The 87403-nt window shown below is 53.8% G+C and carries 72 protein-coding genes (1 of these 72 cut by a window edge); 11 read left to right on the top strand and 61 right to left on the bottom strand.

What is annotated here, in order from left to right:
- Positions 1–734 precede the first annotated feature (734 nt).
- The 18 genes from ACE6ED_RS03690 to ACE6ED_RS03605 form a co-directional block, all read right to left on the bottom strand.
- Positions 735–2405 carry an MGH1-like glycoside hydrolase domain-containing protein gene (locus tag ACE6ED_RS03690; RefSeq protein WP_410825607.1) on the bottom strand — a complete coding sequence of 557 codons (1671 nt, stop codon included), beginning with the start codon at positions 2403–2405 and terminating at the stop codon, positions 735–737.
- Between the two features lie 21 nt (positions 2406–2426).
- Positions 2427–3773, bottom strand: a complete 1347-nt coding sequence (locus ACE6ED_RS03685) for an extracellular solute-binding protein (RefSeq protein WP_410825606.1) — start codon at positions 3771–3773, stop codon at positions 2427–2429.
- Between the two features lie 52 nt (positions 3774–3825).
- On the bottom strand, positions 3826–4677 hold the full coding sequence (locus ACE6ED_RS03680) for a carbohydrate ABC transporter permease (protein ID WP_410825605.1): 852 nt from the start codon (positions 4675–4677) through the stop codon (positions 3826–3828).
- The gene (locus ACE6ED_RS03675; RefSeq protein ID WP_410825604.1) at positions 4674–5594 is read right to left on the bottom strand and encodes a carbohydrate ABC transporter permease; all 921 of its coding nucleotides are present in this window, start codon (positions 5592–5594) and stop codon (positions 4674–4676) included. The genes ACE6ED_RS03680 and ACE6ED_RS03675 overlap by 4 nt, the downstream gene beginning before the upstream one ends.
- Before the next feature lie 89 nt (positions 5595–5683).
- Positions 5684–7309 (bottom strand): response regulator, encoded by a 1626-nt coding sequence (locus ACE6ED_RS03670; RefSeq protein WP_410825603.1) that lies wholly within the window; start codon positions 7307–7309, stop codon positions 5684–5686.
- The gene (locus ACE6ED_RS03665) at positions 7281–9104 is read right to left on the bottom strand and encodes a cache domain-containing sensor histidine kinase (protein ID WP_410825602.1); all 1824 of its coding nucleotides are present in this window, start codon (positions 9102–9104) and stop codon (positions 7281–7283) included. Before ACE6ED_RS03665 ends, ACE6ED_RS03670 begins: the two co-directional genes overlap by 29 nt.
- 304 nt (positions 9105–9408) lie before the next feature.
- Entirely contained in the window at positions 9409–10227 is an 819-nt protein-coding gene (locus ACE6ED_RS03660) for a hypothetical protein (RefSeq protein ID WP_410825601.1), read from the bottom strand.
- A complete protein-coding gene (locus ACE6ED_RS03655; RefSeq protein WP_410825600.1) occupies positions 10227–11093 on the bottom strand; it encodes an ABC transporter ATP-binding protein in 867 nt (288 codons plus the stop codon). Before ACE6ED_RS03655 ends, ACE6ED_RS03660 begins: the two co-directional genes overlap by 1 nt.
- 15 nt (positions 11094–11108) lie before the next feature.
- Positions 11109–12167, bottom strand: a complete 1059-nt coding sequence (locus ACE6ED_RS03650; protein ID WP_410825599.1) for a FecCD family ABC transporter permease — start codon at positions 12165–12167, stop codon at positions 11109–11111.
- On the bottom strand, positions 12164–13159 hold the full coding sequence (locus tag ACE6ED_RS03645) for a FecCD family ABC transporter permease (RefSeq protein WP_410825598.1): 996 nt from the start codon (positions 13157–13159) through the stop codon (positions 12164–12166). Before ACE6ED_RS03645 ends, ACE6ED_RS03650 begins: the two co-directional genes overlap by 4 nt.
- The gene (locus ACE6ED_RS03640) at positions 13156–14193 is read right to left on the bottom strand and encodes an ABC transporter substrate-binding protein (protein WP_410825597.1); all 1038 of its coding nucleotides are present in this window, start codon (positions 14191–14193) and stop codon (positions 13156–13158) included. Before ACE6ED_RS03640 ends, ACE6ED_RS03645 begins: the two co-directional genes overlap by 4 nt.
- 117 nt (positions 14194–14310) lie before the next feature.
- Positions 14311–15933 (bottom strand): helix-turn-helix domain-containing protein, encoded by a 1623-nt coding sequence (locus ACE6ED_RS03635; protein WP_410825596.1) that lies wholly within the window; start codon positions 15931–15933, stop codon positions 14311–14313.
- A 246-nt stretch (positions 15934–16179) separates the two neighbouring features.
- Entirely contained in the window at positions 16180–17091 is a 912-nt protein-coding gene (locus tag ACE6ED_RS03630) for a LysR family transcriptional regulator (RefSeq protein WP_410825595.1), read from the bottom strand.
- A gap of 267 nt (positions 17092–17358) precedes the next feature.
- Positions 17359–18207 (bottom strand): KPN_02809 family neutral zinc metallopeptidase, encoded by an 849-nt coding sequence (ypfJ, locus tag ACE6ED_RS03625; RefSeq protein ID WP_410825594.1) that lies wholly within the window; start codon positions 18205–18207, stop codon positions 17359–17361.
- Between the two features lie 337 nt (positions 18208–18544).
- On the bottom strand, positions 18545–19843 hold the full coding sequence (locus ACE6ED_RS03620; RefSeq protein WP_410825593.1) for an amino acid permease: 1299 nt from the start codon (positions 19841–19843) through the stop codon (positions 18545–18547).
- 553 nt (positions 19844–20396) lie between these two features.
- Positions 20397–20837 carry a VOC family protein gene (locus ACE6ED_RS03615; RefSeq protein WP_410825592.1) on the bottom strand — a complete coding sequence of 147 codons (441 nt, stop codon included), beginning with the start codon at positions 20835–20837 and terminating at the stop codon, positions 20397–20399.
- Between the two features lie 183 nt (positions 20838–21020).
- Positions 21021–22091 (bottom strand): copper amine oxidase N-terminal domain-containing protein, encoded by a 1071-nt coding sequence (locus tag ACE6ED_RS03610; protein WP_410825591.1) that lies wholly within the window; start codon positions 22089–22091, stop codon positions 21021–21023.
- A 1220-nt stretch (positions 22092–23311) separates the two neighbouring features.
- Positions 23312–23488 carry a hypothetical protein gene (locus ACE6ED_RS03605; RefSeq protein ID WP_410825590.1) on the bottom strand — a complete coding sequence of 59 codons (177 nt, stop codon included), beginning with the start codon at positions 23486–23488 and terminating at the stop codon, positions 23312–23314.
- A gap of 477 nt (positions 23489–23965) precedes the next feature.
- Between ACE6ED_RS03605 and ACE6ED_RS03600 the strand changes: the two genes are divergently transcribed.
- Positions 23966–24427, top strand: a complete 462-nt coding sequence (locus tag ACE6ED_RS03600) for a hypothetical protein (protein ID WP_410825589.1) — start codon at positions 23966–23968, stop codon at positions 24425–24427.
- Positions 24428–24616: 189 nt separating this feature from the next.
- On the opposite strand, the gene ACE6ED_RS03595 is transcribed toward ACE6ED_RS03600, so the two are convergent.
- The 6 genes from ACE6ED_RS03595 to ACE6ED_RS03570 form a co-directional block, all read right to left on the bottom strand.
- Positions 24617–25339, bottom strand: a complete 723-nt coding sequence (locus tag ACE6ED_RS03595) for a class I SAM-dependent methyltransferase (RefSeq protein ID WP_410825588.1) — start codon at positions 25337–25339, stop codon at positions 24617–24619.
- Between the two features lie 322 nt (positions 25340–25661).
- A complete protein-coding gene (locus ACE6ED_RS03590; protein WP_410825587.1) occupies positions 25662–26087 on the bottom strand; it encodes a VOC family protein in 426 nt (141 codons plus the stop codon).
- 318 nt (positions 26088–26405) lie between these two features.
- On the bottom strand, positions 26406–27308 hold the full coding sequence (locus tag ACE6ED_RS03585) for a manganese catalase family protein (protein ID WP_410825586.1): 903 nt from the start codon (positions 27306–27308) through the stop codon (positions 26406–26408).
- A 350-nt stretch (positions 27309–27658) separates the two neighbouring features.
- Entirely contained in the window at positions 27659–29125 is a 1467-nt protein-coding gene (locus ACE6ED_RS03580; protein ID WP_410825585.1) for an ABC transporter substrate-binding protein, read from the bottom strand.
- 139 nt (positions 29126–29264) lie between these two features.
- On the bottom strand, positions 29265–30116 hold the full coding sequence (locus tag ACE6ED_RS03575) for a carbohydrate ABC transporter permease (RefSeq protein WP_410825584.1): 852 nt from the start codon (positions 30114–30116) through the stop codon (positions 29265–29267).
- Positions 30086–31045: a carbohydrate ABC transporter permease gene (locus ACE6ED_RS03570; protein ID WP_410825583.1), complete on the bottom strand. Its 960-nt coding sequence runs from the start codon at positions 31043–31045 to the stop codon at positions 30086–30088. Before ACE6ED_RS03570 ends, ACE6ED_RS03575 begins: the two co-directional genes overlap by 31 nt.
- Before the next feature lie 333 nt (positions 31046–31378).
- Between ACE6ED_RS03570 and ACE6ED_RS03565 the strand changes: the two genes are divergently transcribed.
- Positions 31379–31975, top strand: coding sequence for a class I SAM-dependent methyltransferase (locus tag ACE6ED_RS03565; RefSeq protein WP_410825582.1), 597 nt, complete (start codon positions 31379–31381; stop codon positions 31973–31975).
- Between the two features lie 134 nt (positions 31976–32109).
- Here the strand turns inward: ACE6ED_RS03565 and ACE6ED_RS03560 are convergent, their stop codons facing one another.
- Positions 32110–32775: a serine/threonine-protein kinase gene (locus ACE6ED_RS03560; RefSeq protein WP_410825581.1), complete on the bottom strand. Its 666-nt coding sequence runs from the start codon at positions 32773–32775 to the stop codon at positions 32110–32112.
- Between the two features lie 171 nt (positions 32776–32946).
- Between ACE6ED_RS03560 and ACE6ED_RS03555 the strand changes: the two genes are divergently transcribed.
- Positions 32947–34128 (top strand): copper amine oxidase N-terminal domain-containing protein, encoded by a 1182-nt coding sequence (locus ACE6ED_RS03555; RefSeq protein ID WP_410825580.1) that lies wholly within the window; start codon positions 32947–32949, stop codon positions 34126–34128.
- Positions 34129–34148: 20 nt separating this feature from the next.
- Entirely contained in the window at positions 34149–35108 is a 960-nt protein-coding gene (locus ACE6ED_RS03550) for a GNAT family N-acetyltransferase (protein WP_410825579.1), read from the top strand.
- 107 nt (positions 35109–35215) lie between these two features.
- Here ACE6ED_RS03550 and glpX read toward each other — a convergent pair whose 3' ends face one another.
- The 7 genes from glpX to ACE6ED_RS03515 all read right to left on the bottom strand — a co-directional run bounded on the left by glpX (position 35216) and on the right by ACE6ED_RS03515 (position 42935).
- Positions 35216–36211 (bottom strand): class II fructose-bisphosphatase, encoded by a 996-nt coding sequence (glpX, locus tag ACE6ED_RS03545; RefSeq protein WP_410825578.1) that lies wholly within the window; start codon positions 36209–36211, stop codon positions 35216–35218.
- 82 nt (positions 36212–36293) lie between these two features.
- A complete protein-coding gene (locus ACE6ED_RS03540; protein WP_410825577.1) occupies positions 36294–37094 on the bottom strand; it encodes a pyruvate, water dikinase regulatory protein in 801 nt (266 codons plus the stop codon).
- An 18-nt stretch (positions 37095–37112) separates the two neighbouring features.
- Positions 37113–37733, bottom strand: coding sequence for a helix-turn-helix transcriptional regulator (locus ACE6ED_RS03535; protein ID WP_410825620.1), 621 nt, complete (start codon positions 37731–37733; stop codon positions 37113–37115).
- A 567-nt stretch (positions 37734–38300) separates the two neighbouring features.
- Positions 38301–39323 (bottom strand): SGNH/GDSL hydrolase family protein, encoded by a 1023-nt coding sequence (locus tag ACE6ED_RS03530; protein ID WP_410825576.1) that lies wholly within the window; start codon positions 39321–39323, stop codon positions 38301–38303.
- Between the two features lie 97 nt (positions 39324–39420).
- On the bottom strand, positions 39421–40959 hold the full coding sequence (locus tag ACE6ED_RS03525; protein WP_410825575.1) for an extracellular solute-binding protein: 1539 nt from the start codon (positions 40957–40959) through the stop codon (positions 39421–39423).
- Positions 40960–41079: 120 nt separating this feature from the next.
- Complete coding sequence (locus ACE6ED_RS03520) at positions 41080–41991, bottom strand: carbohydrate ABC transporter permease (protein ID WP_410825574.1); 912 nt, start codon at positions 41989–41991, stop codon at positions 41080–41082.
- Between the two features lie 32 nt (positions 41992–42023).
- Complete coding sequence (locus ACE6ED_RS03515; protein WP_410825573.1) at positions 42024–42935, bottom strand: ABC transporter permease; 912 nt, start codon at positions 42933–42935, stop codon at positions 42024–42026.
- A gap of 251 nt (positions 42936–43186) precedes the next feature.
- On the opposite strand from ACE6ED_RS03515, the gene ACE6ED_RS03510 reads away from it, so the two are divergent.
- The gene (locus ACE6ED_RS03510; RefSeq protein WP_410825572.1) at positions 43187–45436 is read left to right on the top strand and encodes an AraC family transcriptional regulator; all 2250 of its coding nucleotides are present in this window, start codon (positions 43187–43189) and stop codon (positions 45434–45436) included.
- Here the strand turns inward: ACE6ED_RS03510 and ACE6ED_RS03505 are convergent.
- From ACE6ED_RS03505 to ACE6ED_RS03480, 6 genes are all read right to left on the bottom strand, one after another.
- Positions 45414–47054: a hypothetical protein gene (locus tag ACE6ED_RS03505; protein ID WP_410825571.1), complete on the bottom strand. Its 1641-nt coding sequence runs from the start codon at positions 47052–47054 to the stop codon at positions 45414–45416. The two genes, ACE6ED_RS03510 and ACE6ED_RS03505, sit on opposite strands and share 23 nt — an antisense overlap.
- A 147-nt stretch (positions 47055–47201) precedes the next feature.
- Positions 47202–50270, bottom strand: a complete 3069-nt coding sequence (locus ACE6ED_RS03500; protein WP_410825570.1) for an alpha-mannosidase — start codon at positions 50268–50270, stop codon at positions 47202–47204.
- A 24-nt stretch (positions 50271–50294) separates the two neighbouring features.
- Entirely contained in the window at positions 50295–51917 is a 1623-nt protein-coding gene (locus ACE6ED_RS03495) for an extracellular solute-binding protein (protein ID WP_410825569.1), read from the bottom strand.
- 33 nt (positions 51918–51950) lie between these two features.
- On the bottom strand, positions 51951–52847 hold the full coding sequence (locus tag ACE6ED_RS03490) for a carbohydrate ABC transporter permease (protein WP_410825568.1): 897 nt from the start codon (positions 52845–52847) through the stop codon (positions 51951–51953).
- 11 nt (positions 52848–52858) lie between these two features.
- Positions 52859–53773, bottom strand: coding sequence for an ABC transporter permease (locus ACE6ED_RS03485; protein ID WP_410825567.1), 915 nt, complete (start codon positions 53771–53773; stop codon positions 52859–52861).
- Between the two features lie 279 nt (positions 53774–54052).
- Positions 54053–54901, bottom strand: coding sequence for an AraC family transcriptional regulator (locus ACE6ED_RS03480; RefSeq protein WP_410825566.1), 849 nt, complete (start codon positions 54899–54901; stop codon positions 54053–54055).
- 156 nt (positions 54902–55057) lie between these two features.
- On the opposite strand from ACE6ED_RS03480, the gene ACE6ED_RS03475 reads away from it, so the two are divergent.
- A complete protein-coding gene (locus tag ACE6ED_RS03475; protein ID WP_410825565.1) occupies positions 55058–55999 on the top strand; it encodes an MTP-1 family protein in 942 nt (313 codons plus the stop codon).
- Between the two features lie 343 nt (positions 56000–56342).
- Entirely contained in the window at positions 56343–57422 is a 1080-nt protein-coding gene (locus ACE6ED_RS03470; protein ID WP_410825564.1) for a substrate-binding domain-containing protein, read from the top strand.
- 284 nt (positions 57423–57706) lie between these two features.
- Here the strand turns inward: ACE6ED_RS03470 and ACE6ED_RS03465 are convergent, their stop codons facing one another.
- The 4 genes from ACE6ED_RS03465 to ACE6ED_RS03450 all read right to left on the bottom strand — a co-directional run bounded on the left by ACE6ED_RS03465 (position 57707) and on the right by ACE6ED_RS03450 (position 61994).
- On the bottom strand, positions 57707–58897 hold the full coding sequence (locus tag ACE6ED_RS03465; RefSeq protein WP_410825563.1) for an alanyl-tRNA editing protein: 1191 nt from the start codon (positions 58895–58897) through the stop codon (positions 57707–57709).
- A gap of 161 nt (positions 58898–59058) precedes the next feature.
- Complete coding sequence (locus ACE6ED_RS03460; protein ID WP_410825562.1) at positions 59059–59514, bottom strand: GNAT family N-acetyltransferase; 456 nt, start codon at positions 59512–59514, stop codon at positions 59059–59061.
- Complete coding sequence (locus ACE6ED_RS03455; RefSeq protein WP_410825561.1) at positions 59511–61367, bottom strand: UbiD family decarboxylase; 1857 nt, start codon at positions 61365–61367, stop codon at positions 59511–59513. The genes ACE6ED_RS03460 and ACE6ED_RS03455 overlap by 4 nt, the downstream gene beginning before the upstream one ends.
- A 165-nt stretch (positions 61368–61532) precedes the next feature.
- Positions 61533–61994 carry a hypothetical protein gene (locus ACE6ED_RS03450; RefSeq protein WP_410825560.1) on the bottom strand — a complete coding sequence of 154 codons (462 nt, stop codon included), beginning with the start codon at positions 61992–61994 and terminating at the stop codon, positions 61533–61535.
- A gap of 166 nt (positions 61995–62160) precedes the next feature.
- Here ACE6ED_RS03450 and ACE6ED_RS03445 point away from each other — a divergent pair, with 166 nt between their 5' ends.
- Complete coding sequence (locus ACE6ED_RS03445) at positions 62161–63567, top strand: S8 family peptidase (RefSeq protein ID WP_410825559.1); 1407 nt, start codon at positions 62161–62163, stop codon at positions 63565–63567.
- A gap of 194 nt (positions 63568–63761) precedes the next feature.
- On the opposite strand, the gene ACE6ED_RS03440 is transcribed toward ACE6ED_RS03445, so the two are convergent.
- The 5 genes from ACE6ED_RS03440 to ACE6ED_RS03420 form a co-directional block, all read right to left on the bottom strand.
- Positions 63762–64505: an SDR family oxidoreductase gene (locus tag ACE6ED_RS03440; RefSeq protein WP_410825558.1), complete on the bottom strand. Its 744-nt coding sequence runs from the start codon at positions 64503–64505 to the stop codon at positions 63762–63764.
- 291 nt (positions 64506–64796) lie between these two features.
- Positions 64797–65387, bottom strand: coding sequence for a TetR family transcriptional regulator (locus tag ACE6ED_RS03435; RefSeq protein WP_410825557.1), 591 nt, complete (start codon positions 65385–65387; stop codon positions 64797–64799).
- A gap of 272 nt (positions 65388–65659) precedes the next feature.
- Complete coding sequence (locus tag ACE6ED_RS03430; protein WP_410825556.1) at positions 65660–66472, bottom strand: copper amine oxidase N-terminal domain-containing protein; 813 nt, start codon at positions 66470–66472, stop codon at positions 65660–65662.
- 212 nt (positions 66473–66684) lie between these two features.
- Positions 66685–67764, bottom strand: coding sequence for a Gfo/Idh/MocA family protein (locus ACE6ED_RS03425; RefSeq protein WP_410825555.1), 1080 nt, complete (start codon positions 67762–67764; stop codon positions 66685–66687).
- 145 nt (positions 67765–67909) lie between these two features.
- The gene (locus tag ACE6ED_RS03420; RefSeq protein ID WP_410825554.1) at positions 67910–68704 is read right to left on the bottom strand and encodes a helix-turn-helix domain-containing protein; all 795 of its coding nucleotides are present in this window, start codon (positions 68702–68704) and stop codon (positions 67910–67912) included.
- 306 nt (positions 68705–69010) lie between these two features.
- Here ACE6ED_RS03420 and ACE6ED_RS03415 point away from each other — a divergent pair, with 306 nt between their 5' ends.
- Positions 69011–69646, top strand: coding sequence for an FMN-dependent NADH-azoreductase (locus tag ACE6ED_RS03415; protein ID WP_410825553.1), 636 nt, complete (start codon positions 69011–69013; stop codon positions 69644–69646).
- A gap of 100 nt (positions 69647–69746) precedes the next feature.
- Here the strand turns inward: ACE6ED_RS03415 and rarD are convergent, their stop codons facing one another.
- The gene (rarD, locus tag ACE6ED_RS03410) at positions 69747–70625 is read right to left on the bottom strand and encodes an EamA family transporter RarD (RefSeq protein WP_410825552.1); all 879 of its coding nucleotides are present in this window, start codon (positions 70623–70625) and stop codon (positions 69747–69749) included.
- Between the two features lie 871 nt (positions 70626–71496).
- Entirely contained in the window at positions 71497–72327 is an 831-nt protein-coding gene (locus tag ACE6ED_RS03405; RefSeq protein ID WP_410825551.1) for a hypothetical protein, read from the bottom strand.
- A 199-nt stretch (positions 72328–72526) separates the two neighbouring features.
- Between ACE6ED_RS03405 and ACE6ED_RS03400 the strand changes: the two genes are divergently transcribed.
- On the top strand, positions 72527–73570 hold the full coding sequence (locus tag ACE6ED_RS03400; protein ID WP_410825550.1) for a CdaR family transcriptional regulator: 1044 nt from the start codon (positions 72527–72529) through the stop codon (positions 73568–73570).
- Positions 73571–73687: 117 nt separating this feature from the next.
- Here ACE6ED_RS03400 and ACE6ED_RS03395 read toward each other — a convergent pair whose 3' ends face one another.
- The 6 genes from ACE6ED_RS03395 to lipA form a co-directional block, all read right to left on the bottom strand.
- Positions 73688–74830, bottom strand: coding sequence for a glycerate kinase family protein (locus tag ACE6ED_RS03395; protein ID WP_410825619.1), 1143 nt, complete (start codon positions 74828–74830; stop codon positions 73688–73690).
- A 27-nt stretch (positions 74831–74857) separates the two neighbouring features.
- Positions 74858–76153: a GntP family permease gene (locus ACE6ED_RS03390; protein ID WP_410825549.1), complete on the bottom strand. Its 1296-nt coding sequence runs from the start codon at positions 76151–76153 to the stop codon at positions 74858–74860.
- Between the two features lie 200 nt (positions 76154–76353).
- Entirely contained in the window at positions 76354–78312 is a 1959-nt protein-coding gene (locus ACE6ED_RS03385) for a carbohydrate-binding protein (RefSeq protein ID WP_410825548.1), read from the bottom strand.
- Between the two features lie 1324 nt (positions 78313–79636).
- Entirely contained in the window at positions 79637–79900 is a 264-nt protein-coding gene (locus ACE6ED_RS03380) for a hypothetical protein (protein ID WP_410825547.1), read from the bottom strand.
- Positions 79901–80030: 130 nt separating this feature from the next.
- Positions 80031–80837: a lipoate--protein ligase family protein gene (locus tag ACE6ED_RS03375; RefSeq protein WP_410825618.1), complete on the bottom strand. Its 807-nt coding sequence runs from the start codon at positions 80835–80837 to the stop codon at positions 80031–80033.
- A 106-nt stretch (positions 80838–80943) separates the two neighbouring features.
- Positions 80944–81843 carry a lipoyl synthase gene (gene lipA, locus ACE6ED_RS03370; protein WP_410825546.1) on the bottom strand — a complete coding sequence of 300 codons (900 nt, stop codon included), beginning with the start codon at positions 81841–81843 and terminating at the stop codon, positions 80944–80946.
- Between the two features lie 282 nt (positions 81844–82125).
- Between lipA and ACE6ED_RS03365 the strand changes: the two genes are divergently transcribed.
- Positions 82126–83313 carry a serine hydrolase domain-containing protein gene (locus tag ACE6ED_RS03365; protein ID WP_410825545.1) on the top strand — a complete coding sequence of 396 codons (1188 nt, stop codon included), beginning with the start codon at positions 82126–82128 and terminating at the stop codon, positions 83311–83313.
- Positions 83314–83442: 129 nt separating this feature from the next.
- Here ACE6ED_RS03365 and ACE6ED_RS03360 read toward each other — a convergent pair whose 3' ends face one another.
- The 6 genes from ACE6ED_RS03360 to ACE6ED_RS03335 form a co-directional block, all read right to left on the bottom strand.
- The gene (locus ACE6ED_RS03360) at positions 83443–84246 is read right to left on the bottom strand and encodes an ABC transporter permease (protein WP_410825617.1); all 804 of its coding nucleotides are present in this window, start codon (positions 84244–84246) and stop codon (positions 83443–83445) included.
- A gap of 8 nt (positions 84247–84254) precedes the next feature.
- A complete protein-coding gene (locus tag ACE6ED_RS03355) occupies positions 84255–85280 on the bottom strand; it encodes an ATP-binding cassette domain-containing protein (RefSeq protein WP_410825544.1) in 1026 nt (341 codons plus the stop codon).
- Between the two features lie 255 nt (positions 85281–85535).
- Positions 85536–85943: a hypothetical protein gene (locus tag ACE6ED_RS03350; RefSeq protein ID WP_410825543.1), complete on the bottom strand. Its 408-nt coding sequence runs from the start codon at positions 85941–85943 to the stop codon at positions 85536–85538.
- Between the two features lie 136 nt (positions 85944–86079).
- Positions 86080–86763, bottom strand: a complete 684-nt coding sequence (locus ACE6ED_RS03345) for a formylglycine-generating enzyme family protein (RefSeq protein ID WP_410825542.1) — start codon at positions 86761–86763, stop codon at positions 86080–86082.
- A gap of 55 nt (positions 86764–86818) precedes the next feature.
- Complete coding sequence (locus ACE6ED_RS03340) at positions 86819–87193, bottom strand: DUF4180 domain-containing protein (protein ID WP_410825541.1); 375 nt, start codon at positions 87191–87193, stop codon at positions 86819–86821.
- Positions 87190–87403 carry the final stretch of a TetR/AcrR family transcriptional regulator gene (locus ACE6ED_RS03335; protein WP_410825540.1) on the bottom strand. Its footprint extends 479 nt past the window's final position, so the window shows 214 of its 693 coding nt (coding positions 480–693); its start codon lies off the right edge, out of view — the gene reads right to left on this strand; it ends in the stop codon at positions 87190–87192. The genes ACE6ED_RS03340 and ACE6ED_RS03335 overlap by 4 nt, the downstream gene beginning before the upstream one ends.

Below are 87403 nucleotides of genomic sequence, written 5' to 3'. Positions count from 1 at the left end.
GATAAACTTGACCGTTTGCTTTTTAAATTCTTCATTGTAGCGTTGCCGTTGTTCCCCCATGTGGACACACCTCCGTTAGTCTTATTATCCTTCTGTCCGTTAACGGGTGTCCACTTTTTATTCTAGCTGCATGGAGTCCGCCAAGGCATACCAAAGCCCCAGAATTTCAGGAATAACGTCCTCTGGGTCCGGAAAGACCTCCGTATCGCGGTTCTGTGATAATCCGCTGCGGGTGCCGGTAAGGGTGGGCTGCTTCGACGAGCACCCGCCGCAACTGTGCATTGCTAGCCTTACGGGAGAGGATTCGCAGATCGATCTGAAAATAAACAGGTGTAGATCCAGGGTGGATAGCATTTCGTAACCCATCACGGAATTTTACTGACCCTTATTTCCTTAACTTACAGTTTGCGTACACACCCTAGACTGAACTCACAAATGACAGGTAGATCGGAGCTGTCACTGCGGTCAATTTGGGACTTCCAGCCCGATGTTTTCGGAGTTCTTGAATGGAAGTCCGTATAGACCGAACCTTAAGAAGGACAGGTAGATCGGAGCTGTAACTGCGGCCAATTTGAGACTTTCGGTTGCTGTCATTTTCGGAGTTCTTGAATGAATGTCCCAGATAGCGGTAGAACTCCAAAAATAAGGCTGCTCTTCGCTCCTACAGCTTCAAAAGCCTCCGTGACATCTCCTCTCCCCTGTCCGAAAATGGTTCAGTCTAGACCCCTTCCGCTTTAAGCATACGACGGAAACACCAGCCCGATCGCGGAGTCCCTGATCATCCGTCCATCCTCCAGCCGCAGCCGTTCGTTCCCCTCGGCATGAACCGGCAGAACGCTTCCCTGGTAATGGATGTCGCCCGCCACCGGCCGGACCGACATGCCTACGGCGCCCGTGATCCTCCCCTGTCTGTCCGTCACCACCCGCAGGCCGGCCGGAAACGTAACATGCAGCTCCCCGTCCCGGAACACCCGGCATTTTTCCCGTCCGGTAATCAACTCATAGCGCACCCCGTCCACCGTACGTGCATAGCCCGTGTCCCCGCCGATTTCCCTACCGCCTTCCATGGCGGACAGCGTAAGTCCGGTGAACCAGACTTCATCTGCGGGAGCCGGCAGGATACCGCACATCCGTTCCACAAAATCCAGCAGACAAAGGATGGCCGGCGAATAATCTTCCGTAAATCCCGCTTCCCCAGTCCACGGGCTGATCACCTGCGGGAACCGGGTCATTGCTGCTAACGCCGACAGGATCGGCCGCATAACCCAGGTGAACTCCACAACTCTTCCATGATGCTCAAAAGCATGGGCAGCGCGGATGAGACTAAGAAAATTGGTTGGACCGCCCCACGTGTTGTATGCCGAAAACGGATCGAATCTCGGGTCGTCCATCGCCAGCGACGTAAACGGGTATTTTGCAAAAAACTTACGCGTATTCAGCAGATACAGCCGCAGCATGTCATCAAAAAGACGCCGGTCTCCCACTTCACAGGCCAGCACACGCAGCAGAACGTCCGACTGCACGCGGACAAAAGCTCCGCTGCGGTCCCGGTCATAAAAAAAACGGTCCGCTTCGTCGTAACACCAGCGGAACAGGCTATCCAGGCTGTCGTCCGCTTTGCTCGCCCACTCCCCTTCCTCCTCCCGCCGTCCAAGCAACCCGGCAATCCGGGACAAGTAGACTCGCTGGCAGTAGACATTCGCCGTCAGATCAGGCGCCAAATAAGGAAGCACCGGCGAATCCGGGTCAACGTGGGCCGCGTCCTCCCGGTACGGCGTATCAGGCGCATGCCAGAACCGGGGCGACAAATCATGCCCGGTATCGTAGGCGCCAAAAGCCTCTACGCAGCCTGTGCCCCTTGTGTTCCGGTATTTGGCCAGCCAGCTGTCATAGGCGGCCATGGCCCGGTACATCTCCTCCAGGAAGTCCGTGTCCGCGTGGCCCAGCCGGTAATGGTTCCAGACACACCGGGACAGCGGCGTCACCAGCTGAATCTGCCGGAAGGCCGGTCCGGCCGCCGTAATTTTGTAGGGCAGCAGACCGTCTTCCCGCTGCAGTAAAGCAAATGCGCGGTAGGTCTGTCCCGAGACTTCCGGCAGGAACCGGGACAGCAGCTCGGCGCTGATCGTTCCGGTGCTCTCCAGCCAGCATCCCGCGTATACCCCGCCCTCCTGTAGAATCCCTCCGCCGCCGCTCTCCATGTCCGGCTTACCTGCAGGCGGGGGCGCAATGCATTCAAATAATTTGTCTACGGCCAGACGATACGCCGTTTCCAGCGGCCCGTCCGCTGCGAACCGGACATCCGCCCGGCTCCATTCCGCTTTCGCTCCCACCGTCCGGATTTTCCCGGACGGCGGCGGAGCGGAAGCGGGCTGCCGCAGCTTGGCAAGCAGTTTGTCGTTCACCCTGGCACCCGCTTCCTTTGGTTATTTGTTGCTTTCAAAGATTTTGAGCGTGCCGCTATAAAAATCCTTTACCGCTTCTTCCACACTCTTTCGGCCGAAGCCGATTTCCTGCACCGTGGTTTCCGCCAATTTGGAGTATTCAGCGAATCCCGGCGGATTGTAGCTTACGGCAAACGGCTCCGCCGCAGCCGCTTCGGACACCCGGTTTGTGTAATCATAAACGATCTCGTCGACGTCGCTCGCATTTTGGCGCAGCTGCTCGCGGTTAGCCGCCATTACCGGCACGCCCCGGTCATTTCCGAGAATCTCGGCCGCCTCCGGATTGTTGACAAAAAAGCTGATAAACGTGGCAACCTCCTCCGGATGTTTCGTTTCGGCGTAGCCGGACAATCCCTGACTGGACTCAAACACGACGCCAGTACCCTTGGGCCCGCGCGGGAGTTGAACCATCGTCAGCGGATCTTCCGTCAGCGCCTGATGGGCAACCAGCTGATTGGAGGCGGTCAGACTCATTCCGACTTTTCCGGTGATAATCAGGGATTTGCTCGGGTCGCTCAAGGGGTTGGAAACGGCCAATTGAGGCGGCACCACTCCTCCGTTTTTGGTCGTCTCTTCCCAGTATTTGAACCAGGGCAGCGCATCGGTTTCCCCAAAGCCCAGCTTGCCGTTTTCCATGTCATACAGCTGCTTTCCGTTCTGTTTCAGCGCGATATCCATACCGTCGACGGTAAAATTATACGTGCCGTATACGCCTTCGCCGCCCAATTTGTCATGAATCTGCTTGCTGATTTCGGCATACCGCTTCCAGTCCCAGCCATCCTCCGGAACCGGCAGTCCCGCCCGCTCGAACACAGCTTTGTTGATGATGATGCCTCTTGCATTGGCCCCAGCCGAAACATGCACCAGTTTGCCGTTCAGCGTGCCGTATTCAATCATGGATTGGTCCATGTCCGTTAGATCCAGCTGCTTATCCACATAAGGACCAAGGTCGAGCAGAACGCCTTTATTGGCGTAATCGACGACATTTCCCCCTAGAAAAAATACATCCGCAGCCGACCCCGAAGCGAGCTGGGTATTCAGTTTGTCAAAATAGCCGGTTGATGGAGCAAATTCGCCCATCACATCGATGTCAGGGTGTCTTTTCTCGAACAGCTCAATGACTTTGTTGGTCAAATCCGCGCGTTTCTGGTCCCCCCACCACATGACGCGCAACTCAACCTTGGCATCTCCGGTGCCAGTTCCGCTGCCGCTGCTGCCCGCTGAACCGCTGCTTGTCTCCGCCGGACCCGACGCTCCGGTTCCTCCTCCGCATCCGCTCATGGTTACCGTTAGCAGAAGCAGGACTCCTGCTAATACACGCTTCTTCATCCCTATCTCTCCTCTTCTTGTCGTCGTCCGCCTTGGCGGCTGTTCTCGGGCGTTATTTCAGGCCCGTTGTAGCGATTCCTTCCAGAAAATAACGCTGAAACGTCATGAAAACGGCGGTAATCGGAAGCAGCGACAATGCCGACATAGCCAGCAGGGCGCCCCAGTCCGACGAACCCGTCGGATCGAACAAGGAGCGGATGCCAAGCTGCACGGTGAACAGCCGGATTTGGCTGAGGTAAATCATCTGGCTGAAGAAGTCGTCCCAGGTCCAGATAAATGTGAAGATCGAGGTTGTGATTAATGCCGGCACAAGGAGCGGCACGATGATGCGCAGGAAGATTTGTTTTTGGCCGCAGCCGTCAATCGTTGCGCTTTCGTCCAGCTCCCGCGGCAGCCCGCGGATAAACTGCACCATCAGCAGAATAAAAAAGGAATCGGTGGCCAGCCACTTGGGCAATATCAGCGGAAAATACGTATTGATCCAGTGCAGCTGATCAAAAATGATGTACTGCGGAATTAGCGTCACATGATGGGGCAGCATGATCGTGACCAGCATCAGGGAGAACCACAGCTTGCTGAACCGGAACGTCAGTCTGGCAAAAGCAAACGCCGCCAGCGAACAGGTAACAACATTGCCAAGTACGGAAGACAGCGAAATAAACGCCGAGTTGGCGAAAAACCGGCCAAACCCGATGCCCTGCAGCCCTTTCCAGCCGTTGGCGTAATGCTCCAGCGTAAACCGTTTCGGCCAAAGCCCGGTGTCCGTGAAGATGAGCGAATTGGGCTTAAACGAACTGCTGACAAGCCAAGCCACCGGATAAATCATCAGCAGGCCAAATGCGATAATCAGCAGATGTTTGCCGGTGCGCGACAACAGAGTGGAGAACTTGCTTGTGTCCGTCATGCCTTGCCGCCCCCTTTTTCATCGCCGTAAAACACCCAGAATTTCGAGGTGGCGAACACGATTGCCGTAAAAAAAGCGATGATCAGCAGCATAATCCAGGCCAGCGCCGAGGCATAACCCATATCGAAAAACGAAAATCCTTTCAGATACAGATACAAGGTGTAGAACATGGTGGAGTTCAGCGGCCCCCCGCGCCCGTCGCCGATCACAAACGCTGGTGTAAACGCCTGGAACGAATTGATGATGCTCATCAGCAAATTGAAAAAAATCACGGGGGACAGCATCGGCAGCGTAATGCGGAAAAACTGCCTGAGCTTACCCGCACCATCCACCTGCGCGGCTTCGTACAGATCGGCGGGCACCTGCTTCAGTCCGGCCAAAAATATGACCATCGCCGACCCGAACTGCCACACCGACAGCGAAACGATGGTGTACACAATATAGTCGGGATGCGAAATCCATGAGGGCCCCTCAATTCCGAAGACGCCCAGAAACTGGTTCACCACCCCTGTGCCGTCAAAAATCTGTCTCCAGACAATGGCGATAGCTACGCTTCCCCCAAGCAGGGAAGGCAGATAATACACGGTCCGGTAAATGCCGAGGCCCCGGATGCCCTTGTTCAGCAGAAGCGCAATAAGCAGCGCAAAAATCAGCCGGACAGGCACGGAGAGAAACACGTACTTGAAGGTCAGCCAAAGCGAGCTGCGAAAGGTATCGTCGTCTGTGAACAGGCCTGCATAATTGTCTAATCCGATCCACTCAGGTGACGTTAGCAGGTTGTAGCGGGTCAAAGACAGATACAGCGAGCCCAGCATCGGTCCTAATGTCAGGCAAAAAAATCCGAGCAGCCAGGGAAGCAAAAATAAATAAGCGGTCGCATTTTGTTCCCGGGCCAGCGTTCCCTTTGCGGTTTTCATGCAGCCCTCCTCCTTTCCATCACAATTGCTTGCTTCTTCATGATAAAAGGGATTGCCAGGCGGGTGAATCCGCTTTCTTCGGGTACTGATTATTGATTTTTTCGGGTATACCGCTGCCGGTATTCCGAAGGGCTTACTCCATAAATCCGTTTGAACCGTGAGCTGAAATAGCTCGGATTGGAGAACCCCGACAGCTCCGCGATATCCCACAGCCCTAGCCCGGTTGTCTTCAGCATCCGCACAGCCTGCTCCATCCGGACGCTCGTGACGTATTGGTTAAACGGGGTGCCGATTTTGTCTTTAAACAGTTCCGAAAAATACGACGGGTTGTAATTAAAGCGCTCGGCGACGGACGGCAGCGGCAGATCGTACATGTAATTCTCCCTGATGTACGCTGTGGCCTGCTCCATTGCCGACTGCTCCCGCGGTTTCACATCCAGAGAGCCCCGGACGGCTTCCTCCGCGATTTCCATCAGAAACGCCAGCGCCTTCGGCACCGTGTCCATACCCAGCACCCGCTCCGGACGGAGCCAAAGCCTTTCCCGCGTGCCGCCCGCCGGCTCCGCCTCGTGGACAGCCGCATCCAGGAGGAGGTACAGGCGGAAGATCACTTTGACCAGTCTGGCGGGCGAAACCGCGCTGGCCGCCTTGAGCACACGTTCCATTTCCCCGCGCAGCCGTCCGGTCTCACCGCGCCGAAGGAGCAGGCGGAAGCGTTTGGCCGTTTCCTCCAGCCGTTCGGCGTTGCCGTCCATGTCAGTGTGCACGTCCGTGTCCGAATCTGCTTCCCCCGCCGCACCGCCCGCCTGCAAATTCCAGGCCAGCAGCGAGGAGGAATACCCTTCCTCCCAGCGGGCGAAGCCGCGGACCGGTCTGCCGATTCCGGCGCACAGCTCGAACCCGGTATATGAGCGCATTGTATCGGCCAGCTGCCCGGTAAAAACCTGCGACTCCCGCTCGTCCGCAGGCAAGATAAAATGCAGCAGCCCGGGGTAAAGCCCGCTGCGGAACACCTCTGCCGGCTGTGTCCAGCCGGCGGCAAATTCGCGGGCGATCATGTCAAAGGGCAGCCGGAAATCGTCGGGCTGACGCTCCTCCCCGGGCATTCCGCCAGTTCCAGCAGACGAAGCCGCAGACTGCTCTTTCATCCCTGCCGTCAGGATGCGGATCTCCCGCTCCTCCCAGCCGGCGAGCTCGAACCGTGCGGCCCGCTCCCGGACCGGCAGGCCCGCATGCGCTTCACCTTTGACGAGCTGCAGCAGGAACTGCTCCTTCAGCTCGCGGTAATCCTGCGTAAGCCGCCAGCCGGTCAAAGCGTCCGCCTCCGCGCGTCTGCGTTCCGCATCCAGCTCCTGCCTGATCCGCTCAAGCGCCGCGGTCAGCTCGTCCCGGCTAACCGGCTTCAGCAGGTAATCCCTCGCCTGGCTGCGGACGGCCGAACGCGCATACTGGAAGTCCTCATAACCGGTGATAACGATCAGCCGGGTCGCCGGATGCTCCTTGCGGCATACTTCTAGAAACGAGCGCCCGTCCATGACCGGCATGTTCATATCGGCAAGCACGAGGTCAAACGGCGTACGCGCCAGTTGCTCCAGCGCTTCTCTGCCATTGGAGGCCTCCGCCTCCACCCTCATTTTCAAGCTGCTCCAGTCGGCCTTCAACCGCAGCCCTTGGCGGATTTCCGGTTCATCGTCCACAATCATCACTCGGTACATGGGTTTTCTCCTCCTGTTCTGGCAGGGACAACACAATTCGTGTTCCGCCCCCGATGCCCGGCTCAACCGCAACCTGAAACAGCTCCCCGTAATACAGCCGGCAGCGGGCGAGCACATTGCCAAGCCCGATATGGCCGTTCCGGCCGGCCAGCACGTCGTCCGGATTTGGCGAATGGAGGCGCTCCATCAGGCTGAGTTTCAGTTCCTCGCCAATCCCCGGACCATTATCCGTGACGCTGAGGTGCAGACGGCCGTCCGCACGCCGGGCCGAAATGCTTACCCTGGCTTCGGTGCCTGCCGCTAAGCTGTATTTCACCGCGTTTTCGATCAGCGGCTGAAGAATGAACTTGATCGTCGTCAGCCGCTCAAGGCCTTCCTCCCGGGTCAGGCCGATTTTCAGCCGGCTCCCGAACCGGATTTTAAGAATGGACAAGTAATGCTCCACATACCCCAGCTCCTCCTCAAGCAAAACGACATCGTCGCTGATCCGCAGGCTGTAGCGCATCATCCGGCCGAGATCTTCGATGACCGTCACATTGTCCTCCGTTCTTTTTTGCATCGCCAGGCTGCTCATCAGCTCCAGCGTATTGAACAGAAAATGCGGGTTAATCTGCATCAGCAGCGCTTTGTATTCCGCCTGCTGGCGCAGCAGCTTGAGCTCAAACTCCGTCTGAATATGGCTCCGCAGCCGCACAACCATATTGCGGAATGTCCCCGTCACATAGCCGATCTCGCTGCGGACGGTCTCCTGCGGCGGAATCCGCATTTCGGCGTAGCTGAAGTCCCCGCGCTGGACATGCCGCATGGCCGACACAAGCCGGGACAGCGGCTTGGTAATGCTGCTGGAGAGGACGGATGCCAGCACAAGCGACAGCACCAGCAGGAGCGAGGCAATTACCATGATGCTGTTCCGCAGCCGGAACAACTCGGCGTACAGCTCTTTTTCCTGAACAACGCCGACGAGCAGCCAGTTCGTTTTCGGCAGCTTTTTGTAGATGACAATATCAGGTTTGCCGCCCGCATCCCGCACGTCAAGCACCCCTCCCTTTTGTCCCGCCCGCCTAATCGGCTCCAGCGCTTTGAGTACATGCGCGTGCTTCGGGTCGGACTGCTCCGACAAAAGCGGGGTTCCGTCTTCATCCAGCAGGAAAATGCCGCCCGTCTGCCCAAGCCGGATCCGGTTAAGCGGTTTCAAAAAATACTCCGTCTTCACATTCACCTTCATCAGCACCCGGGCGGAGGCGATGTCGAATGAGCCTACAGGCATCACCATGCCGATTACGGGATGCAGGTTGTTCTGCCGGACTTCGACCGGGTCCGTATGCGAAGGCACCCAACGCTTGCGGTGCTCCAGCAGATCCGCGTACCATTTTTCCTGTTTAAACGTGTCATCCTCCATGACCAGATTATCGCCCCCGACCCACAGCCCGTCCTGGCGGTAAAGCGTAACCCCCGATACACTGGTGTAGCTGTTGGTGGTCCGCGTCAAAAAACGGCTCATCCCAATATGCGACAGCATCTTTTCCCCGGCCGGAATGGCGGGGTCGCCCGCAGTCTCCGCCCAGCGCGCCGTAACCTCGCTGTTGAAGACCAGTGACGCCAGGTCGCTGATCTGGGTATGCACCATGTCGAGATAAAGCGCGTATTCCTCCATCATTTCTTTAGCGGAGGTTTCGATGTTGGACCGGAGGATTTGCCTGGATTCGTTGATGAGTACGACGGACAACGTCACAAAAGACAGCAGGAACAGCAGGATAAAGCTGACAGTCAGCCTGCTTTTGAGCGAATACAGCACGCGGGTCCCCTCTTTCTGCGGATTGGGAAGCCGCTCGTTCCGCCGCACCTCCCTTTTTGTGTCCCATCATACTGGGGGTTTCCGCCGCTGGCAACCCTTTTTGGCGCATACTCCACGCAAAAAAGGCCCCGGTTCCAGCCAATACTGGACCAAGGCCTTTACAAACTTGTATTTTGGGTTGTACGCCGATTGTTTACACCGGCCCACGTACACCGCGTCCAAGCTTCCCACAGACAGCATCCCGCAGTCACATGCTCCGCAATCAGCTCTGCGCAGTCAGTTCTCCGAGGTCAGCATTCCCCACTCAGCCTTCCGCAATTCCCGCTTTCAGCCTGTAGCTCTGCCGCCGTTCCGCCCGTTCCGCTTCGGTTAAACGGGGGCAGCGGTAGCAGTACACGCCGCCTTCGGTCCGGTAGTTCAGGCAGCACGAAGATTTCAGCGCCACCTGCCGTCCGGGAACGGTCAAATCTTCCACCGGCTTGACGGGAACGTCGAACGGATTACGCGCCCGCCCGAATATCTCCTGCGGAGGCAGTCCGCTGCGCAAAAACAAATAATCCTCCTCCAGCTGCCGGCGTAACAGACTGTCGTCCGTTTCCAGCATCAGCTGGTTGATCGCGTTATGGAACCTGGCCGGCCACTGCCCCCACAGCAGTCCCGCATTGACGCCGCCCGCTTCCGCCAGCGCTTCAATCAAAGACCGGGCGTGACCGTAAAAGCTCCGGAGCGCCGTATCCCGCCATTCCGGGCGGGCGCGCGCATCGGACGGGCCCGCCGGTGAAGGCGTTTCGCTCCACGTCACCGGACGGAATTCCACCTTGAGCTTCCCCGAGCCCGCATTCAGATCGGCTGCAAGATTGGGCAGGCACAGATCAGGCGCCGTATCGCGGACCGACATCGCAGCCTGCAGCGCCAGCGCGACGCCGCCGAACGAACCCGCGATCCGGACAGCCGCGGCCGTCCGGTCCTGTCCCCGGATGCTCGCCGTGATCTCGTCGATCCATTCCCTAAGCAGCGGAACGTGCAGCAGCTCCGCGGCCGGGACGGAACGTACACTGTGTTCCGAGGCCGCTTTCCTGATGCCGTAAGAATCGGCCAACCATTCGCGCGTCTCAGTAGGCATCAGACAGCTCCCTGGCGCAGGAACGCTTCCCGTTCTCCGCTTTCCGGCTGGATCCCCTTGTCACCGGCTGCCGGGCCAATCCGCCGCCCTTTTCCGTGCGGAATACACAGCGGCGTACCGAACAGCGGGTCCCGGCCAACTGTACAATCGAGATCGAACACGGCCCGTACCGTTTCCGGCGTAATAATCTCTTCCGGACGCCCTTCCGCGTAAATTCCTCCATCCCGGACGGCGACCATATAGTGGGCGTACCGGCAGGCCAGGTTCAGATCGTGGAGCACCATCACAATCGTCCGGCCTTCCTTCTCATTCAGCTCATACAGCATGTCCAAAATCTCGATCTGATGCGAAAGATCCAGGTAAGTCGTCGGTTCGTCCAGCAGCAGCGTTTCCGTGCCCTGCGCCAGCGTCATCGCGATCCACACGCGCTGCCGCTGGCCGCCGGAGAGCGAATCAACCGTCTGTTCGGCTAATTCCTCCACCCGGGCCGAACGGAGCGCGGACGTTACGCATGCTTCATCTTCCTCCGACCACTGCTTCAGCCAGCTTTGGTGCGGATAGCGGCCTTGTTTAACCAGCTGCCGGACAGTCAGCCCTTCCGGCGCGGCCGGTCCTTGCGGCAGAATCGACAGGCTCCGGGCGATTTCTTTGGTCGGCATCCGGGAGATTTGACGGCCGTCGAGCAGCACGTTTCCCGACTCCGGCTTCAGCAGCCGGGCCAGCGTGCGCAGCAGCGTCGATTTTCCGCAGCCGTTTCCCCCGATAAATACCGTAATCCGTCCCTTGGGCACATCCAGATTCAGCTCTTTGATGACGGACTTGCCGCTGTAGGCCACCGACAGCTCCCTGGCTTGAATGGAAGTCAACGCAATCACGCTCCTCTACAGGCGATTTCGGTTATGGAACAAAAGATAAATAAAAAACGGCGCGCCCACTCCCGCCGTAAACACACCGGCCGGCACATCCAGCGGATAAAACACGGTCCGGGCGATCAAATCCGCCAAAAAGACCAGCAGCGCGCCGCAGAGCGCAGAAACCGCAGTCAGCGCGCCAAACGGGCGGCCCGCCCATTTGCGGGCGACATGCGGAGCGATCAGGCCGACGAAGCCGAGCGCACCGGCCACGGATACGGCGAAACCCGCCAGTACCACACTGATCAGCAACAGCACCAGCCGGTGCGGCTGCACGGCGACGCCAAGCCCGCCCGCCGTGTCGTCTCCCAACTCCTGCGCGTTCAGACTGCGTGCAAACAGTGCGGCGAGCGGGATGCCTATGATGACGGCGGGCAGCAGCGTAGCGACGTCGTCCCAGGTCGATCCATACACACTTCCGGTCATCCAGATGTAGGCCTGACCCGCCGTCGTGTCGGAGCTCAGCACCAGCATCAGCGTAGTCGCGGCGGAAGCCGCGGCGGACAGCCCGGTTCCGATCAGCACGAGCCGGACCGGGGAGACGCCTTTATTCCAGGACAAGGCATATACCAGCAGCGAAACGGCCAGCGCGCCAAGGATCGCGGCCAGCGGCAGCAGCTTGATGCTGACCGTGCCGCCCAGAAAAGCGAGAAAACCTACAGCGGCAGCCGATGCGCCGCCGGTAATGCCGATAATATCGGGTGAAGCAAGCGGATTGCGGATGACGCCCTGCAATACGGCGCCGGAGACGCCAAGCGCGGCGCCTGCCAGCAGGGACACGAGCACCCGGGGAAGGCGCAGGGTCATAATGATGAAATCATATTCGCCTTGCCCGGTGCCCCAGATCGTCTGCCATACGCCGAGCGGAGAGATATACTGTTCGCCCCAGCCCGTTCCAAATACAATCGCGATAATCACTGCCGCGGACAGCCCCAGAATAAGCAGCGCGGTACGCGGCCTGATCTGAAAGCTGACACCGCCTCCCCGGCTGCGTACGGTCATTTCTCTGTTTGATAAACGGAAGCTCATCTCCACACCCCGCCTTTCCGGGCCGCATGGACAAAAAACGGTACGCCGATCACGGCGGTCATTACGCCAATCGGGATTTCGCCAGGCGAAATGGCAAGCCGGGCCGCCACATCGGCCAGCAGCAGCAGTACCGCCCCAAAGATTGCGGAGATCGGCAGCACCCAGCGGTAATCGCTCCCGGCGGCGGACCGGGCCAGATGGGGAACAACCAGACCGACAAAACCCACCGCTCCCACTATGGCGACGGAACCGCCGGCCAGCACCACAACAAGCACGCCGATGGCCAGCTTGACGATCAGCGTATTTTGGCCAAGTCCTTTGGCGATGTCTTCCCCGCTGTTCAGCAGATTGACGGCGCGGCCCATCAGTACGGCGGCAAAAGCGGCCGCCAATATAAACGGCAGGACCGGCAGAGCCGTTTGCAGCTCACGTCCGCTGACCGAACCCGCAAGCCAGAACAAAACATCCTGGAACCCCGACTCATTCAGCACCAGCATGCCCTGCGTAAACGAGGTGAACAGCGCGGTAATCGCAGCGCCGGCCAAAATAAGTTTAACCGGTGTCAGCCCGTCCCGGCCCAGTGAGCCCAGTCCATAGACAACCGAAGCGGACACAAGCGCGCCAATCACGGCGTACCCTGCCAGCCCTAGCAGCGGACTGGACGGAAACAGCAGCACGCCGGCCACAACAAAAAAGATAGCGCCCGCATTAATGCCAAACACATCTGAAGCGGCAAGCGGATTTCGGGTGAGCGCCTGCATCAGCGCGCCGGCAAGCGCCAGCGCGGCGCCGGCCGCCGTAGCGATTATAGTCCGGGACAACCGCTCCGTCCGGACAATCAGCTGCTCCACATTGCCGGGATCGTAATGAAAAAACGCATCCTTTAAGGCCCCCCAGCCGACCGCGGTACGGCCCAGCAGCAGGCTGCACAGCATCGCCCCCGCCAGGGCGATCAGCGAGAGGAGGAGCAAAATGACTGGTTTTTTGCTCATTTTGTGAGGCCGTACATCTCATACAGACTGTCCAAAGCCCGGTGAGCGGACAAAATCCCGCCGGCCATGTTCCAGTCCACTTCGTTCACCATGTGCACCTGTCCGTTTTTCACGGCGTCCAGGTTTTTCCACAGCGGATGGCTGGTCCATTCTTGATAGTATTTTTCGACTGCCGCCTTGTCGTCACCGGAGTTAAAATTGAAAATCACGTCGGCATTCATATCCGGAATGCTTTCTTTTGAGGTCAGCTTGACGCCCCAGATGTCCTCATCGTGTCCCGGCGGCCGCGTAAATCCAAGGTCTTTCAGCAGACTGCCGCCATAACCCATGTAAAAGATTCGGGCATGATCCGCCCGGAAGTTGGTAATCGTTGCTTCCATCGGCAGCCGGTCGCCCATTTTTTTCTTGAAATCGGCTGTACGTGCGTCCCAGTCCGCCAGCAGGCGGTCCGCTTCGTCTGTTTGGTTCAGCGCTTCGCCCATCAGCCGGACCGTTGCCTTCCAGTCGTACACCTCACCGATCATCACCGTTGGCGCAATTTGACTGAGCTGATCGTAGATTTCCTCATGTCTTGTTTTTGTGGCAAAAATCACATCCGGCTTCAGCTTGTACAGCTCCTCCAGATTAGGCTGGTTCTCTTCGCCGAGCAGCGGCACGCCTTCCAGGTCTTTGCGCAGGTATTCATAAACCGGCTTCTCTTCCCAGGACTCGACGATCCCTACAGGTTTGATGCCAAATGCGACGGCCGCGTCATTTGCGCCTTGATACAGGGTGGCGATCCGCTTCGGCGTTCCTGTAATCTCCGTTTCGCCCATTTCGTGCTTCACCTTACGCACAGCCGCCGACGCATCCGCCGCCGGCTGACCCGCATCGGACGCCGCCGGCGACGCTTCACCGCCCGCTGCTCCCGCTGAAGCGGGCCCTTGTCCCGCGGCTGACCCGCTTGAATTTCCCTGCCCGCACCCGGCGGCCACAATAAGCAGCATCGCCAGCATTAAAATGGCGGCGCCGCGTTTCTTTACGTTGACTTTCATTTTTCATTCCCCCTACCTGCTGCCCTCCAAAGTGAAAGACCGGCATTATAATTGATATTGATTCTCATTATTAATTATAAAAAATGTCCATTCCTTGAACATGGCTGTTTCCGTTCATTATTTGGACAAATCCGGCGTCCATAACGAGGCCATGCGCTCCAGGAGCAGGCTGTGGGAGTAAGAGGTATATAAGGTATACAAATGCTGATCTTCAAAAATCGGATAAACGGCCTTGTTCCGGACAGCAGGCAGCCGTTCCCAGCTTGGATGAGCTGCAAGTTTTTGAATCGTCTCGCGAATGCTCTGTTTCGTGGCCGCGGAACCATCGTTTCTGAAACTGGTCAATACCAGAATGTCCGGTTCCTCCCGCAGGAGGATATCGGGCTCTACAGGCTGGTAGGAATCCATCGTTTCCGCACATGGCGGAGGGTTCGCACCCAGGTCGCCGTAGAGCACGGCGCCCACATACTTTTGCCCATACAGCACCATTTGGCCCGATGGCCCGATGCCGGCAATCCATACCGTTTTTCCGCGCAAAAATCGTTCTGCCGCTTCCCGTACCTCAGCGGCTCGCCGCTCATACCGCCCGATCCACTCCTCGGCTTCCGCTTCCTTTCCGGCCGCGACGGCGATTCCGCGCAGTTGGGCCCGCCAATCCGCTTCGAAGGGGATAGTCACCGTTGGCGCGATATGCTCGAACATCCGGGACTTGGCCCGGGTTTCCTCATCATATACACCGCTGGTAAAGATGACGTCCGGTTTCATCACGGCCAGCTTGTCCAGATCGGGCCGGTATTCACCCACCGGCGCCGTCCGCTTCAGCGGCAGCGGATAATAGCTGTTGATCAGTGCCCCGCCGGGCTCGATTCCGAGCGCCAACAGATGGCCGGTAATGTGATGGTGCAGGGAGACCAGCCGCTCCGGCTGGCGCATCCGTTTTACATAAGCGGAAGGCGACATACCGGTAACTTTGCGGAACTTGCGGCTGAAATAAAATTCGTCAGCGTAACCGACGCTGTGCGCCACGGCGCGGAACGGTTCGTTGGTGAGGACCAGCGTCTGCTTCGCCCGGGCGATCCGGATGTCGTTTAAATACTCCATGGGCGTCATTCCGTAGGTCCGTTTAAACATTTTTGTCAGATGATCCGGACTCATCCCGGCGGCCAGCGCCAGTTCTTCCCGCGTAACGGCCTGCCGGTAGTTTCGTTCCATAAAAGAGGCGGCCCGGGTAATATCCGGTTCCTTCCGGTTCGTGCCGCTCCGCATTTCTTCAAGCAGCAGCAGGATCATTTCGTGCATGAGCACGCCTGCCTTGAGCCGGTCTGTTCCGCTTCCTTCCAGCCTGTTTTCCAGCTCCTGTGTATATTTGACCAGAAGCTCCGCAGGCCCGGCCTGCCAGACCGCCGGCTCCGGCAGCCGGACGGACACCATCCGCTGCTCTTCTTCTTCCCGGTAGACGCGAAAACGGACCTCATAACCTTCGGCAGCTGCTCCCGGTGACACCATAATCCGTACTTCCGGCGGAAGACATAAGACGGTATGTACACCCGGACGGCAGGAGCCGCCGGACCAACTTAGCAGACCTTCCGCTGCCGTAAAAATCAGCAGCCGGTGGCAAATCCGATCCGGCCCGGCAAAGGCGTGCCGTTTTTTCCCCGTCACTCCGCCGAAACGGGTAACACCTGCAGGAATATAAGTATTCGCATCCGCTGCCGGCCATTGCCATGTTGTTACATTCATTCTGGCCCTCCATTTATCCGGTTTCTCCACTTGATTGAGAATAATTCTCAAACAATTGTAAAACGCTTGACAGCCGGTGGCAATACAATAAAAAAAGAACAGCAGCCCGGCATGTTCCGCCTGGCTGCTGTCCCTTACATTTGCACCTATTCCTTCCGCGTCCTTGGCTGGCGGCGCTCTAAAAAGCTTTTTCTGATCCCCGGCCGCCGGTATTGCACGGACTACGGACCACATTTCCTGGGAAATTTACTTTTCTCCCTCCGCCACCGCTTCATGCAGAGCCTCCACATATTCAGCGGCGAGTTTCGATAACGCGGTATGCTTGTGGCTGATCCACCCGACATTAATGCTTTCGTCACAATCCAGCGGAACCGGAATGATTTCGTTGCCGTTCAGGTCGGCGCTTAGCACCCCGGTTGAAATCGTATACCCGTTCAGGCCGATCAAAAGATTAAACAAAGTGGCCCGGTCGTTAACCCGGATGCTTTTGGGATGGGACAAGGTGCTGAGTATTTCCTCCGAAAAATGAAACGAATTATATTCGCCCTGCTCAAACGATAAATACGGATAATCGGCAAGCTGGTCGATCGTGACCACAGCCTGTTTGGCAAGCGGATTGCGGACGCTGATAAAAATATGCGGTTTTGCCGTAAACAGACTGTTAAACTCCAGATTGCCGTCCTTGAGCAGTCTGTTGATCACCTTTTCGTTGAACTCGTTCAAATACAAAATGCCGATTTCGCTGCGGAGCGTCCGTACATCCTGTATGATTTCGTACGTCTTCGTCTCCCGGAGCGCCAGCTCGTATTCATCCTGCCCGTACATACTGACCAGTTTAACAAACGCGTTTACTGCAAATGCATAATGCTGGGTCGATACGGAAAAATGCTGCGGCGAGGGCTTGGCATTCAAATAACGCGCTTCAAGCAGCTCGGCCTGCTCCACCACCTGCCGGGCGTAGCCCAGAAACTCCGCGCCGTCTTTGGATAAAGTGATTCCTTTGTTGGTCCGCTCAAAAATCGTAATCCCCAGCTCGGTCTCCAGGTCGCGGATGCTGTTCGAAAGGCTGGGCTGGGAAATAAACAGCCGTTTGGCCGCCTCGTTCATCGAACCCCGGCTGGCAACTTCAATTACATACTTCAACTGCTGCAGCGTCACTGTGCGCCCGTCCTTTCCGCGTACGTTACGGGCAAATCCTCCTTCGGTCGGTTGCTGTCGGGACTGCGCATCCGCCGCTCGCTGTAGGGCACGGAGCCATTCGGCCGCCCCGTACGCGGAAGCGGTTCGCGCAAGTGAACCCAAACAGAGCCCCGGCTCCCCCGCTGCGGGTTAACCGGAGCTTTCTGATATGCTTTAGCCTACCATATTCGCCCCTGCCGGGAAAAGGTCCCGCCGGAGCAGATTGGCTTTTGTCCGGCAAATGCTTTACAAATCGCTTACGCTGAAGGTGTCGCCGCCCTCAATGGTTCCGCTCTCAAACCCCCGGTAAAACCAGCGTTTGCGCTGCTCCGAGCTGCCGTGGGTAAAGCTGTCCGGCACGACGTAACCCTGCGATTTTCGCTGGATTGCATCGTCGCCGACTGCGCTCGCCGCCGTCAGTGCTTCGTCCAAGTCGCCTTCCTCCAGGTAGCCTTCTCCCTGGACATGATGCGCCCAGACACCCGCCAAATAGTCGGCCTGCAATTCAAACCGCACCTGGTAGCGGTTGTATTCCGTTTGGCTTACGCTGCGCCGGTACTTATCCAATTGCTCAGTCGTGCCGAGCAGCGTCTGCACGTGATGGCCGACCTCATGCGCTACGACATAAGCCATTGCGAAATCGCCGGGCGCTTCAAACCGCTGTCTGAGTTCATCATAAAAACTGAGGTCGATATACAGCTTCTGGTCGCCGGGGCAATAAAACGGCCCAACTGCCGATCCCGCCGTCCCGCATGCGGATTGGACGGATCCGGAGTACAGCACCAGTGTAGGATTTTTATAAGTCATCCCCCGTTCGCGGAACTGCTCGGCCCAGACATCCTCCGTATCCGCAAGCACAACGGAGACAAACTCCGCCAGCTCCTGCTCTTCAGCCGATTGCTGATAAGGCGCTCCCGTATCGGTTCCAGTCCCCGAGAGCAGACCGCCCAGCACATCTCCTGCGCTGCCGCCGCCCAGGAGCGTCACAAGGAGCACCAAAATAATCCCGCCGATTCCGCCGCCGACTACGGCTTTGCCGCCCCTGCCCCGCCGGTCTTCCACATTGGAGCTGCCTCTTCGTCCCTGCCATTTCATACCGTCCACCCCTTCGTTGTCGAATCCGCGTCGCCTTACCGGGAGCGGTGTGTTACTTACGATTTACCCACGGGCGGGGGGTTCCAACGCTTTTTGCGGCTTACAACATTTGCCGAGGTGCTGGCAGACCAGTCGAAGATGCCAAAAAGCGGGGTGTCTCATAGGAAAAACCCCCGCTTTTCACCGAAACTACGCATTTATACGTTTATCGGAATCCTATTGGAATCCTATTGGAATCCAATTGAAATCCCATTTAAACCCTACTGAAATCCTATTGGAATCCTAATGAAATCCTATTAAAATCTAACACTTGCTGCTAATCCTAGCATCTTTCCGTTTACCGGCCCTTGCGCTTCACTAAATAATACACCGGCAGGCCCGCCAGCGTAATGGCAATTCCAATCATGGAACGGACAGGGTCGCCAATGACCGTGCTTACAAGGATATAAAGCCCGCCCACCAGGCCTACTATCGGAGTGAACGGATACAGCGGGACTTTATAGCCTGTACCGTGCGAATAACCGGTGCGCCGGATAATAAATACTCCGAACACCCCCATGGTGAAAAAGATCCACAGCACAAACACAAGCAGATCCGTCAGCGTATCAAACGTGCCCGAAAAAATGTACAGTACCGCCAGCACCGCCTGAAACAGGAGCGCGTTTGCCGGCGTTCCAAATTTCGGGTGGATGCGGGCAAGGACGGAGGAGAACGGCAGCTGTTTCCGCTCGCCCATGGCCTGGGGAACCCGGGCTGCCGTCATCAGGTACCCGTTTAGCGCTCCCAGCACTGAAATCATGATGCCTGCCGTGATAAAAGCCCCCCCGCCGCTGCCTAAAAGCGCCTCCGCCGCGTCCGCGCCGGGTGTAGCCGAAGCTGCGATCTGCTCAAACGACAGCGTCTGAAAGATGGCTACATTAAACAGCACATACACGATCATGACAAACAGGACGCCGATAAAAATCACCTTCGGCAGCGTCTTGGCTGGATTCGGAATTTCGCCGGCCATGTTAGTTACGCCGATCCAGCCGTCGTACGCCCACAGGGTGCCAAGGATCGCGGCGCCAAACCCCGCGCCTGCTGCAGCAGTTCCGATTCCGCCGAACCCCGGCGCGCTGCCGGACACCAGCCCGAACACAATAATACCGGCGACCGGAATCAGCTTGCCGGCTGTCGCAAGCGTCTGAATCCAGCCGCCATACCGGGTGGAAATCACGTTCATCAGCAGAATAAAGCCCAGGATCGCGATGGCGAGCAGCTTCTGCTGCCAGCTTTCAAGCGGTATAAAATACCCCGAATATGTCGAAAAAGCGATGGCCAGCGCCGCCACGGAAGCCGGATAGGAAATAACGGCTTGGACCCAGCCAAGCAGATATCCCACCGTGTCGCCGTACAGCTCTCCAAGATAGGTATATAAGCCGCCCGATTTTGGAATCGCGGCGGCAATTTCAGCTACGGTAAGCGCGGAGGCAAGCGTAATAACGCCTCCCGCCGCCCAGGCCAGCACGGCCAGCGCTGGAGACCCGACGTTCACCAGGACGATGCCCGGTTTCAGAAAAATACCCGATCCGATAATCATCCCCACCACGATGGCAAGCGCCTGGAGGACGGTAATCGAAGATTGCTGTTCTTTCATGAATTTACTACCCCTTTGTCTAATCTGTTCCCTATCGTACCGGATGATAAACACCGACTAAGTATACGGGAACACAAGACGGATGCCAATGACAATTTACCTCGCTCTCAGGCTGCATAAAAGGAACGGGTGGTGACCAGCAGGTGAACGGCAGGTTGGCGGCAGGTGATCAGTAGGTGAACAGCAGGTTGGCGGCAGGTGAACGGAAGGTTGGCGGCAGGTGAACGGAAGGTGACCAGCCGCTGAACGGCAAGTGGGTGGCCTGGAAACGCGGGAAGCCCGCCGCCCCCGGTAGAGACGGGGATGCGGCGGGCCGGGGAAAAGTCCTTCTGTCAGAAATGACGGCGGTTATATTTGCCTTGTTATTGTCAAGTTAATGGTCTTGTATTGTCTAGTTACTACCTGGTATTACCCTTTTATTGGGAAGGTTACGGTTATAGCACGGGTACGGTCATTGCATGGGTACGATCATTTCACGGGTAGGATCTTTACACGAGTACGATCATTGCCCAGGTATGGTCATTACACGGGTAGGATCATTGCCCAGGTACGATCATTGCCCGGTTGCCGCTCCTTGCTGGTCCTGAGGCACGGCTGTCGGGTCCATATGGAACACTTCCCACAGATGTCCGTCAATGTCCTGGAAGCTCCGGCTGTACATAAAGCCGTGATCCGCCGGATCCATCGTTGTCTGCGCGCCGGCTTCGAGCGCCTTGGTAACAGTTTCGTCCACTTCTTCCCGGCTGTCCACGGCAATGGCAACAATCACTTCAGCTGTCCGGGAAGCATCAGCCAGTTCCTTCTTAATAAAAGACTGGAAAAACGGCTCTACTAGGAGCATCGCATATTGATTTTCGCCGATGATCATGGATGTTGCATTTTCATCTGTATAATTGGGGTCAAACTCAAATCCGATCGCCGAAAAAAACGCAACCGAAGCCTTCAGATCTTTCACAGGCAAATTAATGAACGTTTGTTTTGCACGAAATGCCAAAGAAATCACCTCTTGGGTTAGATTAGCGTGCGGCTGATTCATGCCGGTTTTGCCTGGATGCCTGCTTGCCGCTTCACAGAAATAGTCTACCATGCCAAGCGGCGCTGCATTTCTTACGGATTGCTCGTTCTTCCCTATTATGCCAAGGGGCGCTCTATTTCTTACGGATTGACTCGCTCTTCCCTATTTCTTCCCGCCTGTCTCAATGACAGCAGTCTGTGTCAGTTCATCCCAGACCAGTTCCTCCCCAAGCGCTTGGACACAGAATTTCAACGGAACCATTGCCGAGCCGCCGACTTTTCGCGCTGGTGTCTCAAGCTGTTGAGCCGTTCCATTGACCAGCGCTTCGCCGGAATTGAGCCGCAGGACTATTTCTGTCCCAGCCTTGCTCACCTTGATGGAACCATCGGCGGATGTCGTTACTTTAGCTCCCATTTTCTCGAATATGGTGCGCATTTGTACCAAAATCGTTCCGTTCACGATCACCGGCGGCTGGGTGAATTTGAGCAGTTCGCCGTTCACGATCACTTTTACCGGATCAAAGGCGATGACAAGCGGTTTGATTTTAATCGGCGCTTCGCCATATACGTTTTTCCGGTGTTTCATGATTTGCTCGACCGTTTTATCCCGCATTTCAGTTATATCTTTCACCGTACGGTTCCGGCGGTCCAAAATTTCTTTATACCGTTTTTCCCGCTCGGTTTTGATCTCCGTAAGCACCTCCTGGCGGATCTGTTCGTTGTCCTCTCCCTTTTTTACGGCATTGGTATAATCGGCAAGGGCGGAATCCATGAAATACCCGCCTTCGGGATCGATCTTCTCTTCGTACATGGACAGCGCACCTTTGTCATAACCGCTTCCTTCGCCAACCGCCTTATTGTAGATCTCCAATCCACTTTTGAAGGAGCTTTGATAAGTACCCATGCTTCCCATAATATTTCCGGCTCTGATGGAATCCTCATAACCCGTGCGGGCCAAGCCGTCACCCAGATCTCTAGGGTGTTTTTTCTCCAGCTTCAGGTAATCTTGTTTGAGCAGGTCGCTCAAATATTTGATGTCCGCTTCGACCTGCTGTTTGTACCGGTCGCGGTCCGCCAGGCTTACCAGCTTGACGATGTTAAATTCTTTGTCGATTTGTGCCTTATCCGCCTCGTATGCAGCGGTTGAAGCCATAGCTGCGGGCGCCAGTAGCATACTTCCTATAAGCAGAACAGGCAGGATGATACGGGATATTGACCATTTGTTCGTCTTCATAACGCTTGTTTTCCTCACCTTTCGTCCGTGGATTGCTGCTGATTTAATCACCTAAGATCATACTCTTGAGGTAAAAAAAATGGCAATGGGGCCGAAAGATTAAAGCCTGGCTGTACGCTTCAGGTCCAAAGTCCTTCACTTTTCGCCACTGGTTATATCCTCTATTCGACATCTCGAATGTACCGGGTGAGGCGGAAGCAAGGGATAAGGAAAGAACATCCAATCAAAAGCTGCGAAGGTGAATTATCCGGTGAAATTGGGGACTGGGGGTACTAAGTACCAGAAAGGTTTTGCAATGCAGTGGCGGGGGAGGGGGGAACTGGGGGGGAACTGGGGGGGAACTGGGGAGGAACTGGGGAGGAACTGGGGGGGAGCTGGCAGGGAGCTGGCGGATAACTGCGGATAACTGATACTAGAGCCTGTACGCAAACATACTTCAGCCATAACCCCATCGAAAATCAACACCAAAAAACCTTGAACATGCTCGCTGTCTTTTGATAGCCCGGTCGGTCGCTTGCTTTGCCCCTTTTGCGCCAGCTCCATGCAGATGGACTCGGACTATGGTTGTATCCATCATCATCTGCTCAAAGTGGGACTCAAAGGTAACCAAAGTCCGGCTTAATGGTAACGTGCTTCAGGATTTCATCCCAGATTCCCGCCTTTTGCAGCTGCCAGAGAGAGTAGGGGTACAAGTTTACGGACACACGGGATCTTATTTGCTGATTATCCCCTGTTTTGGCAAATTTCCGGACTCAGAAGCACCTATTTACACGGAGAAGACATAGTTTGTATGTTTTCGGTACGAATAACGGAACTGGAGTCCGCCAAGGCATACCAAAGCCCAAGAATTTCAGAAATAACGGCCGCTGGGTCCGCAAAGACCTTCGTATCGCGTTCTAAAGACCTCCGTATCGCGTTCTGTGGTAATCCGCTGCGGGTTGTCGCAGGAGAGGATTCGTAGGTCGATCTGACAATAGACAGGTGACTTCGCTGTTATCTCGTATCTTCGTCTCATAGCTCATATTTCACTAGTTACTCCCTTAAATTACCGTTTGCGTACACATCCTAATGAGTTTACGAAAAAGTGCTGGCGAAAAAGAGCTAGTATAAACATCCCCTACAGACATGCGTCTCTGGTTAATTGCTTGTGCGATCGTCCTCGTAACCCAACATCCCCGGCGGTCCTGCCGCCGGAGCGCTGGGCTGGAGCCATACCGGTATCAACGGTAAGAGTTGTTCTCCGCTTCACTGTACTTGCCATTTTTGTCATGAAGCGACTGCTTGCGCCGGTCGTTGCGGGCCTGCTGAAGCTGCTGTGCTTCCAGGCTGTTGACTGGAGTCGTCTCCAGGTCTTTTACCGTATTGATCAAATTTTTGTCAGGTTCAATTGGACTCATGAGCAGTTGGCCTCCTTCCGAAATACGCATTCTTACTGGAGTGCTCGCTCACGGCTTCCCCTACTGATTTCCTCTTCGGCTTTCGCGGGTTACGTCTAAGCCGGCGGCTTACACAGCCGGTTCCGCTCAGTCTCCCTTGGGCTTGTCGCAGCGGAAATCCTGCTGCCGGGGCTGCACCCACTGTCCTAGTATGTTCTCCATGGTTCTCAAATATAATGAAGCAAATGCCGATAAACGGGTATGGCGCAAGACTTCCCTGGACAGGTTTATAATGAGGTTTTCCTATTCTGCGGTTCGGATATTCAGCGGTTCAACTATTCAACTGTTCAGTTGTTCGACTGTTCAGTTGTTCGGGCATATCCGTTTACCAAAATGACTGTCCGGCAGTTCGGCGGCCCTCCCCGATTTTGTGGATTTTTTATGAACAGACTAAAAGGCAGCAACTTATCCGTCCTAAAGTTCGTATAGGAAGCAGAGGTGAGTTCCCTGAAAGAGTTTATATTCCAGCCGGTGATTGAGGAGCTTAAGCAGCGCTCCGGAAGCCGTGCCCGCATTATACTTGAACCCAGCTATCTTGGGGGCCGTCTGATCGGCGGACGGTATCATATGGCTTCCCACACCGTGTACGTCTATAGCGATACGATTTCACAGCAGTGTGCGCATCTATTTGGCACCTTGGAGCGGCTTGAGGAATATGCGGCCGTGGTTTGCGCCCACGAAATCGGTCACGCCGAAGACCGTGAGCTCGGCTCGCTTGCCAGACTGCTGGACAAAGAGCTTCCTCCGCTGCGCCGCGCCCAGATTGCTTTGCGTATCGAAGAAAATGCCTGGCGTTATGCGCGCCGGCTGCTGCCGGATGTCGATCCGGTCTTCATGGAAGCTATCATTGACGAATCGCTGTACGCTTACCGAAGCGTACTGTCGGCCGATATTGCTTAAACAATAACAGGAAACCCGGGCCATTTCGGTAACCTGTTGTTCTATATACAGCAAGCCCGCCCAGGAATTGACGGCCATCATTGGCTGTCCCCCGGGCGGGCTTGCTACGTTATAATCCGGCTCGTATCCTGCACGTAGTTGGCTCCCTTTTTCGCATAATAAAGATAAAGATCGCCGGTGCAGGTTTCGCTAACCGCCGTCCGTAAACCGGCTTACCGCTTTAAGGATCAGAAAATGCGGGTTTTTCATCAACCGTTCGTATCCTTCCGGATGTATCTGTTTAAAGGCTGGGGTCGGCTGAGGCTCAATCATTTGTTCTAATGCAAAATGAGGGCTTACACTGTTGACAATCTCCTGAAGCGGCCGCCGATAAAAGGAGACGTCCACCTCGCGGCCCTGTTTATTCCAGGTTTCGGTCAGCAGCTCTCTAAGGAAGTAATCTCCGCTCTCCGACAGCTTCAAATCCATAAACGGGTGGTGGACCGAGCACAGCAGCATGCCGCCGGGGACAAGCACACGCCGGAATTCAGCCAGCACTGGCCCCCAGTTCTGCAAGTAGTGTAAGGTCAGCGAGCTGAGCACCGCGTCGAACGAACGGTCGGCAAAAGGCAGCGGTTCCTCCAAGTCATGACAGAGCACACGCACCTTGCCTCCGGTCCGCCTCCGTGCGGCCTCCACCATCGCGGGGCTCAAGTCGATTGCGGTGACCTCCGCTCCGCGCCCGGCGAGCTGCTGGGCATACCATCCCGCGGCGCAGCCCGCATCCAAAAAACGGGTTCCCGACAAATCCGCTGGCAGCACTCCCATCATCGCTGGCCGTTCGTATTCGCTGTTGTAAGGACCCGCGGTATCAATATCATGTTCGTAGGCGTCAGCCAGCTGCTCGTATGCCGCTTTTATTCCATCCTTCATCTTATCCTCCCGTTAACCAGCTGCAACCGGTTGTATTTCTTTTCCATTATTATAACGCATGGCAAAAAAACCGTCAGGCAATTTGCCTGACGGTCTTTCGGTTGTACGCAGTCTTTCGGTTGTACGCAGTCTCCCGGGCTTGCCGGGCTTGCCGGGCTTGCCGGGTTTGCCGGGTTTACCGGCTTTACCAGCTTTACCGGCTTACCGGGTTTGCCGGGTTTGCCGGGTTTGCCGGGTTTGCCGGGTTTGCTGGGCTACCACGATTGCCAGGTTACCACGATTTCGGGCGGCAGAGTTAAACAGGCTACTGGTATTCCGCCGGTTATTGGGCCGCTTCCGTGGAAATATGGAAGGTGACGCCGTATTTGTCTGTCAACGTTCCGTATGCCGGACTCCAGAACGTCTCCTGAAGCGGCATTTTAACCTGTCCGCCCTGCTGCAGTGCGTCGAACAGCGTTCTCGACCGCGCCGGATCATCGGTCATAATACAGACCGTCACGTTTCCGCCCTGCTGTACGGTCTGGCCTGGAAACGTGTCCGAGAACATGATCTCCGCTTCTCCCACCCGGATCAATCCGTGAGCTACACGGTCCTTGGCTGCTTCCGGCAACGGAAAATCAGGATTGGCAGGCATATCGCCAAAAGACTGGATCCCGACAATCTCGGCTCCGAGCGCCTCTACATAAAACTGAATGGCTTCTCTGGCGTTACCGTTCAATACCAAATAAGGGTTCATACGAAGCGTCATGTGTTCCATCTCCTTGTCATTGTTCATAACGGTCATTCTGCGGTCATTTTACCATACGTCTGGACCATTTCGTTTCTTCCCGTTTGCGGTTTTAACGGGCGGCTGCGGCCAGCCAGCGCTCTAATTACGCCTATTTGGAGTATCGGCCCGGGCCAGCTCATCCATTCGTCCTTATATTCAAAAACCGGCGCATGCGAAATTTCTCCATAAGCTGGAGTCGGACCTGAGGTGATTTACATAGTTTTTGCAGCGGACCTGTAGCCCGCCTGCATACAAAAACCGGCCGGTTCACGCAGAAACCGGCCGGTGAGTATGTTCTTAGTCTTTAATGTTACCGGCCATCTTCAGCCGCTTGGCAATTTCCGCAAAATCCTCCGCAAAAATCCCTGGTGCAAATTCCTCCTCCAGCGGCGGCGCATCCGGCACGGGTACGCCTTTGGGTGCACCCTGGATCACCTCAAGCGGCAGTCCATCCTCGGGATGCGTGCCCTTCCAGATTTGGGCGATTTCGTTATAATCGTTGTCGCTCCAGGTGTAGAGCTTGGTGTGCACACTTTTTTCTTCATATTTACGTGATTCATTAAATGCCTTATTGCTCAGCGACGGCACCGGGACAAGCTTTGTCACGTCTACTCCAGTCGCCATTTCCAGCGCTTTGGCATAAGCGACAACATGCACGCCTCCGCGCACAAGCAAAAATCCGACCACTTCCCGCGCGGCAGGATGATCAGTCATTTCGTAGACTTTCATTTTATGGGTACGGGCTCCGCACTCCAAAAAGAAGTTATGCAGCAGGTCCTCCACCAGATTGCCGCTGTTGAATACATAAGTCCCGTTCCAGGGGTTGCCCATGGAATCGAAAGGAAGCGCTCCTTGAGCTCCCGCCAGAAAATGATACGATAACCGGGCATCCTTCACCGATCCAAGCGGAGTGTCGTCGGGCTGCTTCAGTGTTGTCGAGCCTTGCAGGCATTTATTGATCGCATGGGCGACCAGCTCCACATGGCCCAGTTCTTCGGCGGTGATGCTTGTGACCAGGTCGTAAAACGGCTTCAGTTTCTTTTTGTCCCGGAAATTAAACGATTGGAACAAGTAGTTATTCAGCGTGGACATTTCGCCGAACTTTCCGCCCAGCAGCTCCTGAATGGCAGCAGCGGCATTTGCATCCGGCTTTTCGACTTCGGGGATTTCAATAGCGATTTCATCCATACGTTTGAACATTCGCTTTAGTTCCTCCTTCATCGTTAGATAGGCCTGCTTAAACCATTAAACATCTGCCCAAAATTCAAACAACGAAAAAGGACGCTTTTGCTGAACCATAGGAGCTGTCAGCCGCTTACACCGTCTCAACCGGACCGGCATTCGCTGCCAACAGGCTTCTCCCGTTTCAGTTAAGCTTAGTTCCAGGTTAGCAGAGATAGATAGAACGCACATTCCTTCGTCCCGGCCGCAACCTCCTTTACGGCTGTAGAAGGAATATGCGTTTTGGGGAGAAGGCAGGACATTTATGACCGCACAAAACCGCAGCCCGTTCGTCGAAACGAACAGCTGCGGTCCGGTTTACATGCTCCTTATTTTTTGACGGTGGCGTTATACTGGCCGATTTTTTCGGTAATCTGCTTCGCCGCGTCTTCCAGCGCCTGCTTTGGCTCCTTTTGCCCGTTCAGTGCCTCTTCTATTGCGGTTTCAACGAGCTGACGGGCTTCCGGGAAGACCCCCATCACCGCTCCAGAAGTAGCCGCCGAAGCGCTTGAAGCGTGAAGCTGGTCAACCGCGGTCTGAAACTGCGGATATTGGGCCATGTTGTCCTTCAACACCTGTTGGCCGTAAGCGGCTGTCGTAATAGGGAAATACCCCGTATTCACGCTCCATTTGGCCTGCACCTCAGGGGAAGCCACGTATTTGATGAACTCCCAGGCGGCATTTTGCTGTTCCTCCGGTTTGTTGTTCATAATGTAAAGGCTCGCCCCACCTACCACTACACCACCATCAGCGGCATCGGCCGGTTTTGGCAAAAAGCCTGTTCCCACTTCAAACTTTCCGCCCACGGAATCAACCATGCCGCGAAGCGCGGCCGTGGAGTTCAGCGTCATCGCTACCTGTCCTGCGGCAAACGCGCTGTCCGTATCGCTGGTATCACGCCCGAGATTGGCTACAATCCCTTCATCCACCATCTTTTTCCACCATTCCAGCGTCCGCACGCCGGCTTCGGAAGCCAGCAGGGATTCCGTCGCACTGCCGTCCCGTCCATTTCCGTTGTTCACATAGTCGGCATTTTGATTAGCGAACAGCTGCTCCATGAACCAGCCATATATGGCAATGACCGCACCGGGTTTGCCGTCTTTGGTGAGGGCTTTGGCGGCCGCTTCAAACTCTTCAAACGTTTTTGGAGGATTCTCGGGATCCAGTCCCGCAGCTTTGAATGCGTCTTTGTTGTAATAGAGAATTGGATTGGAGGTGTTGAACGGCATGGCGTTCAGCTTCCCGTCAATCGTATAGTAACGTGTAATATTAGGCTCGAGGGCTGAAAGATCAAATCCGTCCGCATCAATAAATTGCTGGACCGGCGTGATCATTTGGGAATCGATCATAAATTTGCTGCCGATCTCGTACACCTGAATCAAATCCGGTCCGGTTTTGGAGCCAAGCGATGCCTTCAGCTTGTTTAAGCTCTCATCATATTTCCCCTGGTATACCGCCTCGACCTGGATCGCGGATTGGCTGGCATTGTAGTCGGTGACGATTTCATTAATCGCCTTCTCGCCCGCGCCGGACATGGAATGCCACCAGGTGATTTTTACCGGTGCTCCCGCAGCACTGACCGAACCGCTATCCGCCGCCGTACCGCCGGCAGCGCCGTTGTTGCCGGAGGCGCCGTTATCACCGGCATTGCCGGCCCCGTTATTCGTGCTGTTTCCGCTTCCGGTGTTCGCATTGTTTCCATTGTTTCCGCTGTTTCCGTTTCCGCAAGCGGACAGCGCCAGCAGCAAAAGAACCATCATGAGCATCATGCCGGGTTTGAAGCGAAACCTGTTCATCGTACAGACTCTCTCCTTTTGAACTCCAGATTTGGGTGGACATGCCTACAAACCATTTTTATCATCATCTGCCTTGGCTGCGGAAAGCTCCGGCCATGTCCGGGCGAATCCGGCGGGCAGCTGACTTCCTTTGACGGGTTCAACCTTTTAAGGCGCCGGCTGCCATTCCCCGTACCAGCTGCTTCAGTCCAAAGACCAACAGCAGCAGAGAAGGCAGCAGCACAAGCGTTATGCCGGCGAAGACAAGATTCCATGAAGCCGCCTCTTGGAACTCCAGCATGGAGATGCCAATCTGGACCGTTCGCATCGGCTTGCTGCTTGTGACCAGCAGCGGCCACAGGTAAGCATTGTACATATTCAAAAACGAATAGACGGCCAGTGTTCCAAGTGCAGGTCTGGACAGCGGGAGTACATGGCCCAGAAAATACCGGACATGCCCGCATCCATCCATTTTGGCAGCTTCAAACAGCTCCTTGGGCAGCTGTAAAAAGAACTGACGGAGCAAAAACGTACCGAACGCCGTCGCCAAAAACGGCACGATCAGTCCCTGATAGCTGTCCAGCCAATCCAGACTGCGGATCGTCAAATAATTCGGGATCATCGTTACCTCCCACGGTACCATCATCGTCGCGACGAACAAGCTGAACAGGAGACTTTTCCCCTTAAAATTCATGGACGCAAACGCGTATCCTGCCATACTGGCAGTGACCAGCTGGCCCAGCATCACTGCTCCGGAGATCAGAAAGGTGTTGCCGATAAACGTAGCGATCGGAACGATGCCGAATACCTCCGCAAAGTTGTCCAGCCGCAGCGAACGGGGAACAAGCAACGGCGGGTAAGCACTGGCCTCGGCCGGACTCATCACGGACATGAAAAAGCTGTACACGACAGGATACAAAACCAGCAGGCCGCAGCCGGCAAGCAGAAGTGCAAGGAGGACTTGTCCGCTTTTCGAAAAACTCACTGGTAATGCACCTTCCTCTCCATCCATTTGAACTGAAGCAGCGTCAGCAGCATGATCACCAGAAACAGCATCAGCGCCTGGGCGCTGCCTGTTCCGAACCGGAAGTTAACAAAGGCCTCTTGGTAGATGGAGTATACAAACACATTGGTGCTGTTCACCGGGCCGCCTGAAGTCAAAATGTTGATTTGGCCGAACGACTGAAATGCGCCGATAACCGACACCACGGTAAGAAAAAACAAAGTTGGCGACAGCAGCGGGAGCGTAATGGATCGGAACGTCCGCACCGGACCTGCGCCGTCAATTGTGGCGCTTTCGTAAATCTCCTGCGGAATACCCTGCATTCCGCTGGATAATAAAATAAAGTTGAAGCCAAGATTCAACCAGACCGTCATCATCGCAACCGACAGCATGGCATAATCCGGGCTGATCAGCCAAGGTACGGGGGCAAGTCCGGCCAGCTCCAGCCAGTAGTTCAGCATGCCCAAGGTCGGATGGAACAGAAACTTCCAGATCACCGCCGCCGAACCGACGGAAAGAACAACCGGAAGCGAAAAAACAAACTGGAACAGCCGCCTGCCCCGCAGCAGCTGCTGCGTGAGCGCAGCCAGCACTAGCGCAGCCAGAATGCCGGCCGGAACCGTAAGCACAGCGAACCACGCCGTAACTTTCATGCCGTCCAGAAATAGTCCGGAACGGAACAAAGCACTAAAATTCTCGAATCCGACATAAGCGGCAATCCTCCCCGCCGGGTCCGTGCTGTGCAGGCTCAAATACACCGACCGCAGCAGCGGGTAGAACAAAAAAACGCCAAACAGCAGCAATGACGGCGACAGGAAGGTGTAAGCCAGCGCATTTTCCCGCCACTTCAGCCATTTCAGCGGCTTCGTCCGCCCGGTGGTACAGGCTGCTGTCCGCCCGCCCGCCGGCAGGCTGATCCGATTATCCACTTCACTCATGAAGCTTAAGGCCCCCTTCTCCGGTTCCAAACATCGGTCATTATCCCGTTGGATAACCCTTTGCCAGTGTATAAGCTGGATGTCAGCGGATCGTCAGCCCAGTTGCAATTAACTGTTAAATAATTGGTATTTAGTTAAACGAATACAAAATTAACAAAGGATTAACAAGAGGATAACAAAACCTTGGACTGGTCTTGCTCAACTATTGGACGGTTTACCTCGCCGACCATGGGCATGATCGAAACCACCCTTCAATTGGAAACGTACAACGCTTAGTACTGCCCGTTCCGTGTTGGCCATAGAATCCATTAAGATTTCGGGAGGTCTTATAAATTGAAATTACTGAACAGGCTGATTGAGCAGGCCAAAAATCCTAACGGCAGGATTGGATCGATCATGCTAAGGATTATGAACAAGGCGCATGCGGGGATGAATGCGTGGGCGTTTGAACGGCTGGACCTGGCCGGAAACCCGGCCATCCTGGACATCGGCTGCGGCGGAGGCAAAACCCTACATACTTTATCCGAGTTAAACCCGAACGCCATCCTTTACGGCGTCGATTCATCGGAACAGGCGGTCAAGGACTCACTGCAGGCGAATCAAAAAGCGGCGGAAGCCGGCAGAGTCCGTGTTTTTCAGGCGTTTGTATCGGACACCCCGTTTGAGGACCGCCGTTTTGATCTCATTACAGCCTTTCAGACGCATTACTTCTGGGACGATATGGAGGGTGCGGTAAAAGAGGTGTTTCGTATTTTAAAAGAAAAGGGTTGTTTTACCCTTGTTGCCGAACTTTATAAAATCAACTACCACATGACCTCTTACAAAACCAAAGAAGACATGCGCAGCCTTCTGGTCCGCACCGGGTTTCATACGGTGACCTTTCATGAGCAAGCCGCTAAAGGATGGCTTTGTATCCAGGCGACCAAGTAACGCTGTTCAGGGCTGAGATCAGGCTTTAATCACAAGGCCCTCCCGGGCTGTGCCATATGGGCTATACCATATTATGGAGGAGTTCAGCATGGCAGAAATACGCTGGGGACTCATCAGCTGCTTAAGCCGGCCCTTCAGTTTGAGGAGTTCCGGCTTCTCCACAGCCTGTACCCCTTGCGCACAGCTTCCATCACCATATCGGGAACCGGGAACATCCAGCGCGAAGCTATGGGACGATACAGCCGGTAATAAGCCCGCTTAAAATCTTCCCACATGCGGCAGTCCTCTGTTTTCAGAAAATCCGACACATCTACGATAAGCCCCCGGCCGTCCTGAACCATGACGTTTTTGGCGTGAATATCGTGAGGGCGGAGACCGCGTGAGCGGGCATAATCCAGCGCCGCATCAATATCCCGGACCGCCTGTTCGGGAATAGGGATGCCCCGGATCAGGCAGTTATACAGCGTGATCCCTTTCAACCTTTTGAGCAGCAGAAACCCGTTCCCTCTCCCGTAACAGGCCGAATAAGCCGGATGCAGACCTAGCCTGCGGTACACCTCAACTTCCTCTTCGATCCCCGGTCTGCCCGGCGCGTACACTTTGACCGCAAAATGCGGATGCTCCGGATGCGCGAACACCCCTGCGTAATTGCCTGTGCCCAGCAGCCTCCAGGGCTCGGGCAGTACGCTGACCCGGACCGGTTCGTCCGGACGGTCGCTGACGAGAGAAAGACCGCTCAGCAGCTGTTTTTCAATCTGTTCGATCATTTGAGCGATATGGTTCACGTCCGGCGTCTCCATTTCATCACGGCCCCATTTCCTAAATCCGGTTGTTTTCAGTGTAAGGCATCGCCGCAAAAATTTCACCGGGTACCCGCTTCATGTACAAAAACAAGTCATCAACCCGCAACTTTTTCCAGCAGTTTCCGTCCAAACCATTAAACCACTCAGAACAGAAAGGCGGAATTATCCATGAATAAAAAATGGCTTCTACTTCCCGCGCTCGCTGCTTCCTTATTGGCCTCCACCGTGGTACCGGAGGTATCTTACGCGGCAGATGCCGCTTATGCGCAGCTGACTTACAAGAACGGCGGGACGCTTTCCATGGGCTCTAGCGATGCCGCTTTGATCAAAAACGGGGTCTCCTACTTTTCTGCTTCGGTAGCATTGACAGCCGGCCTGGAGCTGACCTGGGACAAAAGCGGCAAACGCGCCCAGTTCAGCGGCTGGGATAAAAGCATCACCGTCCGCATCGGCAGCCGGACTGGCACGGTTGACGGCCGGCAGGTCAACATGGGCGGAACGCCGTTTATGTACAACAAACAGCTGTATATACCGGCTCAGTTCCTGGTAAGCGCAATGGGCGGCGGAACGGTCCGGTGGAATCCGGAGAAAAAGGTGCTTTTGGCAAACGGCCTGCAGCTGTTCCGGAGTTATACCGAAACATTTAACGGCGTGAAATACGGCGTCTCGAAAGATACCGGGGAACTGGCGGTCCTTTCTCCCGGCGGCAAAAAACGCACGCTTGCCAATCTCGGCACCCAGCTTGACGTGGTGGATTTTGAATTCGAACGCACGCCCGGCGGACTGCTCCTGATGAAAATCCGCAACAACTATGGCGAACCGCATATTAACAACCAATGGGTTACGTTATTGTTGAAAAACGGTTCGGTGATCCGTAAATCGGATGTCGGCTTCCGGGCCACTTTTGGAGAGCCTGCCGTCAAATGGAACGGCAAATTCCTGCTGGGCGACGGCAAACAGCTCCGGATCGTCGAGGACGGCACCGGCAAAGTAACGGAAACGATTGACCTCGCGAAGCTGATCGGGCCGCAGCCGAACCCGGATCTGCCTTCTGTTACCGTAGGGGATGCAACCTATAACGTGGAGGGATTCGACCAAGATTTTGCCCTGATCCGCCGGGGAAATAACGGATTTTTGACGCTGGTTCTTCGCAAAACGGGAGAACGGATCGAGCTGTATAAGACTTTTTTCCCGAAAGAAAGGCAGCAGGAAATTGAGACGAACGATGCCATGTTCCCGGGTGACGGTTTGCGTTATCAAGGACGGAAAGGCAATATTCTCACCTTCACAGCCTACAGCTTAAGCGGAGGTAAAGAGCAGAAGTTTACGTTTGATTTGTCGAAGCACTAACCCAGAGAGAAGGAAGACGGATGTATAGACTCCCCGCGGAAGCCTATGACAGGGCTTTAACCGCCCTGCTGGAGCTTCCCATCAACACTTTGTTTGCCCAGGCGGTGCTGAGAGGCCATATGGACGGTGAAGTGTACGCCAATCAGCTTGTTCACCCAACCGCGTTTTACGTTCTCCACTCTTCCGGCATGGCGCTGCTTTACGGAGAGACGGGCGATCCCGATTTTGAACGGCAGTTGTATGTGTATATTACCAATGCGGAAGGGGCAAGGCGGAAGCCCGAATGGCTGCAGGCTTACCCGGAGGTTTGGAATAAACGGCTTGCGGCGATGAGGCGGCAGGCGGCCCTAACCGGAGCCGGCGGGGAATGGAATCCGGAGTCTGGCGGAGAATCCGGTACATGGCTCAGCGGTGAACGGAATGCAGGGGCTGACGGTGAACCGGGCGCGGAGACTGGCGGAAAACGGAGCGCCGGAGCGAACGCTGAACCGGACGCAGGGCCGGATCGGCCGGCACCAACAGCCGAACAGGTCCGGGTGAATTTCAGGTTTGACAGAGACCGTTATGAGCAAGGACGGGGAGCGCAGCACCGGCTTGCAGCGCCGCAAGCCGTCCCCTTCGGCAGAGGCCTGTTCGGCCGGATGCCGGGCAGCGTAGTACCGGAAGTATTCTGGCGCAGCGAAACAGAGTTTTTGGAACACGGCGCCGGCTTCTGCCTGTTCGAGGAAGGGGTACTTGCCGCAGCTGCATTTTCCGCATTCGCCGAGGACGGCAGGCTGGAAATCGGCATCGAGACCCTTCCCTCCTGCCGGGGTCGGGGATACGCGTACGCCGTATGCGCCGCGCTGATCGACTACTGCCTGGAGCGGGGGCTGGAGCCGGTATGGTCCTGCCGCGAGGGCAATGCCGGTTCGTATGCGCTTGCCCGCAAGCTTGGTTTTGTCCCTACGATCACGCTTCCTTATTACCGTCTTGAATAGCCACAAACCGTCATAAACCAGCCTTACAAAAAAAGACGCCGCTTCCCATCCGGGAGGCGGCGTTAGCAGTAGTTGGAAGAAAACCTTAAATAACAGATCAAGCAAAATTACATGGAGACGGCGTTTGGACGTTCGGCCAGCGGTTGTCCCAGATCCTTACCGGGCAGGTAATGAATGCTGCGGATATAGCGGATAGTGCGGCTTTTCGCGCGCATGATGACGGAATGCGTCTCCGCCCGCTCACTGTCGATAAAACGGACGCCGCTGAGGAAATCCCCGGAGGTTACCCCGGTGGCGGCAAAAATCACGTCACCGCTGCCAACCATATCCTCCATGGTCAGCACTTTGCGGGGATCGCTGAGCCCCATGCCGAGGCAGCGCTGCATTTCAAACGGCCCCTGGGGCATCAGCCGGCCCTGAATTTCGCCGCCAAGGCAGCGCAGCGCGGCCGCGGCAAGCACGCCTTCCGGCGCGCCGCCCGAGCCCATGTACAGGTCGGTGTCGCTGTCCGGCAGCGCTGCGGCGATTGCACCGGCAACATCGCCGTGGCTGAGCAGCTTGATGCGGACCCCGGCCTCACGCAGCACCTGGATCAGCCCTTCATGCCGCTTACGGTCGAGAATAGCGACCGTAAGATCGGACAGGGCTTTCCCGCTGTACCGCGCCGCCTTGCGGAGCGTGACCTCGGCGGGATCGTCCAGGCTGAGCTTGCCCGCCAGGGACGGTCCTGCCGCGAGCTTCTCCATGTAGATGTCCGGCGCATGGAGAAGGCTCCCTTCTTCCGCGACCGCGATAACGGATTGCGCGTTGTGCAGCCCGCAGGCGACCGTCTCGGTTCCTTCCAGCGGATCGACGGCAATGTCGACACGCGGTCCCTTGCGGTTGCCTACTTTTTCACCAATGTAGAGCATCGGGGCTTCGTCCATCTCCCCTTCGCCAATCACCACCGTGCCGTCAATCGAGACGGAATCGAACATGGAACGGATGGCGCAGGTAGCCGCATGATCCGCGGCATGCTTGTCTCCCCGTCCGATCCACCGTGCCGATGCGAGTGCGCCAAGTTCCGTCACCCGAATAATTTCCAGAGCCAATTCGCGTTCCATTTTGATTCCCTCCAGTCTGTGGTTTGAGCTTCCTTCGCCGGTCTCTCCGGCACAACTCCTAACTCCTAACTCCTTGTTGATCTTAGACATACCCCATAATGATACCCGCCGTCTCCTCGATCGCCTTGTCGGTGATGTCAATCACCGGGCAGCCAAGTTTGGCGAACAACGCTGCCGCATACTCCGTCTCCTCAGCGATGCGCCCGGGGCTGGCATAATGCGAATCCGTCGGCAGTCCAAGCGCCTTCAGACGCTCCGACCGGACCTTATGCATGGAATCCGGATCCATGGACAAGCCAATCAAACGCTGATGCGGCAGGGCAAGCAGCTGATCGGGCGGCGCGATTTCCGGCACAACCGGTACATTCACCACTTTCATCCCCCGGTGCGCCAAAAAAATGCTGAGCGGCGTCTTCGACGTCCGGGACATTCCCATCAGCACGATGTCGGCCTGAGCCATAGCGGCAGGATCTTTGCCGTCGTCGGCGGCCACCGTAAATTCGATCGCCTCAATCCGGCGGTAATACTTGTCGTCCATTTGATGCAGCAGCCCGGGACGCTGCTGAGGCGCATCGTCAAAGGTGTCGATGAACGCCTGCATCATGGGACCCATAATGTCCACAATCCTCAGGTCAAGCCGCACCGCCTCTTCACGGATCGCTTCCCGCAGCTCGGGCTGAACCAGCGTATAAGCGACAAAACCTTGGTCCGCCGCCGCTTCCTCCATCAGCTTCCGCAGCTCGTCTTCATGTCTTACGTTACCGTAACGTTTGATCCGCACCCGCTGGTTCTCAAATTGGTGGATGACCGCCTGGACGACGGCTTCCGCCGTATCGCCAAGCGAGTCGGAGCAGATCGTGATGCAGTGTGCAGGTTTCTCCATGCTATCCGATTCCTCCCGCTAATGTCTGGCTTCGATATCGAGGAGAAGTTTGATGATGGAAGTCTTCGTCAGGCGTCCAACAACATCCACATTTGCACCGGCTTCCCGCCCTTCGCAAGGGACGACCACCGGCAAACTGTCCACCTCGTGAAAAATCATTTTGTGTGCGGCCTCAAGCACCGTATCTTCCGGCGCGGCGGTAACCACCTTGGGCTGGCGCGTCATGACCAGGCTGACCGGCATCGAAGCCGCTCCCGGGTTGCCCAGCGTCACCTTCAGAAAATCCTTCCGTGAGGCTACGCCTGCCAACCGGCCTTCCCCGTCGCAAATGATCAAGGTGCCGACGTCCTGGAGAAACAGGGTCACCACCGCATCCTGAATGCTCATCGTCTCCCGGACGACGATCGGCACGCTCTGAATCTCCTTGACCTTGGTTTCATGCAGACGATTGAAAGCGCCCCGTTCCTCCGTAGTTCTCCGGCCCGGGAAGTAGCCGACCTTCGGCTTGGCGTCGATGTGCTCCAGCATCACCAGCAGCGACAAATCCGAGCGGATCGTAGGTTTGCTCACATGCAGCGCTTCGGCAATCAGATCGCCTGTGATGGGCGCGTTTTTTTTCACAATTTCAATAATTTGCAGCTGTCGCGATGTCAGTTCGATCGCTATTCCCTCCGCTTCTTACAGTAGACCCGTGTGGAAAAGTGCGTCTCCCCCTCCAATCCTGCGTCTTAATTGGAAAACCTTCCCCTGTAATGGTTATATAATACGCAATATAAAACCATAATGCAATAATTAATACGTCATATATGATGATTTGAAACATTTAATTAACTAATAGACGTCATAATTAATTTTTATTTAGGGTTGTCTCTGAAGTTTCTGCCCGGTAATTAAGGCCGTCCTTCTCGTGATGTCGCGCTGCCTTCAGTGCTGGATAAAAAGCTCATCTCTGGGCGCAGCAAACCGGTTGGCAGCCGGGAGCCGCTGACCGATTGGTCTTGCCGGAAGACAGGTAAAGGGGGGGGCAGACCATCCAAACAAACAGAAGGCTGCTCATTCATTGAGCAGCCTCTCATTCATTGAGCAGCCTTTTCTTCGTCTCGCCGTATGCGCCCTCCGGTATCCGGCGGCTCATTCACTTCAGAACATTGACCCAAGATGCCCAGCACTGCACAGGGAAATCATAATGTCCCTGCCGGTGCGGTTTTAAAACACACATTCCGTGGCTTTGAGCGGACGTTCTAGTAACTTCCACCCCGTCTTGGCGGAGATAAAAGCGGCAAGCTCCCAGCCCATTCGGTAATGCGTCTGGTAGCCGGGATGATACCGGCCGCCCCAACCTTCCACCTCTGGATGAATCAGCCCCAGATCAACCGCATACACCTTCCCGTTTCCCCTCTGATTAAAATAGGAAACCACCTTGTTTACACTTGGAAGATAGTTGTTATTCATGGTTCCGACACAGCAAAAAACATAGGGGTCGTTATATTTATCCAAAATAACCCGGATGAAATCTATATAAGCCGCAATGTACTCTTCATCATCAATTGGCGTCGAATAATCGTTTTGACCCAAATTAATAACAATGCCTCCAGGGATATATCGTAAAAAATCCCATGGTTCCGTCCCTTTGCCGAGCGTTCCGCAAAAATGCTCCGGCAATCCATTCCTGTTCCCGACCGCATCCTGCAATACGCCAATTCCGCAAATGGCCATCGTGTGGTATTCCGCATTCAGCATTCTGGCGCTGATTCCGACATAGGACATATACCCGTCATCCAGGTGCGGGGCTTCAGCGAGCTCATGCGGATGCCCGATCCCCGCTCCATCCGTAATCGAGTCTCCAAAATATTCAAGCCGGACGGACTTGGATGCAGGCGGAGCAAGAAAGCTTCCGCCATCAGGCGCAGCAAAACCATGAAATGTAATCCGGCCGGTCAAAATACCCGTCCGCTTGTGGATTTCCAAAGTGTGTTCACCATCCGGCAGTCCCTGCTCAAGTACGTACTCATGAACCCCCTCCTTGAGATTTATCCAATTACGGGCGACGCCATCCAATACGATTTCAACATAATCCTCGCCGCTGGAATCTTCAGCGGTCATAGAAATGGCTGTGCCCCGAAAGGCAACAAAAACAGCGCTGTTTACCCATCCGCATGCCGGCTTTTCTGTGACAGTTAAATCAAATCTCCCCATCAGCCTGGCATACTGAGCAAAATTAAACTCCAATGCAACTCCTCCCTCCAGTATCTTTACCTTCTTAGGCCTAGACTCTTGAGCCCGCCCCATATCTAAGGACTCTTGTCGAACATCAGTTTAGTGAAAGCTATTTTGCCAAAAAAGCATCAATCTGGTTTTGCAGCTCAGTCTGGATTTTTTTGAGCACCGCTTCCCCTTCCGCTTTAAACTTGGCGAAATATTCATCCGGATCCAGTGCGCCGTTAAATAATCCGCTGTAATATTTGGCTTGGATGGTCGCAAACTGGGCTACTTCATTTTTCACGGGTGTCGGATCGAAGGTAAAGCCTGTCATAACATCCTTCGTGAAGTTATCGGCTTGCGTAATGAATTGGGTATACTGCCGGGTTTCTTCGTCGGTGCCCACCCACTCCCGCTCCAGCATAGGGTTAAGCATGAGCTGGAACGAGACGATGCCGCCATCGTTGTTCAGCGTGTCGTATTGGTGTTCACCGGCCGACTTCCAGTTCACCCCTTCAATCCCGTGTTCCAGAAGATCATAATTCTCCTGCCGGTTCGCCCAATCGAGGAACATCATCGCGCGGTCCTTATGTTTGCTTGTTTTCACAATGCAAATGAAATTATCCATTTTGAAATTCGAAAGATTTTTCCCCGGCGTCAGATCAAACAGGCGAACGGCTTCAAGCTCGCCGTCCGGCACAACCTGCTTCAGCTGGTCGTTGTAGGATTTAGGAATGCCGAAGGCCATTTGCGGCGTGGCCGCTACTTTGTTTTGGAGCTGCAATTCCCCTGGGCTGCTTTTATTCGTCAGCACATCCTGCGACATGACTTTATCGGTAAACAGCTTGCGGACGTCCTGAATGCCGGACCAGATTTTAGGCTCCTTGGTTTCAAAGAAGTTATATACCGTCCCGTCATTGCCCTTGTAATACAGCATCAAACTGGCACCTGCAAAATTCGTTGGACGGATATTGACGCTGGTATCGTCCCGGATCAGCCAGTTGACCCAGCTATAAGTGACGTCATCCGCGCCTGCGAGGAGCGGCGTAATACCGGGATTATGGTCGCGAACGGCGTAGAGATAAGCTTTCAAATCCTCATACGTTTTTACGGGCGGCAGGTTCATCTGCTCCCTCAAATCCTTCCGGATGAAGACCGACCGCTGCTGGGTATAAGCGCTGCCCAAAGGAACGCCATAGATGCTGCCATTAATCTTGTTGGCGTCCCACATTTGCTGCGGCCTCGTCTGTTTCACATGGGGACCGTACTTTTCCAGAAGTTCGCTTAATTCCTCGTAATAGCCTTGGGAAGCCATCGTGTCCAGGTGCAGCCATGGCGCATCAAACATTAAATCCACTGTCTCTCCCGAAGCCAGCATAACATTGGTTTTCTGGTTCAGGTCGGCAAAGTCGATGAAGGTAAATTTGACCTGCGTATTGATCTCTTCTTTTAATCTCTTGTTGACTTCTGCCAATACCGCATCGTAGTTCGCCCCTTTCGCCCCGGGAATTACAATCTGCAAAGTGACTGGCTCAAGGGAAGATGCGCCATTCCCTCCGGAATCATTAGGCTTCGCTTCCTCTCCGCCGGCGCCAGAGCACCCCGATAAAGCGATTGTCAGACCAAGCAGCGCTGTCCCCCAAAATTCACGTTTCAATTTAGCCATGTGATCTATACTCCCTTCCATTCATCATTTATGTAGAAGCGGCCGGTCCAGTCCTTTTCCATGGGTTTGGCACTTCATTGGCACTTCATTGGCACTTCATTGATACTTCATTTCCCTCACTCAACCCTTTACCGAGCCGAGAGTCAGGCCTTTGACAAAATATTTCTGCACCATAGGATACACAAGGATAATCGGACCAATCGTCAGACAGACCGTTGCCAGCTTCACCCCTTCCGCCGGCGGCAGCGTCAATACGTTCCCTTGATTAAGCGAAGTTAGCTGCATTTGCGACATAAGCTGCCGAAGCAGCAGCTGGAGCGGGTACAGATCGCTGTTATCAATAAACAGAAGCGACAGCCACCAATCGTTCCAGTATTGCAGCGCGTAGAATAAGCTGATTGTCGCTATAACCGGCGTAGAGATCGGCCGGATAATTTTGAAGAAAATCATCCATTCCCTGGCGCCGTCTATGCTTGCCGACTCGTTTAACTCATAAGGCAGCGAGCGGTAAAACGAGACCAAAATAAACGCAAAAAACGGATTCATGACATAGGGGAGCACCAGCGCCCACAGCGTATCTTTTAGATGCAGCCACTGGACAACCAGAAGATAAAAGCCGACGAGTCCCGAACCAAAAACCATCGGCACATAGGTCATAAACGAAAGGAAGCCGCCGTACCGGTTTTTTGGATGGGCCAGCACGTAAGCAAACAACGCAGTAACGACAAGGCCGATAACCGTCCCGATTGCGGTTACCGCCAGGGTGACACCATAACTGGTAAACATTTGTTTGCCTTGAAGGAGAAAGCGGTACGACTCCAAAGTAAACTCATCAGGCCAAATCGTGTATCCGTTTACGGCTAAACTCCGGGTGCTGGCAAACGAGTTGATCACCATCAGCCAAAAAGGAAACAAACAAATCAGCGCAAAAACAATTAAAAACAACCCGAACAGCAGTATCGCTATTTTATCGTAAGTCCCGTTTGTCCGCCGGACATGTGCGGGCGGGATCATCGCAACCGGACGATTCATATACAGTCACCTCCCCAAATGATGCGTAAAAATTAAAATAATCTGGAGTCCTTATCGACTTTCCGGACAAGCGCGTTAAACGAAACTACAGCGATTAAACCCATAACCGACTGGTAAAACACGACAGCCGATGACATGCTAAAATTGCCAAGCTGCCGTAAAGCCCGATAGGAATAGGTATCGATGACATCCGTCGTCGGGAACAAAATTCCGTTGTCCCCGATTATGCCGTAAATCATCCCGAAATCCCCGTAGAAAATCCGTCCGACGCCCAATAGGACCAGGATAATGATTTGCGGCTTCAGCAAAGGCAGCGTAATGTATTTCATCTGCTGCAGCCGCGTGGCTCCGTCCAAGCGAGCGCTTTCATAATAGTCTGCGGAGAAACCGGCAATAGCGGCGAGCAGAATAATCGAGTAATAACCGGCGCTTTTCCAAATTCGGGTTAAGGTTAAGATAATCGGCCATACCCATGGGGTCTGGTACCAATCCACAGCCAGGAGTCCGCTCATGCTAAGTACTCGGTTCAGCAGGCCATCCGTATTATTAAAAAGAATAAATGCCATATACCCTACAACAACCCAGGAAATAAAATAAGGAAGGAACACGACGGACTGGATTGTACGTTTAAACCACTTCAGACGAATCTCATTTAAGAAAAGAGCAATAAGAAGCGCAAAACCCATCTCAAAAATAATAAACAGCCCATTCAAATAAATCGTATTGACCGTTACCTGAATCCAGTCGCGATTGGAGAAAAAGAAGCGAAAATTGTCCAGCCCCACCCAATCACTGCCCCATATGCCCTTGCTGATTTGAAACTCCTTAAATGAAAGCAGATGTCCCGACAAGGGGATGTAAGAAAAAACCACAAGAAATACGATTCCCGGTATCGCCATCGAATACAAACCCCGGTTTTTTACAAGATCCTTTAACACACTCAATTTAGGTATCCCTCCATTTCTGTCTGGTTTGTCTGATGCGGCCGTATCCTGACAATATTTATTTTGAACAGAAGGCTGCCGGCGGAATAGTCCTCATTATGTCACGAGGAGTACTAAACTTCAGGATCAGGTTATCCTCGGGCTGCGCGAAATCATCCTAAATTGTATTTTGTTAAAATAAGGACTTCTCACGGGAGTCAGGATATGATTGAGTAAGGAGTATCAAAATGAGCATGGGGTGCCGGAATGATATGAAGATCAAACCTGTTTTGCAAAAAACCTATTTTCGCACCTTTCTCCTGTTGACCACCGTTCTGATTTGTTCCATGATCCCTTTCGTTTATTTCCTGTCCGCGGAATTCGCGAAATACACCATGCTGGAGGTGCGCAGCAACTCGCAGAACGAAGTTAACAACCTGGCTTCAAAGGCGGAGATGATTTTCGGCAATTTAAGAGCCTACGGGCTCAGCATGTACGCTGATCAGAATATCCAGAACTGGTTCTTCAGTACAAGCGAAGATCCGCTCATCAACCATGCCGCTCTTGTCGCCCAATCCAACTTCATGTCTACCGAACCGCTCATCCAGCAGTCGTATCTGATTAATTTGAAACGGAGTCTTGTTGTCGATTCCAAAACCGGAATTGTCCGGTTTGAGTCCTTTGCCGACCAAAACATGCTGGACCGGGTCCAATCCTTCCACCGCCAATATTTGCGTTTCTTTAATCATTCCCGGGATGGTTTGGACTCCCTGGCCCTTATTTTGCCGGCAACCCCCGAGAAGCCGTCCGACTTTCATCTTGTGCTGTTGATTGATAAACCGCTGCTGTCAAAGCTGCTGTTTGGCCAAACGATCCCCTCGGAACAGGATCTGCGAATACTCGACGAGCAGGGCACCCCCCTGTTGGGCACGTCAAATCCATCGTTGGACGAGCAGCTCTACCCAGCAGGACGTGAACACCCGGGCAGCGGTTTCCAGGTCCGGCTCCCCCATCAGCGATGGTTCGTCCATACCGCCAAGCTGAATGTCGAGAATTGGACATTGTACTATTCCACCGAATATCATATTTTAACTGCCCGCATTTCCTTATACCAGCAAAAATTGATAGCGTATACACTGCTGCTGTTGGGCATCGTTTCGACGTTGTTTTTCTGGAGTTCGCGCCGTTCCTTGCGTTCTATCACCTTTTTATCGGAAAAGCTGAAGAACAAGCTGGCCCTGGCCAACGCGGCACCTGATGCCAAACCGGACATCCAGTGGATTAATGACAGCATTGACATGCTGCTGAACAATGTGGAGCAGCTGCATGCCTCCATGAGAGACCAGTCCGAGCTTGTCCGGACGGAATTTCTGGCCCAGTGGATGCTGCACGGAACGCCGGGCACCCAAAGCTACAAATATATTCAGACACAGACTAAGCTTACTTCCTGTAACGTGTTGTTTTTGGCGGTTCTGCGGATCGAAGCCTATACGGACTTTTGCGAACGATATGACTTTCCATCCCGAAAATTGATCAAATACGCCATCCGCAACATCTGCGAAGAAGTCATTGGCACCGGCTCCTATGCGGCCGAAGGGCTAGATATGGGCGGGGATCATCTGATTTTGGTCATCGGCGGACATGAACCGGACGAACCTCAATTGCAGCGTCTTCTGGAAGAAGCACACGAGCAGGTGTCGCGTATTCTGGGTATAGCTGCAACCGTCGCGGTTAGCAACGCCTACGACTTCGGCGCCAACTTCCGGAACGTATATCATCATATCAGCGAGTTGACGCTGCTGCGGTTTCTTAACGGGGAACAGCAAATTTTCCTGGAAAACGATTATGAAGAGTTTATGGCAGGTTATCCTTCCGCCTCCGAGGCGCTGGAGACCACCGAAATAATCAAGGCAATCCGCCGTAGCCGCCCGGAGACCGCGCTCCTTTTGCTGCGCCAGCAGATGAAGCACATTCAGGAGCTTCCTTATCGGGACTGTAAGCTGAACTTGACCTATTTCACTTACGATTTGCTCAAAAACTTCAACAAATCCAGCGTCCTGCACGAGATTAGCAGTATCCATCAACTGCTGGAACGCTACTCCACGCTGTCTGATTTCCAGACATGGCTGGAAGGAATCGTCACGACGCTTGCAGCTGAAGCTGAAGCACCCAAATCCTCCAGCCGCAAGGAAGAAATCGTCCTGGAGATCAAAGAATATGTGGACAGCCACCTGCAGGATGCGCAATTGTCGATTGAGCAGGTGGCCGACAACTTTTCCTTTTCCGTGAGTTATATCCGGCAGTTATTCAAGGAGATCATGAACATGTCGTTATCCGAATATATCCTCCAGGAACGAATCGAACGGGTAAAAGAAAAACTGGTATCCAGCCAGCTTTCGGTACTGGAGATCGCGGATCAATGCGGCTTTTTATCTAAAGGGCATTTTTTCTCCGTATTTAAGAAATCTACGAACCTTACACCAAAGCAGTATCGTGAACTCAACGGGAACTCTTCGGGATAAATGCCGTACTTTGAACCGGTTCAAGCCCCAGTTTCGGATTCGCGAGATCGAGCTTATACATCACTTGATTGTAGTTGTAGCGCGGTGTCGGAACATGATTGGTGAACGTATTTGTATACGTACCCTCGAAATAGATAATCCGGCCGCCGTCTATGCTGAAATTTTTGTGCTGGGCTACATTGTAAAAGGTGTAATTGTTATGCGTTACGATCTTTTTGGCATTTGTCCAAGGGCCTTGCGGCGCTAAAGCCTCCGCATACCAGATTTCACCGAGCCCCGAGGTTTTGCCCCCCAGCTGCTGTCCGATCATCACGTAACGCTGCCGGTATTCGTTCCATTCGACAGCACTTGAGGCGATTTCCACATTTTCACCCGTGTCGGCATCTTTTAATTGATAATAACGCAGATCATCCGCTTGGATCAGGCCTAAATCGACCAGTTCCTTTTCTTGATTTTGTTTCAATGGCGGGGTGTTCTTTTTCCAGCCCCATACCAGCTTGCCGTCCGCATCGCGTTCGAGTGATGTTTGAGCCCCGTTATATGAGGTCCCCGGCGTCAAACACGTAAATGATTCGTATTGGGTATAATCAATGATGGCATTATAGCTGGCGGCGACCCGCAAATTTGGCATCCGGTGTTCGGTAAACAGCCAGTAGCCTGATCCATTCTCCTCATAATATGCCGCCTGGCCGCCCGGATGGCGCCAGTCGTCTTTGGACGGAAACTGAACGACCTGTTCAAATTCCTTTGTATTGTTGTTAAAGGCAAGGATGCCGAAGGCGCTGAGTTCGGGATTATGCGTGCTGTAGCCGGCAAGCAGACGCTCCCGTCCCGTGTTGTCCTTGGCGGTCATTAAACCGAACACCCAGGCAATTCCGGCGCCGTCAGGCAGCTGCGGTACCAGGCTTTTAACAAAACCGTCCTCTTGTGTAAAATAATCCAGATTCACGCCAACCTCCGGGTCCAATCCGCCATTTTGCGGCAGCCGGGAAGTCGCTCCGGTCACACGGAAGTTCCCCAACGGATAAGCCGGCCGGTCGGTATCGCCCCAGAACCAATACAGCTTGTTGTTGTACACAATCGTCTGCACGGAATCCTGTCCCATAACCAGGCCGTTGATTAGCGGCTCCTGAATCGGCGTCTCCAAACCAAGCAGCACGCTGTCCCGGTAAATGCCTTGGCCTGTAGTCCGGTACAGCCGCTCGGCCATGTTGACCCGGTTCATTTCAATTGTGGTCCTGCCCCCGTGTGTAATCTGTACGGCCTGGCCGCGGTTGCCGAACATATCGGCAGGGAAGTCGTAACCGTGGCTCGACAAATGGAAGAAGACCGTCTGGTCCATCAAGCCGGGTTCGTCAAAAGCCGCAACACCGGCGCTGTCCGTGTAATACAGCACATTATTTGTCGTCTTCAGTTCAACGAGCGGGATGCCCCGGCCCGTCTCCGCGTCCACAACCTTGATCATAAACGGCTTGCGGACGGGTTTCTTTTCGCTGCTCTCGGCCTGCCCGGCGCTGCTTTCGTCCGGCTGCGACGCCAGCGCGGCGCCCGGCGTTATCATGACCGTCAGCAGGATGCAAATCCATGTACCCGCACTGAACCACTGTTTCCTTTTCATTTCATTTACCTCCCGGCCATTGTTGATTAGATAAAATGAAAACGCTGTACTGCCGAACCCCTTCCGGCAAACCGCAGCGGATCTCCCGCATATCACCTCCCCTCATATGGGCAGCGCTATGCTGTGCAATGGATAATGCAGCTAACGTCAGATGTCCGCCCGCATGTCCGTCCCATGGAGGCGGCGGACTGCCTGGAGCCGGATTGTCTTCACTTCAAACGGACGGAACTGCAGCAGTACCTTATCCTCTTCGCAAAGCAATTCCGTATTTTTCTCCTCCAGCATATTGGCATCATATGCCGCTTTTACAGACAGCCCAAAGCAAAGCTCGCATGTTATCGAAGCTCCCTTGCTCTCGTATAGACGTACGATCCAATCGCCCGATCCGTCTTCGGCAAGCTTGACCGTCTCCGCGATCACATTGGGCTGGCTGACCGAAAGCAGCGATTGCACCCCTAGTCTCCCTCCAGACACAAGGCTGACAGGATAATTCAGCTCATAGGCTTCCCGGATGACCGGACTTTCAAAAAATGCGCCGTTCCAGAACGTGAATCCATAAGTAAAATGGTGTTCCCCTTGATCGGAGGTCTCATCCGGCCACGTAGGCGCGCGAAGCAGCGTTAAACTCAGCGTGTTATCGTTGACCGATATCCCGTATTTACAGTCGTTCAGCAGCGCGAAACCGCGATTCGCTTCGGCAAGCGCCGTCCACTTATGCTGAACTACTTCGTAGCGGTCCGCATCATGCGGTCGGGAAGCATGATTTGGTCTTTTGACGTAACCAAACTGAATTTCCTGCATGGACTCGTTGGTATGAACGCGAACCGGGAAATCGACTTTCAGCAGCTTGTTTTTTTCGCGCCACTGAATCGTCGTGTGGAATTCAACCCGGCGGCTGCCGGCGCGTAACCGGATATCCTGCACCATAGCCGATTGATTCAACTCGCGTTCAACCCGAATATTCGCAAACAGCGGGCCGTTTGCGGTAACCGATACCTTGGCGTTTAAATGCAGCTCAACGGGAGCCAGGCGGTAACGCCGGTCGATCTCCCAAGCATCAAAATCCGAATTTTGATCCCGGTACATCCGCATCACATTGCAGCGCCCAGCCGCCCATTCCGTGCCGGTCTCCTTGTCAAAAATACGCGTAATCTCACCCTGTTCATTTATTTCAAGTGCTATCCATTCGTTCTCCATATGGAATTCCGTTGCATGAACTGCACAGACTGCGGGAAGCTCCGCCTCTTCATATTCTGCCATGTACGTCGACCAGCCTAAGGAAGGCGCCTCGATTTCGGCGTAGCGAATCCCTTCGTGCAGTTGTACAGGAGCAAGCGATCCATTTGCGTTTACAATTCCAGGAACACCGGCAGGGAGTGCAACCAATTCTTTTCTTGGCCAGGACAACGAATTAAAGACGGTAACGCGGGAAGCGTCGTCGTCAGTGAGCGCCTCCCTTATATCTGCAGCCAACTCGTACACGTTTTTGCTCAGTTCCTTCAGCGCAAGCTGTGCCTCCTCATGAACGCGGTGGATCGAGGAACCCGGCAAAATATCGTGGAATTGGTGCAGCAGCAAAATTTTCCACAGGCTGTCCAGCTCCGCGTAAGGGTAAGAACGGTTATGCAACAGCTCCGCCGCAGCACCCCAAAGCTCCGCTTCGCGGAAGCCGATTTCCGCTTTCCTGTTCAGCTTTTTGATGAGCGCCTGGGTCGTATACGTTCCGCGGTGAGCGGGATAATAAAGCTCCCCTACATATTTGACATCGGGAATGCCCTTTTCCATCTGATCCTCAAAAAACGCAATCGGCGAGCCATGTTTTGTCTTGGGGACGCCCTCCAAATTGCCGAGCCTGCGCATAAATTCAAGGTCATCGCGGTTAGCGCCGCCGCCTCCGTCGCCATGCCCGAACTGCGTCAGCCGCGTGGATATCCCTTCAAGCTGGACGCGGTCGTTCCACTGATGGATTAAGAACGACGGATTGATCCGGATGGGGTAGTAGTCGCCGTAGTTAAGCAGATGCGACAAGACCTGCGAACCGTCAATCCCCTCCCACAGGAATGTGTTATGCGGGAACGGGTCCGCTACATTGTCATAAGTACCAAACAGCTTAACGGAACCAAAATATTTAATTCCGCAGCCCTTCATAATTTGCGGCAGGTTCCCGGAATAGCCAAATACGTCAGGCAGCCACAGCATTTCGTTGTCCACGCCGAATTCTTCCCTAAAAAACCGTTTTCCGTGTATCACCTGCCGGATCAGGCTTTCTCCGCCGGGAAGGTTGGTGTCGGGTTCTACCCACATCGAACCTTCGGGGATGATTTGACCTTGCTTCACTGCCTGTTTGATGCGCAGGTACAGCTCGGGATAAAGCGTCTTGACCAGCTGGAACAAATACGGCTGGCTTTGGGTGTAACAATATTCGGGATATTCGTCCATAAGCGCTAATTGATTGGACAAGGTCCGTGCAATTTTCCGTTTCGTCTCCGCGATCGGCCACAGCCAAGCAACATCCAGATGGGATTGTCCCATAAGGTACAGCGTGGGCGCCGTTGAACCGTTTATGCAGGCCAATAGCGGCTCCATTAACTGGCGGCAATACTTGACGTTTTGCTCCAATAATTCCTGACGGAGGGTCAAGTCGATATGTGCAAACACTTGGGTTAAACAACGGTCAATCTCCGCAACGCGAAGGGATTTGGCATCCAGATGATTCCGAAGATCGTACAGGCATTCCAAATCAATAAAAAACTGATAGACTTCCTCCTCAAAAATGCAGAGCTGCGACTCTCCAAACACCGGCTGGACATTCGTATGGCCTGCGTAGGCTTCCGCGACAATATCAAACCGCTCACCGGCTGCCGCCGACCGGGTTAACGTTACGTAGTGATGGTTAAGATCCTTTGCTCCGCTCACCCTGCCGTTAATGTAGACGGTTGCTTCAGAGCCAAAATCAAGCAAAGCTGCAAGCCGTTTGCCTTCAGCCTCCTTTGGCACAACAACTGTCGAGCGAAACCAGCCGTATCCCCAATTTTCTCCCCACCGCTGCCCCGGGGCGATTGCCTGGAACGGCTGTCCCTCCAGTTCATGAATGAACAGCTGTTCATTTGTTGTGAAACCGGTAAAGCCGATGGAAGCGATTTTTGTTAACATCAATTGATCTCTTTTATTCAGCAGTTTTTCGGTATGGAATAATATCTCTTTTTTTTCACTCATGGCTTCTCACATCCTAAGGTTTGGTTATCTTTGTTCCGCTCTTTTCGCTGCATCATTATAGATTTTCAGCGCTTCCTCAATGTCTTCCATTGTTTTGACTTTATTTATGAAGGCCTGCCAATCCTCAAAGCTGTTTTTGCCCGCAACGAATTTGGCCTGCTCTTCCGTAACAAATGTCTTGATCGGGTTCATAATTTCCGAGACCCGCTGGCTTTCATCGCCTGTTAGCTGAATGGACGGCTCATTCAACCAGGAAGGGACGTAATCGTTGTCCGGCATCGGCAGACTTGTCAGGAACTCCGATTTCTCAATCGGCACCTCTTCATATTTGCCATTAAATACGGTATAGTCGGTTGCGGCAAAATCCACGAACGCTCTTGCGTCACTTACCATCTGCAGGCCGGGGTTGTGGTTCCGGCTGGCGCGCATGCCGTATTTATCGCCTTCCAGCCATGGATCTTTGGCCTTTTTAAGCGAGTCGACAAAGGTCGGAACACCGTCATCCCCAACGGTATAGGTCGTACCTTCGATCCCCCAGGTGATGAGTCTGATCATTTCCTCCGAATACTGGTAATCGATGAATTTGATCAATTCTTCGGGCTGCTTCACTTTTGAGCTTAGCGCGTACGCCCCCCAGCCAAGATCAGGGGTATTGCCGTTTACGACTTCCTGCCAAGCTGTCCCGTATTTCGGGTTGTCGGGATACAGCGAAACCGCAAAAATCTTCCCATCGCCGGCCGTTCTTGTGTATTCGGCAGGAGTTGTAAACCACTGCGTCAGCCACATGAGGTTGTCGCCGTTCAGCGCTTTTCTTTTTAACGTATCGTCCGTATCAATTGTATATTCGGGATCCAGCAGCTTTTCCGAATACAGCTTATTTGCAAATTGCAGCGCATCTTTATACCCTTCTTCCAGAACGCCGTATACGTATTCCTCGCCGTTCCAGAATATTTCGTCCCGCAGATGGTTCGCGGAAAACAAGGATCTCAAGCTGTTCCACTTGGTGGCGACGGGATATTTGTCGGGATAAAGCTGTTTCAGCTTTTTGGCAGCCTCATAAAACTCGTCCAGTGTTTCCGGAATTTTGATGTTATTGGTTTTGAACACGTCATACCGGTAAGCGGACGTATTTTGTATAAGCATGCCGCGGTCCTCGGGGAACCGGGGGGTGGAGGTTTCTTTAAAGGTGTACATCTCGCCGTCGGAGTTCGTTACCCGCTTGATCCCGTTTTTCACCTTGCTAATGTAGTTCATGTAGCTAGGCATCAAATCTTTATATTGGGCTAATTCGAGCAGCTGGCCCTGCGCGGCCATTTCGCTTGTATCATAAAATAACGGTGTCACAAAAAAGTCCGTCAGATCATCGCTTGCGATCATCAGTTTGACCTTCTCGTCATATTCGGATGATGGAATATAGTTATATTCAATCTCCACCTTCTTGCCCATATAAGCTTCCATGCGTTTGTGCCATTCTTTGCCCACCAGGCTGTTCGGATTATCCACGCCATTTGCGGGCAACGTTACCGAAAAGCGCATCACTTCCTGATTCTCCCCATCGGTCACCGGTTTTTCTGATTGCTTGGAACAGCCGGAAAAAACCATCAGCACAGCCAGCCCAACGACCAGCAGTTTCAGCAGTTTGTTCATTCAAATCCCCCTCATCTGCACGATTAACGCACCCTAACCTTTGATGGAGCCGACGAATATCCCTTTGGTGAAATGCTTCTGGAAGACCGGGTAGATACACATAATCGGAAACATGGTAATAATAATGACGCTCATTCGTACCGCCTTCGGATCCAGCGTTTCCCCCGGGGCATTAACAGCGACCGCGCCGCCCCCCACCCTTCCTTGAATGGCAGTTGTATCCAGGGTAAACAAGTAGTTTCGCAATACCATCTGTAATGGATATTTCTCCTGATCCCGAAGATAAATCAAAGCTTCAAACCAGCTGTTCCAGCTGCCAACCAGACCAAATAAAGCAAAGGTGGCAAAAAGCGCCTTCGACAGCGGCAGAATGATTCTGAACAGAACAACCAGATCATTTGCCCCGTCGATATAAGCGGAGTCCTTCAGCTCAGCGGGTATATTGAGAAAAAAGGTACGGAACAAAAACACATTATAAGCGCTGATTGCGCCGGGAAGAATCATCACCCAAACCGTATCCAACAGATTTAGACCGCGCATCAGCAGATAGGTTGGGATCAAGCCGCCGCCAAAAAACATGGTGATCATGAGAAAGAGGGTAATAAATTTTTTGCCGGCAAATCCCGGGATCGTGAGCGGATAAGCCATCAGTGCCGTAAACAGCAGCATAATGCCCGTAGAGCCGGCGGCATAGATAATGGAGTTCAAATATCCTTTAAAAATGTACGGATCGCGAAATACAGTTGTATACGCTTCCAAATTAAATCCTTTGGGCCATACCGTTACGCTCCCGGCGGAGATATAACGTGCGCCGCTTAACGATGTTGCGATAATATGCAAAATCGGATACAGCACAACAATCAGGATGAACAGCATGATCACCACATTGATCACATCAAACACTCTGGAACCGAGGTTAGCCTTTTTCAACCCCTCACCACCTAAAACAAACTTGTATCTGATACTTTCCGGCTGATCCAATTGGTCAGATAAAGAATAATAAAGGAAATAACCGACATAAATAATCCAATCGCCGTCGTGTATTCGTATTGGGCGCCCAGTATACCTTGCCGATAAACATAAGACCCGATGACATCCGCTACTTCATAAGTCTCAGGCGAATAAAGCAAGATGATCTTCTGGAAGTCGTTCCCGAGAATTCCTCCTACGGCAAAAATCAGCAAAATGATTGTTGTCGGTTTAAGCGACGGCCAAGTGATATGCACCACCTTTTTCCACCGGCCTGCGCCGTCCACCTCGGCAACATCATACAGGGTAGGGTCTATTCCGCTTAATGCGGCAAGGTAGATAATTGTACCGAATCCAACTCCCTGCCAGATGCCCGAAGAAATGAAAATGGTCCGGAAAAAGCCCGGTTCAAGCAGAAACATGACAGGATCGCTGCCGAAGAAAGCCGCGATGTGGTTAAACAAACCGTCTCTTGCCGTAAATTCCTTCAGCATTCCCGCAACAATAACAACCGAAATAAAATGCGGGAAATAGGATACCGTCTGAACAAACTTCTTAAAGCCTTTATTCCTCAGTTCGTTAAACAGCAGAGCCAATATAATCGGGGCCGGAAATGACCAGAATAAAGTATACAAACCCAGAAGCAGTGTATTTTTTAAAACCCTGAAAGCCATGGGATCGTTAAAAAAAGAAACAAAGTATTTAAGTCCCACCCACTCGCTGCCCCAAACCCCTTTGGACGCATTAAAATCTTTAAAAGCGATCAATATTCCGTACATGGGAAAATAGTGAAACACCAACAGCGTCAGGAAGCCGGGAAGCACCATAAGATAGAGATAGCGGTGCTTAACGATTCTGGCCACCAGCCTGTTATGGGTTGTTTTCAAATAAACACCTCCTGGCTGTTTACGTGCTGTGTCCGGAGAAGGTTAATCTCAAGCTCAACCGCTGTACGAGCCCGGGCATTAGGTTTTTCTCATATGTAAGCGCATTCAATTTCACCTCCAGTCGGCAGCTCATGTGAGGCGGGCACAGGTTTCGCTCTCCAGCGCAGCCCCCGCATATCGGAGCATCACCACAACTTATTATGCTAAGCAGAAAATAACACATACTATTTATTGCGTCAATACATAATAACTAAATAATAATTATTGTCTTTTTGTATACTATTTACGCCTCATTCCAAACTCGCGGTACCGGTTCGGCGTCAGATTGTGCTTCCGCTTGAACAAATCGTAAAAGTAGCTGACATTATCCAGCCCAACCTCCATGCTGATCTCCACGATTTCCATGTCGGTGTTTTGGAGCAAATTTTCAGCATAGGTCATTCTTAGTTCGTTAATATACTCGGTTGGAGACAGCCCGAGATATTTTCTGAACATTCTGCATACGTAGGCATGCGATTTTCCCGATAATTGAACCAAAGCTGCCGTGCCCCGTGTGAAATGTTCCTTTTTTCCGGCTTCCATGCATAAAGACTTCAACCATGCCGGCTGCCCGGCTGTTTCTGCCGGAGTCCCCCCGGCTCTGATGTACCGGGAGAACAGGTCGGTTAAGACGGCCCTCACCTCCGCTTTGATGACCAGCTTCTGCTGCTGCGGGATCTGATTGAGCTGGTCCAGCCGGTAACGCACATATTCCTTTTCTGTTTTGGAGAGCACAACCGACGGAGGCATAGCCGGCTCCAGCAGTTTTTGACTTGGGAAGCCGTCTCCCAGAAAAGCGAACAGGTCCTCCAGAACTCTACGGTGAAACGACAAATTGATGAACTGGCAATCGCTGTCGGTCGTCTGCTCATAGGAATGCACATCCCGGTCCCGTATAAATACAAGCGTATTTTCCTGCAACAGCTGGCGGCTTCCGTTTATGACATGCACCACACTTCCTTTCAGGATAAGAAACAGTTCAAAAAAGTCGTGCGTATGCGCGCCGGTTGTATCCTGCACCGAAGCGATCAGCCGGTAATGAGCCTGAATTTCAGTGTCGATCCCATCCGCCGCAAGCAGCTTTAGCATCGTAAATATTCCCCCTTGTTTGTATATTGATTTATCTATGATCTCTGACTTTCCGAGGTCAAACCACCATAAATGGAGTTGAAAATAGAGCAAGATTTGGGTTTAGTTGTCGATTAGGATAGAACTGTAATTGAAGCTGAAAGGAGATTGCCGCCAATGAACCTCATTGAACTGCGTCAGCAATTCGAAGCGAGTAAACGTATTTACGAAAGTGCCAAGCTTGTATTCCACGGAGTCGAAGGCTTCGATGTCTACAATCCTTCCCTTCCGTTTGAATGGAACGGGAAACGCTACATTTACGGACGTGTGGAAAAACGCCAGGAGTGGGCGAGGTCCTGGGTTCGGCTGTTCGAGCAAAGCGGTCCGGATGAGTGGACAGCCGTGCCGGACACGATGATTTATCAGCTGGAAGATCCTTATATTAGCATCATCGGCAAACAGCTAGTATTAGGAGGCACGCATGTTCGCTGCCAGCAGGGAAGGCTTGATACGTTCTACGGTTATTTCTACAAAGGCAGCGATCTGCATGATCTATTTTACTTCACCACCGGCCCGGATTATATGAAAGACATCCGGCTTGTCGAGCTCCAGAATGGCAGCATCGGGGTTTTCTCGCGCCCCCGCGGCGAGCAAGTGCGCAAGGAATTCGGGAGCGAATCCTTGGTGGGATTCACCGTCATCGACAGTCTTGACGCGTTGTCCGCGGAGGTTATCGAGAACGCTCCTTATATCCGCGGCCTGTTCCGCAAAGACGAGTGGGGCGGCTGCAACCAGGCTTATTTGCTTGAGAGCGGAAAAATCGGCGTTGTTGGCCATATCTGCTACGCTCAAGGGGAGACCTCGACCTATATGAACATGGCTTTTGTGTTAGACCCGCAGACCAATCAATTTTCGGATTTAAACATCATCGGCACCCGCCCTTGTTATCCGGACGGTCCCGCCAAAAAACCGCATCTGACCGACTGTGCCTTTACAGCCGGCATCGAAATGCGTCCCGACGGCAAGGTCAATTTGTACAGTGGCATCGGCGATACCGAAGCGGCGCGTATCGTTATCGACTATCCGTTTGCGAAAGAAGGGGCCATTATAACTTTGTAGCTGTTGTTTAAGTACGGGCTGCCGGATTACCGGGCAGCTCGTTTTGTTATGTCTGGCGGCGCTGTGACTTGGTGCAGGGATCAGAACCTTCCGTTTTGCAGGGTGTTTTTTACCGAGGTTAATATTATAAGTTAAACAAAACACATACTTTATTTGACCTCATAGTAATACAGTCCTTAACTGAATTCAATTTTTTACTGTCATTCCGCTCCTTTTTCTGCATAAAATCTGTCAATCCCTCCCCTGCTCGACTTTAGTTCTTTCCGGACTCCATTCCAAGTACGTATACTTTTTGAAGCAATCTGCGTTATAATTGAGGAAATGTTAATACGAGGTGAACCACTTGAGCAAGAAGGACCTGGCTCTGCCAAAATATCAAATGGTGAAAGACTACGTCTTATCCCAAATCGAGAATCAGGAATTTACGCAGGATGAACGGATTCCCAGCGAATCGGAATTTTCCAAACTGCTGGACGTCAGCTCCATTACTGTCCGTAAAGCGCTAGCGGAGCTGGTGAACGAAGGCGTGATCTATCGTGTCAGAGGCAAAGGCAGTTTTGTCGCCAGCCAAGCAGCTGTCCCGGACAAGACCTCCAATCTGGTAGCCTTCGTTATCTCCGGCGTCGAGCTGTACGATAGTTCGTATCTGCAGATTATGAGGGGCATCCAGTCCTTTTTGGGCAAGCAGGGCTGCAAGCTGATCATCGAATTTGTGGAAAATAACTTTGAACAGGAACGGGAGCTCGTGTTGGGACTGATTCAAACGGAACTTAGAGGAATCCTGATCTATTCCTCCGATCCTGAAGCAGCAAAAAGTTACCTTGGGGAAATTCGCAAAAAAGCAATTCCGTTCGTGATGCTCGACCGTTCCCCTTCCGGCTATCCGGTCAACGTCGTCACCTGCAACAACCATGACGGAGCTTACGAAGCCGTAGAATACTTAATAAAACAGGGTCATGAGCGAATCGGATTTGCGGCTTATGATTATCACCTGAGCCCGGAGGTTGACAGATATAACGGTTATTGCAACGCCATGTCGGATGCGGCCATACCGGTTCCCGAACCGCTCCTCTTTCTGGACAAGGAGTTGGATTACGCTGCACTTGCGCGCCTGATCCAAAACGGAGAGCTAACCGCATTGTTTTGCGCAAACGACAAACGGGCCCTTGAGGTCATTGAACAACTCACGGCACTCGGCATTCGTATCCCCGAACAAGTATCGCTGATGGGTTTTGACGATTTCGAAAGTTCCAAATTCGCCAAGGTCGCTTTGAGCACAGTCAAGCAGTATTTCGACACCCTCGGCTATGAAAGCGCCAAGCTGCTGATTGAAATTGCCGATGGTTTGTCATACGGCACCAAAAAAGTTATGCTGCCAACCAGCTTGGTGATACGTGACACGATCAGGCCAGTTCATAATTAAATCCATATAAAAAAGCGGCCTTGAGTCCGGAGCCTGCTAGTAGTGACCTTAACTTTCCTCCGCAGGATGGGGGATCCGTCTCTCGAGATCGGGCGGGTGTATGGTGATCCATCTCTCGAGATCGGGCGGGTGCACGGCGGGTCCTACCCCCTGCTGGCTGGCACACCAAAACAGGCCTGCCTGGATGTTCCCGGCAGACCTGCATGAAGTTGATTTTTTTCTGGGCCGAAACGGTTACCGTTACCCGCAACGGGATCGCTTATTCCCCCTGTGTCCCGCTTCCGCTACGCTTTATCCGCTTCCGGCGATTCCAGCAGGCCGCGGGCATGCTCGAGAAACGCCCGGGCTGCTTCCGGTCCGGCAAAAGCCGCCTGCGCCATCCGGTATCCGCCCCCGCCTTTGCCGCCGAATGCCGCCAGCTGCTCCTTAAAGAACGTCCCGCAGGACAGGTTCCATCCGGGCGGCGCGGCCAGCACTACTTTGTTTTCTGCAGACGCCCCCAGCAGAACGAGTACGCCGCTTTCTTCGGCCAGTTTTGAAGCCAACGGCTGAACGTCTTTAAACGGCCGGTCCGCGACTTCGTGGACAATGAGATTCCCGCTGCGTTTGCCCGCAAGCTCGCGTATTACGTACGTATCGTATTTGGCTTTCAGTTCCTCCAGCTCGGCCAGGGCCTGCTTGCGCTCCGCCTCCAGCTTGTCGATCCGGCTCCCGATCGTTTCAGGAGAGGAGTTGAACCGCACAGCGAGCGAAGCGAGCAGCTGCTGGCTGCGGCTGAACTCTTTTAAAGCACGGCCCCCGCAGATAAAATAAATCCGCACATTTCCTTTTGTTTTTTCGGCTTTCAGCAGCTTGATTAGCCCCAGTTCGCCCGTTGCGGCGGCATGGGTTCCCCCGCAGGCATTGTATTCCACATCCTTGATCTCTACAATCCGGATATGTTCTTGTACCTTCGGCGCCTTGACCAGCGGCAGCGACGCAAGCTCCTCCGGCGTCACAAAATACGCCGTAATCGGATGGTTCGCATAAATATGCCGGTTGACTTCCAGCTCCAGCTCCTGCAGTCTCTCCGCTCCCAGCTCCGCAAGCTCCACATCAATCGTCGCATAATCGGCTCCAAGGTGAAAACTGAGTGTTTTTGCGCCAAAACGCTCCAGGCATACCGCCGACAGCAGATGCTGCCCGCTGTGCTGCTGCATGTGGTCAAACCTGCGCTCCCAGTCAATCCGGCAGTGCACCTCTTCCGTTTCCGGCAGACGCTCGACCCTGTGCAGTACCTCTTCGCCGTCTTTGAGCACTTCAAGCACCGCTATGCCGCCAATCTCCCCCGTATCATAAGGCTGACCGCCGCCTTCCGGATAAAAAGCCGTTGCCGCCAGCCGCACGAAGCAGCCTTCCGGCTTCTCCACGGCTTCAATTACGCTCGTCTGCCACTCTGTCGTATAAGAAGAATCATAATACAGCTTGGTCGTCATCTCATTGTCCTCTTTCGTTCCAAAATGTCGGGTTTCAAGCCAGACTGGGCTGGGGGCTGAGAACTGCGTCCGTCCGAGCCAAACCGGCGTTCCCCCTTGGTCATGCCAGGCCGGGCTGAGAGCTTTCGTTAACTCCCACCCATCGTTTCACTCTACCAGGTTCATGCCGAGCCGGGCTTAGGACCTCCGCCCACGCCAATCCGGCGTTCCATAATGACATATTCCTTGCCGCCTTTGGTAAAAGCTTCGCCGGTAGGTTCGAGGCCGAATTTCCGGTAAAAACCGGCTTTTTCACTGCGGGCGTTGCAGAATACCCGCCGGGCTCCGGCTTCCGCGGCTCGATTCAGCACATAGGACAGCAGCCGGCTGCCATAACCTTGGCCCTGGCAGGATACAAGCGTCGCGAACTTCCGGAACTGTGCGCCGGTCTCCTCCCTAAACAAGGAAACAACGGACACCAGCGTTTCGCCGCCTCCATCAGGGTTGTCCACAAAAACTCCGTAATGCTCCCCTTCGCCGTCGTTATCCAGCCGCACGTATTCGGGCGCCCGGTCCGGCCACATCACTTCATGCCGGATCGCCCATGCCTGCTCCTGGGTCACCGGTCCGATTCTCATCGTCCCCCCCGCCGGGCGTCCGTGTGAATCCCGCTTAAGCTGCCGCCTTCGGCGAACAGCCGTCCGATCCGCCGTTCCACTTCCGGGTCCGGCACCAGCGGCGGCGCTTGGTGGGGTTTCGTCCGCGCGTCAAGGATCAGGTTGTCACAGCCCCAATGCTTGAATTCAATTCGGCTGTTTACGCCGTACAGATCGTGGGACGGATTGCTGCGGGTGAAAGCCGCCCACAGGAAATTGTCAAAACGGGCGCCCATAAACGCCGCGTCATCACACAGGACGATCAAAGGACACGAATCCAAAGGCCCTTCATCGGCAATCCGGCAGCCAAGCTCCTCAATCTCATGTTCCGCCTGCATATAATCCGCAAACGCCGGTCCCTGAATGGCCACAATTCCCGGCATAACCAGTCTTGTATTTTCCTCTCCGCATAAATCAATCAGCACCTGCGGCACTTCCCGGCACAATTCGCGCACAGGCTCACCCACCGCCGCCAACACGACTTTACTGCCGGTGTTCAGTCCCGTACCCGAGTAATCCAGCGTATCAATGGTTGTATTCGTTTGGAAGTGAATGTCTCTCCGCAGATTAATCCGTTCCAGTACATAAGCAAAAAATGCATCAACCGGATGCGTGCTGACCGGCCGTTTCTCCTCCGCAGCGATAATCAGGTATTTGGCCAAGCTGAGCTGGCCCGTACCGAGAATCCGGTTCGCGATCGTCAGCAGCTCAGCCGGCCGTCTCGTCTCCTGATACGGCGTATACCGTTCGCTCCCGATAGCCAGAAGCAGAGGATGCACACCCGCGGCGTCAACCGCATGCACTTCTTTGACGCCCGGAATTTCCTGCTGAACCGCCCCGCCTGTCAGCTCATGGATCAACTCTCCAAACGCCGTGTCTTCCTGCGGCGGCCGCCCCACCACCGTGAACGGCCAGATTGCTTTTTCTCGCGCGTATACCTTGTGGACCCGCATAACCGGGAACGGATGGACGAGGCTATAGTACCCTAAGTGATCGCCAAACGGACCTTCCGGCTTCGTCTCGCCGGCGTAAATTTCACCCGTAATGACAAAATCCGCGTCATTGCTGATGCACCATCCGTCCACATAGCTGTACCGGAAATGCCGCCCGCTCAGCAGACCGGCAAAGGTCATTTCGCTCATTCCTTCCGGCAGCGGCATCACTGCGGACAGGTTGTGCGCTGGCGGTCCGCCGACGAAAATGCTGACCTTTAGAGGCTCTCCCCGCTTGTTTGCTTTATGCTGATGGATGCCGATACCCCGGTGGATCTGATAGTGCAGACCAACTTCCTTGTTCAGCTCGTATTCGTTCCCGGTCAGCTGCACACGGTACATGCCGAGATTCGAGTTCATAATGCCGGGTTTCTCCGGGTCCTCCGAATAGACCTGGGGCAGCGTAATAAACGCCCCGCCGTCCTCGGGCCAATGCTGGATCAGCGGCAAATCCGAGATGGAGATTTCCCGGAAACCTGCCGGCAGGCCGCCGGGTTTGCGCACAGGCAGCGCCTTGCGGGCCGAGAAACCCGTGCCGACATGGCGAAACGGGTGCTTCAGCGCCTGCATCGGATCGTTGCGCAGCGCAATTACATTTTGTGTGGAGTTCCAGGTACGGCGAAAAATAAACTTGCTCCGTTCCAGCGTGCCGAACAGATTTGACACCGCCGGGAAACGGGAGCCCTTCACTTTTTCAAATAGCAGCGCCGGTCCTTTGGCTTCAAATACTTTCAGATGAATGGCCGCCATTTCCAGCTTCGGGTCGACTTCCTCCCGGATACGGACGAGGTGGCCGTGCTGCTCCAGGTCAAGCACACATTCTTCAAGGCTTCTGTAAGTCATGCTTCTGCTCCAATCTCTACCAGGTTCATGTCGGACAAACGGACGTACGCGCATCCGCCAAATCTATGTACACTATAACATAATCTATAGGATGGATTCCCGTCCCCGCAGCAAAAAGCCCCGAACCTAAAGGCCCGGAGCGATGTTCGCCGGCTTTCCACCCAATCAGATATTGAATCTTGCGACGTAAAACTCCAAATCGGCCGGAATGCTGCGCTGAAGCAGAAGGTCGCCGTTTGCGTTCCGGATACGGAGGAGATAAGTGACAGTAGTCAGTGTGGCAATTGTCGGGAAGCGTACAACGCCGAACTCATCGAAGTTTGCCGTTACGTTGACGTTTGTCCGAGTCAGCTGTGCTGTCCAGCCGGTCGTTTCATGCGCCACATTATTCAGGTTGGTGGCCAGGACGATAAAGCGGTCCAGAGTCTGGCGAATTCTGCGCCGTCTTACCGGAGCGGCTTTCGGACGGATGACCGCTTTCGGGCGCGCGGCCGCTTTGGTGCGGACGGCAGCCGGACGGGCGGCGGCTTTGGTGCGGACAGCTGCTTTAGTGCGGACGGCCGCTTTGGTGCGGACAACGGCTTTTGAACGGACGACAGGTCTTCTGCTAACAGATCTAGCTTTCAATGGATTCACCACTTTCTTTTGGGATAGAATAGTAGATGCAATTCCCGTGTTTCCGGCTTCGCATGACAGCCTACTCTATTAAAAAAAGGTGATCTCCCAGATTCATAGACTGGTACCCCACTGCTCGCGGGCGCATAGACTGCGTAAGAGAGGTGAAGGGTGAGTTATGAAGACACAGAGCTGGTTAAAGCGTTATGCTTCCAAAATGAGCAGACCGCTGCGAGACCGTCTGCAGCGGCTTGAACGCAAAGGTGCGGTACCGGAATGCGTGCCGGTAATTATTCAATTTAAACGCCAGGCAACGCCGACCCGAATCAGCGCGATGAATGCCCGGCTTGGCGTCCACCGTTTCCCGGTCACCCATCGCCTGCCGCTGGTGCGTTCGGTCTGCGGCAGCGTTTCGGCGGATTGCTTGAAACGAATGTGCGGAATGAATGAAATCCATAAAATCTATTTGGACAGACAGCGGAGAATGTCGCTCTCCGTCGCCACCCCATCCATCGGGGCGGCAGCCGTTCAGCGAAAACGCGGGTTGACCGGTAAAGGCGTGCGGATCGCCATCCTCGATACAGGGGTCTACCCGCATCCCGACCTTGTCCGTCCGGTGAACCGGATTGCTGCTTTCAAAGATTTTGTAAACATGCGGACCCGGCCCTATGACGATAATGGACACGGCACCCATGTAGCCGGCGATGCGGCAGGGAACGGCTGGAGCAGCGGAGGCAAGTTCAGGGGGCCCGCGCCGGAAGCGGAAATTGTCGCGGTAAAAGTGCTCGACCGGGAGGGCAACGGTTTCGATTCAACGATCATCCGGGCCATCCAGTGGTGTATCGCAAACCGCAAGCGCCTGAAGCTGCGAATTCTCTCGCTGTCGCTGGGCGGCCCAGCCTTCACGTCCTGCAAGGACGACCCGCTCTGCCAAGCGGCCGAAGAGGCGGTGCGCGCCGGTTTAACAGTGGTCGTCTCTGCCGGAAATGCGGGCCCTTTCCCCGGCACCATCGAGTCGCCGGGGATCAGCCCGTCCGCCATCACCGTCGGCGCGGTAGACGACCGGCGTACGGTGAACCCGTCCGACGACCGGGTCACCTGGTTTTCGAGCCGGGGGCCCGCTTTCGGCGGCGGCCGCAAGCCCGATCTTGCCGCGCCCGGCGAATCGGTCATCTCGCTGCGGGCGCCGTTCTCCCTGCTGGACCGGGAAGAGCCTGACCGCCGTGTCGGACGCCGGTACTTCGTGCTCTCCGGGACCAGCATGTCCGCGCCGCTCGTCTCCGGCGCCGCCGCGCAGCTGCTGCAGCAGCGCCCCCGGCTCTCCCCCTCCCGCGTCAAACAGTTGCTGACGCAAAATGCGTTTCGGCTCAAGCCGGGAGATCCGCTTGCTGTGGGCAGCGGCGAAGTGAACGTCCGGTTCCTTTTGCAGCCGAAGTGTGCCTCACGCAAGCGGAACCCTTTCAGCGGACCGCCAAAAAAGCAATCCGGCCGCACTGTAACCATCCATTGGTATCTGAAACCAACAGCAGCTAAAACCAAACAGGTAAGCGGCTCCCGAACGGCCAACGCAAAAAGCAGACGGTAAAACACCTAAAATATGTGGCGCGAGACGTTTATGTAAACGCAAATGCCTGGCAGCGCCTTATAACGCCGGTTTCCTTTGCTGCAGCTAATACCAATAAAAATACAACCCGCACTGCGCCTCTACCGCGTGCGGGTTCTTCCATGCAGAGTGAACCAGATCGTAACTGACCGGTTTAGTTAAACATACGTAACTGTTTAAATGAAACCGCCATTGACGCGCAGAGTCTGGCCGGTAATCCAGCGGGCATCCTCACCCGCCAGAAACAGCACCGTCCCGGCAATATCCTCCGGCTCGCCGAGCCGTCCAAACGCATTCCGGCTGCCGACGCCGGCGATTTGCTCGGCCGACTTGCCGGCTGTAAAAAGCTCGGTGTTCACCGGGCCGGGCGCTACCGCATTAATGGTGATGCCCCGGCTTCCAAGCTCCGCCGAGAGCTGGCGGGTCAGCTGTTCCACCGCGCCTTTGGTGGCTGCATAAACGCTATATCCGGGCAACATCTGGCCGTTAACCGAAGTGGAGAAATTGATAATCCTTCCATTATCCTTCATTAAGCGGGCAGCTTCCTGACAGGCAAAATAGGTTCCCTTTACATTCAGGTTAAACTGCCGGTCAAAGTCCTCTTCCGTCATTTCGCCAACAGGTTTGGTCAGCATGACCCCGGCGTTGTTCACCAGCACATCGAGCCGCCCGTAAGTCTCGATTGTTTCGCGGAACAACCGCTGAATTTCGCTCAGCTTGGACACATCCGCTTGGATCGCCTGGGCTTCCCCTCCCCGTTCTTGAATAACGTGTACCGTCTCCTCGGCTTTAACCGGACTGGAGGCATAATTCACGATGACCTTCATTCCTGCTTCCGCCAGTCTGAGCGCAATTTCGCGTCCAATCCCCCGTGAAGCGCCGGTAACAAGTGCTACCTTTCCCTTCATTTCCGTCCCCATTTGTTATCCCTCCTCATCGAATGCTGTCAGTATAACCTGGATTGCAACAAATATCAAATGACATTTTTATATTTTTGTCACTTAGTAGTGTAATCCCTTCTGTATCTCCCGGTTTGTATAGAGTATGTCCTTTCTAATTCCTATACCTGTTAAAACAAAAACCGGCATTCCTTTCGGAATTACCGGTCCTATGCGTGTATAGAATTTATCGAGCGTCCCTTATAGCCCGTTTAATCCGCTTGCTGTCACTGACGATCCCTGCATACCTCTTCTGCTGGTCCTGCAGGCGGCTTATCTTGCCGACAGCCCGCTCAGCAGCAGTTCCCAGACCGCTTCTACCTGCTGCTCTATCTGCGGATCCAGCCATTCTCGGGCATGCACCGGATGATGAAACCGTGAGGTGGCGATAAAAAGTGCTTGTGCGGTGCGTTCGGCTTCTTTAAACTTAAATTCGCCGTTCTCCCGCCCTTCCCGGAGAATACCGGCAATCTGGTTCGTCAATTCCCGCACATGCGCAGCGATCAGCTCACCTGCTTCCAGCGATACCGCCGTATACATGGCAAACATCTCGGGATCTTCCGCCGCGCAGTCCCGTTTCAGCTGCGTCAGCGTGTTCAGCCACAGGCGGAGCTTAGCTTTGGCCCCTGCCTTTTCTGGCTGCAGCGCCTTCAGCGGGCCAACAATGCTCCGATGGAGCCAACGTTCAGTGACCGCTTCCCGCAGCGCAGCTTTGCTGGCAAAATGCCGGTACAACGTCCCGTGGCTGACGCCAAGCGCTTTGGCGACATCGACCACTGACGTTTTATCCGGGCCGTAACGGCGGAGCGTTTCCTCCGCCGCATCAAGAATGGCTTCTTTTGTTAATGGAGCGTCATTTGGCATTGTCAGCCACCCCTTCTATTTCCCTTCGTTCGCGCCGGTGCCAGGGATGCGAGCAGCCAGCCGCAGGAACGGAAACACCCGCTTTGTCCCGCAGCCTGCCCCCTCCCTTAAGCCCTCAAGAGTCTCCAAGGAACCCGAGCAAACGCACTAGAGGTATCATACCACAGACCATCCATACACAAAATGACACCGTTCCATTTTTGTCACACTACTCGACTCCGCATACTTCAGCTTACGGGAATTCCACCTTACAAAGCTCCTTATCTGCCCGCTTATTGCTGCAGTAGTCTTCCTTTTACCAGCACATATTTAGCTTTACCCTGAAGCTCGTTTTTTACCGTCTCCGTCACCGTTCCGGTCGCTCCAACTGCCGGTCTCGCCCGCTTTTGGGCCGGGAACTGAACCGCGTTATTGTTCAAAAGATAAACGGCAACGTCCGCGCGGCCTGCGGAAAGCGCTTTGCCGGTTTTGTTTTTGGCAACGATGGTATAACTGTCCTTTGCGGTATCGTAGGTAAAGGATACGGGAACGAATGCATCATTGCTCACCACGGGTTTGGGCGGAGCGGTGCGCGAACTAAACTCCGTATCTTCAAGCCCGAATTTGATGAGCTGACCGGTCATCAGATTGGAGCCGGTCAAGGTGTACAGGCGGTTTTTAGCGTCCCATACACTTTTGATCCCAAGCCGGTCAGCGAAAACGCGGATCGGAATGTACATGGCGTTATCCTTTATTGCCGGTACGGTATCCATAGTGTAAGCTTTCCCGTTAACCCCCACAGTCCGGGAACCCACTTCAAATTGCAGCCGGATTCCGTTCAGATCAATCGTTGCCGTTTTGCTCGCGGCAAGATAGCCCACACTTGCGCCAATAAGTTCCCCGGTCACCCGCAGCGGAATCAGCATCCGGCCGTTCGTATCGATGAAAGGCGGTTTCGGGTCGGTGTGCAGCACGTAATAATCGTTGATTTTTAGCAGAACCGGGTAGGACTGTACGGCAGCCTCCGCCCGCTGTCCTGTCGGCGTCAAGCTCAGGCCGAGCGCTAATGCCAGCAATAATCCCATACTTTTAAACTTCCGTTTCATGGTTTCATCCTCCACTGTTTCAATAATATTCCAAGTATACGGATTAAGAATTAAATAGGTTGCAGACAAGAAGTGAAAATATGGATGATATATAGACCGCACCTGCCCCGTCGTTTGCCCGCAAAAGTCAGAATGCAAAAAAAGGACGATCACTCGTCCTGATTTCTTGTCCTCAGATTTATTGCCATTGTTGAGCCAAAAGCGCGTCCCCCTTAGCCTTGGGCCCAGCACTGCTTGACGGCAGTGACTGTCTCGCCCGTTTGAATCGCCTGTTCGATCATCGCCCCCAGATACCAGTCCTGCGACGCCTCCGGCAAACTGTAAAAAGAAGGTCCTCCCCGCGCATATTCTGCCATCCGCTGCAGGCACCGGGCGATGGCCAATTCATCGTCATACAGCCTCGCCGGCGCAAACGGGTTATCGTAGAGCCATTGATCGCCCAGCAGGATCCCTTTTAAAAAATACCCTTCCTGATTCTCCAGCTCGCCCCTGTTCACCCGTTTCAATTCCAGCTCCAGCGGAAGGGTATCCGGAGTCTGGATGCGCACCTGCTGGTTCAGGATTTCCCCGCGTTCGCCGCGGATGGAGAGCTGATTGAACCGCGTCCAGGAACGGTGCTGGTCCTTGGTAAAATCATATATTCCAAGCGAATCGCCAAAATCCAGCCAAGCGAGCTCCCGCCGCAGCGGAATCAGCCGGTCTTCCTCCGGCGGCCCGCCGCGGTCCGGCCCCTTGACCCATTCCGATTCAAAGCGCATCCCCCGGATGCGCGCTTCTTTATAACCCGCGTCCAGGATGCCGCGCATCAGAGCTGCCGCATGGTATAAATGCGAAATGGAGACAGTGGTTTCGGTTATCCGCCCAAGCCTGCCTGAGCGGGCCAGCGCAAGCCTTGCTTCCTGCATCGGGTGGAAGGGATACTGTTCTGCTACTTGAATTCGGGCTCCCTTTACGGTCAGCTCCCGATGCAGCTGACGGTGGCCTTCGAGATCTCCAGCCGGCGGGGTTTCCGTCAGCGCCGGTATGCCAAGCTCGGCAAGCCGCAGCAGATACTCCGCACCCGCAGCTCCGCTCACGGAAACAATAACGTAATCAGGCTGCTCCTTAGCTAAAAGCGCTTCCAATGTGCGATAACAAGAAACTCCCCACCGCTCCTCCATCTCCCGGCCTTTGGTTTCATTCCGCACAACCATACCGCTTACACGAAACCGTTCCGGCAACGCCTCCGCGATCCGCAAAAAATACTGTGCGCGAAACCCCGCGCCCCCGATAATACTGAACTGTACCGGCATTTCTGCTCTCCCGCCTCTCCTGCTGTAACCCGCCATAAATCCCCTGACTAACGGTCAGGGGACATTATCCGGGGCCGGCTTAGACGGCCGCACCCTTTACATCGGAAACGGCCATTAGCCAAAGCTGCTTGGAGCTAGAATACCGCTACTTGAACGGGAAAACAAGCAGATCCCTTATCCAGCCCCAAAGATTTGGGTATTCCTGTCGGAGCAGCTGCCGGACTTGTTCAGATGATACCCCGCCAAGATTATCTTCCGGAGCAAGAATGGTATAAGCTCCTTTTACCGTATCGCCGATCGCAATATGCCCGTTAGCATAACCGCCGATAGCCACATGCGAGGCAACCGCCGCACCTCCCAGGGAGAACATGCCCAGCGCAAGCCCCCCGCATGCAAATACACCCAGCGCTATGCCTCCAATTGCGACCGTGCCGACCGATAATCCTCCAGCTGCTAGCAGAAGTCCAAATGCCAATGCACCTAAACCGATAAGTCCGCCCGAAATGACCCCAAGGCTCAATATGCCAGCGGATACGAGACCAAGCGACAGGATGCCGACAGAAACATTGCCGACTGCGAGGATTCCTTTTGCCACTTTCAGTCCCCGTCCAATATGGATATGAACGAGCGGAAGGCCAAACAAGGTCCGGCGGCTTTTGTATTCATAATGATAGGAGGGATTCCATAGACCGTAGTGATCCGTACGAACTTGCGGCTCAGGCTGTCCAAATACCGTTTCCTCCGGCCCGTCTTTAACCAGATGATCAATGCTGACGTGGAACAGTTCGCTTAATCCAACCACTTTGTCCATCTCCGGATACGATTGGCCGGATTCCCATTTGGAAACAGCCTGCCGGGAAACGCCGATCAGGTCGGCTAAATTCTCCTGGGATAAGCCTCTTTGTTTTCTGTAGCTCTGCAGTTTATCCGCAAAGTTCATCTCCATCACCTCACGATCCATCATAGCGCACGAAGGTAAATTTTGACTATCAAGTTAAGCTGGAAATGTGTCAACTATCGGTTGCTTTCACAAAAAAATCGAAGATTGCTGCGGTTTTTCGGTTACTTTTCCCGGGAAATACCATTGTCTGCGGACTGGAAAAACACTGATCATCTACTGCTCCCGGTTTAGGGCATAACAAGGGACCCTCACCGAATAAATGAAGGCCGTTCAGGCAAACTATGCGTTAGAAGATAGAAGCGCACTCTACGCTCTTATCTTACCTTTTGGAAAAGGAGATGCTTTATGACCGAAATTCTCTATATCACTGCCCACCCGCACGACGAATCGGTATCGTACAGCTTGGCCGCAGGACGGGCTTTCATTGAAAGCTACCGGGAAACGAATCCTGACCACCGCATTACCCCTGTCGACCTGTATAAAGAATCCATTCCGCATATCGACGCGGACGTATTCAGCGGTTGGGGCAAACTTCGCTCCGGAACGGAGTTCAATCAGCTCTCCTCACAGGAGCAGACCAAGGTCGCCCGGCTGGGCGAACTAAGCGACCAGTTTGTGGCGGCAGATAAATATGTATTCGTGACGCCGCTGTGGAACTTCTCGTTCCCGCCGCTGATGAAAGCTTATCTGGACGCCGTGGCGGTCGCCGGTAAAACCTTCAAGTATACCGAACAAGGCCCGATTGGACTGCTGACGGACAAAAAAGCGCTCCACATCCAGGCGCGCGGCGGCTATTATTCCGAAGGACCCGCCGCCGAACTGGAGATGGGCCACCGCTATCTCGGCATCATGATGCGGTTTTTCGGTGTGCCTTCATTCGACGGCTTATTCATTGAAGGCCATAACGCTCAGCCTAACCGGGCTGAGGAAATTAAAGAACAAGCCATCGCCCGGGCGAAAGAGCTGGGACGCAGCTTCTGAGCAGGTGGATGCAGCCTCTGTGCCGGATGGCGGCTTCTGAGCCGGGCACATTTTTGACTGAGCTGATCATTGATGCGCCTGAGTCGGGGTACCTTATCCGTTAAGTCACCTTCGCAAGTTTTGTGCCGCGAACCGATGACACGGCGTATACGACAAGCGCTGTCCAAATAAGCGCAAACCCGGCGAGCAGCACCGGCGAGACGGTTTCCTTAAACACAAATATACTCAGGATCAGCATGATGGTCGGCCCGATATATTGAACGAACCCGAGCGTGGATAGCGGCATCCTGGCGGCCGCCCGCGCAAAAAACAGCAGCGGCAGAGCCGTTACCACACCGGAGAGAAGCAGTTCAACGAACATAACCGGAGGCAGCGTCCAAGCCGTAGACTCTCCCGCCGCTGCCAAGTAAACCCAGTAGCCAAGCGCAATGGGTAGAACCACCGCCGTCTCCGACAGCAAACCAACAGAAGCGTCTTGCATGGTTTTCTTTTTTGCAAGGCCGTATAAGCCAAACGTCGCGGCCAAAGAGATCGCTACCCACGGAAAACGACCGTAGTTGATGGCGATGATGAGCACCGCAGCGCCAGCAATCCCAATTGCGAACCATTGGCCGCGGTTTGGCTTCTCATGAAGGAAGACGACTCCCAATAAGACATTCAGCAGTGGATTCAAATAGTAGCCAAGGCTTGTCTCGACGACATGCCCGTTGTTAACCGCCCAGATGAAGATGAGCCAATTCATCGCAATTAGCAGTCCGCTCGCTGCGAGCGGCAGAAGAAGTGAGCGGCTGGCTGCTATCCGCTTTATGTCGCCCCAGCGGCGCTGGATAGCGACGAGAATACCCATGAAAACAAATGACCAGACTACCCGGTGCGACAGAATTTCACCTGCCGGCACATCATTAAACAGCTTCCAATACAGCGGGAGAACCCCCCACATGATATACGCGATAATCGCGTTGACCAACCCGTTGTTCATTTTCTATTTCTCCTCTTTTCACTCCGTTGACTGAACGGATTATACACACCCAAATAATTTCTATTTTTTTTCGGAGTGCAGTCATTAAAAACTAATTATATACTAGCCAGCATTGCCATTGGAACTAATCTGCTCGTTACTATAATGAGCAACGGCAGCCGATCGTGTAGATGGCTGCCGTTATGTCGCTATCGTTCTCTCTTAGCTTAACCGTTATTTATAATACAGTTTAATCTATAAATCTTTTTCACCGGCAGGTAGTTTTTTACTCTTTACATTTGTTCGATAATCCGTAGTTCCCGTGAAATGCATCCGCAAAGAATTTGATCAAGAGCGAAAAAGGATAAATAAAAAAGTGGTTAAATATCCCTGATGAATCGGCATTTATCGAGTTTAATTGGGATGCTGCCGAACACCCGCTTAGCCCAATTACCGGAATAACTCCAATCAACATTACGAGAATGAGCCGGGACCATTTTTTTAACAATAAAATCTTTTTCATCGTTGTCCTCCCTAATTGATAGTATGGAATATCAATGTGGGGAAGGACCATTGTCACCCTCATCAGGTGCTTCTCTTCGTCTGGCGATACGTATTATCCACCGCTGAATGCTGCTCTGTTGCGACGGTCTGACGGCCACAAACCAAGTTGAATTGGCTGCAGCAATTTCATGACCCCGGTGTACTTCTTTTAATGATATATAGGTTAATGGAAGTAACACTAAGGAAGAGATGAAAGCGATCGAAAATGCTAACTGAACCAAATCATAAAAATGCTCCAGTCAAGTTCACCTCCGAATGTGCCGTATTCGAAAAATTTGAATAGTGGTTATACGCTAGTAAAACTGTGTGGTTTCACCAGCCTGCCGGGTCAAAGGATGCGCACAATCCTTCTTGCATAAACATCGCAGTCAAAATCGCCGTCCGCCATCATATCGTGGATGCTCTCGTCGCGATAATGGGGCGACAGCGGAAGTACGCCAAGGATGTAATATCCCCCATGGGAAGCTCCGCCGCCGTCTCCGCCTTTGGCGATGCAGGGCGTATCGACCAGTTCATAGATATAAGGATCGTAAGCAATCCGCAGTCCAAATCCATTGGACAGCTCAAGCTCCGGGCAGCTCCAAAAGTATCTTCGGTCCGCGCACAAGTCCTCCAGCAGTTCTTCCGGGAACGACGGGGCAAAAATTCTTGGTGTCCCCTGACCGCACCAGTATTCCCATTCATCCTCAGTTGACAGCGCAAACCCTGCCTGGTTCAGCCTGGTTTTGACGTCTTCGTAATTCGCCGTTTCCTCCGGCCAGCTGCCCAAACGGCGTACATTCCGTTCAACCAAAGCGGGCCCAATCCCCGCCCGTCTCGGCGGTGACGACAGCTCCCGCATGTATTCGGCGGGATCGAGATTTTGTCCTGGAGCGGCTACCTCCAGCTCCCTCCGGATCGCGTCCAGCACTTTTATATCATCGGCCTGCGGGCCTCTCCAGCCAATCTCCGCCTCCGGGTTTCCTGGAATGAGCACAAATTCCTCGCCGTCCAGTTCATAAATTCCTGTATAAAACCCTACACCGTTCAGACTGCATTTCTCCATTTTTTTATAACTAAAAGCATGACCGGCGTAACCTTCCAGCTGCAGCAGCAGCTCGCGGCAGGCAGTTTCCTCCAGCTGCATCCATTTTTTAATATCCTGCAGTCCACTCCACATGTTGTCTTGTTCCTCCCCTTACCGTTATTCAGCTGCCACCCCGGCAACGAACCAAGCACAAAAATCTCCTTCTATTGTAAAACGCGTTTGCTTTCGTCCGCAAACTGCGGTATCGTGCTTCCTATAGCTCATCCTAAAATGGAGAGCATCCGCATCAACGCAGGATCTTACAGAAGGAGAAGCAGGAGGGAACAACACCTTGTTTCAGCTATCGGAAGCCCAGGCACAGGATATCGTCGATAAAATGATGCAGGACATTCCATACAACATCAATATTATGAATGGTGAAGGAATTATCGTCGGCAGCGGAACCCGGGAACGGGTAGGCACCGTCCACCAAGGCGCGGTGAAAGCGCTGGCTACCGGCAGCATGGTCGAAGTATCGGAAGACGGGCGTTTTGAAAAAAAAGGCACCAACGAACCCATCGTCATCGACGGTGAACGGGTCGGCGTCATCGGCATAACTGGCGACCCGGAGCAGGTGCGGCCTTTTTGCAATCTCGTGCGTACCACTGTCTCGCTGCTGATCGAGCAAAGAATCGCCATGGAACGCCTTGCGCTTGAGGCGAACCGGACGCAGGCTTTTCTCGAATCCCTGTTGTCGTATCACGGCGCTTATCCCCAAAAAATGCGCAAAGAAGCCGCCGCCTACAACATCGATTTGCAGGTCAAAACCGCTGTTCTCTACATCCGCAATTATAAGCCGGAGGAACGGGTTGACAAGCTGCTGCTAACCTATCCTTTTTATGCTGTGAAGGAGGAAGCGCATCTGCTTTTGATGCAAAATCAGGCTGGTCTGGAGCCGCTGATCCATCAGCTGACTTCGGCCCAGCCGCAGCTGCTGATTGCTGTAGGACGGTGGGAACCCAGCATAGCCGACAGCTACCGGCAGGCCAAATCGGCGATGAATCTGCTGCTGGCGCTGAAACCGCATAACCGGACGCTGTTTTATGAAGATGCCGTTTTTTTGGACAGACTGAGCCATGCCGAGTTGAATCCCGGCTTTCACACCGTCGCCAAGCTGGAGGACACGCCGGATTTGACCGATACGCTCCGGGTGTTCATTAACAACAACTGCAGCGTGACCTTCACCTCCGCCGAACTGAACATTCACCGCAACACGCTTCAGTACCGTCTGAAACGGATTGAAGCCATCACCGGAAGAGATCCGCGCAACCTGCTGCAGCTGTTCGAGCTGACGCATGGGCTGTTGTATCTGCACCAGTCTCAGACACCAACGTGACCGGGGGAGCGGCTTCGGCTGGTGCAGCGGGTTGGGTCCGTGCGGCGGGTTTGTAGGTTAAACGACAGCCGGCCCCCCGCCATAACGGCAGGGGGCCGGCTTCACTTGTCGGCTCTTCTATTCGCTCAGCTTCAGCAGCCGGGCGATGTTCTCGCAGGTCCGCTCCACATTGCGCGGGCCTTCCGCAAGCACCCGTTCCAGCTCCGACGCGCCCGGAACGATACCGAACACCGCGTCGATGCCCTCGCCGTACAGCACTTCCACGCCTTCGCCGATGTATCCGGCAACCGCGATGACTTTTTTGCCCGCTTCCTTGGCAGCCTGGGCTACGCCAAATGGCGTTTTGCCGTATTGGGTCTGGAAGTCGATGCCGCCTTCACCAGTCAGAACATAATCCGCAGCCGCCAGCTTTTCCTTCAGCCGGGTGTACTCAATGACGATTTCAATTCCTTTACGCATCTCCGACCGGGTGAACAGCAGCAGTCCGGCGCCGAGGCCCCCGGCAGCTCCCGCTCCCGGCGTATCGGCTACATCCTTGCCCAGCTGCTGTCTGGCAATGCCGGCATAATGACGCAGGCTGGCGTCCAGGTGCTCGACCATTTCCGGCGTGGCTCCCTTCTGCGGGCCAAACACGCGGGAGGCGCCGCGTTCCCCGCACAGCGGATTCGTTACGTCACTCGCCACAATCAGCTGCACTTCCTGCAGCCGGGGATCCAGCGCAGAGGTATCGATCACCGCCAGCCGGTTCAGGCTGCCGCCGCCGCGGGGAAGCGGCTCCCCGGCTTCATCCAGAAAGCGGACGCCCAAGGCTTCGGCCATACCTGTACCCCCGTCGTTGGTTGCGCTGCCGCCGATGCCGATAATGATTTTTTTGATCCCCTTATCGAGACATCCCCGGATCAGCTCGCCCGTACCGTAAGTCGTAGTAATCAAAGGATTCCGGGTTTCTTTGTTCACATAATGAATACCGCTGGCTGAAGCCATCTCGACCGCCGCTGTAACGCCATCTCCCAAAATACCGTAGCTTGCCGTAACCGGCGCGCCCAGCGGTCCTGTCACTTCCGCCGTATACAGTTGGCCGCCCGAAGCGTCAACGAGCGACTGCACGGTGCCTTCGCCCCCGTCCGCCATCGGAACATGCACAAAATTCGCTTGATCGAACACTTTGCGGAGTCCTTTTTCCATTGCGATACATACTTCCTTGGCCGTCATGCTCTCTTTGAATGAATCCGGCGCCAGAACAAAGGTCATCTGTCTCATCATGTCACCTCATTAGGAGTCTAGTAATTAGAGTAAAAATCCGTACATCAGCGTAGCCACAATTGCCATGGTACCGCCTACAATGGCTTCGTAAGGAACGACGCTCATCCGCTGCTTGATGCTCATTTTTGCCGCGCCCGCAGTGACGTGGAAGTAGTTGCCCTGCGGCAGGGAGTCGATGACCGTTGCACCGGTGTGAACCATAACCGCCGCGGCAAGCGGAGCGGTTCCCATATCCAAAATGGCTTGTCCAAACGAGCCGGTGGCGAGAATAACGCCTGTCGAAGTGGAAGCCGTCGCGGCCGCCATCAAAATACCGGCAATCGGCGCCAGGAATGTTCCGGAAATGCCGGACGCTTCAATCAAGTTGACCACCTGGGTTGACAAGTCGGATGCGGAGATCAGACCCGCGATACCGCCTGCGCCGATCAGGATTAACACGGTCGCCGTCATCTTGTTCAGACCCGAGGAAGTATACTGCAAAATTTTGTTCGCTTGACCCATAGCCAGCATCCCGATAATACCGGCAATCGGCAGAATATACATGGCATCGACCTTGAAATTCGCAAGCGCTTCAATGCCGGAGATGGAGCCGATCGGGTTGATCATCAGCAGGACAACCGCAACAACCGGTGCCACAATTGCCCGACCGAGCGAAGGATATTTGGACGTGTCCGCCTGTTCTTCCACCGCTTCTTCATCCGTGACTTTTACGCCTTTGTTCTTCAGCATGGAAGCCACAATCACCGTTACAATCAGTCCGCATACTGCCGGAACCAGCCCGGCCAGCATGACGTTGCTTAAGTCAAGCCCGAATCCGCGGGCTGCCGCAATTGTGTTCGGATTGGGAGAAATAATGTTCCCCGCTTTACCGCCGCCGGACAGCGCCAGCAGCAGCGCAATTTTGGAGATGCCCATTTTGTTGCCAACCGACAACGCGATCGGCGCTACAATCAGTACAGCTACGGGAATAAATACACCAACCGCCGTAATGATCATCGTCGCCAGCGCAAGGGCGAGGATCGCTTTGCCCCCGCCGAATTTTTTAACGATCGTTTGGGCAATCGTCTCGGCCGCGCCCGATTCCATCATTACCCCGGCCAACACGCCTGCGGCCAATACCCGCAGCACCGTTCCCATTACACTCTGTGTTCCGCTAACAAGTACAGCAACCGTTTGCTCTAAATTCGCTCCACCAATTAAAGCGCCTACAATTGCGCCTGCAAACAGCGCGTAGACCGGATTCAGTTTACGAAGTATCAGAATAATCGCGATCGCCAGTCCTGCCAGCGCGCCGATCCAGCTGATTGTTAATCCTTCCATCTGTCTTCCCCTCCATGAATCGATTGATTACGCTTTCATTATAGAGGAGCACAGGGTGAAATTCCTATTGATAAACGGACGAAATGCATTGTGCATATGCACTGTGAGATGGATCACTTTACTTTAGCTAAAAAAAGAGGCATATCATTTGATATCCCCCTTTATCCATCTTATTGCAGTCAAATCAATCGGTTTCCATTCTATTTGAACTGGAACCAAGTTAAATTTGCAACTGTGGTTGAATCTGACTTAACAAAAGTAACATATACAGTATGGGTTCCTACAGCTGTCCCGGCATTAAGCGGGATATTCTTGACTGACCATGTCTGCCATCCGCCTGTGCTTTCTGCCGTCCAATAACCCAGCATAGGGCCTGTAGGACTGTCCAAGTGAAATTCTATCCTTCCGCCGGAATTAGCGGATGCAACCTTCAAATCAATACTTGTTTTAGCTGTACTACCAAAGTCTACATTTTCAAATGCTATATAGTCGCCATTACTCCCTCCACCCACATCCAGCCCGCCATCAGTGCTTGCCTCATAAGATATAACACCTGAACTAAGGTTGTAGCCTTCCGCTTCAAATTTCAATGTGTTGAATTTTGGAGCTGCAGCATAGCTGTTAGTATCTGTTATTTTCAATTCTGTGAGTGTAGTTGCCGCAACTCCACCGACGCGAACATTGTTTAATGTAACTCCGGAGACAGTAGATGTGTCACTCCAACCCTTCATTATTGAAATTTCACCTAAAGCGCGCAAATTGATATTATTATAGACCACATTTTTTATCGGACCGCTTTTTGCAGAAAGATCAAACCATCTGGAGTGAACACCGGATCTTGGCCAGAAGCCTTCTACATCGATATTATCAAATATGATGTTTTGTGCTGCTGGAGTTCCATAAAGATGACCTACCGCTAAAGCGCGCCAGCACCGGTATACATAAGAGTTTTTAACAACGATGCCATCCTGAAGCTGTTTTACTCCATCTCCAACCTTGAATGCTCCACATCTGCTCCAAGCCAAAGCATCATCCACAACTACATTTGACTGGTTTTCGGGACTTCCAGGCCAGTTTGCAGCGATGTCCGTAGTTGCTACATCCCATGTCTTAAATGAGTAGGTGTCATCCTCCGATACCGCTACAGTGTGCTTTATTAGTACATTCTGGCTCTCTTGAATGTCTATTGCATCATTTTCATAATCACGTTCATTGTTGTTGAAGTGCTTGGTATTCTGGAATGTTACGTTATTAGATCTTGTAACGATTGTAGCCCAGCCACCGCTGTCTCTTATGGTTATGCCGTCAACCGTGAAGTTGCTGCACTGCAAGGGTACAAGAATATTATTCAAATAATTGTTTGTATTTCTCATATAATGGCCATTGCCGTCAATAGTTCCCCTGCCGTATATCTTGATATTGTTTGCATTTGTTTCGGTATAGATAAACCATGTTCCATCCTTATTCAGAGAATTCTTATGAAAATGGGTAGTGTAATCGCTTGGATTTCCTGAACCCCTTATCACAGAACCACCCTCTAGATAAACCGAAACATTACTTTTTAGAACAAGGTTTCCGCTCTTATAAACTCCGGCTGGAACGTATACGATGCCGCCACCTGCTGTGTTAGCCGCATTGATAGCGTTTTGTATTGCAGTTGTAGCCATAGCGGCACCGGTACTGTCGGCACCGTATTGAGTTTTAACATTGTATATACCTGTACCGGATGAAGCAGGAACATTGGTTTCAAGAGCATCTGCCGCAATCACCAGATCTTTCAGGTTATTGATTTTAACTATAAGATAGGTCGGTGATGAAAGTGTAAATGTAAGTGTATTTCCGTTCTTTGTTGCAGAGATTCCCAAAGCTTTGGGAGAAATATTATAGGTATTGATTGGCTCGCTTGCTGTTATTGTGATTGTAGTAGTACCTGAAAAAGAGAAATTACAATAATTATAGTTTACAAATACTTCCGAAGTGTCAATTACCGGTATATTTGTAGAGTCTGCTGTTACCGTGTATTGACTGGTCGTGGTATAGATCGACGGTAATGGATAGCTTACAATTGTACCCGCCGCGCTTGCCGTCAAAGGAACCACAGTGAACATACTGGCCACCATACAAATAATTAAGCTTAAAAATTTTAGCTTTTTCAACATAAATAAACACCTCTTTCATATTTTTTTAGAAAACACTCTGTCATCAGTGAAGGATGATTTCACCAGTGATACTCCACTACTCTTTTCATAAAGCCGATATATTCCTGCTCAGCTTCGGAAGTACTTGGAAAACATCGCAGGTGAAGATTTATTAAAGGTTTTGCATGCGTTTCTGTTAACGAAGCATATAAAAATTCAGATGCACTAGAGCCTGTACGCAAACTTACTTCACCCATAACCTCATCGAAATCAACGCCCGAAATGCTTTGAACATGCTCGCTGTCTTGTCATAGCGGGTCGCCTGAGCCGATAATTTTTCATATTATTAAAAAGCATTCGATTAAACGCCGTTCCTTACAAGCATCCTTGTCGTAAGCTCGTTTTTTTCGCCGGTTTCGCTTGCTCTAAATGACGGAGTTACGGTTTGTTCTTTTAACAAGGCAATCATTGCACCGGTATCGTAAGCCCGATCGGCCAACACTTCTCGATTCTGTTGGTCCAGGGCCGGCCCCATGCCGATGGACTCGGACTATGGTGGTATCCATCATCATCTGCTCAAAATCGGGTTCAATGGTAACGTGCTTCAGGATCATCCCAGATTCCCGCCTTTTGTAATCGCAAGAGAAAGTATGGGAACAAGTTTACGGACTCAGGGGACCTCCCTCTGTTTATTTGCTAATTATTCCGTGTTTTGGCCAAGAGACGGACGCAGATTCACTTATTTGCTGATTATTCCGTGTTTTATCCAAGAGACGGACTCAGATTCACTTATTTACGCAGAGGATCCATCGTTTGGATGTTTTTAGTACGAATAACAACCCTGGAGTCCGCAAAGCAACCCAAAAGCCCAAGAAATTCAGAAATAACGTCCTCTGAGTCCGGAAAGATCTCTGTATCGCGTTCTGTGTTAGTCCGCTGTGGGCAACCCACAATGATATTTAGCATCTGACGACGGTCTTTAGGTGGTCGACCTCCTTGTGATTTTCGGGCTGCTGTAAAAACATCTGAACGACTTCCCGCTCACGATCTGTTATCTCGTATTTTCGTCTCATAGCTCATACTTTACAGAGTATTTCCTTAATTTACTGTTTGCGTTCACACCCTAACATATGTTGCTTGTGGTGTAATTAATCCATCCGCTGTAATAGATAAAACTTAAACATAAAGCTTGACATCAAGCTTTGCTTTCTGATGCCTTTGTTTTCCCCATATGAAATCTCCATTGGAGATTCCTTGGGCTCTATATGAAAAAAGCATCAGATCACTAGCTGATGCTTTTGAATTTTTCTGTATGAAACTCCCGTTTTGGGCCAATTAACACACACTATCTGCTTTCAGCTTCTGAGAGGTATTTTTGTGGATTCCTGAGAAAGCGGCGGCGCTTCATTGCTTCTTCTAAGCGAGCCGTCCAACGTTTTCGTTCTTTCTGGAAGACGGAGTAACTGACGTTTTGGAGTCGTATGAGGAGATCCTTCTGGCGAAGGGCGCCATCGACGTTTGAATTTGGAACCGCAATGAAGACAGTGGTCGAATTCGGGGCGAAAGTATTTTTCTCATCTGGAACGATTCTGTTTTTAGGTAAAGGCATGAAAAAGACCTCCGCCAAAATGGCTAACTACTACTTCGACAAAGGCCCTGGAAATCCTTGTTAGTTATTTGGTCAGTCGTAGAAAAAAAAAAAAACAAACCCGGCAGGCGTTATCCCCTGCCGGGTTGATTCAGCGGGACCGATTCCAGGCATCGGTTCCGTATTTAGTCCGGACCAGCTCTGCCGCCAGCTCCTCCTCATATTCCGAGAGGGGCTCGGCGACAAGCGGCACGCCCAGCGCCTCTTCAAACCCGAGGCGAAAGGCTTCCTCCGCTTCCGGGAGAGTAACCTCCCGGCCGTTTTTGGCACGCAGCGCTTCATTGATAGCCACGGCCTTCTCTTCGACGATCCGCTTCCAGCGCTCCTTGGAGCGGCTTTCGGGGAACCGCAGCAGTTCAAACAGCAGCTCTGTCTGCGGATCGACGGGGATCGACCCGTGCTGCAGCACGATGCCCCGCGACCGCATTTGAGCGCTGCCGGCAATCTTGCGCCCCTCGACCGTAAGCTCATAGCGGGCCGGCGAATCAAAACAGGCGGCGGACCGGATCTGACGTGCTGCATGAAGTCCATCCCCGGCCGCCTGCTCGTATCCGCCCGTCATCTCCGCATCCAGGCCTAGCCGCCGAAAGCCGTACAGTAGGCCTTCGCTCAGCATCCGGTAGCCCTCCTGCACATACGCCGGCAGCCCCGGATACGTCTCCGGCAGCGTCAGCGTGTACGTAACTTCGCGGTCATGCAGCACGGCCCGGCCGCCGGTCGGCCGCCGCACGAAGCCGAGTCCGTGCCGCTCGATGGCGTCAAAGTCGACCTCTTTCTCCGCCTTCTGAAAATAGCCGACCGACAGCGTACCGGGCAGCCAATTATAAAAACGTACAGTAGGCGGTATTCGGCCTTCATGCCCGGCAATAATCATCGCTTCGTCGATTGCCATATTCATTGCGCCGGAGCGCCGGCCTGTATGTACAAACCGCCAGGGAGGCGTTCCATTTGAGGAATCCCGGTTATACGTTGTGTTCCCGTTCAACGTTTATCCGCCTCCTTGTTCACTCCGACGCCGCCTGGGTTTGCTGCCGGTTTTTGGCATGCTCTGCCTGCTCGTGGGCATGGTACGAGCTGCGGACAAGCGGCCCGGACTCGACGTGCGCAAAGCCGATGCGAAGTCCTTCTTCCTTAAGTTCGGCGAATTCCTCTGGTGAGTAGTAACGCTCCAAGGCAATATGCTTCAACGTAGGCTGGAGGTATTGTCCAATTGTAATGATATCGACGCCGGCGGCATGAAGATCCCGCATGGCCTGGATCAGTTCTTCCTTCGTCTCCCCAAGTCCAACCATAATCCCCGATTTGGTCGTCTGCCCCGGCTGCAGCTCCTTCGCCTGCCGCAGCACGCTGAGCGAACGGTCATATTTGGCCTTGGCACGGACCTTATCCGACAAGCGTGCGACTGTCTCCAGGTTATGATTCAGCACGTCAGGCTTGGCATCAAGTACGGTTTGAATCCGTTCGGGCACGCCGCCAAGATCAGGAATCAGCACTTCGATGTTCGTTAACGGGTTCAGTTTGCGCACCGCGTTGATGGTGGCGGCGAACATGGATGCGCCGTGATCGTTCAGATCGTCGCGGGCAACCGATGTAATCACGACATGCTTCAGCCCCATATCGCGCACCGACTCCGCAACATTCTGCGGTTCTTCCAAGTCCAGCTCCGTCGGCAGGCCGCTAGTTACCGCGCAAAAACGGCAGGCCCGGGTGCAGATACTGCCCAAAATCATAAACGTAGCCGTCCGCTGGCTCCAGCATTCATAGATATTTGGACATTTGGCCTCTTCGCATACGGAATGCAGCTTGCGGCCGCGCATCATGCTTTTCAGTTCCTTGTATTCCTCACCCGTGTTCAGCGATATGCGAAGCCACTCCGGTTTTCTCTCCATCGTCTTACGCATCATTGTCCTCCTTGAGATTCGTCTGTTTGTTCCAATCGATCTCCGTCAGCGCCGTTTTCGGTCTTCCACCTTGCTTCGCCGCCGCGATAAAGATTTTCGGCAACAAGCAATCTGGTTTTCATTGTAAACTTATGCAGCCGATCGTTCAAGCTTTTAGACAAATTCGATCTTTATAAAAATGATGAAACGACCGTCAAACTCCTTCGTACAAAAGGTGAAGTTATTTAGATTGACCATCGAAACAATTCGGCTAACGGCATACCATTTGCGGAGGTGTATAGGGAAATGAAGGTAAGGGAGGAGCTGTCAAGACTAATGGCAGCGCCGCAAAATCAGCGGCTGGCAAACCTGCCGGGACACCGGCTTAGGATCGGAGTAATTACGGAGTTCGGACGTACAGTATGGGGAGATGAGGAAGCAGCGGACCATGCGCCGGACCGTGCGACGGATCATACGCTGGATCATGCGCTGGATCAAACATCGGATCATTCGCCGGGCCAAACAGCGGGCTACGCACCGGACCATACACCTGGCGTCCATGCACCGGATCATGCACCGGAGCAAGACTCTGATTTGTACGAAATCGGCTCCATCACCAAAACCATGACCGGCCTGCTGCTGTCCATCGGCGAAGAGAAAGGCCTGTGGCAGGCTGACAGTTCCCTGTCCGGCTGGGATGATGACCCATGGGCAGCCGGCGCTTTTGCCCGGGAAACCACGCTGAAGCATTTGGTGACACATACGGCCAATCTGCCGCGCGTTCCGCTGAACTTAACCGCGACAAAGCAGGACCGGCTTAATCCTTACGCCAACTATACCGGCACTCATCTGCGTGAAGCTTTAGCAAAAGAAACACCGAAACCCAAACGGAAGCACAGCTATTCCAATTACGGCTACGGTCTGCTAGGCTGGCTGCTGGCGCGGCGCATGGGACTTAGCCTGGAAGAAGCGCTGCGGCGCGAAATCTGGGAGCCGCTTGACATGGCGCATACAGGCATAAACGGAGCGGCGGCTAATACGGGAGCACTTTCCCCCGTATATAACAGCAAAGGCGAGCCTGTTCCCCATTGGCAGTTCCAGGACACAACAGCCGGTGCAGGCGCCGTTTATTCTTCCTTGGAGGATATGCTCAGCTATTTGAGCGTTTATCTTGGCTGTTCGCATTCCGATCCCGCCCTGGATTCTGCAATTGACCGGTGCCTGGAGCCGCATTACGAAATATTCCCCGGCAAAGGCGTCGCCGTAGGTTATGCCTGGATGCGCTACAAAGAAAAAGACGGAACGGCTACCTGGTGGCATAACGGCGGAACCTTTGGCTCCAGCAGCTTTATCGCATTCAACCGGGAAAAAGCAGCCGGTTTCGTCATCCTGTCCAATTACGGAACCGGACTTCTAAGCCAGCTGCCGCTGATCGGGCGGCGTGTCATGAACGTCGACAAGCTCGCCCGTCAGGTTACCGCTCTTTTGTTCTGAAGATATACCCAGCTAAAGATGCCAATGGAATGTTCTAGGAGCTATCCTTCACCACTCCAATCGTTAACCACGCCGCCTTGGCATTCTCAAAGATACAGAGCAAGCATCACCGTAAGTTCTGGCGCCGGCTCAGGTCCGGCGCATGTATGCACGAACAGTAAGCGGCGCGAATACCGCTACCAGCACCACCGCTCCGATAACCGAATAGACGAAATTTCCGCCGATTGTCCCGCTGTTGGTGAGTTCCCGGACGGCACTGATCAGGTGGGAGACCGGATTGACATCCGCCAGCCATTTCAGCCAGCCCGGCATCGTGTCTACAGGCACAAAGGCGTTCGACAGGAAGGTGAGCGGAAACAGCACAATCATTGAAATCCCCTGAACGCTCGAAGCGCTGCGGGCGATGACGCCGCAAAAAGCAAAAATCCAGCTGACCGCCCAGGACGATGCGATCACGAGCAGGGAAGCTGCCGCGACATAACCCAAACCGCCTTCCGGCCGGTAACCCATCAGGTAACCCATGGTGAAGGTCAACACCGTTGCAATTGTATAACGGACCGTATCGGCAAGCAGCGCACCGGCCAGCGGTGCAATCCGGGCGATCGGCAGCGATTTAAAACGGTCGAAGACGCCTTTGTCCATATCCTCCCGCAGCTGTACGCCGGTTACGATGGAGGTGGTAACTACGGTTTGGACCAATATACCGGGAATGATTACCGGCAAATAGCTCTGCACATCCCCTGATATAGCTCCGCCGAAGATGTAGGTGAACATCAGGGTGAACAAAATAGGCTGCAGCGTTACGTCAAAGAGCTGCTCAGGGGTCCGTTTGATTTTTAGCAGGCCTCTGTAAGCCATGGTAAGAGACTGGCGGACCGAAGCCCGGATCCCGGGACGCCGGGCCAACGGGTGACCGGAGGCGGAATGTGTCATATAGCTGCTCATACGGCTGCCCCTTCCTTCTGCCGTGCGTGCTCTTCCTGAGCGGCTGCAGGTGCCGATACGCCATGTCCTGTGATGCTTAAAAAGACTTCGTCAAGCGTCGGCTTCTGCACACTGATTTCGGCGAGCCCGATGCCCCCCGCCCGCAGCGCCACCAGCAAATCAGTGACCAGACCGGCCTCGGCCATCGGCGCTGTGATCAATCCGGCTTCGGGTATCACTTGGCTGCGCTCGCCCAACACCCGCTCAATCAACAGCCGGGCCGCTTCCGTCTGCCCCGGCTGCTCAACCCGCAGCTGAAGCGACGAGGTGCCAACCGATGTCTTGAGTTCATCAACAGTTCCTTCCGCCACTACCCGTCCGCGGTCGATAACCGCCACCCGGTCGGCCAGCTGATCAGCTTCATCCAGGTATTGCGTCGTCAGCAGAACGGTTGAACCTGCTTGAACGAGCCGGCGGATCGTGTCCCACATTTGTGCGCGTGTACGCGGATCCAGGCCGGTCGTAGGTTCATCCAGAAAAATAAGCGGAGGCCGCGCGATCAGGCTGGCCGCCAAATCGAGCCGGCGGCGCATGCCGCCCGAAAATGCTTTGAGCGGGCGGGCAGCCGCTTCCGTCAGTCCAAATTCCTCCAACAGCTCCGCCGCTTTGCGCTTCGCCTCAGACCTGCCGAGACCCAGCAGTCTGGAGAAAATCACCAGATTCTCCGTCGCGCTTAGCGATTCGTCCACCGAAGCGTATTGGCCAGTGACGCCGATGAGCTGGCGGACAATATGCGGTTCTTTTTGAATATCATGTCCAAAAATTGCAGCTGTCCCGCCATCAGCCCGCAGCAGCGTCGCCAGCATGCGGATTGTCGTCGTTTTGCCCGCTCCGTTTGGTCCAAGCACGCCGTATACCGTGCCTGCGCGCACCTTCAAATCCACCCCGTCAACTGCACGGTTTTGGCCAAAATTTTTGATTAATCCGCTCGCCTCCACCGCCCACTCCCGGTCAGCAGACGTATGTATTCCCTTCTGTTTCATTCCCCAGCCTCCTTGTTATGCTGCTCTTTCGTTCCAACCGCATGGCTGAAACGTCAACATCTGCATTGTAAAAAAAAAGGAGCCGGCAGGAAAACCTGCCGGAGAACGGTTCACGTATCGGTCTCGGGTTGGAGGCAGCGGGCTGAAACGCCGTTCCAGCCCATTTGCACGATGATTTCAGAGATGCCGAACGGTTGATTTTATGAGGCTTGGGGTGATTTTATGAGGGCAGAACACCCGCTGTGGAGAGGACGGTTAAGTATCGCAAATTTTGCGCTGGGCCAAAACAACATGGCACCCTCCCCGGGTGTCCTTCCCTTCCAGTTTGACACAGTGGAGCCGATGGCCGGTCTGGGCGGTAAACGACCCGCGGCTGTCCGCCCGGAACGTCTCCCGCCAAATCAGCCGCTTGCGTTCAGTCCACTCCAGCGTCAACTCTCCCTTCTCAACATGAACGTCATAGGATATCGTTATTGTGCTGTTTTTTTCGAGCATGAAGTTGTAAAACTCGGGTCCGGTAAAACTTTTGTAGGTAACGGTCAGTTCGTTTCCGGTATGCTTGTACACATAGGCAATTTTCTTGGTTGTTTTAAGCACGCCCAGCCTATTCAGCACAACTAGCAGGACTGCTGCCGTGATCACAACAATAATAAAGGATAACATCTGCTTTGGTCCCTCCAGTTAGGTTCGTATCCTTTTGCAGGTTGACGACTTGCCGCTGTCCAAAATAAATAACGCCGGCCCTTAAGGCTGGCGCATTTCCTCGCGTTTCATCTTACCGGACCACTGCTGTTCCATTCTACCGGCGCACTGATCTCGCCAACCGAAACCCCAAATCGTCGATCCGGAAAGTCGGATGGCTGCGCCTGCGGCAGGTCGCTCCGCAGCCCCTCGCCTCTTCCGCCCAGCTTCCCCCGCGAAAAATCCGATATTCCCCGTACACTCGCTCATCATACACGTCCCAGCACCATTCCCAGACATTGCCCAGCATGTCGAACAGTCCCCATGGATTCGGTTTTTTGCCGCCGACCGGGTGTGCTCTGCCTTCCGCGTTATCCCGATACCAAGCGATTTCACCGAGGTCGCCGTACCGGTAACCGTCCGTGTCCGCCTTGCAGGCATACTGCCATTCCGCTTCGGTGGGCAGCCGGTAACCGTCCGCTTTCCTGTTCCATATAACCCGCACTTCCTGCGGGTCAATCACATAGCACTCCTGCAAACCTGCATGACGGGAGAGAATGTTGCAGAATTTCACCGCATCAAGCCACGACAAATTCACGGCCGGAGCCAGCGGATCACCCGGCAGGGTTTTATTGGGCTGAACTTCACCCGGCAGAGCTTCATCCAGCAGGACGGGCATAGAGCTGTACTGCGCATTCGTAACCGGGACAGCCGCCAGCCAAAAATCATCTACCTCCGCCGTCCAAACCGCCTTCGTCCGGTCGTCCCTCAGCTTCACCTCGCCGGCCGGTATCCGGATCATGGCCGGTTCCATCCACAGCTGTACCTCGGCACTCCTGTTTTCCGCGTTCCGCACGTTATAGTGCACTCAGCTTAGCAATGGCCTCCTGCTCGGTCGGCAGGAAAAACACATCGGCGCCATGGTTGCATTCGTAAATGAAATCCCGGAGACTTTTGCTGGTATAACCCGAGAAGTCGCCGACAATCGCCGCCTTCACATCATAATTGACGAACTTTTGCAGAATCTCTCCCGCCAGCCGGGTCTTCAGGTCAAAAAACCGCTCATCCAGCAGTGCTTTCTCCAGCACAATCCGGTTGCAGCCCGTCTCATAGCTTACCGTTGCTATCATGTCCAGCGCCGATTGTACATCGCTTATCACAGCTTCTCCGCCGGCTTCTCCGATGTGAACTACGGCAATTCCGCCGCCTGCATCCACTCTCGTAATTTTCATTTCCGTTTATCCTCCTCATTGCGGTCTGAGCCGCTTATTGTTTGGGTCAATCTGCTTACATAATTCTCCCCGATTTGCCGGTTATCCTCCGCATCCGCTGGAAGCACACCAGCCACCCGGAAAAAACTGAGTCCAATTACCATCGCCAGCATACCGTAAGCGGCATCCGCCGGTTCCGCTACGGCCATCTGTCCTGACTGGTTCCCGTAT

This window comes from Paenibacillus nanchangensis, assembly GCF_046543445.1.
Taxonomy (GTDB): Bacteria; Bacillota; Bacilli; order Paenibacillales; family Paenibacillaceae; genus Paenibacillus_AQ; species Paenibacillus_AQ nanchangensis.
Note: the sequence above shows the minus strand (reverse complement) of the source record. Positions and strands in the feature narration are given on the sequence as shown.

What these genes read in the sequence shown, in the direction of transcription:
- ACE6ED_RS03585 (WP_410825586.1), bottom strand. Translation starts at nt 27,308, where the DNA reads ATGTTCAAACGTATGGATGAAATCGCTATTGAAATCCCCGAAGTCGAA.
- ACE6ED_RS03570 (WP_410825583.1), bottom strand. Translation starts at nt 31,045, where the DNA reads ATGAGTGAAGTGGATAATCGGATCAGCCTGCCGGCGGGCGGGCGGACA.
- ACE6ED_RS03510 (WP_410825572.1), top strand. Translation starts at nt 43,187, where the DNA reads ATGAAGATCAAACCTGTTTTGCAAAAAACCTATTTTCGCACCTTTCTC.
- ACE6ED_RS03360 (WP_410825617.1), bottom strand. Translation starts at nt 84,246, where the DNA reads ATGACACATTCCGCCTCCGGTCACCCGTTGGCCCGGCGTCCCGGGATC.
- ACE6ED_RS03675 (WP_410825604.1), bottom strand. Translation starts at nt 5,594, where the DNA reads ATGAAAACCGCAAAGGGAACGCTGGCCCGGGAACAAAATGCGACCGCT.
- ACE6ED_RS03455 (WP_410825561.1), bottom strand. Translation starts at nt 61,367, where the DNA reads ATGACTTACAGAAGCCTTGAAGAATGTGTGCTTGACCTGGAGCAGCAC.
- ACE6ED_RS03395 (WP_410825619.1), bottom strand. Translation starts at nt 74,830, where the DNA reads ATGAGACAGATGACCTTTGTTCTGGCGCCGGATTCATTCAAAGAGAGC.
- ACE6ED_RS03480 (WP_410825566.1), bottom strand. Translation starts at nt 54,901, where the DNA reads ATGCTAAAGCTGCTTGCGGCGGATGGGATCGACACTGAAATTCAGGCT.
- ACE6ED_RS03580 (WP_410825585.1), bottom strand. Translation starts at nt 29,125, where the DNA reads ATGAACAGGTTTCGCTTCAAACCCGGCATGATGCTCATGATGGTTCTT.
- ACE6ED_RS03495 (WP_410825569.1), bottom strand. Translation starts at nt 51,917, where the DNA reads ATGAACAAACTGCTGAAACTGCTGGTCGTTGGGCTGGCTGTGCTGATG.
- ACE6ED_RS03575 (WP_410825584.1), bottom strand. Translation starts at nt 30,116, where the DNA reads ATGGATGGAGAGGAAGGTGCATTACCAGTGAGTTTTTCGAAAAGCGGA.
- ACE6ED_RS03500 (WP_410825570.1), bottom strand. Translation starts at nt 50,270, where the DNA reads ATGAGTGAAAAAAAAGAGATATTATTCCATACCGAAAAACTGCTGAAT.
- lipA (WP_410825546.1), bottom strand. Translation starts at nt 81,843, where the DNA reads ATGATGCGTAAGACGATGGAGAGAAAACCGGAGTGGCTTCGCATATCG.
- ACE6ED_RS03375 (WP_410825618.1), bottom strand. Translation starts at nt 80,837, where the DNA reads ATGAATATGGCAATCGACGAAGCGATGATTATTGCCGGGCATGAAGGC.
- ACE6ED_RS03405 (WP_410825551.1), bottom strand. Translation starts at nt 72,327, where the DNA reads ATGTGGAGTGGACTGCAGGATATTAAAAAATGGATGCAGCTGGAGGAA.
- ACE6ED_RS03390 (WP_410825549.1), bottom strand. Translation starts at nt 76,153, where the DNA reads ATGGAAGGATTAACAATCAGCTGGATCGGCGCGCTGGCAGGACTGGCG.
- ACE6ED_RS03560 (WP_410825581.1), bottom strand. Translation starts at nt 32,775, where the DNA reads ATGGAGACGCCGGACGTGAACCATATCGCTCAAATGATCGAACAGATT.
- ACE6ED_RS03645 (WP_410825598.1), bottom strand. Translation starts at nt 13,159, where the DNA reads ATGAGCAAAAAACCAGTCATTTTGCTCCTCCTCTCGCTGATCGCCCTG.
- ACE6ED_RS03540 (WP_410825577.1), bottom strand. Translation starts at nt 37,094, where the DNA reads ATGGAGAAACCTGCACACTGCATCACGATCTGCTCCGACTCGCTTGGC.
- ACE6ED_RS03550 (WP_410825579.1), top strand. Translation starts at nt 34,149, where the DNA reads ATGTATAGACTCCCCGCGGAAGCCTATGACAGGGCTTTAACCGCCCTG.
- ACE6ED_RS03650 (WP_410825599.1), bottom strand. Translation starts at nt 12,167, where the DNA reads ATGAGCTTCCGTTTATCAAACAGAGAAATGACCGTACGCAGCCGGGGA.
- ACE6ED_RS03640 (WP_410825597.1), bottom strand. Translation starts at nt 14,193, where the DNA reads ATGAAAGTCAACGTAAAGAAACGCGGCGCCGCCATTTTAATGCTGGCG.
- ypfJ (WP_410825594.1), bottom strand. Translation starts at nt 18,207, where the DNA reads ATGAAATGGCAGGGACGAAGAGGCAGCTCCAATGTGGAAGACCGGCGG.
- ACE6ED_RS03380 (WP_410825547.1), bottom strand. Translation starts at nt 79,900, where the DNA reads ATGCCTTTACCTAAAAACAGAATCGTTCCAGATGAGAAAAATACTTTC.
- glpX (WP_410825578.1), bottom strand. Translation starts at nt 36,211, where the DNA reads ATGGAACGCGAATTGGCTCTGGAAATTATTCGGGTGACGGAACTTGGC.
- ACE6ED_RS03415 (WP_410825553.1), top strand. Translation starts at nt 69,011, where the DNA reads ATGACCGAAATTCTCTATATCACTGCCCACCCGCACGACGAATCGGTA.
- ACE6ED_RS03475 (WP_410825565.1), top strand. Translation starts at nt 55,058, where the DNA reads ATGAACCTCATTGAACTGCGTCAGCAATTCGAAGCGAGTAAACGTATT.
- ACE6ED_RS03460 (WP_410825562.1), bottom strand. Translation starts at nt 59,514, where the DNA reads ATGAGAATCGGACCGGTGACCCAGGAGCAGGCATGGGCGATCCGGCAT.
- ACE6ED_RS03520 (WP_410825574.1), bottom strand. Translation starts at nt 41,991, where the DNA reads ATGAATCGTCCGGTTGCGATGATCCCGCCCGCACATGTCCGGCGGACA.
- ACE6ED_RS03610 (WP_410825591.1), bottom strand. Translation starts at nt 22,091, where the DNA reads ATGAAGACGAACAAATGGTCAATATCCCGTATCATCCTGCCTGTTCTG.
- ACE6ED_RS03685 (WP_410825606.1), bottom strand. Translation starts at nt 3,773, where the DNA reads ATGAAGAAGCGTGTATTAGCAGGAGTCCTGCTTCTGCTAACGGTAACC.
- ACE6ED_RS03445 (WP_410825559.1), top strand. Translation starts at nt 62,161, where the DNA reads ATGAAGACACAGAGCTGGTTAAAGCGTTATGCTTCCAAAATGAGCAGA.
- ACE6ED_RS03355 (WP_410825544.1), bottom strand. Translation starts at nt 85,280, where the DNA reads ATGAAACAGAAGGGAATACATACGTCTGCTGACCGGGAGTGGGCGGTG.
- ACE6ED_RS03465 (WP_410825563.1), bottom strand. Translation starts at nt 58,897, where the DNA reads ATGACGACCAAGCTGTATTATGATTCTTCTTATACGACAGAGTGGCAG.
- ACE6ED_RS03430 (WP_410825556.1), bottom strand. Translation starts at nt 66,472, where the DNA reads ATGAAACGGAAGTTTAAAAGTATGGGATTATTGCTGGCATTAGCGCTC.
- ACE6ED_RS03365 (WP_410825545.1), top strand. Translation starts at nt 82,126, where the DNA reads ATGAAGGTAAGGGAGGAGCTGTCAAGACTAATGGCAGCGCCGCAAAAT.
- ACE6ED_RS03525 (WP_410825575.1), bottom strand. Translation starts at nt 40,959, where the DNA reads ATGGCTAAATTGAAACGTGAATTTTGGGGGACAGCGCTGCTTGGTCTG.
- ACE6ED_RS03350 (WP_410825543.1), bottom strand. Translation starts at nt 85,943, where the DNA reads ATGTTATCCTTTATTATTGTTGTGATCACGGCAGCAGTCCTGCTAGTT.
- rarD (WP_410825552.1), bottom strand. Translation starts at nt 70,625, where the DNA reads ATGAACAACGGGTTGGTCAACGCGATTATCGCGTATATCATGTGGGGG.
- ACE6ED_RS03660 (WP_410825601.1), bottom strand. Translation starts at nt 10,227, where the DNA reads ATGCCTACTGAGACGCGCGAATGGTTGGCCGATTCTTACGGCATCAGG.
- ACE6ED_RS03340 (WP_410825541.1), bottom strand. Translation starts at nt 87,193, where the DNA reads ATGAAAATTACGAGAGTGGATGCAGGCGGCGGAATTGCCGTAGTTCAC.
- ACE6ED_RS03635 (WP_410825596.1), bottom strand. Translation starts at nt 15,933, where the DNA reads ATGAATGTAACAACATGGCAATGGCCGGCAGCGGATGCGAATACTTAT.
- ACE6ED_RS03420 (WP_410825554.1), bottom strand. Translation starts at nt 68,704, where the DNA reads ATGAACTTTGCGGATAAACTGCAGAGCTACAGAAAACAAAGAGGCTTA.
- ACE6ED_RS03435 (WP_410825557.1), bottom strand. Translation starts at nt 65,387, where the DNA reads ATGCCAAATGACGCTCCATTAACAAAAGAAGCCATTCTTGATGCGGCG.
- ACE6ED_RS03555 (WP_410825580.1), top strand. Translation starts at nt 32,947, where the DNA reads ATGAATAAAAAATGGCTTCTACTTCCCGCGCTCGCTGCTTCCTTATTG.
- ACE6ED_RS03670 (WP_410825603.1), bottom strand. Translation starts at nt 7,309, where the DNA reads ATGTACCGAGTGATGATTGTGGACGATGAACCGGAAATCCGCCAAGGG.
- ACE6ED_RS03680 (WP_410825605.1), bottom strand. Translation starts at nt 4,677, where the DNA reads ATGACGGACACAAGCAAGTTCTCCACTCTGTTGTCGCGCACCGGCAAA.
- ACE6ED_RS03385 (WP_410825548.1), bottom strand. Translation starts at nt 78,312, where the DNA reads ATGTTGAAAAAGCTAAAATTTTTAAGCTTAATTATTTGTATGGTGGCC.
- ACE6ED_RS03590 (WP_410825587.1), bottom strand. Translation starts at nt 26,087, where the DNA reads ATGACGCTTCGTATGAACCCTTATTTGGTATTGAACGGTAACGCCAGA.
- ACE6ED_RS03620 (WP_410825593.1), bottom strand. Translation starts at nt 19,843, where the DNA reads ATGAAAGAACAGCAATCTTCGATTACCGTCCTCCAGGCGCTTGCCATC.
- ACE6ED_RS03505 (WP_410825571.1), bottom strand. Translation starts at nt 47,054, where the DNA reads ATGAAAAGGAAACAGTGGTTCAGTGCGGGTACATGGATTTGCATCCTG.
- ACE6ED_RS03345 (WP_410825542.1), bottom strand. Translation starts at nt 86,763, where the DNA reads ATGATCCGGATACCGGCCGGCGAGGTGAAGCTGAGGGACGACCGGACG.
- ACE6ED_RS03595 (WP_410825588.1), bottom strand. Translation starts at nt 25,339, where the DNA reads ATGAAGGATGGAATAAAAGCGGCATACGAGCAGCTGGCTGACGCCTAC.
- ACE6ED_RS03605 (WP_410825590.1), bottom strand. Translation starts at nt 23,488, where the DNA reads ATGAGTCCAATTGAACCTGACAAAAATTTGATCAATACGGTAAAAGAC.
- ACE6ED_RS03425 (WP_410825555.1), bottom strand. Translation starts at nt 67,764, where the DNA reads ATGCCGGTACAGTTCAGTATTATCGGGGGCGCGGGGTTTCGCGCACAG.
- ACE6ED_RS03440 (WP_410825558.1), bottom strand. Translation starts at nt 64,505, where the DNA reads ATGGGGACGGAAATGAAGGGAAAGGTAGCACTTGTTACCGGCGCTTCA.